Origin of the sequence: Halorubrum sp. CSM-61 (genome assembly GCF_003781945.1) — an archaeon.
Taxonomy (GTDB): Archaea; Halobacteriota; Halobacteria; order Halobacteriales; family Haloferacaceae; genus Halorubrum.
In genome coordinates, this window is record NZ_RJJW01000011.1 from 1 (window position 1) to 113016 (window position 113016).

Here is a 113016-nt window from a genome sequence, read left to right on the forward strand (position 1 = left end):
GACCTCGTACAACGTCTCTGTCGTGACCTTGACGTTCTCGTCGAGATCTATCGCAAGCTCTTCGTTGAGGCTGTTGACGACAAAATTAAGGAGGTGCTCTTCTTCTATCTCGCTGTCTGCTTCGGTAGCTTCCACACCCTTCCCAAGCAGACACTTTCACTCAAACCCGATGTGATCGACTGAGGACTCCTCATCTCGAATTATGCGTCGACTCACTACACTGTTTCCCTCTGAGTTCCTCGGCGTGCTCTTCGAGGAACTCAGAGGGAAACAGTGTAGTGAGTCGACGCATAATTCGAGATGAGGAGTCCTTGTCGTGCACAGACTGGACTTCCTCATTCCTTCCGAAAGATGCCTCGATAAGCCGCCGCTATCTCGCGGTTTCTCGCTTAACTAAAGACAGATGGGTGACGTGGATAATCGCTATCTTCATTGATTTCGGGAGAGATTGGCCAGACGTGATTGTACCTCTGCAGGCTGGGTCGCTTCCCTTTGCGACTGACTTTGCGGTCATTATCATCACGGCGGTCCTGCTGAGCTATATCGCTCGATTGACGGGACAACCGACGATCGTCGCGTATATCTTCACGGGCCTCGTTCTTGGACCGGTCTTCCTCGACGTCGTTTCTCAGTCGGAACTCGTGGTCTTGATGAGCGAACTCGGGCTCGGATTCCTCCTCTTCCTCATCGGGATGAAGATGCGTATCGACGACATCCGCGAGATCCTCCGACCCATCGTCAACATCGCCATCTGGCAGACGATCCTGCAGACCGCACTCGCCTTCGTCGTCGCGTTCGCGCTGGGCTTTACGCTCCTCGAAACGACCATCATCGCGTTGGCGACCGTTTTCGGGGCCACGCCGATCATCGTGAAGCTGCTGTCCGACAAAGACGAACTGGCGACGCTTCCCGGAAAGATCGACGTCGGCGTCCTCATCATTCAGGACATCTATCTCGTCATCCTCCTCGCCGTTCTGAGCGCTGAGTCACTCTCGAATCCCACGGAAATCGCCGTCAGTGTCGGAACGATACTCCTGTTGATGAGTGGCGTTGGTATCGTCTCGTATCTCTCCGCCCGGTATCTCCTCCCGTCACTGTTCAAGGCCGTCGCGGACGACAGGAGGGCGTTTTTTATCGTCGGTATCGCCTGGGCGTTCGTCTTCATCTTGGGGACCGAACAGCTCAACCTCTCGCTCGAAGTCGGGGCGTTCCTCGCGGGATTGAGTCTCGCACAGGTCCCGTACACGAGCGAGCTCACCGAGCGAGTTCGCCCAATCACCGACTTCTTCATGGTCGTGTTCTTCACCAGTATCGGCCTCCAACTCGCTGCGGATAGCCTCCTCGCCTACTGGGTTGAGGCGTTGATTGCCTCAGCTGCCCTCATGATCGGGAACTTCCTGATCATCTTCTATCTCATCGACCGCGAACAGTTCACGCCGGAGACCTCGTTCATCGGAAGTCTCAACATGGCTCAAGTGAGCGAGTTCTCACTCGTCGTCGGTGCGCTGGCAGTCACTCAGGGCTTCATCGACGCGTCGATTCTGGGCTATCTGAGTCTGATGGCGATCGTCACGATGAGCCTCTCGACGTACCTCATCAACTACAACTACGAGATTTACGAGCGTGTCAAACCCTACCTCGCCCGCTTCGAAGGCGACGAGAAGCGAGACGTCGACCTCCACGTCTACCGAGACCACGCCGTTGTCGTTGGTTACGACGAGATCATTCGGGCGGCGTTGCCGGTGCTCCAGGAACACTTCGGAGACGTCGTCGTCGTCGACCGAAACCCAGCCCACGCTGAGATCCATCAGTCCGCGGATTACGACTACATCTACGGCGATTTCAAACACGGTGAGATTCGAAGCGCTGCCGGGCTCAAGCGAGCGGCGTTCGTGTTGAGTTCGACGGTCGAACCCGACATCAACCGGACGCTGCTCGAAGAAACCGGAGAACAGGCGGTCGTGTTCGCTGAGGCCGAATCGACCACTGATGCGAGTAATCTGTACGACCGCGGGGCTCACTACGTCATCCTCAGTACAGCACTCTCGAGTGAAAAGCTCGCCGAGCATCTTCGCCAGTATTTCAACGAACCGGAGGCGTTCTGGTCGGTGGTAGACCGCGATATTGGCCACCTCCGCTGGATCCGAGGTGAGTTCGATGGTTGAGCTCCTGACGCCCCTGGGTGCGATCTTCATCGCCGCTGCGCTATTTCTGATCGTTGCAACACGGGTGGGTATCCCCGCGGTCCCGGTGTATATCATCGTCGGGCTCTTTCTCGCGCCGTTCATCCCGCAAGGGACGACCCTGGAACTCGCCCAGTGGGGAGTCGCGTTCCTCGTGTTCACCTTCGGTGTCGAAGTCGAACCCGGGCGGTTCCGCGCAGTTGCGCGTGACAGCGAGCACGTCGCCGCCCTCCAAGTACTGCTGATCGGGTCGCTCGTCTTCGGCCTAGGACTCGTCTTCGGGCTTGATACGCTGAACGCAGTATACTTCGCAAGCGCAGCTGCGCTCAGTTCGTCGCTCGTCGGCCGGGAGCTCGCCGTTCACGATATTCGTCGCAACCTCATCCAGGGACGCCTCATCTCGTCGATTCACTTCGCGCAGGACCTGTTCGCGGTCGTTCTCATCCTCGTGTTGAGCGCGGATGTCTTCACGCCCGACGGCATCGCACTCAAACTCGGCTACGGCGTCGTCATCCTCCTCGTCGCCGCGCTCGTCCGGGTGTACCTGTTCGACGTTCTCGTGTCGCTGTCGGGCGACTCCGACGAACTCATCATTCTGACGGGGGTCGCGCTGCTTCTCGGATTTATCAGCCTCGCGGAAATGACCGGTATCTCGATCGTCATTGGGGCGTTCGCCGCCGGGTTGGCGATCACGAGAGAGTTCCCGGACAAATTGGCACTCGAAGCAGGGCTCGAATCGTTCGACGACTTCTTCGCGGCGATTTTCTTCGTCACGGTCGGGAGCCTGATTACGATTCCCACGACACGAGCACTTCTGTTTGCGGCCGTTCTGTTCCTCGTTATCGTCGTCCTCAAGCCACTCGTGACGATCTACGCACTACTCTACCAGGGATACGAGACCAGGACGGCATCGCTGACGAGTTTCGGACTCGACCAAGTGAGTGAATTCGCCCTCATCATTGCGATCCAAGCGTTGATCCTCGGGCGAATTCAGCCGGATGTCTTCGAGGCGATCATTCTCGTTGCAGCACTGACGATGATCACGTCGACCGTTACCCGCCAGTACAGCGAGCCGCTGTATCGAGTGTTATCCAAATGTCTCCCATTGGAATCGACACACTCCAAGCTGAACAGCCGAAGTTCGGTCGACTCATCTCTCCGAGACCACGTCATTATCGTCGGGTATGGGCGACTTGGTACGCTGGCCGCGCAGACCTGTGAGGAGGAGGACCAGCCCTTCGTCGTCATCGATCACGATCCAGATCATCACGAATTAGCCACGAACCACGAGAACCACATTTTCGGAGATGCGGTAAGCAACGAGACGTTGCAACGAGCGAACGCCGATACTGCTCGATTGATCCTCTCGACAGTCGATGATCCCCGTGTGTCAAAGCGAATTCTGGGGCTAGACACGGAGGCAGACGTCGTGCTCCGGTCGAATCGTGTCGACGAAGCGGATCGCCTGTTAGGCGCAGGCGCAAGCTATGTCATCGTTCCTGATTTCCTGGCCTCGGAACAGTTATTGGAGAAGATACGAACGGTCCTTACTGACGACGTCTCCCTCGAGCAGTGGCGATTACAGAACAAACACCGTCTCCACGAGGAACTCGAATTTCGATAGTAGGGCGTTCTGAATCGGGCCTGAAATCGTGGAGTACCGCAGTGGTTCAGAGGTTCTGTTTGAGCCAAACCCCTATATTCACTGTCGAACATTCAAGACGTAATGGTTACTTCGACCTCCCAAGGCTCAATTCTCGTGCCGATCGCAAATCCGGAGACGGCAGACCAACTGGTCTCGACCGCTGTGGATTTGGCGACGGATACGGGACGCCCACTCGACCTGCTGACCGTGATTAGGGTCCCGGAACAACTCCCGCTTTCCGAAGGTGAGCGGCTGGTTTCGAACGAACGGGAGACGCTCAACTATGCGACGAAGTTGGTCAGTGATCAAGCGGTCGAAGTGACCAGCCGGATCCGCTTTGCTCGCTCGATAGCCAGCGGCATCCTCAGCGTAGCGAACGAACGGGATATCGACACGATCCTCATGGGATGGCGGGGAAGACCGCGCCGCCGAGACATCATCTTGGGGTCGCATCTCGATCACGTACTCCGGGAGGCACCGTGCGACGTTCTCGTGAAACGAATGGACGATAACGAGGATATACAGCGAATTCTCCTGCCGGTTGCTGGTGGTCCAAACACCGAATTAGCAGCGAGCATGGCGGGCTCCCTCGCTCGGGTACACGATGCAGAGATCCACGTCATCATTGTCAATATACCGACCGAATCGGAGACAGTACGTAACGAGCGGGAAACAACATTAGAGAACGTTATTGCAGGTTTTACTGGTGTCCCAGTAATCACTCAGGAAACCGTTGAGAGCGACTCAGTCAGCGAGACAATTATAGAGCAATCAAAGACCGTTGACCTCGTTGTTCTCGGAGCGACTTCCGAAGACCTCTTCCGTCGTTCCGTTATCGGATCGCTACCGGAACAAGTAGGCAGGCAGTCGGAGAGTTCGGTGCTGATGGTCAAAGCGAATCAAAATCTCCCCTCACGGCTCGCACGGCTCGCCTCACGCATCCGACGTAAAGCGTCTCTCGCTCGACGCTGAAATTTGCGACTCTCGAACTTGAATAGAGTCGGGAGCCACTCGCCACACACTTATAGCCATATCAACTATGGGAACGATGTTGGTGATGATCGATATCTCTCCTGAACTCGAAATCTTGCTGCAAAGCGCCGACGATCTTCCTTTCAGCAATCAGCCGTGGATGCTCGTCATCGCGATTCTCATTGGTGCGTACGTTCTCTCACGGCTTATTGAGTGGGGCGGACACAAGCTATTGGACCAATCCGACCGCTGGCCTGACGACTCAATCAATCGTATCTTCTTCGAGGAAATTCATATGCCGCTGTACGTCTCGGTGGCTCTTGGCGGAATATACGGTAGCCTGAGTGTTCTCGGGTTCGTCGAATCGAGTTACTACCTCGTCGGTGCTATCCTCTCGATACTCGTTGTGCTATGGATGCGAGCAGCCATTCGTGTTGGAAGTCAGTGGATCGAAGCCGTGAATGCTACAGAAAGTGACTACGAGTTTTCCCCGATATTCAAGAACTTCTGGACCATCCTTCTCCTGATTGGGACCGTTATCAGCCTCCTCATTATCTGGGAAATCAACGTTACACCGTTTCTCGCTTCGGCGGGGATTATCGGGATCATCCTCGGGTTGGCCGCACAGGAAGCCATCGGCAATTTGATCGGAGGCGTATCGCTGTATTTCGACGATACGTACAAAACAGGGGACGTGATAATCTTGGAGGACGGTCAGCGAGGGACCGTGACTGATATCGGTATTCGGAGTACGACCGTTCTCACGCGGGACAATATCTTGATTACCGTTCCGAACGCTGTGTTGAACTCCGCTTCTGTTGTCAACGAGTCCGCTCCCCAGCGTCGCAAGCGAATTCGAGTGCCGATTACGGTAGCATACGGGACGGACTATCAAAAAGTGGAGGAGATTCTACTGGGCGTTTGTGACGAGATTCCGCTCCTCCTCGAATCGCCCTCACCTCGGGTGATGTTCCGGGAATTCGGTGACTCTGCACTCGTCTTCGAACTGTGGGCCTTCGTTGCCCATCCATTTAGCGAGCTCAGGGCGATCGATCAGATCAATCGACTCGTGTATGACGAGTTCGACGAGGCAGATATCGTGATCCCCTTCCCACAGCGGGAAATCAGTTTCCTCGATTCGAAACAAGACGTCACTCCACAACAGCCTGTAGAACGAACATACGATGAGGAGGGGGCAGAACTGTCCAGAGATGAATCAAACAACTAAATAGACCCCCTCGTTCAGCGTCCGTCCCCGCGATTCTCCGAACTCATTAATGGCGGTCAATCCGTCTCTCACATATGGAGTGTAACCGTTGTGACTCAGGAGACGGGGTTCGTATGGAAATCCGATTCCAGAGCGAAGCGAAGATTATTACGTATCTGTGTCAGAGCTGCGCCCGCTCGATGGCTGACGATCCGGACATCCTCGAGGTGAACCCCTCTCCCGGCCCATAACATCGTCTAAATTTCTATAACTAATCTCGAAGGGGTATACGTATTCTCTGACCTTCAACAACCCAATTTGGAACGAAAAACTCCGATTACTGCCACGCTTGAAAGAGTTCATCACGAGGCGTCGTAGAGTACTCTCCATCGTCGAATACCGTTACGCGCCCTGTTTCAGCGCTAAGGGTCATCGTCGTAACGACATCAGGCCGCGCAGACGTGTCGGCGGCACTCATATGCCGTGATCCCATCCAATCCGCATACTGAATGGAGGACTCGGTCGACTGATTCGGATCAGACGAATAATCATGGAATCGAACCATTTGCTCCTGGACAATCCCGTCCACACTGATAACGACAGCTCCGTCACGCTCGCGAGCGACCTCAGTCGTTGCTTCATAGAAACTATCGACGTCATCAAGGACATCCCTGGATGTAGATACGGGCCATCTATTCGCTCCCATCGGATCTGCGTGATTTCTCACTGTGTGTCCCGAAACGATGGCAAAATAGAGTCCCGGACCAGTGACATACGGTTCATCCCAAGACTCGAATGCCAAACCAATATCCTCGATACAGAACTTGAGTATGTCAATCAGCTTCTTCACACGTTCATGGGACTGATAATCGATATCCAACGACGCAGGAGTAGGCATGCCTATTTTTCGTGGAGTCTCTCATAAATATCGTCCGCAACACTTGATACCGTCCGCGTATTGCGAATTTTCACCTTTTTGTTTAACCAAGAACCTCAGCCACTCTCTTGAACAGGAGACATTGAGAGATCGAGATAAGTGAAATATATTGCTGAAGACTACAGGTCACAGTCTCCCAGTCATTCGCGTAGGCACGCTCAGAGGCGTCATCAGGAAATCGGTGATCTCTTGTTGGGAGTAGCATAGAAATCGGCCGGGAAATATTATTACAAATATATCTAATGAATAGAAGGCGCGCATCAGATCCCAAACTCCGAAACTGTGACATCCGCACAGGTTCGGAAAGTAGAACGCTACCAATCTCTTGGTTTCTACCTCTATTGGCTCGAATCCATCCTCTCGTCGCTGTTCGGCGCTTTTCATACTCAGTACATCACAAAGCCGGTTAGTTGAGACGTCTGCTTGCTGAAGGTGTGTCTAATACCAAGCAAGCAGACGGTGAAATTCACGAGGACCAGCTTCTTAACTTCCTCGTCAACTCCCTTGACGAGGAAGTTGCCCTCACACTCGCTGAAAACGCTGAACTCGATGCTGAAGACATCTACGAGGTCCTCGTCGGCGCGTGCGCCGACGGGACCTCGGTCTCAACGCTCTGTGAGAAAAGCGAAGATGCTCCCCACGAAAATTCGGTTCTCTACCATCTCCGCACCAAGTTCGATCTTGAGACGCTCGAACAAGTCGGAAACGCGCTCCTTCAGAAGGACGTCCTCGACGTCCTTCCCCAGCAGGTGGAGGTCGTTTCAGACCTCCACCTGCGGCCCTACTACGGCGACGAAGATGGGACAGACGGCTTGTATCACTCACAAGCGAAGCGTGGAACGACTGCGTTCCACGCCTACGCCACACTCTACGCGCGTGTGAAGAACAAACGCTACACGCTGGCGGTGCGCCGTCTCGAAGACGGCGACACCGCCAGCAGTGTCCTCGCAGAGTTTCTCGGTATCCTCGACGGCCTTGACCTCGAGGTCAAGGCCGTCTTTCTTGACCGCGAATTCTACGACAGCAAGTGTTTGACGCTGCTTCAGGCACACAACCACGCCTACGTCATGCCGATCGTCCGCTGGGGACAGACGATCAAGCAAGAACTCTCGGAAGGCTGGAGTCGCGTGATTCAACACGACATGACGGCGAAACTCGACGGTCACAGCTGGACCGTCGAGTTTCCCGTCTACATCGACTGTACGTACCAAAACGGACGGTACGACGAACATGGAGTGGCGCGTCACGGCTACGCCGCTGACGCGCCGTTCATCAATTCACCACGAGACGCTCGATACCACTACGCGAAACGCTTTGGTATCGAGGCCAGCTACCGACTCTCCGAGCAAAGTATTGCGACGACCTCGACACAAAATCCGGTCGTACGGCTGCTGTACGTCGTGGTGAGCTTGTTGTTACAGAACGTCTGGCGGTATTTACACTGGGAGTACGTGGCGACGCCCCGCCGTGGAGGGCGTCGCCTCTGGAAGTGGTCGTTCAAGGAGTTCATCAACATGATTCAACGGGCAGCGKGGACGGCCCTCGCGACGCGTCGGGCCGTCCCCGCAAACCGACCACCAGACGACCGGTTTACTCGCTAATCTCCGACCGGGCTAGCCTCCGCCAGGAGTGGCGACGCTGTCGCGTCGGCGGCAGCCGCCGCCGACAGCGACAGCTCTCCGTCGGTTCGTCGACGATCTTCTCGTCAAGACCACCCAGCACAACCGCTCCACCACAGAACTCAGGCTTCAGAAACAGCTAGCTGAGGATGCTTTGTGAGGTACTGAGGCTGGGGAGGCGTGAGGCGCTGTGCGGTTGCGGGCGGGGTGGGACTCAAAGGGGCAGTCGCTGTGGGCGGCGCAGGCGATGTAAGCACCGCAGGGAGCGAGTGAAACGAGCGACTGAGGCGCGCAGCGAGCGTGCGCCGCCCACAGCGGCTGGAGCTTTGGAGGTGTTCACCGTCGATCCCYGAGAGGTGTTCACCGCAGCGCCGTCGGTGACTTATAAACAACCGACAGCAATACCGCTCGATCGCTTATAAATGACTACTCACTCGTTCTGATACACGTACTCCCGCTCTCAAGCAAGAAGCAAGCGCGATCTTGCGGCTGATTCGGCTACGAATTCGTTTGAGGAAGCAGATTTCAATGGCATTCTTCAGTCGTCGACCAGCGACGAGTGAAGAACGACACCCGACGTGACGCCGCCGACGGTAGCCGGAATCGCCGATCGGAGGACCCCCTGATCGAACGAGACGGCGCCGACAATCACCCCGATCACGACCCAGACGACGACATTCGCGAACACGAAGAGTCGGAGGTCGTCGACGAGCGGGTCCGGGAGGGCGGTCGTCATGGTTCGCACGTCTCACTGCAGCCTTTTAAACGGGGCTCCTACCGGATCACGAACGCCGGCTCTTCGATTCGCTCGCTCTTACACTCCGGGCACCGCGAGGGCCGGTTTATCGGGTCGTCGAAGCCGTCGAAGCCGCAGTCGCGGCACTCCGGCGGCGCGACCAGAAGCTCCTCGTCGGCGCCGTCGTCCGCGACCGACCGCGAGACGTGCTCCACGTGGTCGTACACGACGGGCGTCGGCAGCGACAGCGTCTCTCCGAGGTCGCTCGCGGTCGCCGGCCCCTCGCGGAGCGTGTCGGCGATGCGCTGACGGGTGGTCTCCATGGCCGAGATTCGGCGGCGACGTACAAAACGCCGACGGCGAGAGCGGTTTCGATCACCGCCTCCGTCTCACTCACCACCTCCGTCTCACTCATCGCCTCCGTCTCACTCGTCCGGCTTCGGCGCCAGCACCACCAGCGCGGTGGCGTCCTCGGTCGCGGTCGGCTCGACCGCCGTCTCGCCGTCGAACCGGACGATCTCGCCCGCCTCGACCGCGTGCTCCTCGCCGTCGAGCCGGACCGCGAACGCCCCGGACAGCGCGTGGAACAGCACGGTCCGGTCCGGGTGGGTGTGCTCGGGGACGCTCTGTCCGGCGTCGAGCGACAGCCGGACCGTCTTCGGCTCGTGCCCCGGGAACGCCGCCGCGTGCGGCTCGCCGTCGAGGTCGGCGAGCCGGACCGTCTCTACGCCCGACTCGACCTCGACCTTCGGGAACTCGGCGACGAACCGGGAGGCCTCCTCGCGCTCGACGGCGTAGCCGTCCGCGTCGAACGCGGGCACCTCCGCCGCCATCTCGTGGTAGAGCGGCGTCGGCTCGTGGTCGTTGACGATCGTGAGCGTCTCGCCGGGGTCCAGTTCGGCGAACGCGTCGTGAATTCGGTCGTGTCGCTCGCTCGGCGGGATCTGTCTGACGTCGAGTTCGGTCATCGGTCGGTACTCGCTTCCGGAAGGGGATGGGCCGTGTCGCGAACACGTTCGTCTATGCGAACCCGTCTCACTCGGCGTCGCCGCGATCGTCGTCGGCATGTTCCTCGCCGCCGAGCAGCGTCGCGATCCGGTCGCCGATCCGCGCCATCGTCGCGTCCGAGAGGCCGTGGCCGTCCCCCGCGTCGATCCGGAGGTCGACCGCCGCGCCGCCCCGTCGGAACGCCGCCGCAGTCGCGCGCACGCGCTTGACCGGGACGTACGGGTCGCCCTCGCTGCTGTCGAGCGCGACCGGCGTGCCGGAGAGGCCTTCGCTCTCCCCACCGGAATCGACCGATCGCTCCCCCGGGCGCTCGCCCGGGAGCGCCGCGGAGACGACGAACGCGCCGCCGTACCGCCGCGGGCGACGCCGGAGGAACTCGCTCACGACCGCGCCCCCCTGCGAGACGCCGACGAGGACGACGCGCTCGGTCGGAATCCCGATCTCGCCGGCGGCGTCGAGGGTCGCCGCGACGCAGTCGACAGCCGAGGTTAGCGCCGGCTCGTTGGCGGCGATCGGCGCGTCGTGGCCCGCCGGGAACCAGTTGGAGCGGACCGCCTGCGGGGCGAAAAGCGCCGCGCCCGGCCGGTAGAACTCGTCGGCGAGGCGGAGCAGCCCCTCGGCCGTCCCGCCGCGGCCGTGGACGAGCACGACCGCGACCGCCGCGGCCGCGGCCGGGGCGCCGCCGGTCTCCAGCGCGGCGTCGGCGTGCGGGCCCTCGGCGCCCGTGAGTCGACGGGTCATCGGTCGGCGCCCGCTCGATCGCTCGCGTCTCCCCCGCTCCCGAGCTCGAAGTCGGGGAGCTGGCTCTCGATCAGCTCGCGGTCCTCCTCGAACCGCGGCGGGAGGTACAGCTCGGTCGCGTGACCGGAGGCGTCGGGGTCCGCGAGGCCGGGGGCCTGCGGGCCGTCGGGCGTCGGGGCCTCCGTCGCGAGCTCGACGAGGAGTCCGCCGGGGCCGCGCACGTACAGCGAGTGGAAGAAGTGGCGGTCCTTCACCCGCGACACGTCGTAGCCGCGGTCGCGGAAGAGGTCGTGCCACTCCAGCAGCGCCTCGCGGTCGGGGACGCGCACGGCGGCGTGGTGGAGCGTGCCGGGCCCCTCGCGGAGGTACGGCGCGTCCCGGTCGAGGAGGTCGACGACGCGAGCGCGGTCGCCCGGGGCGCGGTACCGAATCCGGTCGCCGGTCTCCGCCTCGTACTCGAAACCGAGCGTGTCGAGCACGCTGGCGGTCCCGTAGGGGTCCGCGGGGAGCGCGGTGACGCCGTACAGCCCGCGGATCGCGGCCGACTCGGGGACCGAGTCAGTGTCGGTGACACCCCCGATCCACGGGTCGCCGTCGACGTCGCTCTCGACCAGTTCGATCCGGGTGCCGGAGGGGTCGGAAACGGAGAGCGCCCGGTCGCCGAACCGGTCAGCGGCGGCGGGTCCGTCGGACGTGGGGGCGTCCTCGACCGCGACCCCCCGATCGGCGAGCCGCTCGCGCCAGTAGTCGAGCGAGCCGAGCGGGACCGCGAAGGCGACGGCGGCGTACCCGGGCCTCCCGGCGCGGCCGGGGTCCCCGTGGGGGTCCGAGAAGACGGTGAACACGGAGCCGGGCGAGCCCGTCGCGTCGCCGAAGTAGAGGTGGTACTGGTGGAGGTCCTCGTAGTTCACGGTCCGGCGCAGGAGCCGGAGCCCGAGGGTCTCCGCGTAGAACGCGGCGTGCGCGCCGGCGTCGCCGACGATCCCCGTCACGTGGTGGAGGCCTGGGGTGTCCGAGAGCATGGCGGGAGATCGGTCGCGGCGGCGCAAACCGGTGTCGGTCGGGGACAACCGCTTGCGGCGCCTCAGGCGATCAACAGCAACCGGACGTTGCTCGCGGTGAGGTAGATGCCGACGAGGGTCAACAGGACCGGCGGGAAGTAGTAGAGGAACCCGTCGCCCTCGCGGGCGCCGTGGACGCTGATCCAGAGCATCACCAGGTACACGGCGATCTTCAGGGCGACCAGCCCGCCGAGCCCGAACGCGTCGAGCGCGACCGCGACGACCGGGTTCGCCTCGTCGATCGTCGGGACGTACTCCAGAAAGGCGATCGTCGAGACGATGTCGCCGACCCCGTACGTCGCGGTCGCGGCGATCCACAGCCAGTAGAACTCCTGTGGCCGCCGGCGGTAGGCCGGGCGTCGTCGCCGTCGATCTCGGGACCGGGACACGCCCAGACGTGTCGAAGAGGCGACGTGAATCTGCCGGTTCGGGCCGGCGACCGTTCGGATCCCGAGCGACGGGAGGAGAACGCGCCGCTTCCGGATCGTTCAATGGCGCCCGCGCGGAGGGACCGGTATGGGAACGCCACTGGAGCCGCGGGCAGAGCAGGTCGAGGAGGTCCTCGATCGCCTCTACGAGGAGTACCCCGACTCGACGATCTCGCTCAACTACTCGAACCGGCTGGAGCTGCTCATCGCCGTGATCCTCTCCGCGCAGTGCACCGACGAGCGCGTGAACAAGGTCTGTGCCGACCTCTTCGAGACCTACGAGACGCCCGAAGAGTACGCGAACGCGCCCCAAGAGGAGCTCGCGGAGGCGATCGACTCGATCACCTACTACAACAACAAAGCGTCGTACATCCGGTCGGCCTGCGCCGACATCGCCGAGAAACACGGCGGGGAGGTCCCCGACACGATGTCGGAGCTGACCGACCTGGCGGGCGTCGGCCGCAAGACCGCCAACGTCGTCCTCCAGCACGGCCACGACGTGGTGGAGGGGATCGTCGTCGACACCCACGTCCAGCGGCTCACCCGCCGGCTCGCGATCACGGAAGAGGAGAGCCCCCAGAAGATCGAACGGGACCTCCTCGACGTGGTTCCCGAGAGAGACTGGCAGCAGTTCACGCACCTCATGATCGACCACGGCCGCGCGACGTGTACCGCGATCAACCCGGACTGCAGTGAGTGCGTGCTCGCGGACGTGTGTCCCTCCGAGAAGGGCGACGGCGGCGTGGACCTGGCGAGCGGCGAGGCGTGGTAGAGTATCCGAGGAACGTGTTCGGGGCGTAGTACTTAAAGACCCAAACGATCGGGGGAGATCGCCGATCCGTTCCACGAAAAGGAGAACTCGCTTCCGGGTTTATCCATCCACCCGGCGTATCCGTAAGTGAGGAGAGACACTATGTCCACGAAAACCACGAACGAGTTCGGCGGAGAGATCGGCGGCGTCACGCTCCTGGGGAAGGCGCACTCGCTGTCGGCGCTGTTCATCGTCCTGCTTCGGGCGACCATCGGCGGAATGATCCTGTTCGCCGGCCTCGGGAAGGTCTCGGAGTGGCCGTTCGACGCCGCGGGGTACCTCGCGAACGTCGACCCCGCGAGCCCGGTCAGCGGGCTGTTCGCCGCGATGGCGTCGAACGCGGCGCTGATGGAGGTCGTCAACGTCGTCGTTCCGGTCACGCAGCTGCTCATCGGCGCGGCGCTCATCGCCGGGGCGTTCGTCCGGCTGGCCGCGCTCGGCGGCGCCGTGCAGATGGCGCTGTTCTACCTCGGCGGGTGGAGCGGCGACGCGCTCGCGCTGTTCGACTCGACGCTGGTGTACGCGATCGTGTTCCTCACGGTCGCCGCGTTCGGCGCGGGCCGCGTCCTCGGCCTCGACGCCTACATCGAGCAACTGGAGGTCGGCGGGCAGGCGCTCGTCGAGAAGTTCCCCAAGCTGCGGTACGTCCTCGGCTGAGCGGGGACGGAGTAGCGCGGGAGAATCGGGCGCGTGAACGGAACGCGCGCCGCCGGCTCGTTTTCGATTACTTGGCCACGTCGACCGGCTGGTAAGACGCCTCGTCGCGTGGCGCTCACGACATCGTTTCGACGCGGTCTCCCCGCACCGTAACGTAAATGAGAATCCCGAGTAAGCCGGGAACCAGACCGGCGAGGAAGAGCAGCGCGATGCCGACACCCCACTGCCACGCCCAGTCGCTCCCGCGGGACTTCGCGTCTCGGTAGACCCACCGACCGACCAAACCGAAGACGACGAACAGGATCAGGAGGAGGATCAGCAGCTCGGGACCGCCGGGGACCTGTAACGGAAGGAGCGGCATAGGTCACCGTTCTCTCGGAATTTTATAAATCTTCTCGGGGGCCGATCTCGTCCGCCGCGGCGCGGCTCCGACGTCGACACCGGCGGTCCGTTTCGGGTTCCACTCGTTATAAGACCGCGCGGCCGATACGGAGCGGTAATGGAACTCGGTTCGCGGGACGCGTTCGCCCGGATGGGGACCCTGGGCATCGAGGAGGAGTTCTACGTCGTCGATGCCGACGGCCGCCCGACCTCGGGGATCGACGATCTCGTCTACGGTCGCGACCCCCCGGCGGAGGTCCCGGAGGGGTTCGACCACGAGCTGTTCAAGTGCACCATCGAGGCGCAGACGGAGCTGATCGAGGACCCGTCGAACGCGGCCGACGCCCTCTCGACGGTCCGCGAGGCGCTCGTCGACCACGCCGCCGCCGACGGCTACCGGATCGCGGCCGCGGGCCTCCACCCGGCCGCGAAGTGGCGCGAGCTCGAACACGCCGAGAAGCCGCGGTATCGCGCGCAGTTGGACCGGATTCAGTACCCGCAACACCGCAACACCACGGCGGGACTCCACGTCCACGTCGGCGTCGACGACGCGGACAAGGCCGTCTGGATCGCCAACCGGCTCCGATGGCACTGTCCGATCCTGCTCGCGCTGTCGGCGAACTCCCCGTTCTGGAACGGGTTCGACACCGGACTCGCGTCGGCCCGCGCGAAGATCTTCGAGAACCTTCCGAACACCGGTGTTCCGTCGGCGTTCGACGACTTCGACGCCTTCAACGCTTTCGAGCGCCGGATGGTCGAGACGGACTCCATCTCCGACCGCGGCGAGCTCTGGTTCGACGTGCGCCCGCACACCGGCCACGGCACGGTCGAGGTGCGCGCGCCCGACGCCCAGCGCGACCCGGCGGTCACCCTCGCGATGGTCGAGTACGTCCACGCCCTCGTCGTCGACTACGCCGAGCGCTACGCGGACGGGGAGTCGGCGCCGACCCTCCGCCGAGAGCTGTTGGACGAGAACAAGTGGCGTGCGATCCGCCACGGCCACGACGCCTCCTTCGTCGCCCGCGACGGGGAGGAGACGGTCCCGCTGGGCGAGGTCGTCGCCGACGAGTGCGACCGCCTCGGAATCTCCGGGATCCGGGACGTGTACGAGGCCGAGAGCGGGGCGGAACGCCAGCGCCGGCTCCGCGAGGAGAGCGGCCTCGACGCGCTCTGTGAGGACCTCGTGTTGTCGCCGTAGTCGGGAGCCGCGGCGCGCCCTGAGCCGCCCGTTCCGTCGGAAGCGAAACGACGAGAAACGCTTTTGGGCGCGCGGACCGCATTTCCGGTATGACCACGGACGATTCCGCCGGCGGTGCCGACGATTTCGACGACGCCTCCGACGACGACTCGCCTACCGAGCGGACCCGCGAGGAGATCCGGAAGACCAAGGAACGGCTCGGCGAGGGCGCGGACAAGGCCGTCAAGGGGTTCGACGACAACGTCGTCGACCTCCTCTCGTGGCTGCTCGACACCGAGACCCGCGCGCGGATCTACGTCTTCCTCCGCGACAACCCGAACAGCACCAGCGACGAGGTCGCCGACGGCACCGGCCTCTACCCGAGCACGGTCCGCGAGGCGCTCGCGGAGCTCCACGACGAGGGCACCGTCGAGCGCGACAAGCGGGAGGCGAGCGGCGCCGGCAACAACCCCTACGAGTACGAGGCGATCGCGCCGAGCGAGCTGGTCCAGGGCGTCGTCGGCGACGTGCAGCGGGAGCTCAACGCCGTGTTCAACCTCGACCGCCGGCTCGGCGGCGAGTCGCCGGACGGGGACGCGGAGCCGGTCCAGATCTCGGTCGACGGTGACGGCGAGGACAACGAGGACGAGTACGGAGCTGACGAGACCGACGACGCGTTCGACTACGAGGGAGACGACGGCGAGGACGACGACCGCTGAGCCGCCCTCGACCGCTCTGGCTTCGAGACGTTTTAAGTCCCGTCCGCGCAACGGTCGTGCATGAACGTCGCGCTGGGTGGTACGTTCGATCCCGTTCACGACGGCCACCGGAAGCTGTTCGAACGGGCGTTCGAGCTGGGTGACGTGACCGTCGGGCTCACGTCGGACGAGCTCGCGCCGAAGACCCGACACGTCGAACGGTACGTCCGCCCGTACGACCGCCGAAAGCGCGACCTCGAGGCCGAGCTGGCCGGCCTCGCCGACGGGCACGGCCGCGAGTTCGAAGTTCGCGAGCTAACGGACCCGACCGGCATCGCCGTCGAACCCGAGTTCGACGCCCTGATCGTCTCCCCGGAGACGAGGGACGGCGGCAAGCGGATCAACGAGATCCGCCGCGAGCGCGGCCACGACCCCCTCGAACTGGTCGTGGTCGACCACGTCTCGGCCGAGGACGGCGAGCGCATCTCCTCGACCCGCATCGTCGCCGGCGAGATCGACGAACACGGCAACCTCACCCCCGGCCGGGAGGGGCGGGGGGCGACCCGCCCGGAATGACGGGGAACGACGCCGCCGACTCCGGACGCCTCGCCGCCCTCGCTCGCGTCGGGCTCGGCGAGACCGGGTTCGAGCGCGCCGCCGTCTGGGGCGCGGTCGGCTTCGCGCTCTCGTACGTCGCCTTCGACGCGGTCGGGATGGCGGCCGACGCGGCGGCCTCGCTCGGAGCGACGGGGATCCCGCAGAGCCTCGCCGCCCCCGTCGCCGCGGCGCTCGCGGTCCTGACCGCGGTCGGCGTCGTCGCCTTCGCCGCGGTCGGCGGCGGCGTGCTCCCCGCGACCGTCCTCGCCTACGGCCCCTTCGCGGCGATTCTCCTGCGGACTGCGGGACCGGAGCCGTACACGGTCCCCTTCTCCGATCCCGTTCCCTCCCTCGCCGCGCTGGCCGAACCGCTCGGCGTCGCCGTCGCGGCCGCGGTCGCCGTCGGCGTCGCCGGCTACGCGGTCGGGCGCGTCGTCGCCGGAATCGGCGGTGGTGGGGGAGAAGACGGCGAAGCCCCGGCGGAGGGGGAGGACGGCGCCGACACGGAGGGGAGAGAAGGCGAAGGCGCGGGCGACTGACGGTCCGCTACTCCTCGTCGAGCGTCCCGTTGAGCACCTTCGCGGCGACGAGTATCGGGTCCCACACCGGCGAGAAGGGCGGCGCGTACGCGAGGTCCAGGCGCTCGACTTCCGGAACGGTCATGTCCGCCTCCAGCGCGGTCGCGAGCGTGTCGATCCGGATCGCGGCGCGGTCGGGCCCGACGATGCTCCCCCCGATGAGCCGCCCGGTGTCGCGGTCGGCGACGAGCGTCACGTCGGTCTCGGCCGCGCCCGGGTAGTAGCCCGACCGCGAGCCGGCGGTCACCGTCTCGCGGACCGGGTCGAACCCCGCCTCGCGGGCCGCCTCCTCCTCGATCAGTCCGACGCGACCGGCCTCCATGTCGAACGCCTTCACGACCGCGGTGCCCGCGATGTCGCCCGCGCGCGAGGGGTCGCCGGCGACGGTGGCGCCGACCGCCCGTCCGGCCCGGTTCGCGGTGAGCCCGAGCGGCACCCACGTCTCCTCGCCGGTGACGGCGTGGGTCGCGGTCGCGCAGTCGCCCGCGGCGTAGACGTTCCGCAGGCTCGTCTCACCGTACTCGTCCGTGCGGATCGCGCCGCCCTCGCCCGTCTCGATCTCGGTGCCGTCGAGGAGTTCGGTGTTCGGTCGGATCCCGACACCGACGACCGCGAGGTCGACGGGGAGCGTCTCGGGGCCGTCGCCGGCGTCGAACGCGATCCCCTCGATCCGGTCGTCGCCGACGAGCTCCTCGACGGGGGCGTTCGTGCGGACCGTCACGCCCTTCGCGTCCAGCTCGGCCTCGACGCGCTCGCCGACTGCCTCGCCGAAGTCAGAGAGGAGGTGACCCGATCGGTGGAACAGGTGCACGTCGAGCCCGCGCCCGACGAGCGCCTCGGCCATCTCGACGCCGACGTAGCCGCCGCCGACGATCGCCGCCGTCTCTGGGGCCGGCATCGCGGCGTTGCGCTCGACGCGCCCGCGGTCGACCGCGTCCACGTCGGCGCGGTCGGGGTCGTACGCGTTCGGCTCGGCGATGTACGCGTCGATCGCGGCCGCGGCGTCCATGTCGTGGAGGGTGAAGGCGCCGTCCGGCCCGCGCACGTCGAAGGGGCCGGGGTCGGCGCGGCCGCCCGTGGCGACCAACAGGTCGTCGTAGTCCTGTTCGAGCCGCTCGCCCTCGGCCGTCTCGACGGCGACGGTCTTCGCGTCCGGGTCGACGCCGACGACCTCGCAGCCGCGCCGGAGGTCGATCCCGCGCTCGGCGACCTCGCTCGGCGACAGCGAGAGGAGGTCCGACATGCGCTCGACGCGCCCCTCGATGAAGTACGGCATCCCGCAGTAGGCGTAGGAGATCCACCGGCCCTTCTCGAAGACGACGACTTCGCGGTCGGGCGCCTCGCGGCGGAACTTGCTGGCCGCGCTCAGCCCGGCGGCGTCCGCACCGACGACGACGAACGGGTCGCTCATGGACGGATCGACGGCAAGGGGTGGTAAAAATCCACGCCGGGGGTGCGACGCGCGCGCGCCGACGGAACGGGGAGTCGGCTACGCCTGAGAGGGGCCGGCTACGTCTCGTCGTCGCCGTCGTCCCGCAGTCGCGACAGCGTCTCCCGGGCGTTCTCGACGGCGGCCTCCTTCTTCGCGGGGTACGCCTCGACCTTCGCGCGGACGGTGATCCCGGGACCGAGCCGGACCTCGCCGCGGAACGCGGCCTGCTTGTCGACGCGGAGGAACAGCGCGCAGTTGTCGTCGACCCGCTGGTCGAGCTCGTCGATCACGCGGTCGACCTCGTCGAGCCCGGAGAGCCGGTCGAGGACGTGTCGCATCCCGTCGGCGTTCTCGACGCGGGCCGAGAGCACGACGATCCGGTCGCCGTGGTGGCCGACGTTCTCGACGCGGTCCAGCTCGGCGTCCTCGGGGAGGAACGTGCGGAGGGCGTCGGCGACCCGCTTCTCGTCCTCGGTGGCGTACGCGAACGCCCGGAGGTCGACGTAGTGGAAGGGGACTTTGGCCATGCGGGTCGGGAAGGGGGTCGGTTACTCCTCGCTCTCGACGGCGTCGAGGGCGTCCTCGGGGACGCCGGTCTCCTGCCCGTCCTCGAAGCTGACCGTGTAGGTCGCGTCACCGAACATCGTCTCCATGACCTGCGTGATCGTGCCCGTCTCGCCGTCGTACTCGCTGTGTTTGTCGTGGAGAACGACCTCGTCTTCCTTCTCGAAGCTCATGCGTCATCCTTCCGCTGGCACGCTTAAAAGCGCCCGGATTCGCGGTGATCGGGGGCGACGTCGGCGGGGAGTGAGACGCCGATGCTCGATCCCCTCACCACGCCGCCAGAATCGCCGCCCCGAGCGACACAGTCAAGACGACGACGACGGCGGCCGTGACGACGGCGCTGTCGAGCGCGAGCGCGAGGGCGACCCCGGCGGCGAGCGCGAGGAACGCGGCGATCGCCCCGGGGACGCCGCCCCGCTCGATCAGCCGCTCGACCGCGTTCGCCGCGCGCTGAGACGGCGGGACCTCCGGCGGGCGCTCCGGCGGCTTCGCGAACGCCTCGTCGACCGCGACCTCCTCGGAGACGGCGTCCTCGGGCGGCTCGATCCGGACGTCGACGTACCGGGTCTCGGAGCCGTAGCCGGTGACGATCTTCAGCTTCCCGCGGACCGGCTCCGTCACGTCGCCGACGGAGACGTGGACGTGTCTCGTGGCCTCGTCGTCGACGAAGTGGTTCGTCTCGTCGACCGAGACGACCCGGTCGAGGTCGTCGTCGAAGTGCAGGTGGACGTGCGTGGAACGGCCCTCGTTCTCGAGCGCGACGGCGAACGGACCCGTGGTCTCGAACCGAGCGGGCGCCCCGATCGAGTGGACCGCGTCCCCGTTCAGTTCGACGGAGAGTGTCGACACGTTCGGGTCGACGTACTCACACTAAAAAAAGATGCAGTACGGAACGGGGTGCGTTCCGCGCGGGACGAAGTGGTGAGAGAGGAGAGCGCGCGTCCTACGCCGCCGCCTCCTCGCGCATGTCCGGCGGGAGGAGATTCGGGATGCCGTCCTCGATCGGGTAGGTCTCGCCGCACTCGGTGCAGGTGAGCGTCCCCGCGAGGATCTCTTCGTCGTCTCGCTCGTCGACGTCGAGGTCCAGGTCGGCCTTGTCGAGCGGGCAGCAGACGACGTCCATCAGGGATTCCTTCATGCCGCGTCGTTCGCGCGGACCGATAAAAAAGCGTGCGGGTTGGCGGGCGCGGCGGGACGGGGACTTCCGGACCGTCCAGCGGTTCACGCTCGATGGCAACGACTTTGCCGATTCGTCACGCCCGACGAGGTATGGGGATCCCGTCGGAACGGATCGACCGGCTGTTCGCGCTCGCCCGCGAGGCCGTCGTCGACGACGAGTACGACCGCGCGCGGGAGTACGTCGCGCTCGCTCGTCGGATCGCGGAGCGGAACCGCTGCGGCGTCCCCGCCGAGTTCTCGCGGAAGACCTGCGGCGACTGCGGCGTCTACCTCCGCCCGGGGAAGACGAGCCGCGTCCGGCTCCGACCCGGACGAGTGGTCGTGCGGTGTCGCGAGTGCGGGTCGACCGCGCGGTACCCCTTCGAGTGACCGACCGCGGCCCTCCCCCACTGCAACGGACCGCGAAAGCGTCAGCGTTTATGGCTCGCCCCGCCTCCTCGCGACAATGAGCGTCCCCTGCGTCGCGGTCGAGCGCGAGCGCGGCGAGGCCGTCCGCGAGCGGCTCGCCGACGCCGACGCCCTCGACGGCGACCACGAGATCTCGGTCGACGGCGACACGATCTACATTCCCGTCGTTGACCCCGAGGCGGTCCCCGGTGACCTCGCGGCGACGATCGTCGAGCGCGACGCCGACGAGCGCGACCGACCGCGGACCCCGGCCGCGATCCTCGGCTACGAGCCCTCGCTGGAGCGGCTCGGCGACATCGTCATCGTCGACGAGGACGACGACGAGCGCGCCCGCGAGATCGCCGACGCCGTGATGGCCTCCGACGTGCCCTGCGAGACGGTGCTCAACCGGGCCTCGCCGATCGAGGGCGAGCTTCGCGTCCGCCGCTGGGACGTGCTGGCGGGGACCGGCACCGAGACGGTCCACCGCGAGTACGGCCACGAGTTCCTGCTTGACGTGGCCGAGGTGTACTTCTCCCCGCGGCTCGCCACCGAGCGTCACCGCGTGATCGAGCAGGCCGACGCGGGCGAGACCGCGATCGACATGTTCGCCGGCGTCGGCCCCTACGCGGTCCCGATGGCGACCCGTGGCGCCGACGTCGTCGCCTGCGATCTCAACGACCGCGCGATCGAGTACCTCCGGGAGAACGCCGAGCGCAACGGCGTCGCCGACCGCGTGACCGCGATCGCCGGCGACGCGCGGGAGATCGCCGACGAGCACGCCGACACCGCCGACCGGCTCGTGATGAACCTCCCGCACTCCGCGGGCGAGTTCCTCGACACGGCCGTTCGGCTGGCGGGCGACGACTGCGTCGTTCACTACTACGACATCCAACACGAGGACGACCCGTTCGGTCCGGGAACGCGGGCGATCCGCGAGGCCGCAGGCGACGCGTACGACGCGACCGTCGAGACCGAGCGCGTCGTCCGGTCGTACGCGCCACACGAGTACAACGTCTGTCTGGACGTTCGACTCACGCGGGCGTGAGATACGGTTTCTAGCGGTGAATGCGCTCCTCGGCGGGAGATAACCACAGCGTGACCGCCGTCCCGCCCGGAACGTCGACGGGTCGGGACGGCTGCGGGCCCGTCACATGACAAGAGTCCACGGCCGCGAGGCGGTCGGGGCCAGAGGCGATTTCGCGCTTGGCACGTCGGAGACGTGAGCTACACGCGGACCGTATCGGATCGCTTTCAGGGGTGACTGCCGCGCCGGGTCGCGGTGGGGGTCGCGACCGACGAGACGAGCGACGCCCGGTACGGGCTCCGACCGGGCAGGCACCGTCGGGGGAGTCGATCCCCGCCGTCGCGGCACGCGATCGGTGCGATCACGTCTCAATCGAAGTTCGAACACGTATATATGCTTTTTCCTTATATACTTGTGACGATCGGTGAGAACCTGCACTGATTCAGACGATATTATTCATATTTCGAAACAGACGTGAATAGCTTCGTCGCCGAGATCGAGAAACGGAGGCGACCGATGTCGCGTGATCTCGCGGACCGTTTCGGAACCCTTATTTTTCCGTTCGGAAATGGTAATACGCGTGCCGGGGTAGCTCAGCTGGCAGAGCGATTCCTTCGTAAGGAATAGGTCGAGGGTTCAAATCCCTCCTCCGGCTTACACTGTTTCCTTTACAATCCCGTAGTGGAACGGTTCCTGGATGTTCGGGAACTGACCGTCATCGTCTCCGATCCCTCGGTCGTCGGAACTATCGTCCCACCGACCGCCGACAGCGTGTTCGCGGCGAAGTACCCTCGCCCTCGACCGCGACGGGGCCGTCGTGGTCACGGCCGATGGCACCATCCACGAGCAGATGGTACGACTCAAAGATCTCCCCGAAGAGAAGCGCTGTTTCGCAGACGGAAGCAGAAAGATCACATACGGCGACTGGATGGGAGCCCGCCACATGAGCGCCCTGGAAACGTCCCTCCGAGAAGAGGTCGTGACGACAATCACCCTCAGTGGAGAAACGGGCCGTGTGACCCGCTTCCACAACGGTGAGTACACGACCTCCCCGCGAGAAGAGTTAGGTGCGGAGTGGCGGGGAAGGAACTAAGCGACCAACCCACGGTGTGCGGTTGATCCATATCGGGGCCGAAGCGGGTCAACGCTCCAGCCGAAGCTCACGGCCGAGGTGTCTATTTGACTATCCCTCACGTACAGCTCCCTATGGAGCACGTCGAATACGTATACACTAGCGGAATGACCGAGTCCGATATTGATGACCGCCTTCGAGCAGGCGAACACGGTGTCCTCGGATTGGCGGCGGACAACGAAGCGTACGCGATTCCACTGAGCTATCACTACGACGGCGACCGGTTCCTTCTTCGAGTGAGCGAGCACGACGACGATAGCGAGAAGGGCAGATTCCTCAAGACGACCGAGACCGCCACGTTCGTGTGTTACGAGGCGTCAACGGACGAGTCGTGGAGTGTCCACGTTCGAGGACCGATCCAGAGATGGAAAGGTAACGTCGATGAGACCACACTCAATGAGTGGTTTCAGCCGTTTCGACTGTTCGACGAAGCGGTCGAGGGCGTGGGATTCTCCCTCTATGAGCTTGGGATGGAGGCCGTCGTCGGTCGGGAAACAGCCGAGTAGCCAGCTCACCAGACGTCGATGAGAGGCGCTTTGCTACCCCAAGCCAGCAACCTCGAACCAGTCGCTACCAGAGACGTAGTATGTATAGTATGGGAGATGCCCTGAACAAGCAAGTCGACAAAGACTTCCATGGAGTTGTCGAGTCGGACGTCCAAGCGACGTTGTAGGAGAAACTCGAACTCGGCGTACTCCTCCTGATGACATACGATCGCAGGCAGTCCGGACCGTCGAATAGTTGACTTAGCTGCCCAGCCAAGGAATTCACTGGGAACGCCCCGAACACAGAGACTATGTTTAAAAATCGATCCGAGGCCGGCCAGCAGCTCGCTGATATTCTCGACGATCACGATACCGAGGCAGACATTGTGCTGGCGATCCCTCGCGGAGGACTCCCGATTGGGCGGATCGTTGCGGATAGCCTTGACGTCCCGTTCGATATCGTGTCTGCTCGAAAAATCGGAGCGCCGCAGAATTCGGAACTCGCCGTTGGTGCCGTCGCTAGTGACGGGACGGTGTGGCTGAATGAATCGCTGATCGACGAGCTGGAGCTCGAGGACACGTACCTGGAAGACCAGATCGAACACCAGCGCCAAGCCGCCCTCGACAAGATAAAGCGATACCGTGGAGATCGACCGCCAGTAGAGTACAGCGGAAAAACGGTACTTATCGTCGACGACGGTGTTGCAACGGGCGCGACAACCATCGCATGCATTAGACAGATCAAGAACGCAGGTGCCGAGCGCGTGATTCTCGCCATCCCGGTCGCCCCCCCGGATACGATTGAAAAACTCCAGTCAGAAGCTGATGAATTGACATCCTCTCCGCCCTGAAGGGCGAAGATTCCCACGGCCCCGAACCGCTGGTTTGGGGTGTTTACGGTTTGTAGCTGTCCCGGTGACCGCCACTGGCTGTGCCAATCAGCCGGTACTCCTATCCCGGTATGGGATTCAGAGGTACTTCTTACTGTACCCGAACACTACAACAGAAAGGGTGCTTTCTGTGTGTGGTCGGGAATCCCGATATTGTCCGATTAAGTGGGCGGATAGACCGCCTCGGATAACTATTAATACAACGATCACTCAGTTAAAACACCCGACCAGAAGTTCGTGGTTGCTGGAGAGAATTGTCGGATTCATCCCCGCGCTGAAGCGCGAGGCTTTCTCCTTGATTCTCCGTAATCTGTGTCGAATCCCCACCGCACTTTAGAGCGGTGGGCCAGTTCTACGAGTCGTTCGAGCAGGTTTCCGATGACCGAGCGAAATCCTATCTCGACAGCACCGAAGGGCGTTAATGGTGACGCTCAATTTGCGAACTTTTGGGGGTACCTACCGAAGTCGAGATCCCCTTCGGAGATCGTAGCACCGTCTCACGCCCGCATGGCTACTGGACAGGAACACTTCGGGTGATCATTCGTCTTGAGCGGTACTCGATCTCGCGGCCCGCTGAGGAAGTACACGGATAGGACGTTCGGGAACCGACCCGCTTTCGTCGTTATTTTGGAATTAATGCAGTATAGCGGGGCTGAAAGCACGGTTCAGGGGATTTATAAGAGAAGATATAGGAATATTCGAGCTTATTTTCACGTAGTAAAGAATATAAGTAAAGACAAAGTTACCCCTGGTATGAAGTTCGTAACCGAACCGAAGACGAGGGGTAACGAGTGCTTTACTCACGCGATCGACGCCGTTCGAGGGGATAACCGATGACGCTCCCCGAACTCGACGTCGCGTTCATCGGGACTGGGGCGAACCCCGACGAGCCGTCGGTCGAAGGGTTTGCGATGGCGTACCAGCACGCCGCGGCCTACGGCAAGCTGGATCACTGCAACCTGGTCGGCTGTGCGGACATCGTCCGCGAGAACGCCGAGGCGTTCGCCGAGGAGTACGGCATCGACGACGACGGCGTCTTCGAGGACTACGAGGCGATGCTGGCGGCGGTCGAGCCCGACATCGTGAGCATCTGCACGCCGCCGGCCACGCACTCAGACCTCGTCGTCGGCGCCGCCGAAAGCGGCGTCGTCGACGCGATCCACTGCGAGAAGCCCATGGCGCTGACGTGGGGCGGCGCGAAGCGCATGGCCCGCGTCTGCGAGGAGGAAGGCGTCCAGCTGACCTTCAACCACATGCGCCGCTTCGGCGAGCCGTTCCGGGTCGCGAAGCGCAAGCTCGACGAGGGCGCCATCGGCGAGCTCCGCCGCATCGAGTACAGCTGGGGCAACTTCTACGACAACGGGACGCACGCGGTCGACATGTGCAACTACTTCAACGGCGAGCAGTCCGCGGAGTGGGTCATCGGCCAGCTGGACTACACGGAGGAGGACGTCCGCTTCGGCACGCACAACGAGAACCAGGTGCTGGCCTGCTGGGAGTACGAGAACGGCGTCTACGGCATGGCCGCGACGGGGCCGGCCGAGGCGGTCACCGACGCCGACTGGCGGCTCTCGGGCACCGACGGGTACATGGACGTGCACCTGACGGACAAGCTGGCCGTGGAGGTGTACAGCACGGACCCCGACGACTGCGAGAAACTCGCCTTCGAGGAGATGGCGACGGGCGAGGAGACCTGTATCGACCTCGCCATCGCCGACGTCGCGCGGGCGGCCGCGACGGGTCAGCCCACGGAGCTCGCCGCGGAGAACGCGCTCAACGCCACCGAGATCATCTTCGCCGGCTACGAGTCCGCGCGCCGGCGCGGTCGCGTCGACCTCCCGCTGGAGATCGAGGACAACCCCCTCGAGTCGATGGTCGACGACGGCCAGCTCTCCCCGACCGCTCCCGTCGGGGAGTAGTCTCGCCCGCCCGTCACTCCGCTGCGTCGCGGACGGCCGCGACCGTCTGCTCGACGGCTGGCGTCGGATTCTCGGCGTCGGCCTCGTATTCGATCACGAGCGGCTGGTCGAACGCCGTCTCCGTCTCGAGGAGGTCCAGAAGCTCCGACACGTCGAGCCGACCGGTTCCCGGGACGACCTCGTTCCCCTCGTCGTCGAAGTCCTTGAGGTGTAACGCCAGTACCCGGTCGCCGAGGCGCCGGATCACGTCGGCGGGCGCCTCTCCCGACCGGAAGAAGTGACCGGTGTCGACGCAGGCACCGAGACGCGGGGAGTCCGCCGACTCGAGCACTCTCGTTACCTCTTCGACCCGCGAGTACGTCGCACCGGGCCCGTGGTTGTGGATCGCCAAGTCCAGATCGAACTCGTCGGCGACCGAGAGGAGCCGGTCCCGGAGCCCATCGTCGTTCGGCGGGAACTCCAGCGAGCAGTACTCTCCACCCAGCCGATCGACCAGTTCGAAGGTCGCTCGGATCCGTTCCTCGTCGTCGTCCTCGAAGGGGACGACGCCGTAGCCACAGACCTCGATACCGCTGTCGGCGAGCCGGTCGCGAACGCGCTCGACCACCTCGGCGGCGGCGTCGGGTGCGACGTGCACGTCGCACAGTTCGATGGCGGAGACGCCCGTGCCCGAGAGCTCCGAGCAGATCTCGGAGACGTCGAACTCGCGGTACGTGAAGCTCTGGACGCCGATCTCGTACTGTCCGTCGGATCCGTCAGGTGCGGAACTCATTCGACCCCTCCGTGCCGGGACGGAACGTGCCGTGTGACGTGACCGTGTGTGCCTCTCATCGCTTCTACGAGCCGACGGCGATGGTTAGTTAGGAGCGCCTTACCGGCGGAGTCGGTGGCACCGGCGGCACGAGCCCCAGCGAGTTCCGGCGGCGCCGCCCGTAACCCTCTCGCGGCGGCCCGTCGCGTCGACCGCGAGTCAGGCTGGGCGGACCGTGACCCGTCGGCCGAGTCGCTGCCGCAATCACTTCCCGAGCACGCAGAAGCGGCGCGTCGGAGGCGGCGGCTGCGTCGCCTCTCGTGATCGTTCGTCCGGCCGATCGCGAGTGGAGTACCGTATTCTATAAAGAATAATAGGGGCGAGGCTATGTCATTCGGTACCAAATGACCTTCATATGCGACCAGAAACAGAGATCGGCGGACGAGAACTGTACGAATGTTTCGAGTGCGGTGCGCGCACCGAGACGGGCGGCACCTGCGAGTGCGGCGGCGAGCTTCAACACCTCGGGCGGTCGCGAGACCTGTAGCGGCGGCGGGGGCTCATTTCCCGTCGCCGTTGCCGCCCTCGTCCGCACCGCCGCTGTCGTCGTCCCCCCCATCTTCGCCTCCCGTCGCGTCGTAGTCCGGCAGCGAGAGGACGTTCTCGCGGCCGAGCCGGAACCCGTCGAGGTCGCCCTCGTCGCGGAGCCCCGTCACGACCTGACTCGTCTTGGCGGCGGTCCAGTCGAGCTCCTCGGCGACCCGCTTCTGTTTCACCCGCCCGCCGTTGGCCTCGACGAGCCGGAGCACCTGCTCCTCGTTGCTCAACAGGTCGGCGTCGATCGGCGGGGCCGACTCGGAACCGCCGTCGTCGTGAGCGTCATCCCCGCCGTCGGCGTCGCCTCCCGTCTCGTCCTCACCGCTCTCGGATTCCTCGCCGGGACCGTCCGGTCCGTCGTCGGTGTCGCCCGCGTCGGCCGCCGACTCGCCCGAGCCGGTCGCGACCGGCCCCCCCGACGACTGGCCGGAACGCGAACTCCCCCACGGGCGACGCCGGTAGCCGACCGCGGCGACGAACGCCACGAGCAGCCCGACCGCGACGGCCAAGATCGGCCCGGCGGAGCGTCCCTCGGGCTCGATCGTCACTCGGGGCTGGCCCTCCGTGAAGTCGGCCGGGCCCCGCCAGACGACCGCGCTCTCGCGGGTTTCGGTCGGTGAGGGCGACGCGTCGCCGAGCCGGTAGCCGTCCTCCCACGAGACGATGAGCGACGAGGCCTCGTCGAGGAACAGCGCGTCGATCGCGTCCCCGACCACGAGCCGGTCGTCCTCGACGGCCGCGAAGTTGCTCCACTCGAACCGGTAGGTGATGACGCCGTACGACTGCGGGAGCTCGCGCCGCTCGGCCGTCACCGAGACGTTCGTGACGTTCATCTCGCGGCCCGTCGCGTTCTCGGCGACGGCGGCCGTCGCGCGCATGCGCTCGCCGAACCGGCCCGTGTAGGCGTCCGGGTCCGACTCCACGTCCGCGCGGAGGTCCTCGAAGGCCTGCTCCTCGTCGTCGTTCGCGAGCCGGACCCGGTACTGCGTCTCCCAGACCGCGTCGCCGTCGGGTTCCACGGAGACCTCGATCAGGACGTCGTCCGGGTCGACGTCCATCTGAGCGAAGCCGCCGGCCGGGAGGCCGGCGCCGCTCTGTGCGGCCCCGCCCGACGCGAGGCCGGCGCTGGCGACGACCGCGACGGCGACCAGAAGGAGCACCGTTCGCTGCACGGACGGACAGTTACGAGGCTCGGATAAATCGCTTCCCATCTCACGAGTGAGGACGGACCGCGATCGGAGCGGACGTCGTCCGCACGTGTCGACCGTTCCGGACGTGCGCACCGGTCCGGACGCTTGCAAGCGTTCCACGTCGCGGGCGGGTTAACCACGTCTTATCCATCGATATCGACGACGACTCCCCGAACGAAGTCGGCTCCGTCGGCCACCGGTCCCGCGACGCGCTCCGCGACCGCGCCGACCGCGTTCGCGGTGTCGGCGCCGACGCCGTTCCCGTTGTCGTTGTCGGCGTCGGCTCCGCTCCCGTTGTCGGCGCCCGGTCGGTCGTCGCCGTCGCTGCCGTCGCCAGACGGCGACGGGTCGTCGCGCGGGGACGTCGCGTTCCCCTCGTCGGCCCCGGTCCCTCGATCGGCGCCGCCGCTCGCGTTCATACCGGTTCCCCCGTCGTCGACCGAGTTTCCGACCGCGTTCGTCGCGTTGTCGCCGGCGTCCGTTTCGTTACCGCGGTCCGGCCGGCCGTCGCCGGCACCGGGACCGTCACCCGCTCCGGGGCCGTCACTCGCTCCCGGCCCGTCCCCGGCGTCCGATCCGTTTCCGCGTTCGGGGCCCCCGCCGGCGCCGACGCCCTCCGGCGGACCGCGCCGCTCGGACGCCAGCGGGCCGCCCACGTCGTCGCCGGCGACGCCGCGAGCGATGGCCGCGACCTCGGGGCCGCTGGCCTCGCTCGCGCGGTCGCGGAGCCCGGTGAGCCGCTCGTCGTCGAGCCCGCGGTTCGCCCTCGCCTCCGCCGGGAGCTCGCGAGCGACGTCGGCGCTCCGGTTGGCCTCGCGTTTGACCGCCTCGGCCCGGGCGCTCGTCTCCGCCATGCGAGCGGCGAACGCGCCCTGCGTCAGCTCGCCGGCGTCGCGGCGCTCGCGGAGCTCCCGCTGGCGCCCTTCGATCGCGGCCAGCCGCTCCTCGGTCCCGTTCAGCCGCTCGGCGACTAGGTCGGCCCGCTCCTCGGGCGTCTCGGTGCGGTTGAGCGCGACCTCGAACGACCGCGACTCGACCTCGCCGGAGATCTCGGCGCGCTGGACCCCGATCACGCCCGAGAGGCGTTCGCCGGGGCTGATGTCGGTTCCGTCACTCGTCTCCGTCTCGTTGCCCTCGCCCGTCTCGTTCGCCGCCACCGGGTCGTCCTGCGCGACGGCCGTCCCGACGGGGCCGGCCGCTGCGATCCCGGCGACGCCGACCAGCACGACCGCGACGGCGATGAGCGCGATCCCTCGTCTCATTACCTGCCGGTACGCGACGTATCCCTATATATACCGATCTCCGTTAAGCCGGATCAAGCCGGATTAAACGCGGGACCGCAGCGGGGTGAATTCGAAGCGAACGACTCAGTACGACTTCGCGAAGTACGCCGTCCGCTCGGCGTCGTCGTCGCAGATCGCGCAGGTCTCGTCGCCGTCCCCGCCGGCGAGAGGGTCCTCGTCGTCGAACGGGACCATCACGATCTCGGCGGCCATCGGCTCCTTGATCGGCTCCTCGCAGTCCTCGTCGCCGCACCACGGGGCCTTCACGTAGCCGCCGTGCTGGCCGAGCGTGCCGAGGATGTCGGCGCGGTCGTCGGCCTCGCGGACCTCGCCGTCGAGGGTCTCCTCGGCGGCGGCGTACAGCTTCGCGTACACCTCGTCGAAGTGGTCGCGGACCGTCTCGACGACCCCGTCCCGGTCCTCGACGACGCTCTCGCCGTCGGGTCGGTGGACGAGGGTGAGCTCGTCGTCCTCGACCTCGTGGGGGCCGATCTCGATCCGGAGCGGGACGCCGTTGAGCTCGTGTTCGTTGAACTTGAACCCGGGGTTGCGCCCGTCGCGGTCGTCGAGCTCGACGCGGATCCCCGCGTCGTCGAGGTCGTCGGCGACGCCCTCGGCGTACTCCAACACGTCGTCTTTCGTGTCCTCCTGCCAGATCGGGACGACGACGACCTGCTCGGGGGCGACGCCGGGCGGGAGCACGAGCCCCTGCTCGTCGGAGTGGGTCATGATCAGCGCGCCGAGCGCGCGCCACGAGAGCCCCCACGAGGTGGTGTGCGCGAGCCGCTCCTCCTCGTCCTCGTCGGAGAAGGTGATGTCGAACGCCTCCGCGAACGACTGCCCGAGGTGGTGGGAGGTGCCCGCCTGCACCGACTTGCCGTCCGGCATCAGCGCCTCGACGGTCGTGGTCGTCTCCGCGCCGGGGAACGTGTCGTGGTCGGGCTTTTGCCCCTTCAGCACGGGCATCGCCAGCAGGTCCTCGTAGACGGAGGCGTACTGGTCGAGCCGCGTCATCGTCTCGTCCCACGCGTCCTCCGCGGTGGCGTGGGCGGTGTGGCCCTCCTGCCAGAGGAACTCCTTCGTGCGGAAGAACGGCTTCGTCTCGGTCGCCTCCCAGCGCACGACCGAGCACCACTGGTTCACGCGCAGCGGGAGGTCGCGGTGGCTCCGGACCCACTGGCTGATGTACGGCGTGATGATCGACTCGGAGGTGGGCCGGACCGCGAGCCGCTCTTCGAGCTCCTCGTTGCCCGCCTCGGTCACCCACGCGACCTCGGGATCGAACCCCTCGACGATGTCCTTCTCGCGTTCGAGGTACGACTCGGGGATGAAGAGGGGGAAGTAGGCGTTCTGGACGCCGGTGTCCTTGAACTTCGCGTCGAGGAACCCCTGCAGTCGCTCCCACACCGCGTACGCGCGGGGGCGGGTGACGATGAACCCGCTCATCCCCTCGGGGCCGTAGTCCGCCAGCCCCGCCTTCTGTACGACCTCGGCGTACCACTCGCCGGTGTTGTGTGACTTGGACTCGGTGATACCGAGCTCCTGGTCGTCGTCGCTCATTGTCCAGTGAAGGGTGGGTCGCGGGCTTAAAACGTCCGAAGCCGTGCGGCCGCGTCGCGATCTCGACGCCGCCTCCCCGGCTCGTCGGCCGGCCGCCGGGTCGTTTCAGCCCGCCGGAACGCGGAGAAACGTTAACCCGATCCGGGCGCCTACCCCTGGTATGGACCTGACGGGGCTGCACCGGCACACGCCCAAGGAGGTGACCCGGGCGCGCCGCGAGGCCGCCGTGTTGGCGCCCGTCATCGAGCGGAGCGGCGAGGCCTACCTGCTGTTCACCAAGCGCGCGGCCCACCTCGGGAGACACCCCGGGCAGATGAGCTTCCCCGGCGGCGGCCGCGAGCCGATCGACCGCACCCTGACCGACACCGCGCTCCGCGAGGCTCACGAGGAGGTCGGCATGCGGCCCGACGAGGTCGACGTCGTCGGCCGGCTCGACGACACGCGGACCTCCTCCGCCTACCGGATCCGCCCGTTCGTCGGCGTCGCGCCCGACCGGGAGTACATCCCCGACGAGTCGGAGGTCGCGGAGGTCGCGGTGCTCCCCGTCAGCGGGCTGACCGACCCCGCGAACTACGAGACGGAGCGGCGCGTCGGCCACCCGGAGTACGGCGACCACCGCGTCCACTTCTTCCACGTCGACGGCTACACCGTCTGGGGCGCGACCGGCGGGATGGTCGTGCAGCTCTTGGAGCGAACGACCGACTGGCGCGCGCCCGAGGAGGTCGATCGGGTCGTCGGGGCGGACGCGGAACTACCCATTTGAACGGGCGCCGGCGGAGGCGGAGACCGTCTCCGCGTCTCCGACCGCTGCCGTCACTCTTTATAAATCGGCGTCGAGACGTGCGAACATGGACTACCGACGGCTCGGCAACACGGGACTCAGCGTCTCCGAGCTCTGCTTCGGGACGTGGCGCTTCGGGCGGGAGACGAACGGCGTCGTCGAGACGGGACGGGAGGAGGCCCACGAGCTCCTCGACGCGGCGGCGGATCACGGGATCAACTTCATCGACACCGCGAACGTGTACGGGTCGCCGCACGGGACGAGCGAGAAGTACGTCGGCGAGTGGCTCGCGGAGCGCGACCGCGAGGACTACGTGATCGCCTCGAAGGTGTACTTCCCGTTCGACGGGCGCGGCGAGCCCGGCCCCAACGACTCGGGGCTCGGACGCAAGCACATTCGGGCGCAGGTCGAGGGCACCCTCGACCGGCTCGACACCGACTATCTCGACGTCTACTACATCCACCGCTGGGACGAGGAGACGCCCATCGAGGAGACGATGCGCGTCCTCGACGAGCTCGTCTCGGAGGGGAAGGTCCACTACCTCGGCGCGTCGACGATGGCGGCGTGGCGCCTGACGAAGGCGCTGTGGACCGCCGACGTCAACGACTACGCCGACTTCGACGTGGTCCAGCCGCTCCACCACGCCGGCTACTACGAGGACGTGAGCGAGTACCTCGACGTGTGCGCCGATCAGGACCTGGCGGTCTGTCCGTACTCCCCGCTCGCGGGCGGATTCCTCACCGGGAAGTACGAGCGCGCCGATCCCGACGACCCCGAGGAGGTGATCGCGCCGGACGGCTCGCGCGCGAGCTTCGACGACCGGTTCGAGCGCTTCTACCTCTCCGAGCGCGGCTGGAAGGTGCTCGACGCGGTCCGCGAGGTCGCCGACGAACTCGACGCGACGCCGGCGCAGGTCGCGCTCGCGTGGCTCACCGAGTGGGACGAGTTCACCTGCGTCCCCATCGTCGGCGCGCGCACGACCGACCAGCTGGCCGAGAACGTCGCCGCGACCGACCTCGCGCTCTCCGACGCGCAGTGGGATCGGATCATGGACGCGCGGTACGACCCGGACGGGAACCTCTGGGGTCACTGAGGGGGGCCGGAAGACCGAGCGAGTGGCGACCGCAACGCCCGCTACGCGTCGAAGTCGGGCAGGTCGTCGGGCGCCTCGAAATCGGCCTCCCAGTCGATGTACTCCTCTTTCAGCGTTTCACAGACGATCTGTCCGAGCTCCGTAAGCCCCGCGTTGATCGCGGAGACGGTGCCCCACGAGTCCAACTCCGAGTGGAGGTCGCGCTCCTTCCAGTCCTCGGGGAGCCCGGGCGCGTGGTAGCCCACCCGGTCGGCGAAGTCGTCCCAGAAGAAGTCGAACCGGGAGACCAACTCGAGGTCGACGGCGATCGCCCAGTCCGCCTCGTCCATGTCGGTGGTGTCGGCCCACTCGGAGAACGCGTCCTCCCACGCGCCCTCGTGAAGGAGTGCCTCCAGATCGTCGCGGCGGTACTCGCCGCCGGCGACCTCCGCGTCCTCGTACTCGTTGGGGTCGACGGCGGCGAGTTCGGGCGGCTCCGGCGGGTCGACGTCGAGGCTCATGTGCCCGTCTCCGCGCCGACGGCCCAAAACGCTACGGGAGCGCGGCGGCGGGCGTCGCGCCGACCGCCGATACCGATCCGGACCTTTTACCGCGCTGCCGATCCGACGGGTTCGCATGAACCTCCGCGCCGTCTCGCGTCGGACCGGGATCGCCGCCGGCGTCGTCACCGTCCTCGCGCTCGCCGCGCCGTACGCGGTCCTGTCGGGAGGGACGTACGCGTCACAGCTCGCCGACTACTACGCGTCGGGCGTCGTCGGCGCCGGCGGTATCGCGCTGTTCGCGCTGCTCAGCGCGGTCGTCATCGCCTCCGTCGAGCGCGGCAACCTCGACCCCGGATCCCTCGCCGGCGCCGCGGTCGTGCTCGGCGTCGCGACGACCCTGAGCGCGGCGCTGTGGGCGGCCGCGATCGAGCCGAGCCCGATGTTCCGCGACAACCTCTGGCTGGTGTGGCACCCCCGCGCGGTCGTCGCGATATCCGTTCTCGTTCCGGCGTCCGCCGCTGCGTACGCCCGGCAGCTGCTGGCGTAGCGGCGCATCGGGAACCCGGCGTCCGGTAGGCCGGGATCCGGCGTAGCGGCGGGCCCGGGGCCCGCCCGGCCCTCCGCCGAACGAAAGGCCCTTAAGGTGGTGCCGTCTACTCCGAAGTGGACTAGGTCGGGCGGTTAGGCCCCGCTCGTCACCCGTGAGGTAGTCTTTAGCGGGGACCGAACAGCGGGCGCGTCCGGTCAGACCGGTGCGGGCCCCGAGAGCCAACGTGGAAGCCTCGTCCGCCGGGGACAGCGGTCCGCGGCGCCCGCTCGCAGGAGCGGTCCGTCGCGGTTCGTCGGCGACACTGGGTCAGGCGCGGAAGCGAGCAGCCCACCGCCGGACGCCCGTCGCTCGTCGGGTCGCGGGGTGGAGAAGGCAACCGGGATACCCCGCGCCGGAACGCCGGGCAACCCCGCCTGTCCGTCATTCATAATTCACCACTAGAACCGCATATGCAGACGATTTTTACGTCTGAGCCACGTCATCGCTTCGGGACGTGAACGGCCCCCTTTCGCGTCATTCGTCTCGCGCTCGGAGATCGGCGAGCACGGCCGCGGTGCCGTCCATGTACGAGTCCTCCAGGACGATATCGGCCGCGTTCCGGGCGGCGACGTCGGCGTTGGCGACCGCGTACGACTCGCCGGCGACCGCGAAGGTCGACACGTCGTTCTCGCTGTCGCCGACCGCGACGAACTCGCCGGGGTCGATCCCCAGCGCGTCGCAGACGCGTTCGAGCCCCTGCCCCTTGCTCACGCCCGTCGACTTGACGTGGTACGCGTAGCCGGTGTCGACGACCTCCACGTCGCCGCCGGCGGCCGCGGCGACCTCGCGCAGCAGCGCCTCGTCGGCGTCGAGCGACAGCGCCACCTCGGTCTCGCGCCACCGGTTCACCGTGGCGCGGGCGTCCCAGCCGGGGTCGCCGCCGCGCTCGCGGAACGCCTCGACGACGGCCCGCGGCGCCTCGGGCTCGCCGAGGACCGTCGTCTCGCCGTCGACGTGGACGACGCCGCCGTTCTCGGCGATGACGGTCTCGGCGCGCCCGAGGAAGTGCGACAGCGCGACCGGGTACGGGAACGCCTTCCCGGTCGCGAGCACCACCGGAGCCTCCCAGTCCGGCAACAGCTCGAAGGCGCGCGCGTCGATCCGGCCGCTCGCCGTCGTCAGCGTCCCGTCGATGTCTAACGCGAGGGGCGGAACCATACCGGACGTGAGTCGACGGCGCGCAACTGTCTTGCGTTCGCGAACGACCGGAGAGGGAACGCGAGGAGGGGAAACGACGGGCCGGTCAGGCCGACCACGAGGGCCGATCGAACAGCTCGCGGAACACGAGCGTCGGGAATCTCGGGACGAGCCGGCTCGGCGGCCGCCCCTTCCCGTCGCTCCGGCGGGCCGTCACCCGGTCGAGCAGGCCCGCGTCCGCGAGCTCGTAGAGGACGCGCCGCACCGTCGAGGGCGACAGGTCGACCGCCTCGCGCGAGGCGATCGTCTCGGTCGCGGCGCTCACCGACGCCCGATCGTCGTCGGGCAGGCTCACGAGCTCGTAGAGGAGCCGACGTCGGCTCTCCGAGAGCGCGAGGACCCGACCGAGCGCGACGCCCGGGGTCGGGACCGCCTCGATCCCCGCGTCGAGGTCCATCGGTCGCACCGTCGAGGCGCTCGCGCGCTCCGCGGTGACGGCCGCGCCGACGATCGCGGCGAGGGCGTCGTGCGCGTCGCCGTCGGCCCACTCGCTGACCTCGCGGATCTGGTCGTGGGTGAGCGCGTCGCGCCCGAGCCCGGTGGAACACCGGCTCGTCAGCAGCTCGACGAGCACGTGGCGGCGGTACGGCTCGAACGCCACCGCCTCGTCCGGGTCCCACTCGATCGCCGCCGGCTCCTCGCGGCCGAGACACACCGGGGCGACCCGGTCGCTGACGTCGGAGAGCCACTCGACGACCGTCGACGCGTTCGGCGTTTCGGGCTCGTTGACGTGGTCGACCGCGACGATCAGGTCCGGGCCGGTGTCCACGGCGTCCCGCAGCGATTCGGCCAGCTCCTCCGTGCCGATCCCGTGCTCGGGGACGTCGTCGTCGCTGACCGCGTCGAGCGCGGCGTGACAGAGCCGGAACCGCGTCGGCGCGCGCCGCGCGTCGACGTAGACGAACCCGGGAAGCGTCGGTTCGACCGCCCGAGTCGACGTCTGGATCGCCCGGCGCGGGCCGCTGTGGGACGCGAGCCGCTCGAACAGCGCGGAGACGATCGCCGACTTCCCGCTCCCCTTCGGTCCGTGAACGTAGGCGCTCGGCGGGAGCGATCCGGCGAAGGCCGACTCGAACACGTCGAGGAGCCGCTCGATCGCCGGCCCTCGACCGACCGGAGACCCGGTGTGTGACACCGGCGAGACGGCGTCGAGGTCCACGATGACGCCGGCCCCCACGTCGTAGCCGAGCCGCCGCTCGATCCGGTCGTCGATGTTCACGCCGCCACCTCCGGCGTGACGCGACAAAACGGCCTCGACTCGAGGTGAACGAGCGATCCCCCGATCGGGCCGCGCGTCTCCCTCGGACGTTTCGTTACCAGTGGTCCGGCTTGTATCGGTTTATGAGGAGCGTCACCACCACGAACACCGCTCCGGTGACGAGGCCCATGATCGCCGCGGCAACGATCCGCGCACCTATCGGCCCCTCCGCGGTCACCGACACGACGAGAGCGACGATCCCCGCGACGACGAGCAGGTTTCGGCCGTCGCGCCGTTCGAGTCTCAGTGCGTTCGTGTCCATACCCGGACCTCGCGTCGAGCGGCGTTAAATCCCCCCCGGTCGTCCCGATCTCCACAATCTTAACCCGACCCCCCGCCTCTCGGGAGGTATGTCCGAACCAGAGTTCGACGAGTCGGTCGTCAGGGCCGACAAGCGGAGCAAGGTGATCGCGCTGATCGTCGCGATCACCGCGTTCCTCCTCATCCGCGAGCTCGTCGGCGACGTCCAGTTCGCCTCGATCGCCGCGGCGACCGCCGGGATCGGAACTCGGCTGTACATTCCGTACCACGCGAACGTCCGCGTTCCGGAATCGGATCGGACGTCGCTCAGCGAGCACCCGACGGCGGGTGCGTACCACCACGGCGCCGCCGGGATCGGGCTCGTGATTCTGTCCGTCGTCGCAGTCGTCGCGTTCGCGGTCACTCACGGGTTCGCTACCTCCGTTGGTGTCGGGATCATCGCTGGTGTCGTCTCCTATGTGATGCTCGCCTCGGTGCTTCCGGCTCAATAAAAAACCGAGCCGTCGGTTCAGGTCCCCGGCACCCAGATCGATCCCAGGATGCCGAGGATCGACAGCACGGCGAGGATCGAGGCCGTGATGAAGATCGCCGCCGCCGGCGGGTCGACGTGGGTGTCCCCGTGCGCGTAGAACACGCGCTGGAAGGCCTCGCCGATCACGGCGCCGAGGAGTCCGAACCCGGCCCCGGCGATCAGTCCGACCGTGCCGCTGAAGCCCGCGCCGGTGAACGCGGCCCACGCCGTCGCGCCCGGGAGCGTCATGTGGTGCGTGACCGGGATCCGGTCGACGCCGAGGTTCAGGAACAGCAGCGTCGCCGCGCTGATGCCGAACCCGAGGAACACGTTCCCGGTCTGGATCGCGGCGTACGCCGCCGCCACCCCGGAGGCCGCGCCGATCGCCGCGACGTGCGACCACTTGTACATGTTCGGCAGCCACGGCTCGACGGCGAGCCGGTCCTCGCCGGACTTGTCGCCGTCGCCCGGGACCTCGCCGGGATCGCGGGTCTCCTCGCGCTCGAACGGTCCCATGTCCATGAACCCGCTCGCCTTGCTGCTGACGTTGCCGATCACCGAGTACCCGAACACCGCCCGGTGGACCAGCGCGCTGGCCACGACCGTGAACGCGATCGGGTCCGTCGGGATCGCTAAGTTCCGGAGCGTCTGTTCCAAGACGATGCCGAAGACGCCGAACGCCGCACCGACAGCGAGGATGTCCGGGCGGCTCCCCAGCGCGAAGCCGATGTCCTTCGCGTTGTGATAGTCGAAGCCGGACTCCATCGCTCCGTTCTTCGCCGCGTAGGCCGCCGCCGCCGCGCCGCCCGCGAAGGAGATGTGCGGCCCGAAGACGGGACCGAAGCCGACGCCGACGCCCGACCCCATTGCGGCGTCACCGCCCCACACGCCGGCGATGACGAGGAAGCCGGTGAAGATGAACGCCGGGAGCGCACCGAGCGCGGCGCCGAACGCCCCGCCGGCCGCCGCGCCGAGCCAGATCGTCGGGTCGAGCAGGATGTCGAGCACCGCGCCGATCGAGCCCGCGTTCCACTGCGCGAGCACTCCGCTCGACTGCGCGAGCAGGTCGCCCGACGCGGGCAACGCCGTCGCCTCGACGCTCATCTACTCGTCCTCCCCGTCGTCCTGCGCCCAGTTCCGGGAGCGATCGACCGCGTCGTCCCAGCGGCTGTACAGCTTGTCGACCTCCGCCTGGTCCTTCTCGGGCGTGAACTCGCGGTCGACCTGCCAGTTGTCGCGGAGCTCGTCGACGGTGTCCCAGTAGCCCACCGCGAGGCCGGCGGCGTACGCCGAGCCGAGCGCCGTGGTCTCGTCGACCTCGGGCCGGGCGATCTCCGTCTGGATGATGTCCGACTGGAGCTGACAGAGGAAGTTGTTCTTGACCGCCCCGCCGTCGACGCGGAGGCTGGTCGTCTCGACCCCGGAGTCGGCCTCCATCGCCTCCGCAACGTCGCGGGTCTGATAGGCGATGCTCTCGAGGGTGGCACGCACGATGTGCTCCTTGCTCGTGCCGCGGGTCATCCCGACGATGGTCCCGCGAGCGCGGCCGTCCCAGTGCGGGGCGCCGAGCCCGGTGAACGCCGGGACCATGTAGACGCCGTCGGTCGAGTCGACCGAGCGCGCCAGCTCCGCGGTCTGGGCCGCGTTGTTGATCAGGTCGACGTCTTCGAGCCACTCGATCGCGGCGCCGGTGATGAAGATCGAGCCCTCCAAGGCGTACTGGACGGGCTCGCCGGACATCTGGAACCCGATGGTGGTTAAGAGTCCGTGGTCGGACTCGACGGCCTCGTTGCCCGTGTTCATCAGGTAAAAGGAGCCGGTGCCGTAGGTGTTCTTCGCGTCGCCCTCGTCGAAGCAGGTCTGTCCGAACAGCGCCGCCTGCTGGTCGCCTAAGGCGCCGGCGACCGGGACCGCCTCGCCGAGGAAGCCGTCGGCGTCCGTGTGGCCGTAGTACTCCTCGTCGGAGGAGGGTCGTACCTCGGGCACCATCTCCCTCGGCACGCCGAACTCCGCTAAGAGCCCGTCGTCCCACTCCAGGTCCCGGATGTTGTACAGCATCGTCCGGGAGGCGTTGGTGACGTCGGTGATGTGGTTGCCCGTCAGGTTGTAGATGAGCCACGAGTCGATCGTCCCCATGACGAGCTCGCCGTCGCGGGCGCGGTCGCGGAGGTCGCCGCCGCGAGAGCTCTGCATCTTGAGCGGCTCGGCGTTGTCGAGGATCCACTCGGTCTTGGTCGCGGAGAAGTACGCGTCGGCCTCGAGGCCGGTCTTCTCGCGGATCTCCTCGACCTTGTCGGCCTCCTGCAGCTCCTCGACGCGGTCCGTGGTCCGGCGGTCCTGCCACACGAGGGCGTTGTGGACCGGCCGCCCGGAGTCTCTGTCCCAGACGATCGTCGTCTCGCGCTGGTTCGTGATCCCGATCGCCTCGAGCTGGTCCGCCTCCAGTCCCGCGTCGGCGAGGCCGTCGAGGACGACCTGTTTGGTGTTCTCCCAGATCTCGATGGGGTCGTGCTCGACCCAGCCCGGGTTGGGGTAGATCTGTTCGTGCTGTTCGTACGCGTTCGCGACGACCTGGCCCGCATGGTCGAAGACCATGAATCGGGTGCCGGTCGTCCCCTGGTCTATCGCACCGACATACTGTGTCATGTGTTGGATCCCTCCTGTGGCGCTGGTCCGTTCGCGGCGCCGACGCCGGCGCCGACGCCGATCGCCCTGCGAGCGTCGACCGAGGGTACGGCTCGTCCCTCGGGCCGTCGACCGCGACGCCGCGTCCGCCCCGTCGCCGGTCGAGCCACCGTCCGCGTCTCGACCGATGAGCCGGTGTCGCCGCCGCCGCGACATATCTTCACGGAAGCTACCACGCCACTCGTGAACATAATGTACTACCATAATAATCTTCCTGTTAAAATCCGGGATTCTCGGTGATCGAAAAAATGAGTATATAAATGACTCGGATCCGGCGACGCCTAAAATACTTGAACGTCCCTAATCGTTATTGATGCCTCCCCTCAGGAGGTAAAGTAAAGTGAACGGGGTCCGACCGGATCGATATGGACCAACAGGTGGACGTCGTCGTCGTCGGCGGAGGGTCGACGGGGTGCGGCGTCGTCAGGGACCTCGCGCGGCGGGGGCTCGACGCGGTGCTCGTCGAGAAGGGGAACCTGACGCACGGGACGACGGGGCGAATGCACGGGCTCTTACACAGCGGGGGTCGGTACGCGGTCTCCGACCAGAAGAGCGCGCGCGAGTGCATCGAGGAGAACAGGGTGCTCCGCGACATCGCGGGCCACTGCGTCGAGGAGACCGGCGGGCTGTTCGTCAAGCGTCCGGAGGACTCCGAGGAGTACTTTCAGGAGAAGCTGGAGGGGTGCCGCGCCTGCGACATCCCGGTCGAGGTGATCGACGGCGAGGAGGCCCGGCGCCGCGAGCCGTACCTCGCGCGCGACGTGGAGAAGGCGATCGCGCTGCCGGACGGCGCGGTCGATCCCTTCCGGCTCTGCGTCGCCAACGCGGCCGACGCCCGCGAGCACGGCGCGCGGATCGAGACCCACGCGCCGGTGACCGACGTGCTCGTCGAGGGCGGCGAGGTCGTCGGCGTCGAGGTCGAACACGAGACCGGTCCCGGCGAGCGGGTCCACCGCGAGCCGGGGACGACCGAGGAGATCCGCGCGCGCCACGTCGTCAACGCCACCGGCGCGTGGGCGGGCAACCTCGGCGAGATGGCCGGCGTCGACGTGGAGGTGCGCCCCTCGAAGGGCGTGATGACGGTGATGAACACCCGACAGGTCGACACCGTGATCAACCGCTGTCGGCCGAAGGGCGACGCCGACATCATCGTTCCCCACGAGACCGCCTGCATCCTCGGCACGACCGACGAGGAGGTCGACGACCCGGAGGACTACCCCGAGGAGGAGTGGGAGGTCGACCTGATGATCGAGACGCTCTCTGAGCTCGTGCCCGCGCTGAAGGACGCCCGGACGCTCCGCTCGTTCTGGGGCGTCAGGCCCCTCTACGAGCCCCCCGGCACCGGCACCGAGGACCCGACCGACATCACGCGCGACTACTTCCTCTTGGACCACGGCGACCGCGACGACCTCCCGGGGATGACCACCATCGTCGGCGGGAAGCTCACCACCTACCGCATGATGGCCGAGTCGATCAGCGACCACGTCTGCGACGCGCTCGGCCACGACGCGACCTGCGACACCGCCGACGCGCCGCTGCCGGGGTCGGAGAGCGAGGCGCGCATGGCGGAGCTGATGGACGAGTTCGGGCTCCGGTCCCCGGTGGCCCGCCGGTCCGGCCAGCGGCTCGGCTCGCGCGCCGACGACGTGCTCGACGACTGCGACCCGAACCCCGTGATCTGCCAGTGCGAGGGCGTCACTCGCGCCGAGGTGCGGGACGCGATCGGCGAGGCCGGCAGCGACCTCAACGCGGTCCGCCTCCGAACCCGCGCCTCGATGGGGAACTGTCAGGGCGGGTTCTGCACACACCGGATCGCCGCCGAGCTGGCACAGGAGTACCCCGAGCCGGTCGTCCGCGACGCGGAAGACGAGCTGTACCAGGAGCGCTGGAAGGGCCAGCGCCACGCGCTGTGGGGGCGCCAGCTCTCGCAGGCGATGCTGAACCACCTGCTGCACGCGACGACGATGAACCGCGACGGCGACCCGGCGAACCTCGATAGCGAGGTCGACTTCGGGGCGTTCGACGCGGGGGCGGACTCCGAGCCGGCCGGACCGAACGAGGGAGGGAACGCTGGTACCGCGACCGCAGACGGAGGGACCGATGGCGATCGATAGCGACGTGCTCGTCGTCGGCGGCGGGCTGGCGGCGATCACCTCGGCGGTCGCGGCGGCCCGCGAGGGCGCCGACGTGCGCCTCGTCGCCCACAAGTCGAGCACGCTCCGGCAGGCCTCCGGGCTGATCGACGCGCTCGGATACGTGCCGGCCACCGAGCCCGCGAAGCCGCTCCGCGAGGGGCCGCCGACCGCGGGCCGCAAGCTCGACCGCGACGAGTGGCCCGACCCGGAGGGCCCCCTCGCCGACCCCTTCGAGGCGATCGACCGGCTCCCCGAGACGCACCCGTACCGTGTTCTCGGCGCCGACGCGCTCCGCGAGGGGCTAGAGCTGTTCGACGACCTCGCGGGCGACGCGTACCGCGGGGGTCACACCGACCGCAACGCGCTCCTCCCGACGTACGGCGGGAGCGTGAAGCCGACCGCGCGCTACCCGGCCGCCGCCGAGGCGGGCCTGGCGAGCGACGACCGGCCGACGCTGATTATCGGGTTTCGCTCGATCACGGAGTACGACGCGCGCGCCTTCGCCGGGCGGTTGGAAGCCGCGGGCGTCCCCTTCGACGTCGCCGGCGCGGAGGTGGAGTTCGCCGAGGCGTTCCGGGCGGACACGAAGGTCACCCGGTTCGCGAAGGCGCTCGACCACGACGAGGCGATCGACGGGGTCCCCGCCCGCGAGGCGCTGGCGAAGGCCGTCGGGCCGCACCTCCACGACGTGGTCGACGAGGCGGGCGGCGTCGACCGCGTCGAGCGCGTCGGCTTCCCGGCGCTCCTCGGCGACGACCGCGGCGACGAGGTGCGCGCCGAGCTTTCCGACCGGCTCGGCGCCGACGTCTTCGAGATCCCGATGGGACCGCCGAGCCTCCCGGGGCTCAGGCTAGAGGACCGGCTGTACGACGCGCTCGATGCCGAGGGCGTCCGATTCGAGACCGGCAACCCGGTCGTCGGGATCGAGACCGCGGCGAACGGGAGCGTCGAGACCGTCGCGGTCGACCGGAAGGGCCGCGAGACGCCCTACGGCGCCGACGCGTTCGTGCTCGCGACCGGCGGGCTCGTCGGCAAGGGGCTCGACTCGGACCGCGACGGGGTCCGCGAGCGCGCGTTCGGGCTCCGCGTCGAGCAGCCGGCGGACCGCTACGAGTGGTTCGTCGACGACGCGTTCGGCGACCAGCCGTACGCGCGCTTCGGCGTGCGGATCGACGGGGACGGGCGCGTGCTGGACGCGGACGGGGTACCGGAGTACGACAACGTCTTCGCGGCCGGCGGGGTCGTCGGCGGCGCGGACGCGGCGCGCGAGAAGTCCGCGAGCGGGGTGTCGCTCGCGACCGGCATCGTGGCGGGGCGGCAGGCGGCGACGGAGGCAACTCAATGACACGACACACGGACGACGGAGACGGAGACGCGGAGGGAGGGAACGGACCGGACGGAGAGCGCGGCGACGGGCCGGCGGCCGACACGGACCGGTCGACGCCCGCCCCCGGCGTCCCCGAGGCGGGACGCGACGAGCAGCCGTCGATCTTCGTCCCCGACGACGGGGAGGTATCGGACGAGACTCCCCCCGAACGCCCGGCCACCGACGGGGGCGTCGAGAGCGCGACCGGCGGGAGCGACTCGGCCGACCTCGACCCGGACGCGTACGACCCGGTCGACGTGTTCCCGGGCGGCGATCTGGACCTCCGGGAGGGCGCCGACTCCTGTTACAAGTGCACGAGCTGTGACACCTCCTGTCCGGTCGCCGAGGTCGACGAGGAGTTCCCGGGACCGAAGTTCCAGGGTCCCGAGCAGTGGCGGCTCAAGCGCAAGGGGGACCACGACATCGACGAGTCGATCACCTCCTGTTCGAACTGCATGCGCTGTGACGACGCCTGCCCCTCCTCGGTGCCCCTCTCGCAGATGCACAACGAGGCGCGCGGGCAGTTCGTCGAGTCGCAGATGGAGAAGCTCTCGCGGGAGTACGTCCGCAACCGCATCCTCTCGAACTACCGCTTTTTCGCGTCCATCGCGAGCAAGGTGCCGCGGCTGGCGAACGCCGCGACGAAGATCCCGGGCGCGATGAAGCTCGGTGAGAAGGTGCTCGGAATCGCGGGCGACCGCGAGTTCCCCGACTTCGCCACCCAGACGTTCCGCGAGTGGTGGAAGGACCGCGGCGGCGCGCAGGTGACCGACCCCGACAAGCGCGTCGCCTACTTCCACGGCTGCTACTCCAACTACAACACGCCGGAGGTCGGCAAGGCGATGGTGCGCGTGTACGAGCACTTCGGCTACGAGGTGATGGTGCCCCCGCAGAAGTGCTCGGGGACGCCGATGTTCGCGAACGGGATGCTGAAGGACGCGCGCCGGCACGCGGAGACGAACGTGGAGAACCTCGTCGAGGCCATCGGCGAGGGCGCGGACGTGATCGCCTCCTGTACCTCCTGTTCGCTGTCGCTCCGGCAGGAGTATCCCGAGCTGTTCGACATCCACGGGATCGAGGACGTCTCCGAGCACACTTACGAGGCGCTGGAGTACCTCCGGATCAACGAGGACCTGGAGGGCGAACTGGCCGGGACCGAGCTCGCCGACGAGCAGGCGTTCGCCTACCACGCGCCGTGTCACGCCCGCAATCAGGGCCTCTCTCGGCAGGCCGTCGAGACGTTCCGCGACGTCGACGGCGTGACCATGGAGGACGTCGGCGACTCCTGTTCGGGCATCTCCGGCACCTACGGGTGGAAGGCGGAGAAGTACGAGACGTCGATGGAGATTGGCGAGGAGATGTTCGAGCACATGGAGGACGCCAAGGGCGACGTGGGGATGACCGAGTGCCCGACCTGCGCGATGCAGATGGAACACGGCACCGGCTACGAGGTCGAACACCCGCTCCAGCTGCTCGAGGACGCGGTCGGCGCGTAGAACCCTGGGACCGCGGGGCGAAGAACGAACTCACAGGCCCCGTTTTTCAGACGAGATAACCGCGAGGGAACGTTTATCAGCGCAACGCGGCGAGTCTGTGATCGTGACGCTCGCAGAGTTCCTCGACCGATTCGACGGCGCCGATCGGTCCATCGTCGTCGTCAACCGCACCGACCCCGACCCGGTGTTGAACATGCTCGTGGACACGTTCGGGGAGGACGCGGTGGACGTGATCGACGGGACGGTCGAGGCGAGCGAGCGACCCCAGAGCGACGGGGACCGCGGCGGCGACGCCAGCCACGGCGGCGACCCGAGCCGCCGGGACTCCCGCGGCGGACTCACCACTCGAGAGTTCACGACGGACCGGATCGTCGACGGGAACGGCGAGGCGCTCGGGCCCGACGGGTCCGTGACCCCGGAGCCGGGCGATCCCGGCCCGGTGATCGACGTCGGCGCCCTACGACGCCACGACGACGTGCCCTTCGACGGCGACGACCCCGAGGACTTGGAGAACCTCGCGCTCCTCGTCGAGGGCGACGAGGTGGTCGCGGGGTCGACGCTCGGCGAGCTCGGCAACGCGGTGTTGTTCGTGAACTCGGACCTGTACATCACCGGGAGCCGGACGCTCGACGACGTCGACCTCCCCTCGGTGATCGGCGGGCTCGCCGACACGGCGTTCACGCTGCGCGGCTACCCCGAGTCGAACCGACAGAAGCTCCTCTTGATCACCATCTCTCGGTTCATCGAGCGGGCCGCGTGGATGGCCGGCGACGGGACGCTCCGGTCGTCGTTCCAGCGCCTCTCCCGCCTCGACGACGAGGTCGGGACGCGGCGGGTGTACGAGCGCGTCTCCGCGGCCGGCGTCGACACACACCTCTACGGGATCCCGGACGACCTCCCGCGCGACCTCGACGCCGTGATCCACGGCGGCGACACGCGGGACTTCACCGACAGCTGGTTCGTGGTGTACCGCCCGCCGGAGGGGCCCCACTCGATCGACGTCGACCTGGGAAGCGACCTCAAGCGCGGGATCGAGGGCGGCGTGGGACTGCTCGCGGTCGAGACCGAACCGCGCGTTTGGCGCGGAGTCTGGACGTTCGAACCCGACCGAGTGCGGTCGGTGAACCGCTACATCGAGCGAAATCTGTAGGTGAGGCGCCGACCGCGCAGTCGGCGGCGGAGCGCGGTAGCGGGTACTCGGTGGAGCGCCGCGTGACAACGGGACTGGGTATTGCAGATCGGTGGCGACGGGAGAGTATTTAAACAGCCGTGAGCGACGGCGACGATCGCTTATAAACCGGTAGCGGTGGCGCGTGCCTGCGAGCGGTCGCCACGGGCGACCGCGAGACAGCACGCGCGAGGGACGCGGCGAACGCGAGCGGCGAAGCCGCGAGCCGTGAGCCGCGAGGCTGGGGAGGCGTGAGGTGCGGGGCGGTGCTGTGCGGGGTGGGACTCAAAGGGGCAGCCGCGAGGACGACGCTCGGCGCAGTAAGCACCGCAGCGAAGGAGCGTCAGCGACTGAGCGAGGAGCGCAACAAGCCGCGCGAGTCGTCGCGGCTGGGGCTTTGGCGGTGTTCGCCGTCGAGTCACCGATCACGTACAGCCGAGCGGCTGGGGCTTTGGCGGTGTTCGCCGTCGAGTCACCGATCACGTACAGCCGAGCGGCTGGGGCTTCGGCGGTGTTCACCGCAGCGCCGTCGACGACTTATAAACAGCCGACAGCAACGCCACTCGATCGCTTATCAATGACTACTCACTCGTTCTGATACACGTACTCCCGCTATCGATCGAGAGGGACGACGAAGCGCGAGCGCCCGATCAGCGTTTACAACCCGAGCTCGCGTCCCAACACGACGTGTTGGATCTCGCTCGTTCCCTCGCCGATCTCCATCAGCTTGGCGTCGCGGTAGAAGCGCTGCGGCGCGAAGTCGGTGGTGTAGCCGTAGCCGCCGAGCGTCTGGACCGCCTCCTCGGCCACCTCGCGGGCGGCCTCGCTGGCGTCGAGCTTCGCCAGCGCGGACTCCCGCGTCACTTCCTCGCCGGCGTCGTACGTCGTCGCCGCCTTGTGCGTGAGCAGGCGGGCGCGCTCCGTCTGCCGGTGCATGTGGACCACCTTGTCGCGGATCGCGTCGAACTTCGCGATCGGCTTGCCGAACTGCTCGCGCTCGCCGGCGTACTCCTTGGCGGCCTCGTAGGCGCCCTGCGCGAGCCCCACCGAGAGCGCGGCGATGGAGATCCGCCCGCCGTCGAGCGTCTTCATCGTCTGGGTCCACCCCTCGCCCTCCTCGCCGAGCAGCCGGTCCTCCGGGATCCGCACGTCGTCCAGCGAGATCTCGCAGGTGGGCGAGCAGTTGAGCCCCATCTTGTCCCACACCGTCGTGACCTCGAACCCGTCGTCGTCGGGAGAGACGATGAACGTCGAGATGCCGTCGTAGCCCGCGTCGGGGTCGGTGACGGCCTTCACCAACACCGAGTTCGCGACGTTCGCGTTCGTGATGAACTGCTTCGTCCCGTCCAGCACGTACTCGCCGGCGTCGGCGTCGTACTCGGCGGTCGTGTCCATGTTCGAGGCGTCGGAACCGCTGCCGGGCTCCGTGAGCGCCCACGCCCCCAGTTCGCCGCCCTCGGCGAGGGGTCGGAGCCACTCCTCCTTCTGTGCCGGCGTGCCGAACAGCTCGATCGGCTTCGCACCGAGCGAGGTGTGGGCGGCGTACGAGAGCCCGATCCCGCCGGAGACGCGGCCGAGCTCCTCGGTGACCAGCGCGTACATGAGCTGGTCGCCGCCGAGCCCGCCGTACTCCTCCGAGACCGGCACGCCCATCATATCGAGGTCGTTCAGGTCGGCGAACACCTCGTCGGGGAACCGGTGTTCGTCCTCGATCTCCTGGGCGATCGGCCGGATCTCCTCCTCGCAGAACTCGCGGACGGTGTCGCGGATCATCCGGTGTTCCGCGGGCAGCTCGAAGTCCATGGGGCAAGAATTGCGACGCGGCGGCATAAACGATACGAACGACCGTTAACGATCTCCGGGACGGCACGCCGCCGTCTTCGCCTCGCTCCGATTTCCTCCCCTCCGACGTGACCATTTATCAGTCGCCGTCGCCTCGGCCCGTCCATGGAGCTCCGTCGGATCGTGCGCGGTCGCGTGGACTGGCCCGACATCGAGCGGGTCGTCCGCGAGCTGGCGGACCGGTACGACCGCGACGGGATGCGGGTGCGGTTCCTCGACGCCGACAACTGGCTGTCGACCCCGATGGTGGTCGACGACGACCTGTTCGTGAAGGTGATCACCCGCCAGAACACGCTGGTCCACGCGCTGTTCACCACCGGTCGGAACCTCGGGGCCTTCTCCGCGGGCACCGAGGGCTTCTTCGAGCGCTACGAGACCCCTTACGAGATGGCGCGCCACGAGCTGGAGGCGACCCGGAAGGTCCGCGAGATCGGCGTCAACGCCCCGGAGCCGATCGAGGCGCTGGAGGTCGGCGACCTCGGCGTCGTCGTGTTGGAGTACCTCCCCGAGTTCCGGGCCCTCGACGAGCTCGACGCCGAGGACGTGGCCGCGCTCGCCCCGGCGCTCTTCGCCACGCTCCGGACGATCCACGACGCCGGGCTCGCCCACGGCGACCTCCGCGCCGAGAACGTCCTCGTGCGCGACGGCGACCTCTACGTCATCGACGCGACGAGCGTGAGCGAGGAGGGCCGCGAGTCGGCGCGGTCGTACGACCTCGCGAGCGCCCTCGCCGCGCTGGAACCTCTGATCGGCGCGGCCGACGCCGTCGCCGCCGCGCTCGGTAGCTACTCGACCGACGAGATACTGGCCGCTCGGCGGTTCCTCGACTTCGTCGCGATCCGGCCCGATCACGAGTTCGACGCCGCCGAACTCAACGGCGAACTGGAGAAGCGGGCGACGTAGGTGGACGGACAACGGAGAGAGCGGGGGCCGTGCGGTCGCCCGCAGGTCACTCCGCGGCCGCGTCCGGCGTCTCCTCCGTCGTCCCCGCGCGCTCCCGGCTCACGGCCCAGATCCCGGTGGTCATCAGGGCGCCGCCGACGAGGTACCCCGGCCCGAGCGCCTCGCCGAGCAGCGCGGCACCGAGCGCCGCCCCGACCGCGGGCTGCGCGAAGAAGAAGACGGCGACCGTCCCCGCGGGCACGTACTCTAACCCCTTGTACCAGAGGTACCACGCGGCCGCCGTCGACGCCAGCCCGAGGTACAGTACGGCGGCGATCGACTCGGCAGTTAGGGGGATATCCGTTGGAGAGAGGCCGAGGTACCACAGCTCGCCGGCGGCGAGGACCGCGAGCATCGGCACGCTCGCCAGCGAGGAGTACGTCGCCGCGCGCAGCGCGCCGTGACGCCTGACCGCGGGCAGCCCCCAGACCGTGTAACCGGCCCACGCCGCGCTGCCGACCAAGAGCAGCGCCACGCCGACGGCGTTGCCCGCGGCCATCGATCCGAGGTCGTACTGTCCGGCGATGACGACGGCGGTCCCGACGCCGGCGACGGTCATCCCGCCGGCCTTCGTCGCCGTGACGCGCTCGCCGAGCACGGCCGCGCCGAGCACCACCGTGAACACGGGCGTGAGGACGGTCAGAAGCGACCCCTGGCTGGCGTTGGTCAGCTCCGTGCCGAGGAACTGGGTCGCGATCGTCAGCGTCACCCACCCGCCTAACGCGACGAACGCCGGCCACTCGTCGCGCGAGGGCGTGGGTCCGCCCCGTCCGGCGACGACGAGCCAGAGCGCGACGCCGCCGACCGCGACCCGGAGGAAGCCGAGCGTCACCGGCGGGATCAGCGCGAACCCCCACTTGCTGACGACGTACATGCCGCCCCACAGCGCCGCGGCTAGGAGGGGAGCGAGCGCGTACGCGTATCGGCCGATAGCGAGTGCCATGCAATTTCGGTCGGGTTGGTGAAGGGCGAGGACTCAGCCGCCGAGGTACAGCTGGGAGACCTCCTCGTCGTTGAGCAGTTCCTCCGGGGTGCCCTCGAACCTGACGGTCCCCTGATCGAGGACGTATCCCCGATCGGAGATGCCGAGCCCCTTCGTCACGTTCTGTTCGACCATCAGGATCGCCGTGTCCATGTCGTTGACCTCCTGCACGTCCTCGAACACGTCGTCTGCGGTGTTGGGCGCGAGCCCCGCGGACGGCTCGTCGATGAGGAGCACGTCGGGCTCCATCACGAGGGCCCGGGCGAACGCCAGCACCTGTCGCTGGCCGCCGGAGAGCGTCTTCGCCTTGGCCGTCCGCTTCCGGTCGATGATCGGGAACCGGTCGTACAGCGTCTCGATCACGTCTTCGAGGCCGCCGTCGCGGGCGACGCCGCCCATCCTGAGGTTCTCGTCGATCGTCAGCGAGCCGAACACGTTGTCGGTCTGGGGGACGTAGCCGATCCCCTCGCGGACGATCTCCTCCGGCGCCATCCCGCCGATGTCGCGGCCGTGGTACTCGACCGTCCCCGTCCACGGCGTCAGCATTCCGAACGCCGTCTTGAGGACGGTCGACTTCCCGGCCCCGTTCGGGCCGACGAGACAGACGATCTCGCCCGGATCGAGCCGGATCGAGAGATCGTCGAGCACCTGCACCTCGCCGTACCCGCTGTCGACGTTCGACAGCGAGAGCACGGGGTCGACTCCGTCGGTACCGTCGGCGGCCCCTGCGGGCCGGGTGGTGTCGTCGCTCATGTGCCGCCTCCGAGGTACGCGTCGATGACGCGATCGTCCCCTTGCACCTCCTCCGGGGTGCCCTCCGTCAGGACGCTCCCCTGATCCAAGACGACGATCGGGTCGGCCAGGTCCATCACGAACTCCATGTCGTGTTCGATCAGCAGGAACGTCGTCCCCTGCTCGTTGAGTCGTCGGATCTGGTCTTTCAGCTTCTTCGCCAGCGTCGGGTTCACCCCCGCGACCGGCTCGTCGAGGAGCAGCACCTCCGGCTCGGCGAGCATCGCCCGCGCGAGCTCGACGAGCTTCATCTGCCCGCCGGAGATGTCGGTCGCGGGCTGGGTCGCGAGGTGGTCGATCTCGAACTCCTCCAAGATCCGCTCCGCCTCGGCGAGGTTCGTCGACTCGCTCTCGCCGACGGTCCCGGGCCGAGCGAACAGGTTGACGAAGGACTCGCCGGGCTGGTTCCGCGGCCCGACCAGCATCGCCTCGCGGACGGTCATCCCCTCCAGCTTGCGCGGGGTCTGGAACGTCCGGATGAGGCCGTGGTCGGCCACCTGATACGGCTCCATGCCGGTCACGTCGGTCCCGTTCACCTCGACGGTGCCGCCATCCGGCTCGTAGAAGCCGGAGATGAGGTTGAACAGGGTCGACTTCCCGGCCCCGTTCGGCCCGATGAGCCCCGTGATCGTGCCGCGCTCGACCGCGAAGGTGGCGTGGTCGGTCGCGGCGAGGCCGCCGAACGACTTCTGGAGGTCGTCGACGCGGAGGACGGCGTCGTCCTTCGGGAGCGCGCCCTCACTCATCGCCGCCACCTCCCTTCTGTTCGCGGACGCCGGAGGAGGGCGGATCGGGCGGGTCCCGGTCGTCGACCGCGCTCGGCCAGATCAGCTCCCGCTGCGGCGGGAGGATTCCCTGCGGCCGGTAGCGCATGACCGCGACGATCACGACCCCGATCAACAGCAGCCGCAGCGGCGCGGGGTCGATCGGCAGCGCCACGTCGTTGAGGAAGCGCGTCCCCTCGCGGATGGTGACGATGACGATGCCGCCGAACAGCGCCCCCCGGTTGGAGCCGCTGCCGCCCAAGATCACCGCGACCCACGCGTAGAACGTCGTGATCGGGTCCAGATCACCCGGTCCGACGTAGAGGTTCAGGTGGGTGTAGAACACGCCCGCCAGCGCCATGATCAGGCTGCCGAGTACGAACGACTGCATCTTGTACGAGTAGGTGTTCTTGCCCAGCGCCCGCGCGAGGTCTTCGTCGGAGCGGATCGTGCGCAGCACCCGGCCCCACGGCGACCGGTGCGCCCGCCGCAGGACGAAGAAGGTCGCGCCCGCGAACGCGAGCACGAGCAGGACGTTCAGCGACGCCCGCCAGAACGACGTTCCGAGGAGTATCGGCGATCCGGGGATCACCACGAGCCGGAGCCCCGGCATCGTCTCCGGGAGCGTCGAGAACACCGGCCACCCCTCGAAGAAGCTCGGGATGCCGCGCACGCCCGCGCTCCCGTTGGTCAGCCAGCGCTCGTTGAGGACGATCAGCCGGACGACCTCGGCCAGCCCGAGCGAGGCGATGGCGAGGTAGTCGGCCCGCAGTCGGAGCGTCGGGATACCGATGAGCAGCGCCAGCACGAACGCGACGACGAGCGCGACGGCGAGACCGACGAGCGGGTTGAACCCGCCCGCGATCGGCGAGCTGTCGGCGGTCATCAGCGCGGAGCCGTACGCGCCGATCCCGAAGAAGGCGGCGACGCTGAAGTTGATCAGGCCGGTGAATCCCCACTGGGCGTTCAGTCCGAAGGAGAGGAGCGCGTACATCCCGGCGAGCCCGACGAGGAACAGGAAGTACGTCGGGCCGAGCGCGCCGGTGAGCAGCGCCCCGAGCAGGAACAGCGCGAACGCGACGCTGACGCCGAGGACCCACGCCTCGGGGCGACTCAGGTCGTCGACCGCCGCCTTCGGATCGGAGAGGAGGCTCACGTCGCCCCCTCCCCGGCGATCCCGTTGGGCCGGACCAACAGCACGGCGACCATGATCACGAACGCGATCGCGTTCGCGTACTCGATGCTGATGAGGCTCTCGAGCAGGGCGGCGAGCCACCCCGGCCAGATCGGTAGCGCCTCGACAACGTTGGAGAAGAACGGCGTTAGCTGGTTGATCATGCCGATGAGGAAGCCGCCCGCCATCGCGCCGTAGACGGATCCGATCCCGCCGAGGATCACGGCCGCGAAGATGACCAGGAGGAGGTTGAATCCCATCCGCGGCGAGAGCTGGTTGAAGAGCCCGAGGAACACGCCGCCCGCGCCGGCGAGGCCGGCGCCAATGACCCACGTCCACAGCTTGACGCGCTTCGTCCGGATACCGCTGACCCGGGCGAGGTCGGGGTTGTCGGCCATCGCGCGCATCTTCCGACCGAGGTCGGTGTACTGCAGCAGGACGTGTAACCCCCCGACGAGGACGACCGCCGAGCCGACGATCGCCACGTCGTGCAGCGTCACGCGGACGCCGTACGGCACGAGCGCCTCGATCGGGCGCAGCGGCTGGATCCCGAACCGGGTGAAATCGGAGCCGAACCGGATCTGGATCACCGCCCGGTAGATGAAGGCGATCCCGATCGACGTGATCAGCAGGCCGATCGAGTCGACGTCGAGCGGCTCGTAGACGAGCTTCTCCGTGCCGACCGCGACGACCGCCGCGACGGCGATCCCGGCGACCAAGGCGAGGAAGAAGCCGTACGGGAGCCCCAACACCGCACCGCCGAGCCCGCCGACGGCGCCGAAGGTCACGAGCGCCGAGTACGCGCCGACGGTCATCGTGTCGCCGTGCGCGAAGTTCGCGAAGTCGGCGATGCTGTACACCAGCGACAGCCCGATGCTGCCGAGGACGATGATGCTGCTGAAGACCAGCCCGTTAGCCAGGTATCCGAGGACGGTCATCGGTCGGGATTAGCCTTCGACGAAGTCGACGCCTTCGTAGTCGTGGTCCTGCACTTCGAGGACCTGAAGGAACCCGACGGGGTCGCCGTTCTCGTCGAAGTCGATCGGACCGCTGACCCCCTGGTAGTCGACGTCGTCCGGGCCGCCGCCGTCCGCGAGGATCTGACTGGCGGCCTCGAAGGAGGTCGCCTCCTCGCCCTCGGGCCCGGAGACGCGCCTGACGGTGTCCTGCAGCGCCGAGCCGGAGAACTCGTCGGCGGCCTGAATCGCGAGCGCGGCGTTCATCACGCAGTCGTAGGCGTACGCCGCCCACGACGTGGGCTGCTGGTCGTACTCCGCCTCGAACTCGTCCGCGAACGTCTGGTAGTTCTCCTCCTCGACCGGGGCGGAGGGGACGACGATCTTCATCCCCTCCATGCTCCCCTCCGGCGTGTTCTCGATCACGTTGTCCCCGGAGACGGAGTCGGCGCCGTAGAACTGCGCCTCGTAGCCGGACGAGTACACCTCGTTGACCATCGTCGCGAACTCCGCCTGGTAGGTGATGAACAGCCACGCGTCGGCGCCGGAGCCGTCCATCTCGGAGACGACGCCCGAGTAGGACTGCTGTTCCTGGTCGTGCGGGTTGTTGTACGCGACGTCGCCGTCCCACGCGTCCACGAAGGCGTCGGTGAGGCTCTGGCCGTAGTCGTTGTTGACGTAGGTGATCGCCACCTCGTCGTAGCCGTCGTCGGCGATGATGTCCGCGAGCGCGATCGACTGACTCCGCCCCGACGGCGACATCCGGAGCAGCCCGGGGAACTCCGTGAGGTTGAGCCCCGTGGAGTTCTGGCTCAGCTGGACCACGTCGGTGTCCTGTACGACGCTCTCATAGATCGCGAGCGAGACGCCGGAGCCGACCGCGCCGATGAGGAACGGGACCCCGTCCTGGTTGACGAGCTTCTGGGCGGCCGCGATCCCGCCCTGGTTCTCGCTCTCGGAATCCTCGACGATCAGGTCGAGCTCGCGCCCGTCGATCCCGACCTCGTTGACCTGCCGTAAGGCGAGCTCGACGCCGCGCTGGTTCCGCTCCCCGAACGCCGACAGTGACCCGGTCAGCGAGTCGACCATCCCGATCTCGTAGGCGTCGGTGTCGCCGCCGTCGCTTCCGTCGTCGTCGGTCCCGTTCTCTTCGTCGGTCCCGTCACTTCCGTCGGTCCCGTCACCTCCGTCGCTCCCGTCGGACCCGTCCCCGCCGTCGTCGGTCGTGCTGAGACAGCCCGAGAGCGCGGCGACCCCCGCTCCGCCCGTCAGTTTCAGCAGCGTTCTCCGGTCGGTCAGGTCCGTGCTATTTCGTGACATTGTTTCCTGTAGTTCCCGTGGGTGTACGGGTATCTGAAACCCTACCCGTCCATGGTCGGCTGAGACGTATATCTCCTCTCACACGGCGCAATTTTTCCATGACGGTTTTATTCCCGAATATACCTTGAAATAATTGGTCGGGTGCCCTTATATCCCCGTCGGGAGTCCCGGTGATCGTATGATACCGCCCATCGCGAGCAACTTCGTCGCCGGCGAGACGCCGGAGGCGGCCCTCGCGCACGTCGAAACCCTCAACGACCGGGGCGTGGCCGGCATCCTGAACCTCCTCGGCGAGCACTACGAGGAGCGTCCCGCCGCCGACGCCGACGCCGACGCGTACGTCGACCTCGTCGAGTCGATCGCCGACCGGGACCTCGACGCCTGCGTCTCCGTCAAGCCGAGCCAGATCGGTCTCGACGTCGGCGACGACGCCTTCCGGGAGAACCTCGCGCGGATCGTGGCGGCGGCCGACGACGCGGGGTCGGGCGGTCCCGGCTCGGACGGCTCGGACGCTCCGGACCCCTCGGGCACCTTCGTGTGGATCGACATGGAGGACCACGAGACCACGGACGTGACGCTCGACGCCTTCGAGCGCCACGCGACCGCGACCGACGGCAACGTCGGCGTCTGCGTGCAGGCGAACCTGAAGCGCACGCGCGAGGACCTCGAACGGCTCGCCGACCTCCCCGGCAAGGTCCGGCTCGTGAAGGGGGCGTACGACGAGCCCGCCGAACTGGCGCACAAGAAGAAGGCCCGCGTCGACGAGGCGTACCGCGACTGCCTCGCGTACATGTTCGAGGCGTTCGACGACGGGGTCGCGGTCGGGAGCCACGACCCCGCGATGATCGAGTACGCGACGGAGCTGTACGCCGAGCACGGGACGCCCTACGAGGTCCAGATGCTGATGGGCGTCCGCGAGCGAGAGCAGTTCGACCTCGCGGCCGACCCCGACGTCGACGCCGAGGTGTACCAGTACATCCCGTACGGCTCCAAGTGGTTCTCGTACTTCTACCGGCGAGTCCGGGAGCGCAAGTCGAACGCGCTGTTCGCGCTGCGGGCGGTCGTCGGGCGCTGAGCGGGCTCGTCCGCTGTCGACCGGGAGGATCCGAAACGCGGTTTCAGACGTTATCCGTCCGGCGTCGGTAGCCGAGCCACCCGAGCAGCAGCGACAGCGAGACAGCGACACTCGCGGCCCCGAATCCGGGACTGGAGTCGTCGGTCGCCGCGGTGTCGTTGGCGGTCGCGTCGTCGGTGTCGTTGGCGGTCGCGTCGTCGGTGTCGTTGGCGGTCGTGTCGTCGGTGTCGTTGGCGGTCGTGTCGTCGGTGTCGTTGGCGGTCGCGTCGTCGGTGTCGTTGGCCGCGCGAACGCTCACGTTACCCACGGCCGTCGAATTGAGCGACACGGCGTAGACGCCGGGCGAGTCGAACCGGACGGTGACGTTCACCCGACGGTCTTCACGCTCGGGAACCGCTACGGTCGTGTTCGCACCCATCGCCGTTCCGTTGCCGTACACGATCCCCTCGAAGGTCCCGTCCTCGTCGCCGTCGTTCTCGACGGTGGCCGAGACGACGACCGGGTCGCCGGGCGCGACCGACGTCCGGTTGAGCGAGGATTCGACGATGGAAAACGACGGTTCGGACGGTGCGATAGCACCGCCGCCACCGCCAGTAGAACCGCTCCCCCCGCTGTTGCCGTTATCGTCGTTATCGTCGTTGCCGTTGCTATTGTCGTTATCGCTGCTATCGTCGTCGTTGTTGTCGCTGTCGTCGCTGTCGTCGTTGTTGTCGCTGTCGTCGTCTTCGTTGTCCGCTGGTGGCTGGCTCGACGAGCCGTTTCCGATCGCCAGTTCGACGTCGTCGAACGATTCCGGCGAGGCCTCTTCCCCGTCGCCGTCGGAGAGTTTCGTGTCGGACTCGTCGAACGTGAGCTGCGTGGCGCCGGTGGCGTTTTCGGAGACTGTGAGCGTCACCTCGGCGAGGACGGGATCGTCTGTCTCCGCGGATCGGAGCTGATTGAACGCGACCCAGCCGCCGTCGTTGTTCACGTTCGCGACGGGGTCTTCGAAGTCGTCGCTACCGGAGACGCCGTCGACGGTCACGGCACCGGGGTCGAACGTGAGGTTGGTCTGGTAGCCGCGCACTGCCGTCGCGTTGGCCCAGACCCGCACGGTGACCGTGTCACCGGGCGCCGCATCGATGGTGCCGTCGGGGGACCCAGTGACGGTGTCGCCGGCCGAAACCACGTCCGCCGGTGCGGTGCCGAACGCGGCGACCGTCATCGGAAGCGCGCCGAGCACGACGACGAGCGCGGCCGCGACGACGACCGCGCGACCGGTTCTCATCGGTCTCCTCCCGCGAAGTTGTCGACCGCGACGGCGTCGCTGATGTCGACGTCACCGTCGCCGTCGACGTCCGCGGCCGCTCGGTCGATCTCCACGTCCTCGCCGGCTATCCACCGCTGGATGCGGTTCACGTCGTCGCCGTCAATGTCACCGTCGCCGTCGACGTCCCCGACTGCGGCGTCCCCGGGTTCGTAGCTGACGATCAGCGCCGGCGGGGTGGCGCTTTCGACGCTTTCGATATCCCAACCGTCCGGCCCCGGCGGACGGAACACCCACCCCCTGTTCCGTGCGCCGTCGACCCAGGCCTGCACGCTCGCCGTCACGTCGATCGCCGTCTCGCCGGTCTCGACCGCGCCGGTCTCTGCGACCGGTTCCGAGACGGCGTCGGCGCCATCGGCGTCGATGCCGCCGCCGACCGACACCCACGTCGCGTCGGAACTCCAGTCCGTCCGCAGTCGGTGAATCGCGGCGCCGTCGCCGGCGTCCGAGCTCTGCAGCCAGAGCGTGGCCTCGTTGACGGTGGATCCGGGCGGAATCTGGGTATCGTCGAGTCCGATGATCCCGTCGAACCGGAGGAGGACCTGCGTGGCGCTTCCCGACCCCTCGGGATCGTCGCCGTCGACCGACAGCGTTTCCGCGGTGTCGTAACTCGACTCGGGATCGGCGGCGCGTATCACCGTGTCTGCCGCCCCTTCGTAGCCGTCCGTCCCCTGCTGGAACGTGGCGGAGGGGCCCTCGGGTTCCGGTGGCGGTCCGGGCGACGACCCGAACCGCGCGTCGAAGTCGAGGTCGAATCCGAACTCCGAGTCGCCGTCGGTCATCGTTCCACCCGTACTCGGTGAGAACGTCCGGACCCGAATCCGGTCGGGCGCGTCCGAGCCTGCCCCCGGTCGGAACTCGACACGACGCATGAAGCCGTCCCCGCCGTTGGGGATGCCGAACTGGTAGTTCGCGAGCAGTTCGTACACCTCCGAGCCGGCGTCGTTCGTGGACACCCGGTGGGCCTCGCCGTCGTCTTCGTGCCAGTGGCCACAGAGGACCATGAACACTTGGTCGTTCGGCGAGATGAGCTCCTCCCAGACCGCCTGGCCCGCGTTGCCGATGTCGTTCGCTTCCTGCAGGTCCTGTGCGCGCTGTTCCGGCGCGTCACGGAGATACGAGTGCGTGGTCACGATCGTCGCCCGGTCTGGGTGGTCATCGAAGACGCTCTGGGCCCACCCCAGCGGCGTCGACGGGTCGTCGACCGACCCCGGCGGCTCCCACTCCAGCGCGAGGTGCAGGAAGTCGTAGCCGCCGGCGGAGAACAGCTGGTAGCTGTTGAGGTCGTCCCGGTTCTCGTCGCCGGTGGTCGGCCCGGCACCGCCGAACCAGTCCCGTCCGGCGTAGCGGGAGGGACCGAACCGCTCCTTGTACTTCGCGATCGAGGACTCGCGGTCCCACAGCGTCGCGTAGTCGTGATTGCCCGTGACGGTCGAATAGGGGACGACGCCGTCGAGCGTCGACATGGCCTCGTCCATGTACTGCCACTCCGCTTCGACGTCGCCGTTTTCGACGACGTCGCCCTCGTGGCTGGCAAACACGATGTTTTCAGCGTCAACGTTATCAGCGATCCACCGCGTCTGGTCCGTGGCGTAGGACGACTGGACTTCGGCGTAGTTCTGGGTGTCCGGAAGCGCGACGACCGTCCAGTAGTCGCCCGACTCCTGAGCGGTGCCCTCGGTCGTCCCGAGCGTCGCGACTCCGACGCCGGCGCCGACGGATCCCAGCAACCGACGTCGGGTCGTGGTCATCGCACGCTCTGCGGGGTCAGTACTACTCACGGGGATGCTCCGCCCCCCTGACGCGCCGATACGCGACTCCTCTCTTCCCCCGTCGGCCGGCGTCGATGGGGCTGCCGCCGGCTGCCGGCATTGTTTTGTGACAACCGCATTGGTGATTATTCGAACATATTCTACTTCGCCGGACACCGGATAGTTACAGATCTGTTAATGCAATTATGGCCTTTCTTTCGGCTCCGGTCAACCGTAGCTGTCGAGCAGAGAGTATTTTCGAACCGATCCGAACTGTCCGAAAAAACCCGCTTCAGTCCATCGACTCGACCGCGCGTGGAGCGTCCAGCGATGTGATGGTCTCCGCGATAGCGGCGTCGAGGCCCTGTTCGCCCCAGTCGCGCTCGCGGGGGACGTCCGCGCGGTAGGTCGCCACGTCGTCGAACAGGGTCCGGAAGGCCGCCCGTTCCCGCTCGATGACCGCATCGAGCGCCGCGACCATCGACCCGTCGCTCACGAGCGAGTCGTAGGCGTGGAAGTACTCCCTGAGTCGGCCGTCCCACTCGAAGTTACAGATGGCGCTGGTGGTCGACATCGCGGTTTCCGTGGAGATTCGCTCGAGGGAGAGCGTGTCCGTCCCCGGCGCGGCCTCGAGGAAGACGACGTTGTCGACGCTCGATTCTTCGAGATACGCCGACTGCGGATACAGCTCGGGGATGTTGACGAACTCTCGACCGCTGTCGAGGTACGCCTCGTTCAGGAAGTCCACGGCCTTCTCCGGGAGTGACCCGCTTCTGTCGAACCGCTCGTCGATGAAGTCGTAGACCTCGCCGCGCAGGCGCTCCGTGGCGGTCTCGTACTTGGGTTCGATCTCTGAGAAGGATCCGATGTTGTACCGCTGGAGGTTCACACCGAGCGGATAGCCCACGGCCGTCCCGTCGCCGCCGACCCAGAGCCGATCGTCGGACAGGATGTCTGCTCCCTCACGCAGCAGCGAGAGCAGGGTGTTGGTCTTGCCGGCTCCGCGCCAGGCCGGGAACAGCGTGGTCTGTCCCTCGTGCCGGACGCCGGAGGCGTGTATCAGCGCCTGTCCCCTTTCGGCTCGCTCCTGGCGGATACGGAACTCCATCGGGTAGATCGCGTAGAACGGCTCGAATCCGGGCGTCACTCTGAGGTGCTCCCAGCCCGGTTCGACGGCCATGAAGTTCGACTCGGTCTGGATGACGAACTCCTCGCCCGTCCACCCGTAATTGTCGTCGGGGTCACCGAGAACGATCTCGGCCTCCACGTCAGCCGTCGTCTCCTCGATGACGAGGTCGGGGTCGTCGATCGGTGTGTCGGTCGCGAACTGATCGTACATTCGACGGTACTGTCGACTCGTTCGCCCGTCGTCACCGAGAATAGTCACTGATAGGTCGCCGAAGAATTCGTATGAATGTCGGTTCATGAGGGAAAGAAAGCCCGTTTCGTTCCCGTGGTTTTGGTAGTGGAATCGCTCATCACATCCGTTCATACCGTTTTCATGTATATGATTATGTTTGCTAAAATACACCACACTCATCCGGTACAATGACCTTAATCCGTTGTCACTGCGCTCCGCGTACTCGTGCCACGGAAGACCGAGAAGAGTGCCCTCGCTTCAGCTGGGGAGAGGCTGACCGAGCAAGGTATCGTCGGTGGCGAGGACACTCCGAGACTCCTTCAACTCCCGGACCGCGACCGGAGAGCGCCGGTTACCGCTCGGCGATCACGGGTCCAACAGCTTCGATTCCGCCTTCCGGAGGTGTTCGAGCAGCGTCGTCTTCGAGACGTCGAGGTCGTCGGCCAGCTCCCGCGTCGACGCCTCTCTCGGCCACTCGTAGTATCCCGCTTCGCGGGCGTGTTCGTACACTTGTCGCTGTGTCGTGGTGAGCGTATCGAGTCGCTGCTCGCGGGGCGAGCGTCCCGGGTCCCCCGACGACGACATCGACTGCACGGTCACCTCCGCGCCCGCGTCCTCCTGGACCGCGTCGAGCGACTCCCGGATCTCCGTGCGCTCGCCGACGAAACACACCTGCCACTCCTCGCGGCCGTTTTCGATCCTGACCGGCGCGCTGTGGACGAAGCCGTGTTCTAACAGCGTCGGACACATCATGTCGGCAGGGTCGTACTCCAAGAAGAACTCGCGGACGACGTTGCCGGGGGCGTCCCGAGCGCGGCCGAAGCGCTCCTGCAGTTCGAGGAGCTCGCCCGCGCGGTCCGACTCCCGGATCGCGTCGAGCAGTTCCTCGACCTCCTCGTTCGTGTCCGCGAAGGCGGTGAACAGCCCGTTCACCGAATTGGGCGCGTCGCCGGTCGCCTTCGGGGAGTTGTAGATCGCGTGGGCGAGGACGCCGCCGCCGGTGCGTCTCGTCGCCTCGATCGCCCAGCAGTTCGGGTGCCACAGGTCGAGCGTGAGCCGCGTGCCGGACCACTCCTCGGTCCCGCTCGGGTCGGAGATAGCCATCGATACGGTATCTGTGGCACTGCATCACAAAGACTCTGCCGACCATGGTCGGGTGGGATATTTGGGCGTGGCGGCGGTAATCTCCGCCCATGTCGGACCCGTATCAACACTACATCGACGGCGAGTGGGTCTCGGGCGCGGGCTCGGAGACCTTCGAGAGCGAGAACCCGGCGACCGGCGAGACCCTCGGCGAGTTTCGACAGGGAACGCCCGAAGACGCCGAGTCGGCGGTCGAGGCCGCCGACGAGGCGTTCGAGGAGTGGCGCGAGCTCTCCCGGATCCAGCGCGCGGAGTACCTCTGGGACGTGTACCACGAGCTCCGGGAGCGAACCGACGAGCTCGGCGAGATCGTGACGAAGGAGTGCGGCAAGGAGATCTCGGAGGGGAAGGCCGACGTGGTCGAGGCGGCGCACATGGTCGAGTGGGCCGCCGGCGACGCCCGCCACCCGAAGGGCGACATCGTCCCCTCGGAGATCCCGGCGAAGGACGCGTACATGCGCCGGAAGCCGCGCGGCGTCACCGGCTGTATCACCCCGTGGAACTTCCCGGTCGCGATCCCCTACTGGCACATGGCCATCGCGCTGGTCGAGGGCAACACCGTCGTGTTCAAGCCGGCCGAGCAGACCCCGTGGTGCGCCCAGATCATCGCGGAGATGTTCGACGACGCCGGCATCCCCGACGGCGTGTTCAACATGGTTCAGGGGTTCGGCGACGCCGGCAACGCGATCGTCGAGCACGAGGACGTGGAGACGGTCCTCTTCACCGGCTCCGCCGAGGTCGGCCACCACATCCAGGAGAAGCTCGGCGGCGTCCCCGGCAAGCGCGTCGCCTGCGAGATGGGCGGCAAGAACGCGGTCGTCGTCACCGAGGAGGCCGACCTCGACACCGCGGTCCACTCCGCCGTGATGTCCTCCTTCAAGACGACCGGCCAGCGCTGCGTCTCCTCCGAGCGCCTGATCGTTCACACCGACGTGTACGACGAGTTCAAAGAGCGGTTCGTCGAGGTCGCCGAGGACGTCGCCGTCGGCGACCCCCTCCGAGAGGACACGTTCATGGGTCCGCTCATCGAGGGCGAGCACTTCGAGAAGGTCTCGGAGTACAACCGGCTCGCCCGCGACGAGGGCGTGAACGTGCTCGTCGACCGGACCGAGCTCGACGACGACGAGGTCCCCGACGGCCACGAGGACGGCCACTGGATCGGCCCGTTCGTCTACGAGGCCGACCCCGACGAGGACCTTCGGTGTACCCACGAGGAGGTGTTCGGGCCGCACGTCGCCCTGCTCGAATACGACGGCGACATCGAGCGCGCGGTCGAGATCCAGAACGACACCGACTACGGGCTCGCCGGCGCCGTCGTCTCGGAGGACTACCGGCAGATCAACTACTACCGCGACCGCGCCGAGCTCGGGCTGGCGTACGGCAACCTCCCCTGTATCGGCGCGGAGGTCCAGCTCCCGTTCGGGGGCGTCAAGAAGTCCGGGAACGGCTACCCCTCGGCCCGCGAGGCCATCGAGGCGGTCACCGACCGCACCGCGTGGACCCTGAACAACTCGAAGGAGATCGAGATGGCGCAGGGGCTCTCCGCGGACATCAAGACGAAGGACGACTAGCCGCCGCGGCCGGCTTCTAATCTCTTTTCCGAAACGCTTCGAGGACCTCGAGCGCCGCGGCCGGCGACGCCGCCGCCGTCAGCTCGCCGCTCGCGACGATCCGCTTTCGGGGGCGTCCCACCGGCTGCGAGACCGACTCCGTCTCGAGGAGGTCGGCCTCGGCGAGCTCCCGTTTGACCCGCGTGAACGTCGCCGAGCTCCCGAGGCCCGCGTCCTCGCAGGCGCGCCGCAGGTCGCGGTCGAGCGCGCCGCGGCGCGCGCCGGCGGCGTACGTCCGAAGACGCGCCCCGGCGCGGTCGAGGGGCTTGGAGGCCGGCGATCCGTCCTCGTCGGCGGCGTCGAGCAGCCGCACGGCCTCGTCCGCGACCTCACCTCCGCACCGCTCCCGGAGCGCCCCGTACAGCCGGTGGCGGCTCGGCGTGCGGAGCCGCACCGCTTCCGCGTCGGCGACGAGGGCGTCGTAGCGCTCGCGGAGCGTCGGGTCGCTACCGATTCGGCACCACCGGTCCTCCCCATCGTCGCGGCCGTCCGCCGCCACGAGCACGTAGCCGTCAGACCGCCCCGCGATCACGGCGTTCGGCTGGCGCTCCGCGAGCGTCCGGAGGTCCCAGACGCCCGCTTCCGCGAGCGCCGCGAGCCGGCTGGCCGGGCGGAACCGGTCGGTGAGCGCGGCGACCGCCCCGTCCCTCGCCAGCACCGCGAGCGTCGGGAGGTCGGCGGCGGACGAGAGCGGGTCGCGCTCAGCGCTCGCAACCGAACGCAACGCGTCGAGATCCGGGTCGACCGCGGCGGGCGCGGCGTCGCGGTAGGCCGCGACGAGCGCCGCCAGAAGCGCCGGGTCGGGATCGACGACGATCGGGTCCGCGAGCGATCCGATCGAGGCCTCCCCGTCCGCCAGCGGGGGGGTCGGAGACGAGGGAGTCGTCACTGCACGGAGTCACCGGCGCGGGCGAAATAAGCGTGGTGACAACCGGCGGAAGCCGCCGGCGGTCGGTCGGCCTTACCTCGCGGTCAGGCCACCCGTACGCGGGTGACGTGGCCGCCGCAGCCGCACTGCTCGACGTACTCGGGGTCGAGGCCGTACTCCCGCTCGATCGGGTCGTAGAGGAACTCCTCGGGGTGGCCGAGGTCCCCGTGCGTGACCAGGTTGACGTGGTTGCCCGGCGTCGTGTGGTCGATGGCGACCAGCGCGTCGCGGACCGCCAGCTCCGGGTCGTCCGCGTACTTCGGCTTCTCGAGGTTCGCCGACCAGGAGTTGTCGTGGACCTCGTCGGTGATCGGTTCGGCGGTCTCGTCGTGGTCGTGGTGGTCTGTTTCGCTCATGAGTGGTACGTCGGACGGCTCGGAGCCGGTTCCGCGTCGGCCTCGGCGTCGGTGTTCGGGTCGGATTCCGCGTCTGCGTCGGCCTCGTCGCCGGCGTCCGTCTCGGCCGCCGCGTCGCCGGCCCCGTTCGCTTCGTCCTCGAGCGGGCGGTTCGGGAGGTCGTCGACGAACTCGCGCACCACGGTCCGCTGGACCCGCTGGAGCGTCTCGCTGCACGTCGATTTCGCGATCCCGACGTGGTCGGCGACCTCGGTCAGCGTGGACCGACGCGGCACGTCGTAGTACCCCAGCTCCACGGCCGCGAGCAGGAGCTCCTGCTGGCGGTCCGTCAGCAGCCGGACCGGGTCGACGCGCTGCCGGACGCGCTCGACCTCGTAGTCGAGTCCGAGCTCGTCGAACCGCTCCCCGAGGGCGGCGACGCGCTCGTGCTCGCCGGTGACGTCGACCTCAGCCACGCCGTTCTCGATGTCGAGCGGCATCTCGATCGGGAGCCCCGAGCGCTTCGCGGCGACCAGAAGCAGCGGGGCGCTCGTCTCGATCCGGACCGTCGCGACCCCCTCGCCCCGCGCCATCACCGACACCTTCGAGAGCGCCACGTGGTCGCGCATCGCCGCGAGGACCGCGTCGACGTCGCGGGCCGTCAGTCTGATGAGCGCGAAGCCGGCGCCCTCGTCCGGTACTGCGGTGAGCACGCGGAACCCGGCGTCCGGGAAATCGCGCGACACGTCGGCTATCCACGGTCCGTCGGGCAGGTCGACCAGGAGGCGTGCCTGTGGCATGGGTGATCAGTGGGTGGGGTCGGGGGTCGTCATCGGTGTGCGGTCGGTACGGGTTCGAGCCGATCGGCTTCGTCGGAGCGTTCGCGTTACTCCACGTAGACGGCGCCCTTCATGCCGACCGCCTCGTGGGGCGTGCAGACGTAGGTGTAGGTGCCGGCCTCCTCGAAGGTGTGCTCGAAGGTGTGACCCTCCTCGCCGACGGTGTCGCTCTCGAAGGAACCGTCCTCGGCCGCGACGTTGTGGTCGCCGCCCTGTCCGGTCCACTCCCAGACGACGGTCGTGCCGGACGAGACCGCCACCGCGGCCGGGGCGAAGGTGAGTCCGTCGTTGGCGCCGACCTCGACGGTCACCTCGTCGGCGTCCCGCATGTCGACGGTGCCGTCGTAGTTGCTCACGTCGTCGAGGAACCCGTCGTAGTTCGGCTCCTCGTCGAGGGTCTCGCCCCCGCCGCTGCCGCCGTCGGAACCGTCCGAACCGTCCGAGCCGTCCGAGCCGTCCGAGCCGTCCGAACCGTCCGAGCCGTCCGAGCCGTCGCCGCCGCTTCCGCCGCCACAGCCGGCCAGCGCGACGGTGGCGCCGACGGCAGCAGTCGTCTGAACGAACGTCCGCCGGTCGAGTGTGCGTCGGGTCATTGCAACTCGACGTAGGGGAGTAGGGGGAATACCTTCGGCGGGGATTCCCGGATCGTAGGGGCGCGAACCGAACTGTTCGGCTCGAAGTATAAAAGGGACGGCGGCGGTCGCGCCGCGTTCGCCTCCGCCTCCTCGTCTTCACTCCCGCTCGATCGTGACGTGCCACTCACCGTCGTCGACTCGCTCGGTCTCGTAGTCGAACCCGCGGTCGGCCAGCACGTCGTAGAGCGGTTCCGGCTCGAAGCCGTTGACGAGGAGCAGGGACTCGTCCGGACCGAGGTCGTCGAGCGCGTCGCTGATGACCGGGAAGGGCGGGTCGTCTCGGTCCCGCACGTCGAGGACGGTGTCGGTCTGTGTCATCGGTTCGCCCGTACGACCGCTCTCCGCATGGCCGTTGGCGGGAACATGTTCGACCGGAGGCGACTCGATCAGAACGGAGCCGGCGAATCGGAGGCCGAGTCGTCGTCGCTCGCGGGGCCGCCGCGGTCGCTCGGAGCGACGCCCCCGCCCGCGAGGCCGTGTCCTCCCGACGGCTCCGGTTCGATCTCGCCGGTCTCCAGCTTCGCGAGCCGCTCGTTGACGGCGTCGCTCCCGTCGAGCGAGGCGTCGACGCGGAGGCGGACCAGTTCGTAGCCGTGGGTGTCGACCGCGTCGAACGCGCGGAACGCCCCCACCGCGAGCGGCTCGGCCTGCGGGCAGAAGGCGGTCGAGCCGCGCGAGGTTGTAGCCGAACGTGGCGTCGTACACGCCGTGCTCCTCGAAGGCGTCCGCCGCGGTCCGGTGGAGCGCGACGTGGTCGCGCCCGTCGAGCACGTCGTGGTCCGGGAGGAAGGCGCCGGGCTCGGGGACGTTCTCGGGGACGAACGCGTCGGCCGGGTCGAACTGGGGCTCGGAGCCGCCGAGGAAGCTCATCGGTCGCCTCCCTCGGCGGTCTCGTCGCTCTCGGCGGCATCGCCCTCCGCCCTCCAGATCGCCGTGACGACCGCGTCGTCGGTCTCGACCGTCTCGCGGGCGTAGCCGCGGTCGTCGAGCTTCGGGTAGAGGAACTGCGGCGCGCGGTCGTTGCGCTGGACGAGCACGGTCTCGTCGGGGAGGTCGGCGAGCAGTTCCAGCGTTTGCCGGAGCGGCTCCGGCGGCCCGAGTTCCCGGACGTCGAGCGTCTCGACGGGGCGGTCCGCCGGCGCGTCCGTGCGTTCGATCGCGGTCGTTTCCAGCTCCATACGCGTCGATCGGGTCCCCGTCCCCGCGTAGTTTGTTCCGAACGTGTTCGGGGTAGTCGTCGCCCCGGTGAACGTGCCCGCCGACCGCGATCCCGCTTCGTCACTTCCTCGTCGCGTTGGCGTTCCTCGTCGCCGGCGGAGCGCTCGCGCTCCTCCGCGCCGCGGGGGCGGCGGGAACGGGTCCGGGCCTCGGCGGGATCGCGGTCGCGCACCCGCTGTTCGCCGGCAACATGATCGGCACCGTGATCCGACACGGCGGCTCCGAGATGCTCCGGAAGTCCGGGCCCGGTTCGGAGTCGGGGCCGGCGTTGGGATCGACGGCAGAGGCCTCGGAACCGTCGGACGCCTCGGAGCGGTGAACGCGGCCGACGCCGACTTCCTTGCGGTTCTCCCCGCCGAAACGCCCATCCGGAACCGGCCCGAACGACCGACGATGGCCGACCCCGTGCGCGGCGAGGTTCCGGAGGTCGAGGACGGCCCGGAGTACGACCTCGACTTCCGGGAGCACCCCGATCGGTACCGACACACGCCCGACGAGCGCGGCGCGTTCAAGATCGATCCGTACAAGGGAGAACTCCTTCCGCTGTGGGGGATCGCCACCCTGTCCGACGGGGAGGAGGGCGCCGAGGCGATCCACGAGCGGTACCGCGAGTACCGCGAGAGCGCCGACGCCGTCGGGATGGACATGGCCCGCAAGTACCTCCAGATGGGGTGGACCCGGGCGATGCGCTACGCCAAGTACCCCGGCGGTGAAAAGTACGGAACCGTCGACGGCGAGCGCGTCGAGCGCGAGCCCCGAGAGTGGTACGACGAGGAGAAACGGGAGATCGCTCTCGTTTATAAGCGACACCTCGATCGAGTGCGGGCGGACGAGGCGTACGAGCGCGCGATCGACCGGCTCTAACGGTTCCGAAGAGGATCGTCCGATGCGGTTCGCAGGGCCTCAGTGGAACATGTCGAGGAGGAATATCGCGAGGAACCCGACGAAAAACAGCGTCGTCGACACCGGCGTCTCGGGGACCTTCCCGGCCTTGACGAGGAGTTCCTCGGTGACGAGATACAGCAGCGCGGCGGACCCGAAGGCGAGGATGAGCGCGATCGGGGCGCCCGTCACGCCGCCCAGCGCGAGCACGCTGACCGTCACCCCCGACGCGAGGAGCAGTCCGAACACCGCCGGGACCGCGAGCTTCCGAGCCACGCCCATGTCCTTCGGGAGCGCGACGACGCCGGCAACGCCAAGGAAGAGCACCTCGATCGCCAGCGCCACGGCGATGATGATTCCGGTGCCGGGGTTGTCGAGGAACGAGACCCCGATCAGGACCCCGTCGATCGTCATGTCGATACCGACGATGATGAGGAGCCCGGCCGCGCTCGCGTACTTGCCGCCGATGTTTCGCTTGTCGATGGTCTTGCTCAGCCGGTGGATCCCGAGCATCGTCGCGACCCCGATGGCGAACCCGAGGACGACTATCAGCGGCGCTCGTTCGTGCACGTCCGGCAGCAACTCGGCGGCGACCGCGGCGGTGACCACCCCGGCCGCGAAGTGTTGAACGTTGCTCTCCATCTGCGGGCCGGGAGGACGATAGACGGCGATCACGCCGCCGAGCAAGCCGGCGACGACCGCGAGCGCCGTGTACGACAGCGCCTGGGCTAACACCATACGGGTCGAATCCTCGCCGAAGCAACAAGAGTGTTGCCAGGACGGTTCGGCAGACACCCTCCAGAACCGACGCGTCGGAGTCGCTCTCCGGGTCGTCCTCGACGCTCGACCGGATCCGATGGAACGCTTAAGTGTGGTCTCGCCGGAGTAGGGGCCATGTCACTCAGGGAGCGGAGTCGTCTCGGCTTCGACTGGCGGACGCTCATCGTCGCTCTCGGCGGGACGTTCGTCGCGTCCGCGGTCGTCTATCCGTTCCTCCCCACCGTGGGCGACGTCTCGCCCGGCCTATGGCTCGTGCTCGGTGTCCTCGTCGGCGGCCCCGGTCTGGGCCTGTTGTACGGGGGGTATCGGTTACCGCGGACCGACGTCCGTCCCGAGCTCTATCCGACCGTCGGCAAGTGGTGCGTCCGCGGTGTCGCGCTCGGGTTGTCCATCGCGGTCCTGATACTGCTCGTCAGTGACGACGGGAATTTCGTCGGGAACTCGCTCCTGCTCACGGCGCTCGGCAGCTTCGCGGGCTTCGGCGCCGGGACGTACGACGCCCGTGCCGAGACGCGGCGGCACGAGCTCCAGGAGACGATCGACCGGCTGGAGGCCTCGAACGAGCGGATCGAGCGGCAGCGACAGTACACCGACGACGTCCTCGACGCGCTCGATGACGTGTTCTACGTCGTCGACGAAAACGGGGTTCTCAAGCGGTGGAACGACAGCCTCCCGAACGTCACCGGCTACTCGGACGAGGAGATCGCGGCGATGGCCGCGACCGACTTCTTCCGGGAGGAGGACCGGGAGTCGGTCGCGGCCGCGATCCGCGACGGGTTCGAGACCGGTTCGGTGGAGATCGAACTCGACCTCCGGACCAAGGGCGGCGAGACGGCCCCCTTCGAGTTCGTCGGGTCCCGGCTCGAGGACGCGACCGGGGACGCCGTCTTGGCGGGCATCGCGCGCGACGTGACGGACCGGATCGAGCGCGAACGGCAGCTCGAGCGACGCGCTCGACAGCAGCGGGCGGTGGCGGAGCTGGGACAGTCCGCGCTCGAGGCCGACGACCTCGACGACCTCATGCTCGAGGCGTCCCGTCTGGTGGCGGACGTCCTCGACAGCGAGTACTGCAAGGTGCTCGACCTCGACGCGAACGGCGACGAACTGCTGCTCAGACAGGGCGTCGGCTGGGACGACGGTCTCGTCGGGGAGGCCGCGGTGTCCGCCGTCGAGAACGACTCGCAGGCGGCGTACACGCTGGAGAACGACCATCCCATCGTCGTCGAGGACCTCGAAACGGAGACCCGGTTCGGCGGTCCCGACCTGTTGCGGACTCACGACGTCCGGAGCGGCGTCAGCACCGTCATCGGTCCGTTCGACGAGCCGTGGGGGATACTGGGCACCCACGACACGGAGGCCCGAACGTTCACCGACGAGGACGTTACCTTCGTCCAGAGCGTCGCCAACGTGCTCGCGGAGGCCATCGAGCGCCACCGGTACCAGGCGGAGCTCGAACAGTTGGTGGCCGACCTCGAGGAGTCGAACGAGCGGCTCGAGCAGTTCGCCTACGCCGCCTCGCACGACCTCCAGGAGCCGCTTCGGATGGTGTCGAGCTACCTGCGACTGATCGAGAGCCGGGCCGACGACGAGCTGACCGAGGAGACCCGGGAGTTCCTCGAGTTCGCCGTGGACGGGGCCGACCGGATGCGCGACATGATCGAGGGACTTCTGGCATACTCGCGCGTGGAAACCCGGGGACGGGCGCTCGAACCGGTCGACCTCGACGACGTGGTCGCGGACGTGCGAACCGATCTCGACGTCCGGATAGCCCGGAGCGACGCGGATATACGGGTCGGGGAGCTGCCCCGCGTGGTCGGAGACGAACACCAGTTGCGGCAGGTGTTTCAGAACCTCCTGACCAACGCGATCGCGTACAGCGGGGACGAGCCCCCGCGGGTGGAGATATCCGCCGAGCGACGCGGTTCGGCGTGGGAGATCTCGGTTCGAGACGAGGGGATCGGGATCGAGCCGGACCAGCAGGAGCGCGCCTTCGAGGTGTTCCAGCGGCTGCAGTCCCGCGACGAGGCCGACGGCTCGGGGATCGGTCTCGCGCTGTGCGAGCGCATCGTCCAGCGTCACGGCGGCGATATCTGGGTCGAGTCGGAACCGGGTGAGGGGTCGACGTTCTCGTTCACGCTTCCGGCGGCGGAGACGTACTCGGAGCCCGAGCCCCGCGACTGAAAGGACCGCGACGGTTCGGACGGCGCGCTCAGATCCGCTTTACGCGCATCGCGGCGGCGGCGACGACGACGCCGAGCGCGACCCAGCCGAGCAGGACGCCGACGAGCACGCCGACCGAGAGCCCGCCGTCGAGCGCGGCCGCGAGCCCGGCGCCGCCGGCGTCGGTCGGGGCGAGCGCGAGCAGCCGGTAGGTCGAGACGGGGTTGGCCGCGACCGCGGCGGCGACGAACCCGCCCGCGCCGTCGATCGCGGCGAGCACGCCCATCGCGAGCAGGTCGTGGACTAAGGCGACCCACGCCCACACGAGGAGCGCGCCCGCCAGCGCCGTCGTCGAGGTCGGCGCGAGCGCGGAGAGCGCCACCCCGATCCCGAGCAGCGCGACGGCGAGGGCGACGGTCGCGAACAGGAACCACGCGAACGTCGGCCAGCCGGCGAGCCCGTACTCGCGGAGCAGCAGCAGGCCGGGGACGCCGAAGCCCAGCGCGACCGCGGAGCCGAGGACGGCCGCGCGCCCGGCGAACACCCCGATCGCGGTCTCGGCGCGCGAGACGGGGAGCGTCAGGACGACGCCGAGCCGCCCGCGCTCGGCCGCGCCGACGACCGCGCCGTGGCCGAACGCCAGCGCCGCCAGCGGGACGAGGAACGTCGCCAGCTCGACGTAGCTCGCGACCACCGGCTCGTAGCCGGCCGGCGCGACGCCGGAGCCGCTGAACGTCGCCAAAAGGAGTCCGAACGCCGCGAAGACGACCGTCAGGCCGACCGTCCAGCCGCGGCGGGTCGTCAGCCGCGTCTCCCGCCGCGCGATCCGCGCGACGGTCCCGGGCCGTGGGAGCGGGATCGAGACGGTGTCGGAGTCGGTCGCGCGGCCGGTTTCGGACTCGTCGGCCGCGCCGACCGAAGCGGACTCGTCTGGGGTCGACTCGCCCGTTCCGCTCGCCGCGACCGCCCCGTCGAGGGCGACCCCGCCGTCGGTGGTGGGTTCGGTCGTCGTCTCCTCGGCGGCGCGCTCGCTACGCTCGCCGACTCCGCCGTCAGGCATCCCGACCACCTCCGGTGAGCGAGACGAACGCCCCTTCGAGCCCGTCCTCGTGGTCCGCGCCCAGCTCGTCGGGCGTCCCCTCGGCGACCAGTCGGCCGTCGTCGAGGACGCCGACGCGGTCGCAGACGCGCTCGGCCTCCCGGAGCGCGTGGGTCGCCATCAGGACCGTCACGCCCGTCTCCTCGCGGACGCGGGTCAACACGTCCCGGAGCGCGGCGACCCCGTTCGGGTCGAGCCCGGCGGTCGGCTCGTCGAGCAGGAGGACGGCGGGGTCGGCTAGCAGCGCCGCCGCGAGTCCCAGCCGGCGGCGCATCCCCTTCGAGTACCCGTCGATGGGGCGGTCGATCGCGTCGGCGAGCCCGACGGTCGCCGCGGCGCCCGCGATCCGCTCGGACGCGTCCTCGGGGCTCGCGCCGATCCCGCGCACGTCGGCGTGGAACTCCAGCGTCTCGCGGCCCGTCTCGCCCGGCGGGAAGCCGGGGTCCTCCGGGAGGACGCCGATCGCCTCGCGGATGCGCCACCCCAGCTCCCGCACGTCGCGGTCGCCGACCGTGATCCCCCCCTCGTCGGGGCGGTCGTGGCCCGCGATCAGTCCGAACAGCGTGGACTTGCCGGCGCCGTTGGTTCCCACGAGGCCGTACGCGTCGCCGGACTCGACCGTGAAGTCGACCCCGTCGAGCGCCGCCACGTCGCCGTACCGTCTGTGAACGTCGGTGATGTCGATGCGCATGGTCACTGGTGGTGGTGGTCGTCTCCGGGCTCGTCGTCGTACTCGGCCGCCGCGTCGACGGCCGCCGCGTACGGGCGATACGGCTCCACGTCGTGGGCGGGGCTCGCGAGCGGACGGTGGTCGACGATCCCGGCGCTCTCGACGGCCGGGAACCGGCTCTCGACCAGCCGGATCGCGTCGAACGCGGGGCTGTCGGCGAACACGGCCGCGGCCGGGTGCTCCTGGACCAGCCGCTCGGCCGCACCGGCGGGGCGGTGCCGGGCGTCGCTCACGCCGTCGTCGTCGGTGTCGGCGACGCGGGCGTCGGACCAGTAGTTCCCGCGGTCGGTGCCGTTCCACGCCACGAGCTCGCGGGTCGTCGTCAGCACCTGCTCGTCGTTGTTCACGAAGTCGTTGCCGACGACCGCGGTCCCCTCCGTGCCCGCGGAGTGATGGATCCCCACGCCGTTCGCGTACAGGAGGTTCCCGCGAACCTCGTTGTCCTGCGCGTTGTAGAGGTAGACGCCGTTGTCGTTGGCGACGAGGTCGTTGTCGCGGACCTCGGTGTGGTCGATCTCCTTGAGCAGGATGCCGTGGCCGCTCTCGCCGCGATTCGCGACCGCGGTGTTGTTGACCAACTCGATCGACTCGCTGACCATCAGCGCGTACCCCACGTCGTTCTCGAAGGCGACGTTGTCGGCGAGGCGGTTGTCGTCGGAGTACATGTAGTGGACGCCGTACCGCAGGTCCCACATCGTGTTCCCCGTCGCCTCGACGTTCGAGGCCCACGAGTAGTAGATCCCGTCGCGCACGTCGGTGATCTCGGTGTCGCGGACCTCGGTGCCGTTCGTCTCCCAGAGGTTGATCCCGTTGCCGCGGTTCGCGAACCGCGGGGCCCGCGTCCCCTCGATCCGCGAGTCCTCGATCGTCACTCGGTCGGCGCCGTTGACCCAGACGCCGAACGCGGCGTCGGTGAGGTACAGCTCCGAGAGGGTCGTCCCCGAGGCGGTCTCGGTGACGTACACCGCGGCGTCGCGCGACTCGAGGTCCTCGCCGGTGTCGTCGATCCAGACGCCCTCTACCGTCGCGTTCGGCGCGCGCACGCTGATAGTCGTGTCCTCGCCGCCCCCGTCGATCAGGGCGCGGTGGGTCGACGCCGCGCGGATCGTCACCCCCGGCTCGTCGACGACGATCGGGCCCTCGGGCTCGAAGGCGCCCGAAATCTCGACCGTGTCGCCCGGACCCGCGGTGTCGACCGCGGCGGACAGGTCGTCGTACGTTCCGACCTCTTCGCCGTCACGCAGGACCGTCGCGGTCCCCGCGTCGGTCGGCCGGTCCGGGTCGTACGTCGGCGGGTCGACGACCGGCTCGCTGTCGTTCTCGGCGTCGGCCGCGTCGCTCCCGGCGACCCCCGCGCCGGCAGCCGCGACGACGCCGCCGAGGACGACCGCGACCACGACGGCGGCGGCGACGACGGCCGCGCGCGCCGAGACGAGCCCGCCGATCGACGGGAGCCGGGACATCAGTTCACCTCCGTGTGCGTCCCGTCGGTGGGTCGTCCCGATCCGTCAGCGGTTCGAGCCGGTTCGTCCGTCGGTGATTCGTCGGCGCCTCCGGCAAGCCGGTCGCGGACCGCTCCGGGAACCTCCCCGATCGTGACCCGCGAGCCGCGGAGCAGGAACGCGACGACGAGGAGGAGGAAGCCGATCCCCGCGAGGTAGCCGCCGGGACCGAACCACGCCACCCCGCTGATGTTGGCGATCTCGTAGGCGCCCAGAAGCGGCGGCGTGAACTCCTCGACGCCGACGACAGGGGCGTCCTCGCCGAGCGCGTGGCCCGCCTGATACAGGCGGTACTGCACGATCGCGAAGGTCCCCACGAACGCCACCGTCGCCCCGATCAGCTGTCCGAGCAGCCCCAGGCGGAGCTTCCGGTCGGTCGGCGCGAGCGCGACGAACACGCCCGCGGCCGCCACCGCGAGGAACACGACCGGCCCGAGGACCCACTCGGGCGCGGCGATCGCGTCGGCGTGGACCGCGTAGTTCGGGTCGACGAACACCGGGTCCGGGTAGTAGAACCCGACGTAGTGGTTCAGCGCCTGCACCTCGGCGTAGTCGCCGCCGAGCCGCGGGTACGCGTACAGCTCGACGAGCAGTCCGTCGGGGTACTGGGGCGCTTCGAACGCGATCTTCCAGACGGGCACCAGCAGGGCGACGACGAACGTCGCCGCCGCCGTTATCGGAAGCGCCCGCCTGAGCTCCGTCAGTCGGTCGAGTGAGGCCGTCATGGCGTGGATGGGGGTGAAGTGGGGATGGGTGGGTTGGCGTGTGGGTCGAGTTGCGGTTGCGCGGCGATCCGGTTCTTACTCGTCCGGCTCGACGAGGATCCGCGAGCGCATCTCCAGGTGGAGCGCGCTACAGAAGTACGCGCAGTACGCCCAGAACACGCCGGGCTCGTCCGCGGTGAACGTCACCTCGCGGGTGTCCTGCGGCGCCAGCGCGAGGTTGATGTCGTACTCCGGGATCGCGATCGAGTGGATCACGTCGCTCGTGGTCTCGACGTTGGAGATCCGGAGCGTCACCTCGTCGCCCTCCTGTAGCGTCACTTCGGGGAAGGCGTACTCGTTGCGGCGCGCCCACATCTCGATCTCGACGGTGCCGTCGTCGACCCGCTCGAAGGACTCCTCGCCCTCGGCGACGTAATCGATGTCGTAGTCGTCGGTGTCCCACGTCTTCGCCGGCTCGATCTTGTCCTTGTGGACGATGCTGGCGTCGTGCGGCTCGGGATACGACGGCTTGTCCTTGATCAGCTCTAACCCGGCGTCGTCGTCGCCGATGTGGAACAGCTGGTCGTTCTCTGGGTGGATCGGCCCGACCGGGAGGAACCGGTCCTTCGAGAGCTTGTTCAGCGAGACGAGGTAGTCGCCCTGCGGCGACGCCGTGTACGACTCCGCGGCGATGAGGTGGCCGGGGTTGTAGTGCACGTCGTGGCGGTCGACGACCGGCTCCTCGGAGCCGGCCTCGGCCTCGACGGCGGCCTCGTAGTCCCACTTGACGACCTCGCTGTCGATGAACGTGGTCGTGTACGCGTGGCCCCGCCCGTCGTAGGCGGTGTGGAGCGGCCCCATCCCGATCCGGGGCTGCCCGACGATGGCCTCCTGCGGGTCGTCGACCTCGGCTATCGCCTCGACGTCGATCACCGTACAGCTCGGGTCGAGCTTCCCGGAGGCGATGGCGTAGTCCCCGTTCGGGGTCACGCTGACCCCGTGCGGGCTCTTCGGCGTCGCCACGTACCGGACGATCGGGCGGTCGCCCTCGTTCAGCGAGCTGTCCATCGTCCCGTCGACGACCGGCACGCCGCTGATCTCCTCGTACTCGCCGTTCTCGACGGCGTCCCAGATGGCGGGGATGTCGAACGCCTTTACGTAGTCGCGGTCCGACTGCGCCATCTCGGACTCCGTGACGCCCTCCTCGCTGTTGTAGCCGGTCGCGAAGAACCAGCGGCCCTCCTTGCCGCCGTCCCCGTTGTCCATGTTGCCGTCGACCTCGACCTGCCACTCGACGTCCATCGTCTCGGGGTCGATGGCGGTGAGGACGGAGCCGTACTCGTCGGGGCTGTCCACGTCTCGCCCGTCGTTCGGCATCGGCACGCGGAACTCGCCGACGCCGAAGACGAGCTGGGTGTCGGGCAGCTGCATACAGGCGCCGTGGACGCCCTGGCAGTTCGGGACGTTCGTGATCGCGTCGGTCTCGAAGTACTCCAAGTCGACGCGGGCCATCCGGCCGTTCGCCTTGTCGTTGACGAACAGCCAGCGCCCGTCGTAGTCGTTGTCGGTCTGGGAGACGCGCGGGTGGTGGGTGTCGCCCCACGTGTGGCCGTCGCCCTCCTCTTCGAGCATCCGGCTCGTCTTCGCGTCGTGGCCGAAGCCGCGCGCGCTCTCCGCCTGGAAGACGGGGATCCGCATCAGCTCCCGCATCGACGGGATCCCGACGACGCGGATCTCGCCGGTGTGACCGCCGGAGAGGAACCCGTAGTACTCGTCGTGCTCGCCGGGCGCGACCTTGTGCTCCCCGCTCGCGGCCGCGTTCCCGGAGTCGTCGCTCTCCTCGTCCGCGAGGATGCTCGTACAGCCGGCGAGGCCGCTCATGGCCCCGACGGCGGCGCCGGCCTTCATGAAGTCGCGCCGCCCCAGCTCCAGCCGCGGGAGATCGAGGGTCGGCCGCTTCGCCGCGGTCGCGTCGGTCCCCTCCGCGGTCGAGGCGATGTCGCGCTCGTGGTCGGTCAGCAGGTGTTCGATCGTCCGCCCGTCGACGATCTCCGGCTCGTCGTCCGCCGATCCCGAGCCCTCGCCGGCCGGGCTCGCCGTCTCCGCGCCGCCCGCGGTCTCGTCCGCCGACCGCTCGTCGGTGTGTTCGTCGGTTCGTGCCGTTCGCTCGTCGCTCGCGTTCGGATCTGTAGTCATTGTTGGGTGGCTGCGTCGGCTTCGTCGCCGCCGTCGCGTTCCGTTCGGACCGTTCGAGCGAGCCGCTCGACCGCCGGCTCGCCGAGCACCGTCCGGAGCTCGTCGACGAACTCCGGGATCAGCCGCTCGCGGGCCGCCTCGACGTCGAACCGGTAGCGGTGCCGCGTTCCGCCGCGGTACCGCTCCGGCTCGCGCTCGACGAACCCCTTCTCGACGAGCCGGTCGACGGTCCGCTTGACCGTCGTGTACGCGACGTCGTCGCCGCGGCCCTCGACCGCGTCGAGCATGTCGCGGGCCGTGAGGGTGTCGTCGGCGCGCCGCAGGACGGCGAGGAGCTCGCGTTCCCGCGGTCCGAGCTGTGTCCACTGGGTCATGGGTGACCGGAGCCGAACAGACGAGTTCGACCCCGCTACTGATCACTACGGTCGAAGCCCCCGGATAGCTGGCGGCGAACTGTTCGGGGGTTTAAGTACCGTCTCCGAACGCCTGCGAGAAGAGCGTGTCAGTCACGGTCCGGAGGTGCTCCGAGACCGTGGACTTCGCGAGGTCGAGGTCCGCGGCGATCTCCGCGGCGGATGCGCCGTCGCCGTCGAAGTATCCCTTCTCGGCGGCGACGGTAGCGATCTCGGCCTGTCGGTCGGTCACGCCCGCGAGGTCGATCGGAACGACGTCGCGACAGGAGTCGTCTTCCGCGCTTCGGTCGCCGCGATCGACGCACAGCCGGCGCAGCTCCACCCCGAGCCCGGCGGCCTCGCACTCGTCGACGATCGCCTGCAGCTCCTCGTGACCCGTCAGCACGAACGAGACGAGCAGCTCGCCGTCCACCATCTCGGTCCGGCGCGGCGACACCGGGAAGCTCGCGAACGCCGACGGGAGCCCGGCGCACGAGCAGCCCTCGCAGACGCTTTCGACGGTCGAGTGCGAGGCCGGACCGGCGGGACCGTCGGCGCCCGTTTCGGTCTCCACCGGGCCGATCGCGACGCCCCCGTCGGTCGCGGGGCGCTCGCAGGTGATCTCGTAGCGGCCGTGCGCCTCTCCGGCGAACTCGACGAGGTCGAGGCCGCTCGGCGGGTCCTCGGGTGGATCGGGAGTGACGAACTCGACGCGAGCGTCGTCGGCGTCGACGCGGAACTCCTCGACCGACGTGTCGGACGAGAGCGCGGCCACGGGACAGCCCTCACAGGCGGAGACGGCGAGTTCGACGTGGATCCCGTTGGTCATGTCTCCGTGTAGGGACTCGACGGGCCATATAACGACGAGAGGTTTCCAGCTCGGTGAAAACGCTTCCACGGAGTCGACACCGCTTCCGGGGCGGTTCCCCCCGCGACCCGTTCCGGTTGGCGCGCCCTTTTGTCGTCCCGGGGAGAACCGGGAGCCATGCCGCCGCTCGAACTCCTCCTCGGCCTCGGCACGTCCGGACTCGACGATCCGGACGAGTGCCGCGCCACCGTGACCGCCGCCCTCGAAGCGGGGTACCGCCACGTCGACACCGCGCAGATGTACGACAACGAGGCCGCCGTGGGCGAGGGGATCGCCGCGGCCGACGCGGACCGCGACGACGTGGTCGTGGCCACGAAGGTCCACCCCGACAACCTCGCCCCCGGAGACGTCCGCGAGACCGCTCGCGAGAGCCTCGACCGGCTGGGGCTCGACCGCGTCGACCTGCTGTACGTCCACTGGCCGATGGGCGCGTACGACCCGGAGGCGACCCTCCCGGCGTTCGACGCGCTCAGGGAGGACGGGCTCACCGACCACGTCGGCGTCTCGAACTTCACGCCGGCGCTGCTGCGGGAGGCCGACCGGATCCTCGACGCGCCGATCGCGGCCCACCAGGTGGAGTGTCACCCCCGGTTCCGGCAGCCGGAGCTCCGCGAGCTCGCGGCCGAGTCCGACCACCGGCTCGTCGGCTACTCCCCGCTGGCCCGCGGGGACCTGTTCGACGACGACGAGTTCAAGCGGATCGCCGACCGCCACGACCTCTCGCCGGCGGTCCTCGCGCTCGGATGGGCGCTCGCCCGCGACGTGACGCCGATCCCGAAGGCGACCGGCGACCACGTGACCGAGAACCTGCGCACGGTCGACGCCGAGGTCCCCGCGGCCGCCCTCGACGCGATCGATGCGCTGGAGCAGGGCGAGCGTCGGATCGATCCCGACGACGCGGCGTGGAACCGGTGATCGCCCCGCCGTAATCCGTCAGACCGCGTCCAGACGCGCCCGAAGCTCCGCGTCCGCCCGCTCGACGAGCGACTCCAGCGGTTCGTCGAGGTACGGTACCCACTGGTCGATAAAGCCCGAGCGCCCCAGCATCCGGACGACCTCGTACACCGGACGCCGCTCGGCGAACCCCGGCGGAAGCCCGCCGGCGCGGTCGCGGTACCCCCGATACAGGGCCTCCGCGTACCGCTCCGGACCCTCGCTGTCGAACCCGTTGAGGAGCTGGTCCTCCGCGCGGACCAGATCGCGGGCCGGATCGCCGACGTGCGCGAGCTCCCAGTCGATCGGGACGACCCCGTCGGGACCGGCGTCGGTGTCCGATCCGGTGCCGCCCCCTGCCCCGTCCCCGTCGACCACGAACAGGTTCGGCTTCGCCACGTCGCCGTGGAGCAGCGCGGCCGGGGCGCCGCCAAGCCGGTCGCGGTTCGCCTCGACGCAGTCGAACACGGCGTCGTAGTGGTCCGCCAGTCGCTCCGAGGTGCCGATCTCGCAAGTCCGCTCGATCGTTTTTAAGAGTACGTCCGGCCACGGTGCCCGGTCGAGGTCGAGTCCGCCACGCGCGTCGCTCCCGACGATCTCCCCGTGGGCCTCGAACCGCTCCGCGTGGAGAGCCGCGAGCGTCGCGCCGACGCGGTGGAGGAGTGCCTCTCGGCGTATTTCATCGGAGTTATCCCAAACCCCGAGCAGCTCGCGACCCGGTGCGGGCGCGGTGACGAGGTACGGCACCGACGCGTTCGGGTCGCCGGCGAGCACCGCGGGACCCGCGACCGACCGCTCCGCGTCGAGGTACCGGAGCACGGCCAGCTCGCGGGCGATTCGTGTGCCGTCGTCGTCGACGGCGACCTTACAGAAGGCGCGCGCCCCGTCGGCGAAGGCGACGCCGACCGTCTCGTTGGCGCCGTTCCACGAGGGACCGACTCCGAACGTCCGGTCGACGGACCGGTCCGGGAACGCCTCGCCGAGGGCGGTTTCGACCCGCTCGTCCATGCCCGCGTGTCACGCGCACCGGATGTTAAAGATGCTGTCACGCTTGTTAACACGAGGCGGTAAAATGCGGTTATATAGCTCCAGAATCGGCGAATCTCGGGAATGACCGACAGCCTCATAACTGTTGTCGGACTATCAGAAGGCCGTGACTGACGACGAGGTCGACGGGCGGGTCGGGTTCGAGACGGAGGGACGGACGCTGCACATCCGCGACGGCTTGGAGGGAGAGACGTTCCCGCTTCGGTTCGATCGGGAGCCGCAGCCCCGGCCGGCGCTGCCCGAGCTGTTTCCCGTTCCCGTGGATCGAGCCGTCAGCTTCGAGGCCGAGTCGGTTTCTATCCCCGCCTACTCGTCCGTCATTCTCCGCGACGCCGACGGGGAGCTCATCGCGCAACTCGACGACGCGATGGACTTCCCGCGAGCGACGTACATCCTCGACATCACCGGCGTGACGAAGGCGTTCGTTCGGATACCGGACGTCTCGATCTCCGCGACTGGGGCGACTGAGTTGGAGTCGATCGAACTGACCTTCGACTCCCCGACCACCGTTACGGTCGGGGCGCGATCGCTCCACACCCGCCCGGAGGCGACGATCACCGTCCCGGACGACCCGACCGCGCTCGCCGAGGCGGTGTCCGTACTCGGCTCGTCGATCAAGGAATTTTCCCCGGAACGCTCGTGGCCGACGCTCCGCGGGTATCCTCCCCGGATCCGGCTCGGCGACGAGCTCGACATTCCGAGTCCGCTCGTCGAACCCGACACCGGGATCGAGATGGTCGTGCGGCCCACCTACGCCGACGTGTATCGGCTCTCCACGCTGGCGTACTACCTCGGTGCGAGGGTGGTCGTCGGCGACGCGCCGGCGGTCCGGCTCGAAAACGGATACGTGGAGCCGTTACCCACCGACGGGGTCGCGCTCGAAGAGCGCGTCGAGGAGCTACTCCGGACGTGGTTCTTCCTCGACACCCTCGCGCGGACGGAGGGGTACGTCAAATCCGACCGATACGAGTACGAACAGGTCGGTTCGGAGCTTCCCTTTTACCCGCCAAGCTTGGCCGACAGATCGATGAGCGAGCGACTGATGGAATACTTAGAGGTCGATCCCGAGACCGTGGCCCCGTACGTACCGGCGTGGCCCACCGAGGCAGTGCTCCGACCGGTCCCCGAGTCCGCGGAGCTCCTCCCGCATCTTGCGCACGTGCTCGCTCCGGTCCGTACCCGGGGATCGAGAGATCCGACCGCAGACACACCCGTCGCGCTCGCGACGTCTCCGTGGATGAACCGCGAGGAACGGGACGCAGAACTAGATATGACCCCCTCGCCGGACGACGTCCCCTCTCCGTCGGGAACGGCGGTTCTGACCCCGTCCAGCTACGAAAACCGATTGAATCGAACGATGACGGCCCGCGGTGACATCCGAGTTGTTTCCCTAATCGATTCGGCGGAGCGGGCGGAGAGGTTCCGTCACGCGCTCTGCGATCCGGAGGTACCGGGTGCGATCGGGTCGTGGGAGGTGATAGCCGGTCCCGATGCGGACACCGTTGCGTCGGTCCTCTCGGACTCTGACATCGACATCGCGTACTGCGGTTTGCCGACCCAAGACGGTCGGATCGTCGCCGCGAACGGAACCGTTTCAGTCGGAGATCTCGGGTCGGCGCCAGCGCTCGCCGTATTCGAGGGACTCGGCGATCCCGCGTTTGGTGTTTCGATGGTCGAAAGCGGCGGGCTGTCCTCGATCGTCACTGAGGACGCTCTCGATCCCGATGTATTCCGGTCACTGACCGGTCTTCTGTCGTTCGGCGTTTCGACGGCGGCGAGCGTTTCTTCGTGTGGGATCGGAGCCGCGCCCCGAGTGCGGATCGTCGGCGATCCGGGAGCCGAAATCGCCTCTCACAGCTATTTGATCATGCAGATATCCCGAGCGTGGTCGGAGAGCCCGACGTGTCATCGTATCGAGCACGGATCCTCACTCTCGTTGTCGGCACGCATCGGAATCGAACAAAAGCAGTTATTCGAGTCGTTCCAACCGAAGGCCGAACTGAGTGGAAAGGTGAGCAGAGGCGGTTCTACGCTCGACACCTCGGAACTCCTCAAGCTGCTCGAACAGGGCGACGCGGTCGTTCGACTCAACGGTCGCCTCCTGTTACCGGAAGACGTCGAGGAGGAGGCCGACATCGAACGGATGGCTCGCCAGCACCTTTCCGAAGGCGACGAGTCGCCGGAATACACGCTCGACCGTCGCTCCGAGTGACGAAGCCGCGCCGAACACCTTTCGGTTCACCGCGGAGTTTTATTTCCCTTCCCGACCAACGCCTACTCATGCCCCAGATCCACCTCGACGAGGAGACGGTCGAGCGGCTGGACGCGCTCCGGATCGACGACGAGGAGTACGACGAGATCGTCAGCGAGCTCATCAATATCTACGAGGCCGAGGAGCTGACGCTGTTCCGCGGGAGCGACTACGATTAGGGCGCGGGAGCGACTCCCGCGTCGACGCCGTCGCCCCACCCGTCCGCACCCTACTCCTGATACGCGACCCGCACCTGCTCCCACTTGCCGACCTCTTCGAGGTGCGCCTGTAGCTCGTCGGCGTACTCTTGGACGAGTCGCTCGGCCGCCTCCATCTCCTCGTCGGAGGGGCCGTCGTTCCCGCTCCCGCCGCCGAACCCGAGCGCGCCCTTGATCGAGTCGACGAGCCCGCCGCCGGACCCCCCGCTCCCGCCGGCGTCGCCGCCGGGGGCACCGCCCATCGCCGCGACCTGCGACCGGACGTTCTCGAGTTCCGGCATGATCGCCGGGAGGCTGGAGGTGTCGGCGACGATCCGGGCGTCCTCGGGGTCGTCGGCGTCCTCGATCTCGAACTCGGTCGCGGTCATGATCAGCCCCCACTCCTGGCTGGAGAACCGCGAGGCCGACACCCGGTCGTTGAACTGGTTGTCGACGGTCATGCGCTCGCCGACGATCGCGTCGGTCCATTCGCTCATACGCCCTCCTTCGGCGGTGGCGGTAAAAGCCCCTTCCCTCGTCTACGATCGGCATTTATACCGCCCACCGCGTCGATCCGGTATGACCGACCGAACGCGTCGAGAGGCGCTCGCGGCGGCGACGGCACTCGCCGCCGCGTCGCTCGCGGGCTGTGCCGACGCCGTCATCCCGGGCGGCGAGGAAGACAATCCGGAGCCGACCGACCGGACGGGCGAGGAGCGAGTGACGGTCGCCGTCGGCGCCGATGCGGGGTTCGCCTTCGCGCCCGCGAACCTCGTCGTCGACGCCGGAACGACGGTCGTCTGGGAGTGGACGGGCGCGGGCGGCGCGCACAACGTGGTCGACAGGGGCGGCGCCTTCGAGTCCGAACTCACCGGCGAGGAGGGACACGTCTTCGAGCACGCATTCGGGGAGGCGGGCGTCTTCGAGTACGTCTGCACGCCGCACCAGACGCGCGGGATGGAGGGGCGGATCGAGGTCGTGGAGTGAGTCGGGTGGAGGTCTCCACCGCCGCGGCCTCCCGCCGTCGGGTTACCGCAGGCCGTCGGGTTACCGCAGACCGTCGAACGCGTCGCCCGCGAGGCCGGGACCGCTCGGCACCGGTATCTCGCCGTCCGCGACCGGGCAGGGGTCCGGAGCGAGGTCGTCGTCGAGAAGCGAGCCGGTGGCGAGCCCGCAGGGGGCCACGTCGGGGATCGCGGCGGCGACGTGGACCGCCGCTGTGCGCGCGACGACCGCGTCTATCGTGGTGGTGACGACGGGTTCGACGCCGGCTTCTCGCGCGCGCTTCGCCACCGCCAAGGCCCGGTCCGGTCCCCCGAGCGCCATCGGCTTCAGGACGACGGCGTCGGCCGCGCCGGCGTCGAGGACCGCGTCGAGTCCCCGGCTCGCGAGCGACTCGTCGAGGGCGATCGGGACGTCCTTCTGACGGTCCCGGAGCGCGGCCGCCCCGTCGAGGTCGTCGGCCGGCAGCGGTTGTTCGAGGTACGCCAGACCGAGCGGGGCGAGGCGCTCGACCGCTTCTCTGGCGGTCGCTCGGTCCCACGCACCGTTGGCGTCGGCCCGGAGGGAGACGCCCTCGCCGACCGCCCGCCGGACGGCTCGGAGGCGGTCGACGTCGGCATCGAGATCGCGCGCGCCGACCTTCACCTTCAGGCAGTCGAACCCCCGCTCGACCGCCGCCTCGGCCTCGTCGACGGCGGCTTCCGAGTCGCCGTCGCCGATCGTCGCGTTGACCGGGACCGTCTCGGCGGGCGCGGGGAAATCCTCGTTCTCTGCGAGGTGCTCGGAGAGGGAGCGGCGGGCGTCTCGGGCGGTCGCGTCAGCGAGCGCGAGCGCGAGGCCGTGGCGCGCGGCGGGCGTCTCGACGGGATCGAGCCGGGAGACCGCGTCGGCCGGAAGTTCCCTTTTTTCGTTCCCGCCGCCGACCCCGCGAAGCGCCGCTTCGCACGCCGACAGCGACTCGGTCCAGCCGGGGAGGGGCGTCGCCTCGCCGAGGCCGAGCGCGGGGACCGACCCGCCGTCGGCCTCGGGATCGACGGCGACGAGGAACCCCTTGCGCCGATCGACGGCGCCGCGTGCGGTCTGGAGAGGGGCCGTCAGTCCGAGCGAGAAGGGGCGGAGCCGCACGGGTCAGACCGCGAGGCCGACGGCGAACGCGACCGCGTACGCCGCGAGCAGTTTCCCGGTCGATTCGAGGGCCGGATTGAGCGCGTCGCCGGCGGTCTCGGTCACCACGGTGCGGGCGACGCCGGCCGCGAGCGGGAGGGTCGCGAGCGGGAGGAGCACGGCGAGCCCGTACCCTTCCGCGAGGAACCAGAGGGGGGTGAGGTACGCGAGCGCGAGCAGCGCGAGGAACTGGCCCCGCGAGAAGCGGTAGCCGAACCGGACCGCGAGGGTGCGCTTGCCCGTCTCCGCGTCCTCCGCTAAGTCGCGGACGTTGTTGACGACGAGGATGTTCGTCGACAGCGCGGCGATCGGGAGGCTCGCGACGACGGCCGCGAGGGTGACCGTCCCCTCCGGGATCCAAAGCGGGAACGCCCCGGCCGCGAGCGCGGCGGCCTGGACGTAGTAGGTGCCAGTGACGGCGATCACGCCGAAGAAGACGAACACGAACAGGTCCCCGAGCCCGTGGTAGCCGAGGGGATAGGGGCCGCCCGTGTACGCGATCCCGGCCGCGACCGAGGCGAGCCCGATCGCGAGGATCGGGACGCCGCCGACGTACACGAGGGAGGTCCCGACGAGGATCGCGGCCGCGAAGGTGAGCCACATCGCCCGCTTCACCTCTCCGGGTTCGATGAGGCCGCTGGCGACGACGCGGGTGAACCCCTCGCGGTCGTCTGTGTCCGCGCCCTGGATCGCGTCGTAGTAGTCGTTCGCGAAGTTGGTCCCGATCTGGATCAGCGCCGCGCCGACGAACGCCGCGAGCGCGGGCAGCGGGGCGAACACCCCCTCTCGAACCGCGAGCCCGACGCCGACGATCACCGGCGCCGCCGCCGCGGGGAGCGTCTGCGGCCGCGCGGCGATCACCCACGCCCGCCGCCGCGACACGTCGATACTCATTGTCGTCGGTAGGGCCGTGCCGTCCCTTAAGCTTACCATCGGGGAAGCGACGCGGTGCCGCAACGAACCGTTCGTGGCATCGTTCCCGGCGAACGCTACCGAGTCACACAAGCCTATGGCCGCGGGCGGAGAGTCCCGTCCATGGCTCGCGTTCCCTACGTCGAGGCGTCGGACGTGCCGGACGAGTACGAGGAGTTACTGGAGTCGTCGCTGCAGGGAAATCCCCTGCACGTCTACCAGTCGATCGGCAACAACCCCGAGGTGCTCGCGGGGCTGCGCTCGTTCCTCGGCTCGCTGTGGACCGACAGCGGGCTCTCGGACCGCGAGCGGGAGCTGGTGATCCTCGCGGTCGCCCGCGAGACGACGAACCGCTACGAGTGGCACCAGCACGTCAACATCGCCCGCGGGGTCGGGATCGACGACGAGGTCATCGCCGCGCTCGGCGCGGAGGACCGCGGTCCCCTCGACGGCGACGAGACGGCCCTCGTCGAGTACGCGCTCGCGGTCGTCCGCGGCGAGGTCGACGCGGTCGTCCACGACGAGGCCGCCGCCCGGTACGACGAGGAGACGCTCGTCGGTATCGCCGCGGCCGCGAGCGGGTACGAGGCCCTCGGCGGAATCATCGACGCCTTCGACCTCGAACTGGAGCCGGGGACCGAGTTCCACGGGTGGGACCCGCGGTAGGGCGGAGGTGGCTCCCGCGGTAGGCGACGGGAGCCCACCGACCGACCGCGCTCCCGCGACCGACAGATACGACAGGGGTCGGCGCGTACCGCGCGTATGAGCGATACGGCCGGAGACGAGGGGGTCGACGCGGACGGGAAGGGTGAGGCGAACCCGATCGACGCGTGCTACGAGGAGACCGACGGCGAGCGACGCCTCACCTTTTCAGTCGACGGGACGGAAGCGACCGTCGCCCAGAACGTCGACGGCTACGCAATGTTGAAGGTCCGGCCGGGCCCGACCGGCGACGAGCTAGAGCGGTACTACGGGTTCGACATGGCGCTCGATCACGCCGCAGAGCTGCTCGGGGTCGCCGTCGCCGACCTCCCGATCCCCGAGGCCGCTGCCGACATGGGAATGTGAATTCGGGGGCGTGACTCTCGGCGCTCGCCCTCAGATCCCGAAGGTCGCCCGGAGCATGTCCCGGCTCCCGGGACCGAGGCCGACGGCGAGCACCGTGATGAGAAGCAATAGCGTGTAGCGCGGCGACTCGTCGAACATCTCGCCGTTGAACACCCAGACGACGAACGTCGCCGCCGCGAGCTTCACCAGCAGGAACGGCCACGCGTCGCCGGTGACCGAGAGGATCGACTCCGGCAGCAGCCGCGCCGTCCAGTCGACGATCAGCGCGTTGACGACGTGTTTCGGGACGAGGTTCGCCGTCCCCGTCAGCGCCGGCATCCAGTTGAGCCCGATCACGTTGGCGACGCCGTCGATCGCGTGCCCCCAGATGATGACGATCCCCGCGACGCCGGTCCCCTGCCGGACCTCGGGGACGTACGCGGTCGCGAGCTTCCACGTGACCGCGGTCGCCGCGGTCGCGATCCCCAGCGTCAGCGCGAGGACGATCGGGTAGAACTGGACGTAGTCGGTCGCCGCCGAGAGGTACGAGAGGTAACCGAACGCGATAGCGAGCGCGACGGCGCCCATCGCGAACAGGGGGCGGGCGTAGTCGTCGGCGACGCCCCGGTCCGCGAGCGCGTACGCCGCGAGGACGCACGCGAGCGTCACGCCGAAGACCGTGAAGTAGATGAACGGGCTGATCAGTAGCGCGCTCGCCGGGAAGGGGATCAGTGGCTCCACGTCGGCTCGCATCGCGGCGATTCCCGCGTCCTCGACGGTGCGGAGCGCCCCGCCGAGCAGCATGAACGGGAACAGCGCGTAGAAGAAGCGGAGCTCGGTGCCGATCTCCAGCCGGCGGAGGAGAAAGACCACGCCGATCAGCATCGCCAGCAGGATGACGACGTAGCTCACGGTCGAGACCGTGGTGTACCCCGGCTCGGCGACGACCTCGCCGGCCTCGACGGCCGCCGAACACGCCGACGAGCTCCCGAGCAGCTCGGTCCCGCTCGCGTCGCGGACGGCGCACTGCGCGCCCTGCCCGTCGGCCGCGACCGGCCCCCAGAAGTACCGCCAGAGGAACCGGTCGTACACGATCCGCGGGAAGACGACGGATCCCACCGCGAGAAGCGCCGCGACGGCGCCGACGACCGCCGCCCACGCGCGTTCCGGCGACAGCCCGAACCGCTCCTCGACCCGTGTGCTCATGTGCTCCGTTGAGGGAGTCTCCGAATTGAGGGTTCCGGTCCCGCGCCGTCGCGTCGGGGTTCGAGGGGGCTCTCAGACCGGCGGCCCGTCCGACTCGTAGTCGGTGCCGAGGATGATCATCGTCTGTGACCGCGAGAACCCCTCCATCTCCGCCACCTCCTCGAACATCAGCGCGCGGAGGCTGTCCGTGTCGGCCGCGACGACCTTGAGGATCACGTCCCACTCGCCGGTGGTCAGGTGGATCTCGCAGACGCCGTCGATCTCGCGGAGCCGCTCTAAGGCGTCCTCCTCGCGTCCCTGTTCGACCCGGAGACCGACGAATGCGCTGACGCCGTAACCCACCGTCTTCGGGTCGATCGACGCGTGGTACCCCTCGATGACGCCCGCCTCCTCCATGCGGTTCACCCGGTCGTGGACGGTCGCGCTGGACATGTCGATGCGGCGCGCGACCTCCGAGAACGGCGTCCGGGCGTCCTCCTGTAAGATCCGGAGGATCGCGCGGTCCGTCTCGTCGAGTTCCATGCGTGCCATACGTTGCCAGCGACCTTTGCACTTCCGACGCGGACGGCCACAGATACGTCAACGATCGGACGTGTCGTCGGTCCTCTCGGGGTCCGGAATTAGGCGTCCGGCGTCTCGAAGGAGCCCTCGCGGATGGCCGCCTCCGCCTCGGCGAGCGCCTCGGCGGCGTCGAACGAGTCGACCGCCTCGCGGCGGGCCGCGGGGGAGGCGTCGGCGAGGTCGCGCGCGTGGGCCGTCACGTTCGGCACCGCCCGGATCAGGTTGTCGATGATCGGGATGTCCGCGGTGCGCGGCGACCGGCTGCCGGGGTTCAAGTCGATCACTATCTCCGTCTTCCCCATCGCGTCGAGCGCTTCGGCGCGGTCGCCGTCCTCCAGGGGGACGACGACCGCGTCGGCCGCCCCGATCCCGTCGGCGTCGACGGTACCGCGGGCGTGGTCTAACCCGGGGATCTCGCCGTCGCCCGCGAGCCCCTTCACCTCGTCGGCCCCGTGCTCGCGGAGGTGGTCGGCGATCCGCCGGACGCGCTCGTCGGTGTGGTTGAAGAGGTTCACCTCGACGTCGGCGTCGACGGCCTCCGCGAGCTCGACCGTCTCCGCGGGGGCGAGCGCCGCGACGTTGCCGTTCACCGACAGTACCGGGCGATCGGCGAGCAGGAGGGCGGCGGCGGCCGCGCGAGCGGCGCGGTCCGCGCTCGGGAGCGTCCGCTCGCCGAGGAGGTAGTCGAACGCCTCGCCGCGACCCTGCGCGATGAGCCCCTGTTTCGAGGTGATCCCCTTCTCGACGCCAGCCTCGATCCGGTGGCGCGTCACGAGCGACGCGTAGCGCGGGTGGTCCTCGGGGATCTCCGTCTCCGTCATACCCGAGCGAGGCGACGCGTCGATTAAAGTGGACCGTTCGCGATCGGCCCTCGGCTCCCGGTTCCTCAGCCACCCGGAATCGAGTTCGACGCACCGTCGACCCGGTCTCGTCCGCCGGTAAGGGCGAGCTAACCGAGCGACTGGAGCTTATAACTAAGACACCGGAGCGAATACCATCAGCCGTGATGAATCGAACCGGCAAGTACACTGTCGTGAAGGCGTGCAACGACCACGGAGCGATCACGCTCCGTGAGTATCCGCGCAACGGGACGCTGTACGTCGTCGAGTACGACGATCCCGACGTGGAAGACGAACTGGCGGAGCTCGACGCCGGGTCGGTCGTCGAGCTCGACCTCCGCCGGGCGGGTCGCCGAGGCAACGCGTGGTGCGCGGAGTCCGCCCGCGCGGTCGATCCGGTCTGAGTTCCCGGCCGGCTCCGTCCGGGTCTGCGGTCCCCGCGAACTCCTCTCCCTTTTAAGCGACTCCGACTCGCTCGCGATAGGTCCCGTGTTCCGCCTCGAACACCGCCATGATCTCGCCCATCGTGGCGTACTCTTTCACCGCCGCGACGATCGCGGGCATGGCGTTCTCCCCGGATTCGACCGCCTCGCGGAGGTCGTCGAGCGCCGACTCGACCGCGCCGTCGTCGCGCTCCGCCTTCACCGACTCCAGCCGGGCGAGCTGGCGCTCGCGAGTCGTCTCGTCGACGCGGAGCAGGTCGGTCTCCGCGTCCTCCTCGACTCGGTAGGCGTTGACGCCGACGACGGTCTCCTCGCCCGAATCGACCCGCTCCTGGTACTCGTAGGAGGCCTCCTGGATCTCGCGGTGGAAGTACCCCTCCTCGATCCCGCGGAGCACCCCGTCGCGGACGGAGCCGTCGCCCATCTCCCGGATCTCCTCGATGTACGCCACGGCCTCCGCTTCGGTCTCGTCGGTCAGCGCCTCCACCGCGAACGAGCCGCCGAGCGGGTCGACGATGTCGGCCGCGCCCGACTCCTCGGCGATGATCTGCTGGGTGCGGAGCGCCACCCGCACGGCGCGTTCGGAGGGCAGCGCCAGCGCCTCGTCGAAGGAGTTGGTGTGGAGGCTCTGGGTGCCGCCGAGCACGCCCGCCAGCGCCTGGAGGGTGACGCGGACGACGTTGTTGAGGGGCTGTTGGGCCGTCAGCGACTGGCCCGCGGTCTGCGTGTGGAACTTGAGTCGCTTCGAGGCGTCGGCCTCCGCGCCGTACCGCTCGCCCATGATCCGCGCGTAGATCCGGCGGGCGGCGCGGAACTTCGCGACCTCCTCGAAGACCGAGTTGTGCGAGTTGAAGAAGAAGGAGAGCTGCGGGGCGAACTCGTCGACGTCGAGCCCGCGATCGAGGCAGTCCTCGACGTATGCGAACCCGTCGGCGAGGGTGAACGCGAGCTCCTGTGCGGCGGTCGAGCCGGCCTCGCGGATGTGGTAGCCGGACACCGAGACGGGCTTGAACTTGGGCGTCTCGTCGACCGCGAACTCGATCGTGTCCGTCACGAGATCGAGGGAGGGTTCCGGGGGGATCACCCACTCCTTCTGCGCGATGAACTCCTTGAGCATGTCGTTCTGGAGGGTCCCGCGGAGCTCCTCGCGCGGGACGCCCTGCTGGTCCGCGACCGCGACGTACATCGCGTAGATCACGGGCGCGCTCGGGTTGATGGTGAAGGAGGTGGACACCTCGCCAACGTCGATGCCGTCGAACAGCACCTCCATGTCCCGCAGGGTGTCGACGGCGACGCCCTCCTTGCCGACCTCGCCGAGCGACATCGGGTCGTCGGAGTCGAGCCCCATCAGCGAGGGCATATCGAAGGCGGTCGACAGGCCGGTCTGGCCCTCGTCGATCAGGTAGTGGAACCGCTCGTTCGTCTCCTCCGCGGTGCCGAACCCGGCGAACTGCCGCATCGTCCACGTCCGCCCGCGGTGCATCGTCGGGTAGACGCCGCGCGTGTACGGCTCCTCGCCCGGGAAGCCCAGGTCCTCCTCGTAGTCGACGTCGGCCACGTCTGCGGGGGTATATAAGCGATCGACCTCGCGGTTCGACACCGTCGCGAACCGGTCTCGCCGCTCGCCGTGCCGGTCGAGGGTCGGATCCAGCGTCTCCGCCTCCCACGACGCCTTGGCCTCGCGGATCTCGGAGAGCTCCTCGTCGTCGTACATACCGGCAGCTACCCGCCGATTGCGTATAAATATTCATTATATTTTAAGAGGGGCGGGCGAGACGCAGGCTCTCGCCGTCGCGAGAGCGGTTTCGGACCGATTCGGTCCTCATCGACGATCGGCAGTTACTCCGCCGCTTCCTCCTCCCGCGGCAGCGCGATCACGGGGACGGTCGCCTTCGTCACCAGCTTCGCCGACAGGTCGCCCGACAGGAACTGCATGAGGCGGTTCCCGCCGCGAGACCGATAGACGATCGCGCTCGCGTCGACCTCGTCGGCGGCGTCGAGGATCGCATCGACGACGTTCCGGGCGTACGCGGTGTGTTCGTGGACGTCGGGGAACACGGTTCGGACCGCCGCGTACGACTCGTCGGCCAGCTCCTCGGACTGCTCGACCGGCGTCTTGTCCGGGACGCCACCGCCCTTCTCGACGACGTGCAGCGCGGTCACGCGCTCGGGGTCGTAGGGTTCGAGCGCCATCGCCGTCTCCAGCGCGTCCCCCTCGTTGGCGACCGGGAGGAGCACGTGGCCGAGTAGGTCCTGCCCGTCGGTGTCGGTGGTCTCGTCTGTTCCAACCATGGGTGCTACTACGCCCGCCGCCGTTTAAGAAGGTGCCTCCCGCGCCCGAGCTCCGGAACACGCGCGCGGCCTCACCGGTCGTCGAACCCGGCGACGAACAGGGCGAGCACCGGGACGATCTCCAGCCGGCCGATCCACATCAGTCCGATCATCAGCAGCTTCGTCGTGTTCGGAAGCAGCTCGTAGGTTCCGAAGGGGCCGAGCGGCCCGAGCCCCGGACCGATGTTTCCGATCGTCGCGAGCGAGGCCGCCAACGCCTCCGTCCCCGTGAGCGACACCCCCGCGACGCGGCTCGTGTCGATCTCGATGAAGACGGCCGAGAGCGCGAACAGGAGGAAGTACAGCAGCGTGAACACGAGGATGCCGCGGATCACGTCCTCGTCGACGATCTCGCCGCCGAGCCGCACCGGCCGGACCACGTCGGGGTTCGCCGTCGTGTACAGCTCCCGACGGAGGGTTTTCAGCAGGATGAGCCAGCGGATCACCTTGATCCCCCCGCCGGTCGATCCCGCCGAGCCGCCGATGAACATCACGAACAGCAGGAAGAACTTGGTCTGGGTGTCCCACTCCGCGAAGTCCGCGGTCGCGAACCCGGTCGAGTTCATCAGCGACGCGACCTGGAACGCGCCCTGTCTGAGCGCGTTCTCCGTGACGCCCTCGGTGGCCCCGCCGATCGCCGTCGCGGGCGCCCCGCCGTAGAACAGGCCGGCCGCGAGCACCGCCGCGAGCCCGGTCACCAGGCCGAGGTACATGCGGAACTCGGTGTTCTCGAACATCCGCGACGGGTCGTCGCGGAGCACGAACCAGAACAGCGCGAAGTTCACCCCGGCGATCACCATGAACGGGACGAACACCCACTGAGCGACCGGCGAGAACGCCGCGATGCTCTCGGCCTCCGGCGAGAATCCGCCGGTCGGGAGCGTCGAGAAGCCGTGCGCGATCGCGTTGTACAGGTCCATGTTCGGCGCGAGCCCGGTTACCCCGAGGAGGGTCAGAATCGCGATCAGGACCACGGTGAACGCGAGGTAGATGAGCCAGAGCGCCCGCGCCGTCTCGACGATCCGCGGCGTGAGCTTCTGGAGTCCCGGTCCGGGGGCCTCGGACTTCATCAGCTCCGCGCCGTTGACCGCGAGCTGGGGGAGGATCGCGACCATCAGCACGATGATCCCCATCCCGCCGAGCCACTGGGTGAGCTGACGCCACATCAACACGGCGTGCGAGTGCTGTTCGAAGCTGATCTCCGCAGTCACCGTTGCGCCGGTCGTGGTGAACCCGCTCATCGACTCGAACAGCGCGTTTATCGGGTGCCCGAGCGCGGACCCGGTGCCGTACCCGGCGATGACGTACGGTATCGCCCCGATGACCGCGGCCATGAGCCACGCGAGCGAGACGACCGCCAGCGCGTCGCGCGGGCCGAGGTCGGGGTCGTCGTCGAGCCGTTCCATTCCCGCACCGATCGCGACGGCGATCGTCATCGACGCCGCGAACGCGATCGCGTCCTCCCCATATATCAGCGCCACGACGAGCGGAACGGCCATGGACGCCGAGAGGAGCTTCACGATGCTCCCGGTGTAGCTGAGCGTCGCCCGCGTGTCGATCGTTGTTCGTGTCACGAGTGTCCCTCGAGAGTGCCGATGTGCGTCGTAGCTTTCCGGCACGACAAGAAGTCGTCGGTGAGTCCGCGAGTCTGTTACACTCACCGCAAGTGATGTTCTCGGATACGCCTTCGATCCGACTGTAACTCCGATGAGCGATAGCGGGAGTGGGTATTGCAGATCGGTGGTGGCGAATCAGTATTTAAAGGATCCGTGAGCGGCGGCGACGATCGCTTATAAAGAACAACGCGGTGGCGCGCCCCAGTGAGCGGCCGCCATCGGCGGCCGCGAACCGACGGTGCGAGGGAGTCGCTGGCGGCGACAGCCGCCAGCGACGAGGCTGGGGAGGCGTGAGGCTGTGCGGTCGGGTGGGACTCAAAGGGGCAGCCGTGAGAGCAGCGCAGGCGACGCGAGCACCGCAGAGAGTGAGCAACGCGAACGACCGAGGAGCGCGGCGAGCGTGCGCTGCTCTCACGGCTGGGGCTTTGGAGCTCTTCACCGCAGAGTCTTCGATCGCTTATAAACAGCCGACAGCAACACCACTCGATCACTAATAAAGACATGATAAACCAATCTGAGAGACTCACTCCCGCGATCAATCAGTAGCCATCTCTGACTCGAGACGCCTCATCGCTACGGAACGACAACGCCGGACACCTCGAACCGCACGCCCCCCTCGGCGCTTTCCCCGGTCGCGATCGCCCACCCGTGGGCGTCGACGACCCCCTCGACGATCGCGAGACCGAGGCCGAGTCTCTCGGTTCCGGTCGTGAACCCCGTTTCGAAGACCCGGTCCCGATCGGCCGCCGGGATTCCGGGGCCGTCGTCTTCGACGTAGAACCCGTTTCCGTCGTCGAGGGGGCCGACCCGGACCGACACGTCGGACCCGCCGTCGTCGGACCCGCCGTGTTCGATCGAATTTCGAAACAGGTTCTCGAAGAGGTGGCGGGCGCGACCGGGGTCCGCCTTGAACCGCAGATCCTCCGCGACGGTCAGGGTCGCGCTCTCGGTCCGCACCCCGTCCCAGCACTCCGCGGCGGTCGCGTCGAGCGAGACGAGCTCCGTCTCCTCGATCTCGTGTCCCTGCCGGGCCATCGTGAGCACGTCGGCGATCAGGTCCTCCATCCGGTCAAGCGACCGCGCGGCGATCTCCAAGTGGTCGCTGTCCCGGGCCGAGCGTTCGAGGTCGACGCGCCCCTGCGCGACGTTCAGCGGGGTCCGGAGGTCCAACTGGAGGCCGATCGGGAACCGCCCGTCCGCCGAGTCCGTGCTCGCGATCGCCTTCCAGTAGTCGCTCTCGGGGTCGATCCGGGTCAGGTGTCCGTTCTCCACGCCGAGAAGCGCCTCTCCGATAGAGAGCGCCAGCGTCGCTTTCTCCTCGAACGCCAGGTCGCGGTCCATCGCCTCGTAGAGCCGCCCCGGGCCTCCATCGCGCTGAGAGCCTCGCCCATGGATACCGTCTGGGTCCCGACCCCACTGATAAAAATGGCGGTGTTGGGAACGCGTCGCCCTACCGAACAGTGCGAACGCCGAGCACCGACGCCGACGCGCCGCCGATCGCCGTCGGCATCCAGTAGACGCCGCCGCGGAACACGAGGACGGCGGCGGTGACCGCGGACGCCGGGACGCCGGTCGTCGGGACGAGCAGCGCGACGAACGCCGCCTCGATCCCGCCGAGCCCGCCGGGGAGGGGCGTCGCGCCGGCGACGTACGCGAGCGGCACGGCGAACAGCGGGACCACCGGCGAGACCTGATGGCCGACCGCGGCGAACGCGACCGTGAGCGCGGCCGCCTGGAACAGCCACCCGGAGAGCGAGAGTCCGACAGCGGCCGCGAGTCGCCCGGGGCTCGCGCCGACGCGCTCGATGTCCTCGAAGAAGTTCCGCAGTCGGTCGGCGATTCCGGCCTCGACGGCCTCGGCGTCGAACCGGTTCACTCGCCCGGCCAGCCCGCCGATCGCGCTCGGGAGCCGGTCGACGACGACCCGCCGGTACCGCCAGCCGAGGGCGACCCCCGCGACGATCGCCGCGATCAACGCGACGGCGACCGCGACGGCGACCTCCAGGCGCTCGCCGATCGCGGCGGTCGTCGCGTAGTAGCCCACGCCGAGGAACACGAGCGAGATCGAGGGGACGACGTTGAGCACGTCGACGCTGGCGATCCCGACCAGCCCCGTCTCGTAGCGCGACCCGGAGACCCGCGAGATGAGCGCGGCCGCCACCGGTTCGCCGCCGGCCTGTCCGAACGGGGTGACGTTGTTAGCGAAGACGGCCCCGGAGTACACGAGGAACGATGTGGTGATCGGGAGATCGACGTCGAGCGAGCCGAGCACGGTCCGGAGCATGAGGCTCCACGCGACCAGCCAGCAGAGCGCGAACCCGAACGTGGCCGCGACCAAGAGCGGGTCCGCCGAAAGCATCGTCTCGATCACGCGGTCCGCCCCGACGACGACGAAGAGGACGGCGAGGATCGCGACCGCGGCGATCCCGCCGACGACCAGTCCCCGTCGCTGGCTCCCGTCCATGGAGGGTATGGCGCGCTGGCGGACTTGAAACGTCTGATCGGTCCTCGCTCTCCGCTTCTACCGCGGTTGCCATCTCGGCCGGTCGAAAGAAACGAGACGTCGAAAACGGCGTTAGGACCGATGAAATACCGGATTCGACCCGGAGAACGGACCAACAAGAATACAACCGTCGACGGGGAACGGGGGCGTACTCATGGACGATCAGCGGTTCCTCGAATCGGAGTGGGACTACTGCCTGGTGTTGGACGCGTGCCGCTACGACGTGTTCGAGGACGTGTACGACGAGTACCTCGACGGCGACTTGGAGAAGCGCCGGAGCGTCGGGTCGTCGACGCCGGAGTGGGCCTACCGGACGTTCACCGGCGACCACGACATCGCCTACTTCTCGGGGAACCCCTTCATCAACGACCTGGGGATCCCGCTGAACGAGCTGAAGTGGGGCGCGAGCTGCGACTACGAGTGGACCGCCTCCGAGCACATCAGCGACATCCACGACGTGTGGAAGAGCGGCTGGGACGACGACCTGGGAACGGTCCCGCCGGAGGGGCTCGCCGAGGCGTACCGGAACAACCGCGACGCCGTCGAGCGCGCCGACCGGACCGTGCTCCACTACATGCAGCCGCACGCGCCGTACCTCTCGCGCGGGAAGGGCCAGAAGCTCAAGCAGATCCAGAAGGGGATCAAACGGCAGGAGGAGGAGGAAGGGGGGGACGGAAACACCGACGACGGCGGCCTCCTCTCCTCGCTCAGCGACTCGGTCCGCCCGAAGATCGAGAGCCGGCTCGACGACAGCGAGTTCGCCCAGAAGGCGGGGCTGTGGCTCGAACTCGATCCCAAGGACCTCGTGAAAGACGGCACCCGCGTGACCGCGCTCAAGCTCTACGAGGAGAACCTCCGGATCGCCCTCGAGTCCGTCGCCGAGCTCGTCGAGGAGCTCGACGGCGACGTCGTCGTCACCGCCGACCACGGCGAGGCGTTCGGCGAGGAGGGCGTGTGGGAACACCACATCGAGACGTACATCCCACCGCTGATGGAGGTCCCGTGGCTGGAAGTGGAGTGAGCGCGTTCGGCCCGAACCGCGACTCCGCGACGACTTCCGCAACGACCCCGCGATGAAGGTCTCCCACTACTTCGAGTTCGAGGAGCACGTCACCGGCGGCATCCGCGAGTCGGTCGTCCACCAGCGGAAGATGCTCGACCGCGAGGGGATCGCGTACACCACCGAGCCGACCCTCGACGCCGACGTGCTCCACTGCAACTTGATGGGACCGCGCTCCGTCTGGTACGCGAAGCGCGCGAGCGACCGCGGGGTCCCCGTGGTCGCGCACACCCACGTCACCGCGGAGGACTTCGGCGACAGCTTCCGCTTCACCAACGCCTTGGCGAAGCCGCTCAAGCCGTACCTCAGTCGAGCGTACGGGCTCGCCGACGCGTTGGTCTGCCCCTCCGAGTACAACCGCGGGGTGATCGAGGGGTACGCCGACCGACCCACGACCGTCGTCTCGAACGGCGTCGACCGCGAGAAGCTCGCCGGCTTCGAGTCGCTGGAGGCCGAGTACCGCGAGCGCTACGACCTGTCCCCGCCGACCGTCTTCCTCGTCGGCCACGTGATCAAACGGAAGGGGTTAGCAACGTTCGTCGACCTGGCCCGCGAACTGCCCGACGTCGACTTCGCGTGGTTCGGACCGCTCGACCTCTCCTTAAAGGGCCGCGAGACCACTCGGCTCATCGAGGAGTCGCCGGACAACTGCACGTTCACGGGTTTCGTCGACGACATCCGAGGGGCGTTCGCCGCGGGCGACGTGTTCCTGTTCCCGACCCACGAGGAGAACGAGGGGATCGCGCTTCTGGAGGCGATGACCGCTGGCAAGGCCGTGGTCGTCCGCGACATCGAGACGTTCTCGTGGCTCGACGACGGCGAGGACTGCCTGAAGGTCGACCCCGCCGCCGCGGCCGACGAAATCGGAGCGTTCGCCGACGCGATCCGCCGGCTCTCCGACCCCGAGCTCCGGGAGCGCCTCGGGTCGAACGCCGAGAAGCGTAGCGAGTCGTTCTCGCTCGACGCGATCGCAGAGCGGTACCGCGAGCTGTACGAGTCGCTGTAGGCCGCTCTACTCTCTTCCGTCGTCGCCCATCACCGCATCCCTCTACTGAGAGCGATCGGTCCCCGTCGATGCGATCGCGGCGGACGATCCGACGATCGGTGCGACCACGGCCCACGATCGGTGCGACCACGGCCCACGATCGGCCAATCACCGGTCGCTCGGAACGAACATGGAGCGGTCGGCCTTCACAGTGGCCGATTCCGCGCCACCTGTATTTATATAACGAACATGTCTTTTCTTGATTTACCTAAGATCTCATATCTAAATGCGCCCCGGTCTCTCATCGGTCACCCACGGAGATCGAGATCGCGGTTTCAGCGACCACCCGACGGGGACGTCGACCGATCGTGCCGGGAGACACCGGACCGATCGCGGCGTCCACGCCGCCTACGTCTCGGAAGTTCGGGGAGATCGATTCGTGAATACAGTCGGTTTCGTCCCGTCTAACGTCCGATTTAACAGAGAGTTCGATTCTGGATCGGTGACGTTCACCGACCGTACTGCCATCGCCGATCCGAGACGCGGTCGACGCGACCGCCTCCAGGTTCGAGTTCGGACCCGACGCCGGCTGTAGATCCGTCTCTATCAGAAACGACCGATCGGGAGAAGTAGGATCAAATATCAATATTCAATAATATTCTCCAACATGGTATATAGGAACGAATCCAGTACAGATCTCCGTCGATGCGGTGTCACAGTCTTCTCCGTGAACGCGATGGCCCGGTCGGTCCTTCGGTCGCGAGAAAGCCAGACCGCCGATCGGCGTACTCAATTCGTATCGCGTCTCACCGGTTGTACCGTCTCTCTGGCGACCGGATCGAGTTCGTGACCGGCCTCTGTGCATACCTATCAAACATAACTAATAAATATATTTCCGATTAGTTTTTCTGACGACAGATCTCTAGCGTTCCTTACGGAGCCCAGAAATCGCCGCTAACCTATCGAATAGACCGAACTACGCCGGAGTTGGCGGATTCGTGATCCGGGTCGACGATCTGAAATACCGGTCGTAGCTTGGCGTCGATGTCCAGCGGAAAAGCGATTATTCTGAACCCTATTTTTCTCGGGGAGAAGCGGTTACTTGGCTATTCGATCGATCCGCTGCGGATGTGTTCTGACACGACCCATACGATGCGACAATAGTGACGGTCTTGACGTGCCGATCCGGAAATCACCGAGAAACCGTCTTCAGCCGAGCTTCGGTGCTGATTCACTCGGTGGGGAATTCTGCTCCGCCGTTGCTAACGCACCCGTGTCTTTATTTGTATATTTATATTTTGATAAATTACCTAATTTATAGATTATCAGATAGTTGTGTCTCAGACCGAGGTAGCGTTTGCGACGAGTTCGCTGACGGATCCGCGCCGCGATGGAGAGTACTGCACCAGCGAATCCACTCGGTCTCCGTTCGCGACTCCGGACGACGACTCGAATGTACCGTCTCACCCCTCAGATCGTCCGATTCCACCCCGACCGATATGTTTATATTATTTGTAGCTTGATACCAACTCACACATGAGAGACCCAGTAGCGGAGAGTACCGCGGACGAGACGCTTCAACCGTTGAACGACCGGGTGGAGGCGCTCGACGGCCTTCGGATCGGCTTTTATAACAACGCGAAGCCCGCGGCCGAGCCGGTCACGGACGTGTTACAGTCGCTGCTCGCGGAGCGGTATCCCAACGCGACCTTCGAACGGTTTCACGTTCCGGCGCGGGACGAGGAGAGCCTCCGACAGATCGGCGAGTGGGCCGCGTCGGAGACCGACGTCTGTCTGGCGATAATCGGGGACTGCGGCGGCTGTACCCGAGCGATCGCGAGGGCCACGAACGCCGTCGAGGCGGCCGGCGTTCCGGCGGTCGGGCTGGTCGCCGACGAGTTCGGTCTGAGCTTCGAGACGAACGCCCGTAACGAGGGGCGACGGCTCCGACACCGAGAGGTTCCGATCCGATCGGAGACGACCGACCTCGATCTGATCCGTGAGGCCGTCGACGAGACCCTGCTCGATGCGATCGAGACCGCGCTGACGGAGCCGCTGACCGACGAGGAGCGCGGCACGGCGGAGGACTAGTTCGATGCCGGACGACTCGATCGACGAGGTGTACGAGGCGTACTACGAGTCGGGTTCGACGGACGGACTCCCGGTGATACCGCCGACCGACCGGCGCGTCGACAGAATGCTCGAGGGGACGGATCTCGCGCCCGAAATGGAGATCGGGCGCCTCGGGAACAGACAGGGACGGCTCACCGTCGAAACCGTCGCGGTCAACGGCGTCATGGCCGGGTGTCTCCCCATCCATATGCCGGTGTTGATCGCCGGGGCGCGGGCACAGGTCGCCCCGGGCTCCGAGATGATCGAAGCCTCGGTCGGGACCGACTCGTCGGCGCACCTGTTCCTGCTCAACGGGCCGATACGGGAGGTACTCGACGTCAACTCCGACACGGGCGCGTTCGGGCCCGGATTCCGATCCAACCAGACGATCGGCCGGGCATTGGGACTGATCTTGCAGAACACCGCCGGTCACCATCCCGGTGAGCAGGCGATGGGCGTGATCGGAAACCCGTTCAAAAACACGCTCGTCACCGGCGAGAACGAGCGGAAGACCCCGTGGGAGCCGTTCCACGTCGAGCGGGGATACGACGACGACGAAAACACGATCACGGTCACGAACGTCAACTGTTTCGTCCAGAGCTCGAACTACGGGCGGAACAAGACCAAGACGGGGATCCTCTCGCGGTTGGTGTACAACACCCCGTCGCAGCTGGGCTTCCGAAAGGGCGCGGTGTACGTCATCTCGCCCGCCAACGCTCACGAGCTGCGAGACGTTTCCAAGCGGGAGGTCAAGGAGTACATCTACGAGAACGCGGTCGTTCCCGGAGAGAGCTTCAGTAGCCCGGGCAAGCGACGGCGAACGCCGGACCCGGAAGCGCTGAACGACGTTCGACGGCGCGTCCACGACTCGCCGGAAGAGATCGAGGTCGTCGTCGCCGGCGGGGAGGGGGCGTGGAACGCCGTGCTGGGTCCGATGGAGGGGGGACCGACGACGGTGCGGATCGACCTCCCCGACGACTGGGACGCGCTCTTGGACGACTACCGCTCGGGGCTCGACCGCGACTGGGGACAGCCGCTACACGGGGAGTGAGGCGGGGCACTACGGGTCCGCCTCTCTGGGTTACGAGAGACTACTGGTTCAGCAACGGTTATTATTCGGTGGCCACAGGAGGGGAACGTGAGCCCCGAAATAGTTAGTACGCGGTCCATCGCGTGGGTGGACGACGCGTTCGACGACGTCGAGACGGAGGTCGTAGAAAAGAAGCGATACGACGCGGACGAACTGAGCGAGATCGTGGGCGACGCGCGCGGGCTGTTCGTCCACTCGGAGAACGACTTCGACGCGACCGTTATCGAGAACGCGCCGAACCTGGAGGCGATAGCGAAACCCGGGTCCGGCATCGACAACATCGACATCGACGCGGCGACTGAGGCGGGCGTCGTCGTGTTGCACACGCCGGGGATGAACGCCGTCGCCGTGGCGGAGTTCACGGTCGGCGCGACCCTCTCGCACCTCCGGGGGATTCCGGCGGCGCAGGACCACCTCGAGGCGGGCGGATGGCGCTCGCCCGACTGGTGGGGCGGCGAACTCCGCGGCAAGACGATCGGCATCGTCGGACTCGGAGCGGCGGGGAGCGAGACCGCCAAGCGGTTCCGACCGTTCTGCGAGGAGATCCTCGTCTACGACCCGTACGTCGACGACGAGCGGCTCGAGGAGGTCGGCGCGGAGCGGGCGGAGCTGGACGGCCTGTTGACCCGCTCCGACGTCGTGTCCGTTCACGTTCGACTGACCCCGGAGACGGAGGGACTCATCGACCAGCGCGGCGTCGACCTGATGAAAGACGGCGCGGTCCTCGTGAACACGTCGCGCGGAGCGGTCGTCGATTACGACGCCGTCGCGGCGGCCCTCGACGCCGGGACGCTCGGCGGGGCGGTGCTCGACGTCTTCCACGAGGAACCCCCGGACCCGGACGGGCCGCTCGTCGGGCGCGAGGACGTCCTCGCGACCCCCCATCTCGCGGGAGCGACGACGGAGACCAGACGGCGGATGCTCAACGCCACCGCGGAGAACTTGGCCGCGATCCTCGACGGCGACGCGGTGGATCGGCAGTACGTGGCGAACCCGGACGCGCTGGAGTAGCCGGGTTCGCCGCCGGTGTCCGTGAGAAGCGGTTACTAGTCCGCCGATCCGACCGCGGTCGGTGCGAGGTACCGACGGAGCTCGTCGACGTCGACGCGCTCGAGGTCGTCGATCGCGTCGGCGAGCGCGTCGGCCTCCTCGGCGCTCAGGCGGGTCTCGGTACACTCGGCGAACTTCGCCTCGAGCCGCTCGTCGCTCACCGGGTTGTTCGGGCTCCCGGGCGCGTGACGGATCTCCTCTCGGAGCTCCTCGCCGTCGGTCGTCGTCACCCGGACGATGGCGCCGTACCCGGCGAAGTCGTCGCCGAAGAGGTCCTCCTCGAACGCCCGCGAGACCTTGCCGATCGCCGCTTTCGTCGCCTCCTCCGAGACGTACTCGTCGGTGAACTCGTGGATGCCGGCGTCACCCTCGCGGAGGATCGCACCGAGGCAGAACTCGATCGAGAACTTCGCTTCCAGCTCGTTCGAGGGGTTCTCGTGGTGGAGCATCTCCGAGGCGGCGTCCTCGAGCGTGACCACGACCTCGTCGACGTTCTCCGGCGTCAGGTCGTGCTCGTCGACGAGGTTCCGCATCGCGTCCATCGCCGCGTGGGTGATGACGCCGGACGGGTACGGCTTGAAGCCGACGTCGAGGACGGCCCACTCCTCGGAGAGCCCGTCGGTGATCTCCTCCGGGTCGTACGCGCCGTCGATCGTCATGACCGTGTTGTAGCCGATGTCTCCCTCGAAGATGTCCGGATCCGCGGTGAAACCCTCACGGGCGAGGAGCGCGGCGCGTACGCCCATCTGTCCCGCGTGTCCCGCGTGAAGCGGTTTCGTCATCGTGCCGAAGTTCTTCTTCAGCGACGACGACGAGGATGCGACGACGCCGAACGCCCGCCGGATCGTCTCGGCGTCGAGGCCGAGCACCGAGGCGGCGGCCGCCGCGGCTCCGAACGACCCCGCCGTGCCGGTGCTGTGCCATCCGTTCTGGTAGTGCTCCGGGTACGTGCTGTGACCGACGCGATACGCGACCTCGCAGCCGACGACGTAGCCGGTGAGCAGCTCCTCTCCGGACGCGTCGACGTCGTCGGCGGCGGCGAGCGCCGCGGCGAACACCGGTGAGGTCGGGTGGATGACGATGGACTCGAACGTGTCGTCGTAGTCGACGGCGTGACCGAACGCGCCGTTGGCCAGCGCGGCGGCCGGCGGCGACTTCGGCTCTCGCTGGAACACCGTCGCCGACCCGGATCCCCCGTACGCGTCGAGGTAGTCGTAGACGTGGTCGCCGACCTCGTGATGGGACCCGAACAGGGCCACGCCCACGTAGTCGCGAATAGCCGTCTTCGCGTGACTCACGGCGTCGGCGTCGACCTCGTCGAGCGTGGTGGACTCTACAAACTCCGCTAGTGTGGCGGTTTCGCCCATAGACTTAGATTCGGATAATAATACATGAGTGTTTCGTCTGGGGCAACCCCGATGACCACCGGGAGAACTCGGTCGGCAGATTCCGAGACGGGTCGAGGCCGAGAGTATTCGCGCGGTTCGGTGGTCCCCCCACAGTGGCGCGCTCCGATCGATGTTCGTTGTTGACGAACAGATGGCGAACTGCGGAATAGCCGCGGGTTCACCAGAAGCGTATCGAGCGATATAATTACAACTGTACTACTGTAATGGCTACGCGGCCCACAATGGACGATGGGTATTCGTCACCTACGTTATCTAAACGAATGTTTATGATCAATGTGGTGTTCCCGTAGATCCGGCCGGTACAGTCGGATCGACGCGGGAGTCCAGTAAAAACGATCTTTAGCGCAATGTGTTCGTTTCTCACGAACGACCGGGGCTATTCGTCCCGTTCGCGAACGGCAACGACCGGGCAGTCCACGGAGAGCAGCACCGATTGGGTGATACTCCCGAACAGCGCCTTTCCGATAGGGGTTCGCTTGCGGCCGCCGACCACGAGGTACCGCGTTTCGGTCGACGAGACGTAGTCGTCGATCTCCTGTGCGGGTCGGCCGATCCGCCCCACGGCGACGAAGTCGTCTGCGACGTCGGCCCCGACATCCGCGGCGCGGTTTTCGGCGCGCTCCAGCACGGTTTCGCTGCCGCCCCCCTCCGGCCTCTCGATGTCCTCCCGGCTCGCGACGTGGAGCACGTGGAGCTCCTCGCCGAACGCCTCCGCGAGCGAGACGCCCTCTTCCACGACGCGCCGATCCTCCGCACCGTCGACGGCTGATACGATTACCATCGATACCAAACTCCGACCCGAGATTGATAACTGTTTTGTCGAGTCACAGATACTCGAGCTTGAGCTCGAGTTCGTTCGCGGCCCCGAGCAGTACGTCGGGGAGCTCCGTTCGGAACCGCTCCGTGTTGAGGCGATGGCGGGGCCCCGAGACGCTGAAGGCCCCGACCACCTCGTCGTTCGCGATAACCGGGACGCCGAGCGCCCAGAGCCCCTCGATCGATTCCTCCTTGTTCGTCGAGTAGCCCCGCTCGCGGATCCGTTCCAGTTCCTCGAAGAGCTCCGCCTCGTCCGTGATCGTGTGCTCGGTCTCCGCCGGGAGCCCCCACCGGTCGATAACCTCGAGGACGCGTTCGCGGGGCATCTGAGCGAGGATCGCCTTGCCGCCGGCGCTGGAGTGCAGGTGTCGGATCTTCCCGGGATGACGACCCACCTTCACGCCGTGTTCCCCCTCCTGGACGTACAGGTAAATCGCGTGTCCGTGCTCTTCGACGAAGAACTGCACTCGCTCTTCCGTCTCCGCCGCGAGCTGTTCGACCATCGGCTTGGCGAGTTGAGCGCTCTCCTTCCGGTTCCGCGCGTGCTCACCGATCGAGAAGAACTTCAACCCGACGTGGTACTCGCCGTCCTCTTTCACCGCGTACCCGAGCGAGCACAGCGTGGCGAGCTGCTGATGAACGGTGCTCTTCGCGAGGTCGAGCTCGTCCGACAGCTCAGTGATGCGAGCCCCGTCGTGTTCGATGAGGGCGTCGACGATCCGAAACGTCGTTTCGATCGACTTGACGGAGCGCGATTGTTCGGCCATACCGAACCAAACGCGTGACAGCACTTCAACTCTTCGCCGCGTTCGACGCGTATGCGACCGATCTACCGAAGCGAGTACACGAGGACGCCGGCGCCGGCCGCCGCGGCACCGATGACGGCGAACGCCGTCTCGAACCCGGCGGTGTCCGAGAGATATCCGATGATCGCCGGGGCGAGCGCGCCGATCGTCGTCATCCCCGTCCGGACGACTCCGAGGGTTCCGCCGCCGATGTCGTCGGGGATCACGTCCACCAGGTACGAGTCACGCACCGGACGGAACCCGTGGAAACCCACGCCGATCAGGACGGTAATGGCGGCCAGCGCGGGGAGCGATCCGACGAACAGCAGGCTCACGACGCCGACGAACATGGCGCCGAACAGCAGGACGCCGACGCTGAGACGACCGACCCGATCGCTGAGGTCGCCGGTGACCGCCTGGCTGATACTGACGGCGAACAGGAGGCTATAGAGGGCCCCGGCGTTCCCGCTCGAGACGCCCTTCTCGGTGGCGAGAAAAAGCGGGAAAAACGACGAGAGCCCGTTCCAGGCGAAGGTGAACAGCATGGTGACGAGCATGAACACCAACAGGTCCCGGTCGGCGAACACCGAGACGTAACTCGCCTCGCCCCCGTCGTCGTCGGCGTCCGTCTCCGTCGGAGCCCCCCGGACCTGCAGGGACTCGTCGCCTCGAATGCGGAGGTAGAACAGGAACGAGAACGCGAGCGAGAGGGCGGCGCCGAGGATGAACACGCCCTGCCAGAACGCGATACCGAGAAAGGCGACGACGACGAGCGGGGCGGTCATCCCGCCGAACTGGCCGATCGTGTCCATCGCTCCGAGCGCCCGTCCGGTGCGGTCCGGGTACTGGTTCGACAACAGGGGGATAGCGACCGCCTTGTGCGGGCCGGTCGCCAGGCCGATGAGGACCGCGGCGACGAGCACGACCAGAAAGCCGGGGCTGAATGCCGCAAGGAGCGCCGCGCCGGAGAACACCACCGCCCCCCCGAGAATGACGACGGGCCGACCGATCCGATCGCCGAGAACGCCCGCGGGGAACTGGACGGACGCGTACGCGAGCATCATCGCGGTAAAGAGGATCCCGGTCTGCGTGTTCGTAACTCCGTAGAGCCCCTGAAACGTCTCGAACAGCGGTGGAAACACGAATCTGAGAAACTGGACCATAAACCAGAGCAGGGAGACGAGAATCACCAGATCGTACGTGCGTAAGGTTCCCGTCACTCGATCCGTGGGGAGGTTCATTGGCGCTACCCACGGTGGCAGGGAACCTTATTGTTTGGAAAACAGCAGATCCCGTAACTGCTTTGTCACTCCTCTACACACCTGTAGGCGACGATGGATTTACGACTACAGGACCGAACCGCGATCGTCGCGGCGTCGAGCGACGGGATCGGGAACGCGGCGGCGAGACGGTTACTCGAGGAGGGAGCGAACGTCGCGATCTGCTCGCGGACCGAGGAGAAGGTGCGCGACGCGGCCGAACAGCTCTGCGAGGACGTCGGCGTGGACGACGATCGGGTCCTCCCAATCCGGTGTGACGTCACCGACCGGAGCGACATCGAGCGGCTCGTCTCCGAGACCGTCGAGGCGTTCGGAGCGATCGACGTCCACGTCAACAACCACGGCGGCCCGCCGGCGGTGACGTTCGAAGAGGCGACGAACGAGCAGTGGGACGAGAGCTACCACCGCGTGGTCTCCAGCACGCGGTGGATGACGGAGGCCGTCCTTCCGCACCTTCAGGAGAGCGAGATCGGGTCGCTCGTGACGGTCACGAGCGCCTCGGCGAGAGAGCCGCCAAAAGGGCACGCCATCTCCAACGTCTTCCGGCTCGGCCTGTACGGGTTGGTGAAGTCGATCTCCCGCGAGTACGCCCCGTCGGTCCGGTCGAACGCCGTCACCCCGCGTTTCATCATGACCGATCGGATCAAGTACAAGGTCGAGCGACGCGCCGAACAGCGGGACATGTCGTTCGACGAGGCGATGCAGAGCCGGGTCGACGAGGTCTCGATGAACCGGGCCGGCGACCCCGCGGAGTTCGCCGACGCGGTCGCCTATCTCGCCTCACCCAGAGCGAGCTTCGTCACCGGAGAGGTGCTCAGCGTCGACGGCGGCTGGAGCCGGCACGTTCTCTGAACCCACGGTCGCGCCGGAAGAACCGGAGAATTGCTGCATCTATCACTATCTATTTATACTGATGTAGCGACCTGTCGAAGTAGGATGCAAGTCACAGACATAGAAACGGCAGTGCTCGGTAGCGCTGTCGAGGCGGCGTCGCTTCCAGCACAGGTCGGAGACCGCGAACTCGACATCAGTTCGGTCGTGGTTCGGATCCACACCGACGAGGGAATCACGGGATACGGCGAATCGTTCTACCGGTCGGAGGAGAACAACCAGTTCCTCGCCCGCTCGATCGAATCGATGGGAACCCACGTCATCGGCAAGGACCCGGAGAACGTCAAGGACATCTGGCACGAGCTGTACCTCCACGTCAAGCGGGCCGGTGCGTACGGCGCACTGAGCGCGATCGACGAGGCGCTCTGGGACATCAAGGGGAAAGACGCCGGGAAACCGGTGTACCAGCTCCTCGGTGGACAGGTCGGAGAGGTAAACGCCTACGCGACGTTCCCGGCGGACAAGACGGCCGACGAGCTGGTCGAGTACGCCAACTGGCTCCACGAGAAGGGGTTCGAGGCGATGAAGATCGGGGCCGGCTTCGGCGTCGCCGAGGACCGCAACCGGATCGAGACGATCACAAACGCGATCCCGGACGACTTCGGGCTCGCGATCGACGCGAACACCTCGTACACCTACACCGACGCCCACAAGGTCGCCGAGATCGCCAGCGAACACGGCGTCGAGTGGTTCGAAGAGCCGATCGCCCACACCGACATTCAGGGGCAGGCCCAGCTCAACAAGGACGTCGACGTGCCGATCTCCGGCTACCAGACGCACACGCCGCACTACCCCGCTCTCGACCATCTGAAGGCGGAGGCGCTCGACATCTATCAACCGTCGCTCGACTACGTCGGGGGAATCACCGGTGCGACCCGCGTCGCGGCGCTCGTCGAGTCGTTCAACAAGGAGATGGTGCCACACGCGCTCGGCCCGGCGATCAACTACGCCGCGAGTCTGCACGTTGCGGCGGCGAGCCGGCAGTGTGAGCTCATCGAATTCGCCGTTCTCGACGACGACATCGACGATCCGGGCGAGTACATCGCGGGCCCCTACATCGAGAACCGCGACGCGATACACGTCGAAGACGGCGGGCGCATCGATCCCCCGACCGAGCCGGGCCTCGGAGTGACGATCGACGAGGAGGTGTTCGAGGAGTACCGGGTCGACTGATCGGGTCCCACAGAACCGAATCGACCCTCAGTTCGAGTCGGATTCCCTCCGACTCGACGTCGCGGCACACGCTTTGTCCGTCGTTCCCCAAACCGAGGTTTCTCACGCTCACAGTGCGAGAACTCCGGACCCGCGTCCGCCGTTCGGAAAATGTAAATCTCCTTATTCAATAATTATATATAATACCACCCCATTCATCGACCTGTATCATGGTAGATCATACCAGAAGGAGATTTGTAAAGACTGCAGGAGCAGGCGCCGTGGCCGTCTCCCTCGCGGGCTGTTCCGGAAACGGTGGAGACGGAGGCGACGGCTCTGACGGGAGCGACGGCAGCGACGGGGGCAACGGCGGAGACGACTACCCGCCGTCGTCGCTGACCTTCGTCAACGCGTACTCGGAAGGCGGCGGCGTCGACACCAACTTCCGCCAGATCCAGACGTACTTCGAGGACTACCTGGACGCGAACTTCAACATCGAGTACCGCTCCGGCGCCGGGACGCGAGTCGCGGCGAACACCGTCGCCCAGGACGAGGAGCTGATGCGAATCGGCGGAACGCTCTCGCCGGCGACGCCGGCCACGATCGCGTTCGACGAGGCGCAGGACGACACCGAGCCCGAGTTCACGCTGGACGACCTCCGCCCGCTCGGAACGCTCTCGAGCGAGGCGGCGATCATCCGCGTTCGTGAGGACGAAGACAGGTTCCGAACGATTCAGGAGCTGGTCGACTACGCCGACGAGAACCCCGGAGAGCTGACCGTCGGGGCGTCCGCACCGACGAACCGGAACATGCTCTCCATCATCATGCTGATGGAGGAGACGGGCATCGATCTCACGCTGGTCCCGTTCGAGGGCGGCGGACCGACGCAGACCGCGCTCCTCCAGGGCGAGATCGACGTCGCGGCACGGAGCGTGTACAACAGCGCGAGCATCGCCGACGAGTCGCACTGCCTGTGCGTCTACGCCGAGGAGAACCCCGAACCGGACCTCACGAACGACGCGCCGCCGATCAACGAAGAGCTCGGAACGGACATCAACTACGCCCCGACCGCGGGGACGCAGTTCTACTTCGTGTCGGCGGCCGCCGCCGAGGAGTACCCCGACCGGTACGACCACGTCCAACAGGCCTTCCAGAGCGCACACGAGGACGAGGAATACCGTGCGGACCTCGAAGAAATCGGCGAGCTGGGGAAGTTAGTCTGGAACAGCCCCGACGAGACGGAGGAGATCCTTCAGAGTTCCTACGAGACCTACCAGGAATTCGTCCCGCTGTTCGAAGAGTACGTTCAGAACTGATCGGCTCGTTGAATTTTTTGAGAGATACACAGAATGTCAATGCAAAACGACGAGGAGGGCGAAAACGCTCCGACGAAATCGACCGCGTACGTGGCAGTCGTCCGACTGTCGTTCATCACGGCCGGCTTCGTCCTCGCGGGGTTGTACCTGGAGAGCACCTACGGCCGAATTCGGCTGAACAACCTGTACTACCCGTACTTCGTGATCTCGATGCTCCTCCTGTTCGGAGTGACCGTCTACATCGAAGAGATATACGGGCTGTTCGGCCGATCGCCGGATCTCGACTTCACCGAGTCGATGAAAGTCACTCTCGAGAAGTGGAAGCGGCCGATCGGCCTCGTGTTGATCGGAACCGTCTACCTCTTCATCATCGATCTGGTCGGGTTCTTCTCGTCCTCGGCGCTGGCGATGATCGCGCTGATGCTCGTCGGCGGGTCCCGAGACGCCAAGCAGATCGTCGGCGTGACGCTGCTAGTACTGGCGCTCGTCTACCTCCTGTTCGTCCGCCTGATGGGGTTACAGCCCCCGGAGGGGATGTTCATATGACGCGAGCGCGAACCGATCTGCTATCGGTACCGGCGGTCCGCGCTCGCCCAGAGGAGGTCCGCGCTCGCCGAGGAGGTGACGCGTGGCGATAGCGCTGATCCCGGAGGCGTTGGGCCTCCTGCTCACCCCGCAGAACGTCATGTTCATCTGTATCGGGGTCGTCTTCGGAATGATCGCCGGATCGATCCCCGGATTCACCGGGACGAACACGGTCGCCATCGCGCTGCCGTTCACGCTGGCCATGCGGCCCGAGATCGCGTTGGTGTTCATGTCGGCGATCTACATCGGCGCGAACTACGGCGGAGCGATCCCCGCGGTCCTGATCAACACTCCCGGGACCGCCGGGGCGACGGCGACCGTCCTCGACGCGTACCCCATGTCACAGCAGGGCGACGCGTCGAAGGCCCTCGGGATCTCGATCCTCGCGAGCGTCATCGGCGGGTTCCTCGCCGCGCTGGTCATCCTGTTCCTGCTCGGCCCGATCGGCGAGATCGCGTTCCTCTTCACCAATCGGGAGATATTCGTCCTCGGGCTGTTCGGGCTCGCGGCCGTCGCCGCGGCGATCGGCGACAACGTCCGGAAAGGGCTCGTGTCGGGGTTCATCGGACTGCTGATCGCGGCCATGCCCGTCGACCCGACGACGGGACAGCGCCGCCTCGACTTCGGGTTCTTCGGGCTGTACGACGCGGTGCCGTTCGTTCCCGTCGTCGTCGGCCTGTTCGCGATCTCCGAGCTGTTCTACCTCATCGACAAGCGGGCGATCAGCTCGGACACCGACGTCAAGACGACCTACCGCGACATCCTCGGCGGGTTCCGATACGTGCTGTCGCGACCGCTCTCTCTCCTCCGAGCGTCGACGCTGGGACTGGTCATCGGATCGATGCCGGGGGCGGGCACGTCCGTCGCGAACTTCGTGAGCTGGGCGATCGCGAAGACCATGTCGAACGATCCGGACAGCTTCGGCGAGGGGAACCCAGACGGGGTCATCGCCTCGGAAGGGTCCAACAGCGCCGTCACCGCCGGGTCGCTCGTGCCGACGCTGGCGCTCGGCATCCCCGGCAGCGGAACGACCGCGGTGATGCTCGCCGCGCTGTTGCTTCACGGGATCCGACCCGGGCCGAACCTCATGCAGGACTTCACGCTGGAGGCGAACATCATCATCCTCTCGCTCCTGGTGGGGAACGTCGCCCTGCTGATCTTCGCGCTCGGGATCTCGAAGTACCTCGTGCGGATCGTGACGCTCCCGACCTTCATGATCGTCCCGGCGATCCTGGTGTTGACGGTAATCGGGTCGTATGCGATGCGGGGGAGCATGTTCGACGTCTGGTTCATG

Annotated in this window: 114 protein-coding genes, 1 tRNA gene, 1 other RNA gene and 1 pseudogene (1 of these 117 only partly in view); 51 read left to right on the top strand and 66 right to left on the bottom strand. The window is 67.5% G+C overall.

Features of this window, described 5'->3' with window-relative positions:
- A pseudogene (locus EDM04_RS16115) lies at positions 1–135 on the bottom strand (ISH3 family transposase); the annotation flags it as partial.
- 323 nt (positions 136–458) lie between these two features.
- Between EDM04_RS16115 and EDM04_RS16120 the strand changes: the two are divergent.
- The 4 genes from EDM04_RS16120 (at position 459) to EDM04_RS16135 (ending at position 6028) form a co-directional block, all read left to right on the top strand.
- Positions 459–2165, top strand: a complete 1707-nt coding sequence (locus EDM04_RS16120) for a cation:proton antiporter (protein WP_206424484.1) — start codon at positions 459–461, stop codon at positions 2163–2165.
- Positions 2158–3807 (top strand): cation:proton antiporter, encoded by a 1650-nt coding sequence (locus EDM04_RS16125; RefSeq protein ID WP_123623941.1) that lies wholly within the window; start codon positions 2158–2160, stop codon positions 3805–3807. The genes EDM04_RS16120 and EDM04_RS16125 overlap by 8 nt, the downstream gene beginning before the upstream one ends.
- Positions 3808–3909: 102 nt before the next feature.
- The gene (locus EDM04_RS16130; RefSeq protein WP_123623943.1) at positions 3910–4800 is read left to right on the top strand and encodes a universal stress protein; all 891 of its coding nucleotides are present in this window, start codon (positions 3910–3912) and stop codon (positions 4798–4800) included.
- Between the two features lie 85 nt (positions 4801–4885).
- Positions 4886–6028 carry a mechanosensitive ion channel family protein gene (locus EDM04_RS16135; protein ID WP_241154951.1) on the top strand — a complete coding sequence of 381 codons (1143 nt, stop codon included), beginning with the start codon at positions 4886–4888 and terminating at the stop codon, positions 6026–6028.
- A gap of 316 nt (positions 6029–6344) precedes the next feature.
- Here EDM04_RS16135 and EDM04_RS16140 read toward each other — a convergent pair whose 3' ends face one another.
- On the bottom strand, positions 6345–6905 hold the full coding sequence (locus EDM04_RS16140) for a diadenylate cyclase (RefSeq protein ID WP_123623947.1): 561 nt from the start codon (positions 6903–6905) through the stop codon (positions 6345–6347).
- A 473-nt stretch (positions 6906–7378) separates the two neighbouring features.
- Here EDM04_RS16140 and EDM04_RS16145 point away from each other — a divergent pair, with 473 nt between their 5' ends.
- The gene (locus EDM04_RS16145) at positions 7379–8545 is read left to right on the top strand and encodes an ISH3 family transposase (protein ID WP_123623949.1); all 1167 of its coding nucleotides are present in this window, start codon (positions 7379–7381) and stop codon (positions 8543–8545) included.
- Positions 8546–9101: 556 nt separating this feature from the next.
- On the opposite strand, the gene EDM04_RS16150 is transcribed toward EDM04_RS16145, so the two are convergent.
- The 6 genes from EDM04_RS16150 to EDM04_RS16175 form a co-directional block, all read right to left on the bottom strand.
- The gene (locus EDM04_RS16150; protein WP_123623951.1) at positions 9102–9299 is read right to left on the bottom strand and encodes a hypothetical protein; all 198 of its coding nucleotides are present in this window, start codon (positions 9297–9299) and stop codon (positions 9102–9104) included.
- Positions 9300–9337: 38 nt separating this feature from the next.
- On the bottom strand, positions 9338–9622 hold the full coding sequence (locus EDM04_RS16155) for a transcriptional regulator (RefSeq protein WP_123623953.1): 285 nt from the start codon (positions 9620–9622) through the stop codon (positions 9338–9340).
- A 102-nt stretch (positions 9623–9724) separates the two neighbouring features.
- Positions 9725–10267, bottom strand: a complete 543-nt coding sequence (locus EDM04_RS16160) for a DUF2249 domain-containing protein (protein ID WP_123623955.1) — start codon at positions 10265–10267, stop codon at positions 9725–9727.
- Positions 10268–10334: 67 nt separating this feature from the next.
- Positions 10335–11048 carry an alpha/beta hydrolase gene (locus tag EDM04_RS16165; RefSeq protein ID WP_123623957.1) on the bottom strand — a complete coding sequence of 238 codons (714 nt, stop codon included), beginning with the start codon at positions 11046–11048 and terminating at the stop codon, positions 10335–10337.
- On the bottom strand, positions 11045–12070 hold the full coding sequence (locus EDM04_RS16170) for a VOC family protein (RefSeq protein ID WP_123623959.1): 1026 nt from the start codon (positions 12068–12070) through the stop codon (positions 11045–11047). Before EDM04_RS16170 ends, EDM04_RS16165 begins: the two co-directional genes overlap by 4 nt.
- A gap of 62 nt (positions 12071–12132) precedes the next feature.
- Positions 12133–12498: a hypothetical protein gene (locus tag EDM04_RS16175; RefSeq protein ID WP_123623961.1), complete on the bottom strand. Its 366-nt coding sequence runs from the start codon at positions 12496–12498 to the stop codon at positions 12133–12135.
- A gap of 127 nt (positions 12499–12625) precedes the next feature.
- On the opposite strand from EDM04_RS16175, the gene nth reads away from it, so the two are divergent.
- Positions 12626–13309, top strand: a complete 684-nt coding sequence (gene nth / locus EDM04_RS16180; protein ID WP_123623963.1) for an endonuclease III — start codon at positions 12626–12628, stop codon at positions 13307–13309.
- A gap of 141 nt (positions 13310–13450) precedes the next feature.
- Complete coding sequence (locus EDM04_RS16185; protein ID WP_123623965.1) at positions 13451–14005, top strand: DoxX family protein; 555 nt, start codon at positions 13451–13453, stop codon at positions 14003–14005.
- 115 nt (positions 14006–14120) lie between these two features.
- Here the strand turns inward: EDM04_RS16185 and EDM04_RS16190 are convergent, their stop codons facing one another.
- Positions 14121–14366, bottom strand: coding sequence for a hypothetical protein (locus EDM04_RS16190; protein ID WP_123623967.1), 246 nt, complete (start codon positions 14364–14366; stop codon positions 14121–14123).
- A 138-nt stretch (positions 14367–14504) separates the two neighbouring features.
- On the opposite strand from EDM04_RS16190, the gene EDM04_RS16195 reads away from it, so the two are divergent.
- The 4 genes from EDM04_RS16195 to EDM04_RS16210 all read left to right on the top strand — a co-directional run bounded on the left by EDM04_RS16195 (position 14505) and on the right by EDM04_RS16210 (position 17397).
- Positions 14505–15584 carry a glutamate--cysteine ligase gene (locus EDM04_RS16195; RefSeq protein WP_123623969.1) on the top strand — a complete coding sequence of 360 codons (1080 nt, stop codon included), beginning with the start codon at positions 14505–14507 and terminating at the stop codon, positions 15582–15584.
- A gap of 89 nt (positions 15585–15673) precedes the next feature.
- The gene (locus EDM04_RS16200) at positions 15674–16282 is read left to right on the top strand and encodes a winged helix-turn-helix domain-containing protein (protein ID WP_123623971.1); all 609 of its coding nucleotides are present in this window, start codon (positions 15674–15676) and stop codon (positions 16280–16282) included.
- A 60-nt stretch (positions 16283–16342) separates the two neighbouring features.
- Positions 16343–16837 carry a phosphopantetheine adenylyltransferase gene (locus tag EDM04_RS16205; RefSeq protein ID WP_123623973.1) on the top strand — a complete coding sequence of 165 codons (495 nt, stop codon included), beginning with the start codon at positions 16343–16345 and terminating at the stop codon, positions 16835–16837.
- Entirely contained in the window at positions 16834–17397 is a 564-nt protein-coding gene (locus tag EDM04_RS16210) for a hypothetical protein (protein ID WP_241154947.1), read from the top strand. Before EDM04_RS16205 ends, EDM04_RS16210 begins: the two co-directional genes overlap by 4 nt.
- 7 nt (positions 17398–17404) lie before the next feature.
- Here the strand turns inward: EDM04_RS16210 and EDM04_RS16215 are convergent, their stop codons facing one another.
- The 5 genes from EDM04_RS16215 to EDM04_RS16235 form a co-directional block, all read right to left on the bottom strand.
- Positions 17405–18847, bottom strand: a complete 1443-nt coding sequence (locus EDM04_RS16215; protein ID WP_123623975.1) for an FAD-dependent oxidoreductase — start codon at positions 18845–18847, stop codon at positions 17405–17407.
- Between the two features lie 98 nt (positions 18848–18945).
- Entirely contained in the window at positions 18946–19395 is a 450-nt protein-coding gene (locus tag EDM04_RS16220) for an RNA-binding protein (protein WP_123623977.1), read from the bottom strand.
- A 21-nt stretch (positions 19396–19416) separates the two neighbouring features.
- Complete coding sequence (locus EDM04_RS16225; RefSeq protein ID WP_004050211.1) at positions 19417–19605, bottom strand: hypothetical protein; 189 nt, start codon at positions 19603–19605, stop codon at positions 19417–19419.
- A 94-nt stretch (positions 19606–19699) separates the two neighbouring features.
- Positions 19700–20281, bottom strand: coding sequence for a hypothetical protein (locus tag EDM04_RS16230; protein WP_123623979.1), 582 nt, complete (start codon positions 20279–20281; stop codon positions 19700–19702).
- 94 nt (positions 20282–20375) lie between these two features.
- Complete coding sequence (locus tag EDM04_RS16235) at positions 20376–20570, bottom strand: methytransferase partner Trm112 (RefSeq protein ID WP_164471153.1); 195 nt, start codon at positions 20568–20570, stop codon at positions 20376–20378.
- A 131-nt stretch (positions 20571–20701) separates the two neighbouring features.
- Here EDM04_RS16235 and EDM04_RS16240 point away from each other — a divergent pair, with 131 nt between their 5' ends.
- From EDM04_RS16240 to EDM04_RS16275, 7 genes are all read left to right on the top strand, one after another.
- Positions 20702–20980 (top strand): ribonuclease P protein component 4, encoded by a 279-nt coding sequence (locus tag EDM04_RS16240; RefSeq protein WP_123623981.1) that lies wholly within the window; start codon positions 20702–20704, stop codon positions 20978–20980.
- Between the two features lie 76 nt (positions 20981–21056).
- Positions 21057–22046: a class I SAM-dependent methyltransferase family protein gene (locus EDM04_RS16245; protein WP_123623983.1), complete on the top strand. Its 990-nt coding sequence runs from the start codon at positions 21057–21059 to the stop codon at positions 22044–22046.
- A gap of 561 nt (positions 22047–22607) precedes the next feature.
- Positions 22608–22680 (top strand) — tRNA-Thr (locus tag EDM04_RS16250).
- A 162-nt stretch (positions 22681–22842) separates the two neighbouring features.
- Positions 22843–23118: a diadenylate cyclase gene (locus tag EDM04_RS16255; protein ID WP_241154948.1), complete on the top strand. Its 276-nt coding sequence runs from the start codon at positions 22843–22845 to the stop codon at positions 23116–23118.
- Positions 23119–23231: 113 nt separating this feature from the next.
- Positions 23232–23663, top strand: a complete 432-nt coding sequence (locus EDM04_RS16260) for a pyridoxamine 5'-phosphate oxidase family protein (protein ID WP_123623987.1) — start codon at positions 23232–23234, stop codon at positions 23661–23663.
- A gap of 290 nt (positions 23664–23953) precedes the next feature.
- Positions 23954–24493, top strand: coding sequence for a phosphoribosyltransferase (locus EDM04_RS16265; protein WP_123623989.1), 540 nt, complete (start codon positions 23954–23956; stop codon positions 24491–24493).
- Between the two features lie 872 nt (positions 24494–25365).
- Positions 25366–26451, top strand: coding sequence for a Gfo/Idh/MocA family protein (locus EDM04_RS16275; protein ID WP_123623991.1), 1086 nt, complete (start codon positions 25366–25368; stop codon positions 26449–26451).
- A gap of 13 nt (positions 26452–26464) precedes the next feature.
- Here the strand turns inward: EDM04_RS16275 and EDM04_RS16280 are convergent, their stop codons facing one another.
- Positions 26465–27223, bottom strand: coding sequence for a sugar phosphate isomerase/epimerase (locus EDM04_RS16280; protein WP_123623993.1), 759 nt, complete (start codon positions 27221–27223; stop codon positions 26465–26467).
- 394 nt (positions 27224–27617) lie between these two features.
- Between EDM04_RS16280 and EDM04_RS16285 the strand changes: the two genes are divergently transcribed.
- Positions 27618–27749 (top strand): rubrerythrin-like domain-containing protein, encoded by a 132-nt coding sequence (locus tag EDM04_RS16285; protein WP_123623995.1) that lies wholly within the window; start codon positions 27618–27620, stop codon positions 27747–27749.
- A gap of 13 nt (positions 27750–27762) precedes the next feature.
- Here EDM04_RS16285 and EDM04_RS16290 read toward each other — a convergent pair whose 3' ends face one another.
- The 3 genes from EDM04_RS16290 to proS form a co-directional block, all read right to left on the bottom strand.
- Positions 27763–28971, bottom strand: a complete 1209-nt coding sequence (locus EDM04_RS16290) for a hypothetical protein (protein WP_123623996.1) — start codon at positions 28969–28971, stop codon at positions 27763–27765.
- 161 nt (positions 28972–29132) lie between these two features.
- Positions 29133–30251, bottom strand: a complete 1119-nt coding sequence (locus EDM04_RS16295; protein WP_123623998.1) for a hypothetical protein — start codon at positions 30249–30251, stop codon at positions 29133–29135.
- A gap of 105 nt (positions 30252–30356) precedes the next feature.
- Positions 30357–31832, bottom strand: a complete 1476-nt coding sequence (gene proS, locus EDM04_RS16300) for a proline--tRNA ligase (RefSeq protein ID WP_123624000.1) — start codon at positions 31830–31832, stop codon at positions 30357–30359.
- Between the two features lie 160 nt (positions 31833–31992).
- Here proS and EDM04_RS16305 point away from each other — a divergent pair, with 160 nt between their 5' ends.
- Positions 31993–32595, top strand: coding sequence for a CoA pyrophosphatase (locus tag EDM04_RS16305; protein WP_123624002.1), 603 nt, complete (start codon positions 31993–31995; stop codon positions 32593–32595).
- A gap of 85 nt (positions 32596–32680) precedes the next feature.
- Positions 32681–33706, top strand: coding sequence for an aldo/keto reductase (locus EDM04_RS16310; protein ID WP_123624004.1), 1026 nt, complete (start codon positions 32681–32683; stop codon positions 33704–33706).
- A gap of 41 nt (positions 33707–33747) precedes the next feature.
- Here the strand turns inward: EDM04_RS16310 and EDM04_RS16315 are convergent, their stop codons facing one another.
- Complete coding sequence (locus EDM04_RS16315) at positions 33748–34206, bottom strand: hypothetical protein (RefSeq protein WP_123624006.1); 459 nt, start codon at positions 34204–34206, stop codon at positions 33748–33750.
- 115 nt (positions 34207–34321) lie between these two features.
- Here EDM04_RS16315 and EDM04_RS16320 point away from each other — a divergent pair, with 115 nt between their 5' ends.
- Positions 34322–34735, top strand: a complete 414-nt coding sequence (locus EDM04_RS16320; protein WP_123624008.1) for a hypothetical protein — start codon at positions 34322–34324, stop codon at positions 34733–34735.
- A gap of 114 nt (positions 34736–34849) precedes the next feature.
- Positions 34850–35161: signal recognition particle sRNA (ffs, locus tag EDM04_RS16325), an RNA gene on the top strand.
- A 90-nt stretch (positions 35162–35251) separates the two neighbouring features.
- Here ffs and EDM04_RS16330 read toward each other — a convergent pair.
- From EDM04_RS16330 to EDM04_RS16340, 3 genes are all read right to left on the bottom strand, one after another.
- Positions 35252–35935 (bottom strand): phosphoglycolate phosphatase, encoded by a 684-nt coding sequence (locus EDM04_RS16330; RefSeq protein ID WP_123624010.1) that lies wholly within the window; start codon positions 35933–35935, stop codon positions 35252–35254.
- Between the two features lie 85 nt (positions 35936–36020).
- Complete coding sequence (locus tag EDM04_RS16335) at positions 36021–37193, bottom strand: Cdc6/Cdc18 family protein (protein WP_123624012.1); 1173 nt, start codon at positions 37191–37193, stop codon at positions 36021–36023.
- 94 nt (positions 37194–37287) lie between these two features.
- Positions 37288–37494, bottom strand: coding sequence for a hypothetical protein (locus EDM04_RS16340; protein ID WP_123624014.1), 207 nt, complete (start codon positions 37492–37494; stop codon positions 37288–37290).
- An 88-nt stretch (positions 37495–37582) separates the two neighbouring features.
- Between EDM04_RS16340 and EDM04_RS16345 the strand changes: the two genes are divergently transcribed.
- Positions 37583–37984 carry a hypothetical protein gene (locus EDM04_RS16345; protein ID WP_123624016.1) on the top strand — a complete coding sequence of 134 codons (402 nt, stop codon included), beginning with the start codon at positions 37583–37585 and terminating at the stop codon, positions 37982–37984.
- A 17-nt stretch (positions 37985–38001) separates the two neighbouring features.
- Here the strand turns inward: EDM04_RS16345 and EDM04_RS16350 are convergent, their stop codons facing one another.
- A complete protein-coding gene (locus EDM04_RS16350) occupies positions 38002–39108 on the bottom strand; it encodes a hypothetical protein (RefSeq protein ID WP_123624018.1) in 1107 nt (368 codons plus the stop codon).
- Positions 39109–40650, bottom strand: a complete 1542-nt coding sequence (glpK, locus tag EDM04_RS16355; protein ID WP_123624020.1) for a glycerol kinase GlpK — start codon at positions 40648–40650, stop codon at positions 39109–39111.
- 404 nt (positions 40651–41054) lie between these two features.
- Between glpK and glpA the strand changes: the two genes are divergently transcribed.
- From glpA to EDM04_RS16375, 4 genes are all read left to right on the top strand, one after another.
- Complete coding sequence (gene glpA / locus EDM04_RS16360; protein ID WP_123624022.1) at positions 41055–42803, top strand: anaerobic glycerol-3-phosphate dehydrogenase subunit GlpA; 1749 nt, start codon at positions 41055–41057, stop codon at positions 42801–42803.
- Positions 42790–44169, top strand: coding sequence for a glycerol-3-phosphate dehydrogenase subunit GlpB (glpB, locus tag EDM04_RS16365; protein ID WP_123624024.1), 1380 nt, complete (start codon positions 42790–42792; stop codon positions 44167–44169). Before glpA ends, glpB begins: the two co-directional genes overlap by 14 nt.
- On the top strand, positions 44166–45686 hold the full coding sequence (locus tag EDM04_RS16370; protein ID WP_123624026.1) for an anaerobic glycerol-3-phosphate dehydrogenase subunit C: 1521 nt from the start codon (positions 44166–44168) through the stop codon (positions 45684–45686). Before glpB ends, EDM04_RS16370 begins: the two co-directional genes overlap by 4 nt.
- Before the next feature lie 103 nt (positions 45687–45789).
- Entirely contained in the window at positions 45790–46836 is a 1047-nt protein-coding gene (locus EDM04_RS16375) for a hypothetical protein (RefSeq protein WP_123624029.1), read from the top strand.
- 675 nt (positions 46837–47511) lie between these two features.
- Here EDM04_RS16375 and EDM04_RS16380 read toward each other — a convergent pair.
- Positions 47512–48657 carry an acyl-CoA dehydrogenase family protein gene (locus EDM04_RS16380; protein WP_123624031.1) on the bottom strand — a complete coding sequence of 382 codons (1146 nt, stop codon included), beginning with the start codon at positions 48655–48657 and terminating at the stop codon, positions 47512–47514.
- 144 nt (positions 48658–48801) lie between these two features.
- On the opposite strand from EDM04_RS16380, the gene EDM04_RS16385 reads away from it, so the two are divergent.
- Positions 48802–49599, top strand: coding sequence for an RIO1 family regulatory kinase/ATPase (locus tag EDM04_RS16385; protein WP_123624033.1), 798 nt, complete (start codon positions 48802–48804; stop codon positions 49597–49599).
- Positions 49600–49645: 46 nt separating this feature from the next.
- On the opposite strand, the gene EDM04_RS16390 is transcribed toward EDM04_RS16385, so the two are convergent.
- The 6 genes from EDM04_RS16390 to EDM04_RS16415 are packed head-to-tail and all read right to left on the bottom strand — an operon-like array spanning position 49646 to position 55626.
- On the bottom strand, positions 49646–50581 hold the full coding sequence (locus tag EDM04_RS16390) for a DMT family transporter (RefSeq protein WP_123624035.1): 936 nt from the start codon (positions 50579–50581) through the stop codon (positions 49646–49648).
- Positions 50582–50614: 33 nt separating this feature from the next.
- Complete coding sequence (locus EDM04_RS16395; RefSeq protein WP_123624037.1) at positions 50615–51373, bottom strand: ABC transporter ATP-binding protein; 759 nt, start codon at positions 51371–51373, stop codon at positions 50615–50617.
- The gene (locus EDM04_RS16400; RefSeq protein ID WP_123624038.1) at positions 51370–52158 is read right to left on the bottom strand and encodes an ABC transporter ATP-binding protein; all 789 of its coding nucleotides are present in this window, start codon (positions 52156–52158) and stop codon (positions 51370–51372) included. Before EDM04_RS16400 ends, EDM04_RS16395 begins: the two co-directional genes overlap by 4 nt.
- A complete protein-coding gene (locus EDM04_RS16405) occupies positions 52151–53332 on the bottom strand; it encodes a branched-chain amino acid ABC transporter permease (protein WP_123624039.1) in 1182 nt (393 codons plus the stop codon). Before EDM04_RS16405 ends, EDM04_RS16400 begins: the two co-directional genes overlap by 8 nt.
- Positions 53329–54288 carry a branched-chain amino acid ABC transporter permease gene (locus EDM04_RS16410; RefSeq protein WP_123624040.1) on the bottom strand — a complete coding sequence of 320 codons (960 nt, stop codon included), beginning with the start codon at positions 54286–54288 and terminating at the stop codon, positions 53329–53331. The genes EDM04_RS16405 and EDM04_RS16410 overlap by 4 nt, the downstream gene beginning before the upstream one ends.
- A gap of 9 nt (positions 54289–54297) precedes the next feature.
- Positions 54298–55626 (bottom strand): ABC transporter substrate-binding protein, encoded by a 1329-nt coding sequence (locus EDM04_RS16415; protein ID WP_123624041.1) that lies wholly within the window; start codon positions 55624–55626, stop codon positions 54298–54300.
- Between the two features lie 178 nt (positions 55627–55804).
- Between EDM04_RS16415 and EDM04_RS16420 the strand changes: the two genes are divergently transcribed.
- Positions 55805–56701 carry a proline dehydrogenase family protein gene (locus EDM04_RS16420; RefSeq protein WP_123624042.1) on the top strand — a complete coding sequence of 299 codons (897 nt, stop codon included), beginning with the start codon at positions 55805–55807 and terminating at the stop codon, positions 56699–56701.
- 43 nt (positions 56702–56744) lie between these two features.
- Here EDM04_RS16420 and EDM04_RS16425 read toward each other — a convergent pair whose 3' ends face one another.
- The 4 genes from EDM04_RS16425 to EDM04_RS16440 all read right to left on the bottom strand — a co-directional run bounded on the left by EDM04_RS16425 (position 56745) and on the right by EDM04_RS16440 (position 62222).
- Positions 56745–57968, bottom strand: coding sequence for a cohesin domain-containing protein (locus EDM04_RS16425; protein ID WP_123624043.1), 1224 nt, complete (start codon positions 57966–57968; stop codon positions 56745–56747).
- Entirely contained in the window at positions 57965–59788 is a 1824-nt protein-coding gene (locus tag EDM04_RS16430) for a DNRLRE domain-containing protein (RefSeq protein ID WP_123624045.1), read from the bottom strand. The genes EDM04_RS16425 and EDM04_RS16430 overlap by 4 nt, the downstream gene beginning before the upstream one ends.
- A 262-nt stretch (positions 59789–60050) precedes the next feature.
- Positions 60051–61097 (bottom strand): hypothetical protein, encoded by a 1047-nt coding sequence (locus tag EDM04_RS16435; RefSeq protein ID WP_241154949.1) that lies wholly within the window; start codon positions 61095–61097, stop codon positions 60051–60053.
- Positions 61098–61484: 387 nt separating this feature from the next.
- Positions 61485–62222: a helix-turn-helix domain-containing protein gene (locus EDM04_RS16440; RefSeq protein WP_123624047.1), complete on the bottom strand. Its 738-nt coding sequence runs from the start codon at positions 62220–62222 to the stop codon at positions 61485–61487.
- 89 nt (positions 62223–62311) lie between these two features.
- Between EDM04_RS16440 and EDM04_RS16445 the strand changes: the two genes are divergently transcribed.
- A complete protein-coding gene (locus tag EDM04_RS16445) occupies positions 62312–63832 on the top strand; it encodes an aldehyde dehydrogenase family protein (protein WP_123624049.1) in 1521 nt (506 codons plus the stop codon).
- A gap of 16 nt (positions 63833–63848) precedes the next feature.
- On the opposite strand, the gene EDM04_RS16450 is transcribed toward EDM04_RS16445, so the two are convergent.
- From EDM04_RS16450 to EDM04_RS16480, 7 genes are all read right to left on the bottom strand, one after another.
- The gene (locus EDM04_RS16450; protein WP_123624051.1) at positions 63849–64760 is read right to left on the bottom strand and encodes a DUF5821 family protein; all 912 of its coding nucleotides are present in this window, start codon (positions 64758–64760) and stop codon (positions 63849–63851) included.
- Positions 64761–64843: 83 nt separating this feature from the next.
- The gene (locus EDM04_RS16455; RefSeq protein ID WP_123624053.1) at positions 64844–65155 is read right to left on the bottom strand and encodes a CGCGG family rSAM-modified RiPP protein; all 312 of its coding nucleotides are present in this window, start codon (positions 65153–65155) and stop codon (positions 64844–64846) included.
- Positions 65152–65934: a helix-turn-helix domain-containing protein gene (locus EDM04_RS16460; protein ID WP_123624055.1), complete on the bottom strand. Its 783-nt coding sequence runs from the start codon at positions 65932–65934 to the stop codon at positions 65152–65154. Before EDM04_RS16460 ends, EDM04_RS16455 begins: the two co-directional genes overlap by 4 nt.
- An 86-nt stretch (positions 65935–66020) precedes the next feature.
- Entirely contained in the window at positions 66021–66566 is a 546-nt protein-coding gene (locus EDM04_RS16465) for a halocyanin domain-containing protein (protein ID WP_123624057.1), read from the bottom strand.
- A gap of 138 nt (positions 66567–66704) precedes the next feature.
- Positions 66705–66926 carry a DUF2249 domain-containing protein gene (locus EDM04_RS16470; RefSeq protein ID WP_123624059.1) on the bottom strand — a complete coding sequence of 74 codons (222 nt, stop codon included), beginning with the start codon at positions 66924–66926 and terminating at the stop codon, positions 66705–66707.
- Positions 66927–66994: 68 nt separating this feature from the next.
- On the bottom strand, positions 66995–67240 hold the full coding sequence (locus EDM04_RS19180; protein ID WP_394338992.1) for a hypothetical protein: 246 nt from the start codon (positions 67238–67240) through the stop codon (positions 66995–66997).
- A gap of 234 nt (positions 67241–67474) precedes the next feature.
- Positions 67475–67786 carry a DUF2249 domain-containing protein gene (locus EDM04_RS16480; RefSeq protein WP_123624061.1) on the bottom strand — a complete coding sequence of 104 codons (312 nt, stop codon included), beginning with the start codon at positions 67784–67786 and terminating at the stop codon, positions 67475–67477.
- Between the two features lie 116 nt (positions 67787–67902).
- Here EDM04_RS16480 and EDM04_RS16485 point away from each other — a divergent pair, with 116 nt between their 5' ends.
- Positions 67903–68145, top strand: coding sequence for a hypothetical protein (locus tag EDM04_RS16485; protein WP_123624063.1), 243 nt, complete (start codon positions 67903–67905; stop codon positions 68143–68145).
- A gap of 74 nt (positions 68146–68219) precedes the next feature.
- Positions 68220–68690, top strand: coding sequence for a DUF4385 family protein (locus tag EDM04_RS16490; protein ID WP_123624158.1), 471 nt, complete (start codon positions 68220–68222; stop codon positions 68688–68690).
- Between the two features lie 39 nt (positions 68691–68729).
- Here EDM04_RS16490 and EDM04_RS16495 read toward each other — a convergent pair whose 3' ends face one another.
- Positions 68730–69446, bottom strand: a complete 717-nt coding sequence (locus EDM04_RS16495; RefSeq protein WP_123624065.1) for a ZIP family metal transporter — start codon at positions 69444–69446, stop codon at positions 68730–68732.
- Between the two features lie 156 nt (positions 69447–69602).
- On the opposite strand from EDM04_RS16495, the gene EDM04_RS16500 reads away from it, so the two are divergent.
- Entirely contained in the window at positions 69603–71669 is a 2067-nt protein-coding gene (locus EDM04_RS16500; protein WP_123624067.1) for an ATP-binding protein, read from the top strand.
- Between the two features lie 28 nt (positions 71670–71697).
- Here the strand turns inward: EDM04_RS16500 and EDM04_RS16505 are convergent, their stop codons facing one another.
- From EDM04_RS16505 to EDM04_RS16535, 7 genes are all read right to left on the bottom strand, one after another.
- A complete protein-coding gene (locus EDM04_RS16505; RefSeq protein WP_123624069.1) occupies positions 71698–72708 on the bottom strand; it encodes an ABC transporter permease in 1011 nt (336 codons plus the stop codon).
- On the bottom strand, positions 72701–73438 hold the full coding sequence (locus EDM04_RS16510) for an ABC transporter ATP-binding protein (RefSeq protein ID WP_123624071.1): 738 nt from the start codon (positions 73436–73438) through the stop codon (positions 72701–72703). The genes EDM04_RS16505 and EDM04_RS16510 overlap by 8 nt, the downstream gene beginning before the upstream one ends.
- A 2-nt stretch (positions 73439–73440) precedes the next feature.
- Positions 73441–74940, bottom strand: a complete 1500-nt coding sequence (gene nosD, locus EDM04_RS16515; RefSeq protein WP_123624073.1) for a nitrous oxide reductase family maturation protein NosD — start codon at positions 74938–74940, stop codon at positions 73441–73443.
- On the bottom strand, positions 74940–75704 hold the full coding sequence (locus tag EDM04_RS16520) for a hypothetical protein (RefSeq protein WP_206424485.1): 765 nt from the start codon (positions 75702–75704) through the stop codon (positions 74940–74942). Before EDM04_RS16520 ends, nosD begins: the two co-directional genes overlap by 1 nt.
- Before the next feature lie 75 nt (positions 75705–75779).
- On the bottom strand, positions 75780–77879 hold the full coding sequence (gene nosZ, locus EDM04_RS16525; protein WP_123624075.1) for a TAT-dependent nitrous-oxide reductase: 2100 nt from the start codon (positions 77877–77879) through the stop codon (positions 75780–75782).
- The gene (locus tag EDM04_RS16530; protein WP_123624077.1) at positions 77876–78253 is read right to left on the bottom strand and encodes a BlaI/MecI/CopY family transcriptional regulator; all 378 of its coding nucleotides are present in this window, start codon (positions 78251–78253) and stop codon (positions 77876–77878) included. Before EDM04_RS16530 ends, nosZ begins: the two co-directional genes overlap by 4 nt.
- Positions 78254–78344: 91 nt before the next feature.
- The gene (locus tag EDM04_RS16535; protein WP_123624079.1) at positions 78345–79100 is read right to left on the bottom strand and encodes a helix-turn-helix domain-containing protein; all 756 of its coding nucleotides are present in this window, start codon (positions 79098–79100) and stop codon (positions 78345–78347) included.
- A gap of 156 nt (positions 79101–79256) precedes the next feature.
- Between EDM04_RS16535 and EDM04_RS16540 the strand changes: the two genes are divergently transcribed.
- Complete coding sequence (locus tag EDM04_RS16540) at positions 79257–80054, top strand: aldo/keto reductase (RefSeq protein ID WP_123624081.1); 798 nt, start codon at positions 79257–79259, stop codon at positions 80052–80054.
- A gap of 18 nt (positions 80055–80072) precedes the next feature.
- On the opposite strand, the gene EDM04_RS16545 is transcribed toward EDM04_RS16540, so the two are convergent.
- Positions 80073–81080, bottom strand: a complete 1008-nt coding sequence (locus EDM04_RS16545) for a phosphotransferase family protein (RefSeq protein WP_123624084.1) — start codon at positions 81078–81080, stop codon at positions 80073–80075.
- Between the two features lie 145 nt (positions 81081–81225).
- Here EDM04_RS16545 and EDM04_RS16550 point away from each other — a divergent pair, with 145 nt between their 5' ends.
- A complete protein-coding gene (locus tag EDM04_RS16550; protein WP_123624086.1) occupies positions 81226–83331 on the top strand; it encodes a hypothetical protein in 2106 nt (701 codons plus the stop codon).
- A 68-nt stretch (positions 83332–83399) separates the two neighbouring features.
- Positions 83400–83549, top strand: a complete 150-nt coding sequence (locus EDM04_RS18630) for a hypothetical protein (RefSeq protein WP_164471154.1) — start codon at positions 83400–83402, stop codon at positions 83547–83549.
- A 50-nt stretch (positions 83550–83599) separates the two neighbouring features.
- On the opposite strand, the gene EDM04_RS16555 is transcribed toward EDM04_RS18630, so the two are convergent.
- On the bottom strand, positions 83600–84064 hold the full coding sequence (locus EDM04_RS16555) for a DUF5799 family protein (RefSeq protein WP_123624088.1): 465 nt from the start codon (positions 84062–84064) through the stop codon (positions 83600–83602).
- Between the two features lie 82 nt (positions 84065–84146).
- On the opposite strand from EDM04_RS16555, the gene EDM04_RS16560 reads away from it, so the two are divergent.
- Positions 84147–84554 (top strand): halocyanin domain-containing protein, encoded by a 408-nt coding sequence (locus EDM04_RS16560; protein ID WP_123624090.1) that lies wholly within the window; start codon positions 84147–84149, stop codon positions 84552–84554.
- Positions 84555–84614: 60 nt separating this feature from the next.
- Here EDM04_RS16560 and EDM04_RS16565 read toward each other — a convergent pair whose 3' ends face one another.
- Positions 84615–85694 carry a mandelate racemase/muconate lactonizing enzyme family protein gene (locus EDM04_RS16565; protein ID WP_123624092.1) on the bottom strand — a complete coding sequence of 360 codons (1080 nt, stop codon included), beginning with the start codon at positions 85692–85694 and terminating at the stop codon, positions 84615–84617.
- 3 nt (positions 85695–85697) lie between these two features.
- Complete coding sequence (locus EDM04_RS16570; RefSeq protein WP_123624094.1) at positions 85698–86627, bottom strand: 1,4-dihydroxy-2-naphthoate polyprenyltransferase; 930 nt, start codon at positions 86625–86627, stop codon at positions 85698–85700.
- 141 nt (positions 86628–86768) lie between these two features.
- On the opposite strand from EDM04_RS16570, the gene EDM04_RS16575 reads away from it, so the two are divergent.
- Both EDM04_RS16575 and EDM04_RS16580 read left to right on the top strand, forming a co-directional pair.
- Positions 86769–87311 carry a carboxymuconolactone decarboxylase family protein gene (locus EDM04_RS16575; RefSeq protein WP_123624096.1) on the top strand — a complete coding sequence of 181 codons (543 nt, stop codon included), beginning with the start codon at positions 86769–86771 and terminating at the stop codon, positions 87309–87311.
- 96 nt (positions 87312–87407) lie between these two features.
- Positions 87408–87713, top strand: coding sequence for a hypothetical protein (locus EDM04_RS16580; protein ID WP_123624097.1), 306 nt, complete (start codon positions 87408–87410; stop codon positions 87711–87713).
- Positions 87714–87743: 30 nt separating this feature from the next.
- On the opposite strand, the gene EDM04_RS16585 is transcribed toward EDM04_RS16580, so the two are convergent.
- The 3 genes from EDM04_RS16585 to EDM04_RS16595 all read right to left on the bottom strand — a co-directional run bounded on the left by EDM04_RS16585 (position 87744) and on the right by EDM04_RS16595 (position 90280).
- Positions 87744–88898 carry a DUF63 family protein gene (locus EDM04_RS16585; RefSeq protein ID WP_123624099.1) on the bottom strand — a complete coding sequence of 385 codons (1155 nt, stop codon included), beginning with the start codon at positions 88896–88898 and terminating at the stop codon, positions 87744–87746.
- Between the two features lie 72 nt (positions 88899–88970).
- Positions 88971–89420 (bottom strand): Lrp/AsnC family transcriptional regulator, encoded by a 450-nt coding sequence (locus tag EDM04_RS16590; RefSeq protein WP_123624160.1) that lies wholly within the window; start codon positions 89418–89420, stop codon positions 88971–88973.
- A gap of 98 nt (positions 89421–89518) precedes the next feature.
- Positions 89519–90280 (bottom strand): 4-phosphopantoate--beta-alanine ligase, encoded by a 762-nt coding sequence (locus EDM04_RS16595; protein WP_123624101.1) that lies wholly within the window; start codon positions 90278–90280, stop codon positions 89519–89521.
- A gap of 185 nt (positions 90281–90465) precedes the next feature.
- On the opposite strand from EDM04_RS16595, the gene EDM04_RS16600 reads away from it, so the two are divergent.
- Positions 90466–90702, top strand: a complete 237-nt coding sequence (locus tag EDM04_RS16600; protein WP_123624162.1) for a hypothetical protein — start codon at positions 90466–90468, stop codon at positions 90700–90702.
- Positions 90703–90754: 52 nt separating this feature from the next.
- Here EDM04_RS16600 and EDM04_RS16605 read toward each other — a convergent pair whose 3' ends face one another.
- From EDM04_RS16605 to EDM04_RS16625, 5 genes are all read right to left on the bottom strand, one after another.
- On the bottom strand, positions 90755–92455 hold the full coding sequence (locus tag EDM04_RS16605) for a methylmalonyl-CoA mutase (RefSeq protein ID WP_123624103.1): 1701 nt from the start codon (positions 92453–92455) through the stop codon (positions 90755–90757).
- Positions 92456–92580: 125 nt separating this feature from the next.
- Positions 92581–93033: a universal stress protein gene (locus EDM04_RS16610; protein WP_123624105.1), complete on the bottom strand. Its 453-nt coding sequence runs from the start codon at positions 93031–93033 to the stop codon at positions 92581–92583.
- 71 nt (positions 93034–93104) lie between these two features.
- Complete coding sequence (locus tag EDM04_RS16615; RefSeq protein ID WP_123624107.1) at positions 93105–94646, bottom strand: TrkH family potassium uptake protein; 1542 nt, start codon at positions 94644–94646, stop codon at positions 93105–93107.
- A gap of 615 nt (positions 94647–95261) precedes the next feature.
- Positions 95262–96029 carry a HAMP domain-containing sensor histidine kinase gene (locus EDM04_RS19005; protein ID WP_277424153.1) on the bottom strand — a complete coding sequence of 256 codons (768 nt, stop codon included), beginning with the start codon at positions 96027–96029 and terminating at the stop codon, positions 95262–95264.
- A 109-nt stretch (positions 96030–96138) separates the two neighbouring features.
- Entirely contained in the window at positions 96139–97152 is a 1014-nt protein-coding gene (locus tag EDM04_RS16625) for a lysylphosphatidylglycerol synthase transmembrane domain-containing protein (protein ID WP_123624109.1), read from the bottom strand.
- A 193-nt stretch (positions 97153–97345) separates the two neighbouring features.
- Between EDM04_RS16625 and EDM04_RS16630 the strand changes: the two genes are divergently transcribed.
- From EDM04_RS16630 to EDM04_RS16650, 5 genes are all read left to right on the top strand, one after another.
- Entirely contained in the window at positions 97346–98212 is an 867-nt protein-coding gene (locus EDM04_RS16630; protein WP_123624111.1) for a hypothetical protein, read from the top strand.
- A gap of 52 nt (positions 98213–98264) precedes the next feature.
- A complete protein-coding gene (locus EDM04_RS16635) occupies positions 98265–99257 on the top strand; it encodes a glycosyltransferase family 4 protein (RefSeq protein WP_123624113.1) in 993 nt (330 codons plus the stop codon).
- A 1515-nt stretch (positions 99258–100772) separates the two neighbouring features.
- On the top strand, positions 100773–101327 hold the full coding sequence (locus EDM04_RS16640; RefSeq protein ID WP_123624115.1) for a hypothetical protein: 555 nt from the start codon (positions 100773–100775) through the stop codon (positions 101325–101327).
- Positions 101328–101331: 4 nt separating this feature from the next.
- Positions 101332–102399 carry a hypothetical protein gene (locus EDM04_RS16645; protein ID WP_123624117.1) on the top strand — a complete coding sequence of 356 codons (1068 nt, stop codon included), beginning with the start codon at positions 101332–101334 and terminating at the stop codon, positions 102397–102399.
- A gap of 87 nt (positions 102400–102486) precedes the next feature.
- The gene (locus tag EDM04_RS16650) at positions 102487–103449 is read left to right on the top strand and encodes a hydroxyacid dehydrogenase (RefSeq protein ID WP_164471155.1); all 963 of its coding nucleotides are present in this window, start codon (positions 102487–102489) and stop codon (positions 103447–103449) included.
- Positions 103450–103484: 35 nt separating this feature from the next.
- Here EDM04_RS16650 and EDM04_RS16655 read toward each other — a convergent pair whose 3' ends face one another.
- From EDM04_RS16655 to EDM04_RS16670, 4 genes are all read right to left on the bottom strand, one after another.
- A complete protein-coding gene (locus tag EDM04_RS16655; RefSeq protein WP_123624121.1) occupies positions 103485–104855 on the bottom strand; it encodes an MmgE/PrpD family protein in 1371 nt (456 codons plus the stop codon).
- Positions 104856–105273: 418 nt separating this feature from the next.
- Positions 105274–105678 carry a universal stress protein gene (locus EDM04_RS16660; RefSeq protein ID WP_123624123.1) on the bottom strand — a complete coding sequence of 135 codons (405 nt, stop codon included), beginning with the start codon at positions 105676–105678 and terminating at the stop codon, positions 105274–105276.
- A 43-nt stretch (positions 105679–105721) separates the two neighbouring features.
- Entirely contained in the window at positions 105722–106480 is a 759-nt protein-coding gene (locus EDM04_RS16665) for an IclR family transcriptional regulator (protein WP_123624126.1), read from the bottom strand.
- Positions 106481–106542: 62 nt separating this feature from the next.
- Entirely contained in the window at positions 106543–107739 is a 1197-nt protein-coding gene (locus tag EDM04_RS16670; protein WP_123624128.1) for an MFS transporter, read from the bottom strand.
- A 93-nt stretch (positions 107740–107832) separates the two neighbouring features.
- On the opposite strand from EDM04_RS16670, the gene EDM04_RS16675 reads away from it, so the two are divergent.
- From EDM04_RS16675 to EDM04_RS16695, 5 genes are all read left to right on the top strand, one after another.
- Positions 107833–108630 carry an SDR family oxidoreductase gene (locus EDM04_RS16675; RefSeq protein WP_123624130.1) on the top strand — a complete coding sequence of 266 codons (798 nt, stop codon included), beginning with the start codon at positions 107833–107835 and terminating at the stop codon, positions 108628–108630.
- Positions 108631–108714: 84 nt separating this feature from the next.
- Positions 108715–109842 carry a mandelate racemase/muconate lactonizing enzyme family protein gene (locus EDM04_RS16680; RefSeq protein WP_123624132.1) on the top strand — a complete coding sequence of 376 codons (1128 nt, stop codon included), beginning with the start codon at positions 108715–108717 and terminating at the stop codon, positions 109840–109842.
- A 260-nt stretch (positions 109843–110102) separates the two neighbouring features.
- Positions 110103–111137, top strand: a complete 1035-nt coding sequence (locus tag EDM04_RS16685; RefSeq protein ID WP_343198588.1) for a tripartite tricarboxylate transporter substrate-binding protein — start codon at positions 110103–110105, stop codon at positions 111135–111137.
- A gap of 39 nt (positions 111138–111176) precedes the next feature.
- Entirely contained in the window at positions 111177–111683 is a 507-nt protein-coding gene (locus EDM04_RS16690; protein ID WP_164471156.1) for a tripartite tricarboxylate transporter TctB family protein, read from the top strand.
- 82 nt (positions 111684–111765) lie between these two features.
- Positions 111766–113016 carry the 5' portion of a tripartite tricarboxylate transporter permease gene (locus tag EDM04_RS16695; RefSeq protein ID WP_206424486.1) on the top strand. Its footprint extends 258 nt past the window's final position, so 1251 of the gene's 1509 nt are visible here — the first part of the coding sequence; its start codon is at positions 111766–111768; its stop codon lies beyond the right edge, outside the window.

Coding starts and splice junctions, on each gene's coding strand:
- EDM04_RS16130 (WP_123623943.1), top strand. CDS start 3,910: ATGGTTACTTCGACCTCCCAAGGCTCAATTCTCGTGCCGATCGCAAAT.
- EDM04_RS16630 (WP_123624111.1), top strand. CDS start 97,346: ATGGACGATCAGCGGTTCCTCGAATCGGAGTGGGACTACTGCCTGGTG.
- EDM04_RS16345 (WP_123624016.1), top strand. CDS start 37,583: ATGTCCGAACCAGAGTTCGACGAGTCGGTCGTCAGGGCCGACAAGCGG.
- EDM04_RS16235 (WP_164471153.1), bottom strand. CDS start 20,570: ATGAAGGAATCCCTGATGGACGTCGTCTGCTGCCCGCTCGACAAGGCC.
- EDM04_RS16220 (WP_123623977.1), bottom strand. CDS start 19,395: ATGGCCAAAGTCCCCTTCCACTACGTCGACCTCCGGGCGTTCGCGTAC.
- EDM04_RS16400 (WP_123624038.1), bottom strand. CDS start 52,158: ATGAGTGAGGGCGCGCTCCCGAAGGACGACGCCGTCCTCCGCGTCGAC.
- EDM04_RS16170 (WP_123623959.1), bottom strand. CDS start 12,070: ATGCTCTCGGACACCCCAGGCCTCCACCACGTGACGGGGATCGTCGGC.
- EDM04_RS16135 (WP_241154951.1), top strand. CDS start 4,886: ATGATCGATATCTCTCCTGAACTCGAAATCTTGCTGCAAAGCGCCGAC.
- EDM04_RS16575 (WP_123624096.1), top strand. CDS start 86,769: ATGGCTCGCGTTCCCTACGTCGAGGCGTCGGACGTGCCGGACGAGTAC.
- EDM04_RS16150 (WP_123623951.1), bottom strand. CDS start 9,299: ATGACGACCGCCCTCCCGGACCCGCTCGTCGACGACCTCCGACTCTTC.
- EDM04_RS16390 (WP_123624035.1), bottom strand. CDS start 50,581: ATGGCACTCGCTATCGGCCGATACGCGTACGCGCTCGCTCCCCTCCTA.
- EDM04_RS16215 (WP_123623975.1), bottom strand. CDS start 18,847: ATGAGCGACCCGTTCGTCGTCGTCGGTGCGGACGCCGCCGGGCTGAGC.
- EDM04_RS16295 (WP_123623998.1), bottom strand. CDS start 30,251: ATGAGACGAGGGATCGCGCTCATCGCCGTCGCGGTCGTGCTGGTCGGC.
- EDM04_RS16415 (WP_123624041.1), bottom strand. CDS start 55,626: ATGTCACGAAATAGCACGGACCTGACCGACCGGAGAACGCTGCTGAAA.
- EDM04_RS16595 (WP_123624101.1), bottom strand. CDS start 90,280: ATGACGGAGACGGAGATCCCCGAGGACCACCCGCGCTACGCGTCGCTC.
- EDM04_RS16410 (WP_123624040.1), bottom strand. CDS start 54,288: ATGACCGTCCTCGGATACCTGGCTAACGGGCTGGTCTTCAGCAGCATC.
- EDM04_RS16505 (WP_123624069.1), bottom strand. CDS start 72,708: ATGCCTGACGGCGGAGTCGGCGAGCGTAGCGAGCGCGCCGCCGAGGAG.
- EDM04_RS16140 (WP_123623947.1), bottom strand. CDS start 6,905: ATGCCTACTCCTGCGTCGTTGGATATCGATTATCAGTCCCATGAACGT.
- nosZ (WP_123624075.1), bottom strand. CDS start 77,879: ATGACTACAGATCCGAACGCGAGCGACGAGCGAACGGCACGAACCGAC.
- EDM04_RS16125 (WP_123623941.1), top strand. CDS start 2,158: ATGGTTGAGCTCCTGACGCCCCTGGGTGCGATCTTCATCGCCGCTGCG.
- EDM04_RS16590 (WP_123624160.1), bottom strand. CDS start 89,420: ATGGAACTCGACGAGACGGACCGCGCGATCCTCCGGATCTTACAGGAG.
- EDM04_RS16200 (WP_123623971.1), top strand. CDS start 15,674: ATGACCACGGACGATTCCGCCGGCGGTGCCGACGATTTCGACGACGCC.
- EDM04_RS16275 (WP_123623991.1), top strand. CDS start 25,366: ATGACGCTCCCCGAACTCGACGTCGCGTTCATCGGGACTGGGGCGAAC.
- EDM04_RS16610 (WP_123624105.1), bottom strand. CDS start 93,033: ATGGTTGGAACAGACGAGACCACCGACACCGACGGGCAGGACCTACTC.
- nth (WP_123623963.1), top strand. CDS start 12,626: ATGGGAACGCCACTGGAGCCGCGGGCAGAGCAGGTCGAGGAGGTCCTC.
- EDM04_RS16350 (WP_123624018.1), bottom strand. CDS start 39,108: ATGAGCGTCGAGGCGACGGCGTTGCCCGCGTCGGGCGACCTGCTCGCG.
- EDM04_RS16635 (WP_123624113.1), top strand. CDS start 98,265: ATGAAGGTCTCCCACTACTTCGAGTTCGAGGAGCACGTCACCGGCGGC.
- EDM04_RS16380 (WP_123624031.1), bottom strand. CDS start 48,657: ATGGACTTCGAGCTGCCCGCGGAACACCGGATGATCCGCGACACCGTC.
- glpA (WP_123624022.1), top strand. CDS start 41,055: ATGGACCAACAGGTGGACGTCGTCGTCGTCGGCGGAGGGTCGACGGGG.
- EDM04_RS16470 (WP_123624059.1), bottom strand. CDS start 66,926: ATGACACAGACCGACACCGTCCTCGACGTGCGGGACCGAGACGACCCG.
- EDM04_RS16370 (WP_123624026.1), top strand. CDS start 44,166: ATGACACGACACACGGACGACGGAGACGGAGACGCGGAGGGAGGGAAC.
- EDM04_RS16315 (WP_123624006.1), bottom strand. CDS start 34,206: ATGAGCCTCGACGTCGACCCGCCGGAGCCGCCCGAACTCGCCGCCGTC.
- EDM04_RS16555 (WP_123624088.1), bottom strand. CDS start 84,064: ATGAGCGAATGGACCGACGCGATCGTCGGCGAGCGCATGACCGTCGAC.
- nosD (WP_123624073.1), bottom strand. CDS start 74,940: ATGTCCCGGCTCCCGTCGATCGGCGGGCTCGTCTCGGCGCGCGCGGCC.
- proS (WP_123624000.1), bottom strand. CDS start 31,832: ATGAGCGACGACGACCAGGAGCTCGGTATCACCGAGTCCAAGTCACAC.
- EDM04_RS16440 (WP_123624047.1), bottom strand. CDS start 62,222: ATGGCTATCTCCGACCCGAGCGGGACCGAGGAGTGGTCCGGCACGCGG.
- EDM04_RS16670 (WP_123624128.1), bottom strand. CDS start 107,739: ATGAACCTCCCCACGGATCGAGTGACGGGAACCTTACGCACGTACGAT.
- EDM04_RS16690 (WP_164471156.1), top strand. CDS start 111,177: ATGCAAAACGACGAGGAGGGCGAAAACGCTCCGACGAAATCGACCGCG.
- EDM04_RS16280 (WP_123623993.1), bottom strand. CDS start 27,223: ATGAGTTCCGCACCTGACGGATCCGACGGACAGTACGAGATCGGCGTC.
- EDM04_RS16560 (WP_123624090.1), top strand. CDS start 84,147: ATGACCGACCGAACGCGTCGAGAGGCGCTCGCGGCGGCGACGGCACTC.
- EDM04_RS16570 (WP_123624094.1), bottom strand. CDS start 86,627: ATGAGTATCGACGTGTCGCGGCGGCGGGCGTGGGTGATCGCCGCGCGG.
- EDM04_RS16165 (WP_123623957.1), bottom strand. CDS start 11,048: ATGACCCGTCGACTCACGGGCGCCGAGGGCCCGCACGCCGACGCCGCG.
- EDM04_RS16310 (WP_123624004.1), top strand. CDS start 32,681: ATGGACTACCGACGGCTCGGCAACACGGGACTCAGCGTCTCCGAGCTC.
- EDM04_RS16445 (WP_123624049.1), top strand. CDS start 62,312: ATGTCGGACCCGTATCAACACTACATCGACGGCGAGTGGGTCTCGGGC.
- EDM04_RS16195 (WP_123623969.1), top strand. CDS start 14,505: ATGGAACTCGGTTCGCGGGACGCGTTCGCCCGGATGGGGACCCTGGGC.
- EDM04_RS16190 (WP_123623967.1), bottom strand. CDS start 14,366: ATGCCGCTCCTTCCGTTACAGGTCCCCGGCGGTCCCGAGCTGCTGATC.
- EDM04_RS16585 (WP_123624099.1), bottom strand. CDS start 88,898: ATGAGCACACGGGTCGAGGAGCGGTTCGGGCTGTCGCCGGAACGCGCG.
- EDM04_RS16540 (WP_123624081.1), top strand. CDS start 79,257: ATGCCGCCGCTCGAACTCCTCCTCGGCCTCGGCACGTCCGGACTCGAC.
- EDM04_RS16625 (WP_123624109.1), bottom strand. CDS start 97,152: ATGGACGGGAGCCAGCGACGGGGACTGGTCGTCGGCGGGATCGCCGCG.
- EDM04_RS16425 (WP_123624043.1), bottom strand. CDS start 57,968: ATGAGAACCGGTCGCGCGGTCGTCGTCGCGGCCGCGCTCGTCGTCGTG.
- EDM04_RS16675 (WP_123624130.1), top strand. CDS start 107,833: ATGGATTTACGACTACAGGACCGAACCGCGATCGTCGCGGCGTCGAGC.
- EDM04_RS16490 (WP_123624158.1), top strand. CDS start 68,220: ATGGCCGACCCCGTGCGCGGCGAGGTTCCGGAGGTCGAGGACGGCCCG.
- EDM04_RS16680 (WP_123624132.1), top strand. CDS start 108,715: ATGCAAGTCACAGACATAGAAACGGCAGTGCTCGGTAGCGCTGTCGAG.
- EDM04_RS16160 (WP_123623955.1), bottom strand. CDS start 10,267: ATGACCGAACTCGACGTCAGACAGATCCCGCCGAGCGAGCGACACGAC.
- EDM04_RS16500 (WP_123624067.1), top strand. CDS start 69,603: ATGTCACTCAGGGAGCGGAGTCGTCTCGGCTTCGACTGGCGGACGCTC.
- EDM04_RS16155 (WP_123623953.1), bottom strand. CDS start 9,622: ATGGAGACCACCCGTCAGCGCATCGCCGACACGCTCCGCGAGGGGCCG.
- EDM04_RS16655 (WP_123624121.1), bottom strand. CDS start 104,855: ATGGGCGAAACCGCCACACTAGCGGAGTTTGTAGAGTCCACCACGCTC.
- EDM04_RS16605 (WP_123624103.1), bottom strand. CDS start 92,455: ATGTACGACGACGAGGAGCTCTCCGAGATCCGCGAGGCCAAGGCGTCG.
- EDM04_RS16205 (WP_123623973.1), top strand. CDS start 16,343: ATGAACGTCGCGCTGGGTGGTACGTTCGATCCCGTTCACGACGGCCAC.
- EDM04_RS16520 (WP_206424485.1), bottom strand. CDS start 75,704: ATGACGGCCTCACTCGACCGACTGACGGAGCTCAGGCGGGCGCTTCCG.
- EDM04_RS16480 (WP_123624061.1), bottom strand. CDS start 67,786: ATGGAGCTGGAAACGACCGCGATCGAACGCACGGACGCGCCGGCGGAC.
- EDM04_RS16545 (WP_123624084.1), bottom strand. CDS start 81,080: ATGGACGAGCGGGTCGAAACCGCCCTCGGCGAGGCGTTCCCGGACCGG.
- EDM04_RS16465 (WP_123624057.1), bottom strand. CDS start 66,566: ATGACCCGACGCACACTCGACCGGCGGACGTTCGTTCAGACGACTGCT.
- EDM04_RS16225 (WP_004050211.1), bottom strand. CDS start 19,605: ATGAGCTTCGAGAAGGAAGACGAGGTCGTTCTCCACGACAAACACAGC.
- EDM04_RS16535 (WP_123624079.1), bottom strand. CDS start 79,100: ATGACCAACGGGATCCACGTCGAACTCGCCGTCTCCGCCTGTGAGGGC.
- EDM04_RS16395 (WP_123624037.1), bottom strand. CDS start 51,373: ATGAGCGACGACACCACCCGGCCCGCAGGGGCCGCCGACGGTACCGAC.
- EDM04_RS16305 (WP_123624002.1), top strand. CDS start 31,993: ATGGACCTGACGGGGCTGCACCGGCACACGCCCAAGGAGGTGACCCGG.
- glpK (WP_123624020.1), bottom strand. CDS start 40,650: ATGACACAGTATGTCGGTGCGATAGACCAGGGGACGACCGGCACCCGA.
- EDM04_RS16495 (WP_123624065.1), bottom strand. CDS start 69,446: ATGGTGTTAGCCCAGGCGCTGTCGTACACGGCGCTCGCGGTCGTCGCC.
- EDM04_RS16640 (WP_123624115.1), top strand. CDS start 100,773: ATGAGAGACCCAGTAGCGGAGAGTACCGCGGACGAGACGCTTCAACCG.
- EDM04_RS16320 (WP_123624008.1), top strand. CDS start 34,322: ATGAACCTCCGCGCCGTCTCGCGTCGGACCGGGATCGCCGCCGGCGTC.
- EDM04_RS16600 (WP_123624162.1), top strand. CDS start 90,466: ATGAATCGAACCGGCAAGTACACTGTCGTGAAGGCGTGCAACGACCAC.
- EDM04_RS16510 (WP_123624071.1), bottom strand. CDS start 73,438: ATGCGCATCGACATCACCGACGTTCACAGACGGTACGGCGACGTGGCG.
- EDM04_RS16330 (WP_123624010.1), bottom strand. CDS start 35,935: ATGGTTCCGCCCCTCGCGTTAGACATCGACGGGACGCTGACGACGGCG.
- EDM04_RS16580 (WP_123624097.1), top strand. CDS start 87,408: ATGAGCGATACGGCCGGAGACGAGGGGGTCGACGCGGACGGGAAGGGT.
- EDM04_RS16265 (WP_123623989.1), top strand. CDS start 23,954: ATGTTTAAAAATCGATCCGAGGCCGGCCAGCAGCTCGCTGATATTCTC.
- EDM04_RS16285 (WP_123623995.1), top strand. CDS start 27,618: ATGCGACCAGAAACAGAGATCGGCGGACGAGAACTGTACGAATGTTTC.
- EDM04_RS19005 (WP_277424153.1), bottom strand. CDS start 96,029: ATGGACCGCGACCTGGCGTTCGAGGAGAAAGCGACGCTGGCGCTCTCT.
- EDM04_RS16260 (WP_123623987.1), top strand. CDS start 23,232: ATGGAGCACGTCGAATACGTATACACTAGCGGAATGACCGAGTCCGAT.
- EDM04_RS16340 (WP_123624014.1), bottom strand. CDS start 37,494: ATGGACACGAACGCACTGAGACTCGAACGGCGCGACGGCCGAAACCTG.
- EDM04_RS16185 (WP_123623965.1), top strand. CDS start 13,451: ATGTCCACGAAAACCACGAACGAGTTCGGCGGAGAGATCGGCGGCGTC.
- EDM04_RS16245 (WP_123623983.1), top strand. CDS start 21,057: ATGAGCGTCCCCTGCGTCGCGGTCGAGCGCGAGCGCGGCGAGGCCGTC.
- EDM04_RS16420 (WP_123624042.1), top strand. CDS start 55,805: ATGATACCGCCCATCGCGAGCAACTTCGTCGCCGGCGAGACGCCGGAG.
- EDM04_RS16435 (WP_241154949.1), bottom strand. CDS start 61,097: ATGTACGATCAGTTCGCGACCGACACACCGATCGACGACCCCGACCTC.
- EDM04_RS16530 (WP_123624077.1), bottom strand. CDS start 78,253: ATGACCCAGTGGACACAGCTCGGACCGCGGGAACGCGAGCTCCTCGCC.
- EDM04_RS16210 (WP_241154947.1), top strand. CDS start 16,834: ATGACGGGGAACGACGCCGCCGACTCCGGACGCCTCGCCGCCCTCGCT.
- glpB (WP_123624024.1), top strand. CDS start 42,790: ATGGCGATCGATAGCGACGTGCTCGTCGTCGGCGGCGGGCTGGCGGCG.
- EDM04_RS18630 (WP_164471154.1), top strand. CDS start 83,400: ATGCCCCAGATCCACCTCGACGAGGAGACGGTCGAGCGGCTGGACGCG.
- EDM04_RS16455 (WP_123624053.1), bottom strand. CDS start 65,155: ATGAGCGAAACAGACCACCACGACCACGACGAGACCGCCGAACCGATC.
- EDM04_RS16665 (WP_123624126.1), bottom strand. CDS start 106,480: ATGGCCGAACAATCGCGCTCCGTCAAGTCGATCGAAACGACGTTTCGG.
- EDM04_RS16460 (WP_123624055.1), bottom strand. CDS start 65,934: ATGCCACAGGCACGCCTCCTGGTCGACCTGCCCGACGGACCGTGGATA.
- EDM04_RS16660 (WP_123624123.1), bottom strand. CDS start 105,678: ATGGTAATCGTATCAGCCGTCGACGGTGCGGAGGATCGGCGCGTCGTG.
- EDM04_RS16385 (WP_123624033.1), top strand. CDS start 48,802: ATGGAGCTCCGTCGGATCGTGCGCGGTCGCGTGGACTGGCCCGACATC.
- EDM04_RS16240 (WP_123623981.1), top strand. CDS start 20,702: ATGGGGATCCCGTCGGAACGGATCGACCGGCTGTTCGCGCTCGCCCGC.
- EDM04_RS16645 (WP_123624117.1), top strand. CDS start 101,332: ATGCCGGACGACTCGATCGACGAGGTGTACGAGGCGTACTACGAGTCG.